This window comes from Glutamicibacter sp. NPDC088483, assembly GCF_044753145.1.
Taxonomy (GTDB): domain Bacteria; phylum Actinomycetota; class Actinomycetes; order Actinomycetales; family Micrococcaceae; genus Glutamicibacter.
Map to the genome: position 1 here is coordinate 223,896 of NZ_JBIVMP010000003.1, position 112,747 is coordinate 336,642.

At 62.2% G+C, this 112,747-nt stretch carries 100 protein-coding genes and 1 riboswitch (2 of these 101 only partly in view); of the genes, 49 read left to right on the plus strand and 51 right to left on the minus strand.

Annotation, left to right across the window (positions count from 1 at the left end; translation table 11 throughout):
* Positions 1-1,141 carry the 3' portion of an amino acid permease gene (locus ACIP6G_RS07840; protein ID WP_365942727.1) on the plus strand. Its footprint begins 308 nt before the window's first position, so only the last 1,141 of its 1,449 coding nucleotides appear in the window; its start codon lies beyond the left edge, outside the window; the stop codon is at positions 1,139-1,141.
* Positions 1,142-1,163: 22 nt separating this feature from the next.
* Here the strand turns inward: ACIP6G_RS07840 and ACIP6G_RS07845 are convergent, their stop codons facing one another.
* Positions 1,164-5,618 carry an FtsK/SpoIIIE domain-containing protein gene (locus ACIP6G_RS07845; RefSeq protein WP_365942726.1) on the minus strand — a complete coding sequence of 1,485 codons (4,455 nt, stop codon included), beginning with the start codon at positions 5,616-5,618 and terminating at the stop codon, positions 1,164-1,166.
* Complete coding sequence (locus tag ACIP6G_RS07850; protein ID WP_365942725.1) at positions 5,615-6,661, minus strand: RDD family protein; 1,047 nt, start codon at positions 6,659-6,661, stop codon at positions 5,615-5,617. The genes ACIP6G_RS07845 and ACIP6G_RS07850 overlap by 4 nt, the downstream gene beginning before the upstream one ends.
* A gap of 145 nt (positions 6,662-6,806) precedes the next feature.
* On the opposite strand from ACIP6G_RS07850, the gene ACIP6G_RS07855 reads away from it, so the two are divergent.
* From ACIP6G_RS07855 to ACIP6G_RS07880, 6 genes are all read left to right on the plus strand, one after another.
* Complete coding sequence (locus ACIP6G_RS07855; protein ID WP_066141890.1) at positions 6,807-7,094, plus strand: WXG100 family type VII secretion target; 288 nt, start codon at positions 6,807-6,809, stop codon at positions 7,092-7,094.
* A 133-nt stretch (positions 7,095-7,227) separates the two neighbouring features.
* Positions 7,228-7,551, plus strand: coding sequence for a hypothetical protein (locus tag ACIP6G_RS07860; RefSeq protein ID WP_105656206.1), 324 nt, complete (start codon positions 7,228-7,230; stop codon positions 7,549-7,551).
* A gap of 18 nt (positions 7,552-7,569) precedes the next feature.
* Positions 7,570-8,955 (plus strand): hypothetical protein, encoded by a 1,386-nt coding sequence (locus ACIP6G_RS07865; RefSeq protein WP_365942723.1) that lies wholly within the window; start codon positions 7,570-7,572, stop codon positions 8,953-8,955.
* Between the two features lie 64 nt (positions 8,956-9,019).
* Positions 9,020-9,646, plus strand: coding sequence for a hypothetical protein (locus ACIP6G_RS07870; protein ID WP_365942722.1), 627 nt, complete (start codon positions 9,020-9,022; stop codon positions 9,644-9,646).
* Positions 9,643-10,245: a hypothetical protein gene (locus tag ACIP6G_RS07875; protein WP_105656209.1), complete on the plus strand. Its 603-nt coding sequence runs from the start codon at positions 9,643-9,645 to the stop codon at positions 10,243-10,245. The genes ACIP6G_RS07870 and ACIP6G_RS07875 overlap by 4 nt, the downstream gene beginning before the upstream one ends.
* Before the next feature lie 116 nt (positions 10,246-10,361).
* Positions 10,362-10,862 carry a hypothetical protein gene (locus tag ACIP6G_RS07880; RefSeq protein ID WP_365942721.1) on the plus strand — a complete coding sequence of 167 codons (501 nt, stop codon included), beginning with the start codon at positions 10,362-10,364 and terminating at the stop codon, positions 10,860-10,862.
* A 278-nt stretch (positions 10,863-11,140) separates the two neighbouring features.
* Here ACIP6G_RS07880 and purB read toward each other — a convergent pair whose 3' ends face one another.
* Positions 11,141-12,550, minus strand: coding sequence for an adenylosuccinate lyase (gene purB / locus ACIP6G_RS07885; RefSeq protein WP_105656211.1), 1,410 nt, complete (start codon positions 12,548-12,550; stop codon positions 11,141-11,143).
* Here purB and ACIP6G_RS07890 point away from each other — a divergent pair.
* Positions 12,531-12,962 carry a hypothetical protein gene (locus ACIP6G_RS07890; protein WP_105662028.1) on the plus strand — a complete coding sequence of 144 codons (432 nt, stop codon included), beginning with the start codon at positions 12,531-12,533 and terminating at the stop codon, positions 12,960-12,962. The two genes, purB and ACIP6G_RS07890, sit on opposite strands and share 20 nt — an antisense overlap.
* A gap of 2 nt (positions 12,963-12,964) precedes the next feature.
* Positions 12,965-14,314: a hypothetical protein gene (locus ACIP6G_RS07895; RefSeq protein ID WP_365943328.1), complete on the plus strand. Its 1,350-nt coding sequence runs from the start codon at positions 12,965-12,967 to the stop codon at positions 14,312-14,314.
* A 182-nt stretch (positions 14,315-14,496) separates the two neighbouring features.
* Here ACIP6G_RS07895 and ACIP6G_RS07900 read toward each other — a convergent pair whose 3' ends face one another.
* Positions 14,497-14,883, minus strand: a complete 387-nt coding sequence (locus ACIP6G_RS07900; RefSeq protein ID WP_105656214.1) for a phage holin family protein — start codon at positions 14,881-14,883, stop codon at positions 14,497-14,499.
* A gap of 82 nt (positions 14,884-14,965) precedes the next feature.
* Here ACIP6G_RS07900 and ACIP6G_RS07905 point away from each other — a divergent pair, with 82 nt between their 5' ends.
* The 6 genes from ACIP6G_RS07905 (at position 14,966) to ACIP6G_RS07930 (ending at position 23,971) form a co-directional block, all read left to right on the plus strand.
* Complete coding sequence (locus ACIP6G_RS07905; protein WP_365943329.1) at positions 14,966-16,075, plus strand: histidinol-phosphate transaminase; 1,110 nt, start codon at positions 14,966-14,968, stop codon at positions 16,073-16,075.
* Positions 16,076-16,202: 127 nt separating this feature from the next.
* Entirely contained in the window at positions 16,203-17,345 is a 1,143-nt protein-coding gene (gene pdhA, locus ACIP6G_RS07910) for a pyruvate dehydrogenase (acetyl-transferring) E1 component subunit alpha (RefSeq protein ID WP_105656216.1), read from the plus strand.
* On the plus strand, positions 17,346-18,323 hold the full coding sequence (locus tag ACIP6G_RS07915; protein WP_105656217.1) for an alpha-ketoacid dehydrogenase subunit beta: 978 nt from the start codon (positions 17,346-17,348) through the stop codon (positions 18,321-18,323).
* 20 nt (positions 18,324-18,343) lie between these two features.
* The gene (locus ACIP6G_RS07920) at positions 18,344-19,759 is read left to right on the plus strand and encodes a dihydrolipoamide acetyltransferase family protein (protein ID WP_332731564.1); all 1,416 of its coding nucleotides are present in this window, start codon (positions 18,344-18,346) and stop codon (positions 19,757-19,759) included.
* A 136-nt stretch (positions 19,760-19,895) separates the two neighbouring features.
* Positions 19,896-21,395, plus strand: coding sequence for a hypothetical protein (locus ACIP6G_RS07925; protein ID WP_365943330.1), 1,500 nt, complete (start codon positions 19,896-19,898; stop codon positions 21,393-21,395).
* The gene (locus tag ACIP6G_RS07930; RefSeq protein ID WP_400289453.1) at positions 21,395-23,971 is read left to right on the plus strand and encodes a hypothetical protein; all 2,577 of its coding nucleotides are present in this window, start codon (positions 21,395-21,397) and stop codon (positions 23,969-23,971) included. The genes ACIP6G_RS07925 and ACIP6G_RS07930 overlap by 1 nt, the downstream gene beginning before the upstream one ends.
* A gap of 31 nt (positions 23,972-24,002) precedes the next feature.
* Here the strand turns inward: ACIP6G_RS07930 and ACIP6G_RS07935 are convergent, their stop codons facing one another.
* Positions 24,003-26,060, minus strand: a complete 2,058-nt coding sequence (locus ACIP6G_RS07935; RefSeq protein ID WP_365943332.1) for a S9 family peptidase — start codon at positions 26,058-26,060, stop codon at positions 24,003-24,005.
* A 205-nt stretch (positions 26,061-26,265) separates the two neighbouring features.
* On the opposite strand from ACIP6G_RS07935, the gene ACIP6G_RS07940 reads away from it, so the two are divergent.
* The 3 genes from ACIP6G_RS07940 (at position 26,266) to ACIP6G_RS07950 (ending at position 28,986) form a co-directional block, all read left to right on the plus strand.
* Positions 26,266-27,042, plus strand: a complete 777-nt coding sequence (locus ACIP6G_RS07940) for a hypothetical protein (protein WP_365943333.1) — start codon at positions 26,266-26,268, stop codon at positions 27,040-27,042.
* 345 nt (positions 27,043-27,387) lie between these two features.
* A complete protein-coding gene (locus ACIP6G_RS07945; RefSeq protein WP_400289455.1) occupies positions 27,388-28,749 on the plus strand; it encodes a TRAP transporter large permease subunit in 1,362 nt (453 codons plus the stop codon).
* A gap of 18 nt (positions 28,750-28,767) precedes the next feature.
* Complete coding sequence (locus tag ACIP6G_RS07950) at positions 28,768-28,986, plus strand: hypothetical protein (protein ID WP_219844362.1); 219 nt, start codon at positions 28,768-28,770, stop codon at positions 28,984-28,986.
* On the opposite strand, the gene ACIP6G_RS07955 is transcribed toward ACIP6G_RS07950, so the two are convergent.
* Positions 28,983-29,708, minus strand: coding sequence for a GntR family transcriptional regulator (locus ACIP6G_RS07955; protein WP_105662022.1), 726 nt, complete (start codon positions 29,706-29,708; stop codon positions 28,983-28,985). The two genes, ACIP6G_RS07950 and ACIP6G_RS07955, sit on opposite strands and share 4 nt — an antisense overlap.
* A 108-nt stretch (positions 29,709-29,816) precedes the next feature.
* Here ACIP6G_RS07955 and ACIP6G_RS07960 point away from each other — a divergent pair, with 108 nt between their 5' ends.
* Positions 29,817-32,729 (plus strand): FAD-binding and (Fe-S)-binding domain-containing protein, encoded by a 2,913-nt coding sequence (locus tag ACIP6G_RS07960; protein WP_365943335.1) that lies wholly within the window; start codon positions 29,817-29,819, stop codon positions 32,727-32,729.
* Positions 32,730-32,800: 71 nt separating this feature from the next.
* Here the strand turns inward: ACIP6G_RS07960 and ACIP6G_RS07965 are convergent, their stop codons facing one another.
* The 8 genes from ACIP6G_RS07965 to ACIP6G_RS08000 all read right to left on the minus strand — a co-directional run bounded on the left by ACIP6G_RS07965 (position 32,801) and on the right by ACIP6G_RS08000 (position 40,440).
* Positions 32,801-34,279, minus strand: a complete 1,479-nt coding sequence (locus ACIP6G_RS07965) for an amino acid permease (protein WP_105662020.1) — start codon at positions 34,277-34,279, stop codon at positions 32,801-32,803.
* Between the two features lie 14 nt (positions 34,280-34,293).
* The gene (locus tag ACIP6G_RS07970; RefSeq protein WP_365943336.1) at positions 34,294-35,709 is read right to left on the minus strand and encodes an aspartate ammonia-lyase; all 1,416 of its coding nucleotides are present in this window, start codon (positions 35,707-35,709) and stop codon (positions 34,294-34,296) included.
* A 47-nt stretch (positions 35,710-35,756) separates the two neighbouring features.
* Positions 35,757-36,752, minus strand: coding sequence for an asparaginase (locus ACIP6G_RS07975; protein ID WP_286134627.1), 996 nt, complete (start codon positions 36,750-36,752; stop codon positions 35,757-35,759).
* Positions 36,749-37,453 carry a FadR/GntR family transcriptional regulator gene (locus tag ACIP6G_RS07980; RefSeq protein ID WP_105656225.1) on the minus strand — a complete coding sequence of 235 codons (705 nt, stop codon included), beginning with the start codon at positions 37,451-37,453 and terminating at the stop codon, positions 36,749-36,751. The genes ACIP6G_RS07975 and ACIP6G_RS07980 overlap by 4 nt, the downstream gene beginning before the upstream one ends.
* 136 nt (positions 37,454-37,589) lie before the next feature.
* Positions 37,590-38,027, minus strand: coding sequence for an SRPBCC family protein (locus tag ACIP6G_RS07985; RefSeq protein ID WP_365943337.1), 438 nt, complete (start codon positions 38,025-38,027; stop codon positions 37,590-37,592).
* A gap of 9 nt (positions 38,028-38,036) precedes the next feature.
* Positions 38,037-39,017: a TIGR03086 family metal-binding protein gene (locus ACIP6G_RS07990; protein ID WP_365943338.1), complete on the minus strand. Its 981-nt coding sequence runs from the start codon at positions 39,015-39,017 to the stop codon at positions 38,037-38,039.
* Entirely contained in the window at positions 39,014-39,352 is a 339-nt protein-coding gene (locus tag ACIP6G_RS07995) for a helix-turn-helix transcriptional regulator (RefSeq protein WP_105656228.1), read from the minus strand. The genes ACIP6G_RS07990 and ACIP6G_RS07995 overlap by 4 nt, the downstream gene beginning before the upstream one ends.
* A 137-nt stretch (positions 39,353-39,489) precedes the next feature.
* The gene (locus tag ACIP6G_RS08000; RefSeq protein WP_365943339.1) at positions 39,490-40,440 is read right to left on the minus strand and encodes a beta-ketoacyl-ACP synthase III; all 951 of its coding nucleotides are present in this window, start codon (positions 40,438-40,440) and stop codon (positions 39,490-39,492) included.
* 248 nt (positions 40,441-40,688) lie between these two features.
* On the opposite strand from ACIP6G_RS08000, the gene ACIP6G_RS08005 reads away from it, so the two are divergent.
* Both ACIP6G_RS08005 and ACIP6G_RS08010 read left to right on the plus strand, forming a co-directional pair.
* The gene (locus ACIP6G_RS08005; protein ID WP_365943340.1) at positions 40,689-41,519 is read left to right on the plus strand and encodes a metallophosphoesterase; all 831 of its coding nucleotides are present in this window, start codon (positions 40,689-40,691) and stop codon (positions 41,517-41,519) included.
* 64 nt (positions 41,520-41,583) lie between these two features.
* Positions 41,584-42,144 (plus strand): histidine phosphatase family protein, encoded by a 561-nt coding sequence (locus ACIP6G_RS08010; protein ID WP_365943341.1) that lies wholly within the window; start codon positions 41,584-41,586, stop codon positions 42,142-42,144.
* Between the two features lie 98 nt (positions 42,145-42,242).
* On the opposite strand, the gene ACIP6G_RS08015 is transcribed toward ACIP6G_RS08010, so the two are convergent.
* The 5 genes from ACIP6G_RS08015 to ACIP6G_RS08035 form a co-directional block, all read right to left on the minus strand.
* Positions 42,243-44,765: a hypothetical protein gene (locus ACIP6G_RS08015; RefSeq protein ID WP_365943342.1), complete on the minus strand. Its 2,523-nt coding sequence runs from the start codon at positions 44,763-44,765 to the stop codon at positions 42,243-42,245.
* 238 nt (positions 44,766-45,003) lie between these two features.
* Complete coding sequence (locus ACIP6G_RS08020) at positions 45,004-46,173, minus strand: acetyl-CoA C-acyltransferase (RefSeq protein WP_365943343.1); 1,170 nt, start codon at positions 46,171-46,173, stop codon at positions 45,004-45,006.
* Positions 46,170-46,820 (minus strand): CoA transferase subunit B, encoded by a 651-nt coding sequence (locus tag ACIP6G_RS08025; protein ID WP_105656234.1) that lies wholly within the window; start codon positions 46,818-46,820, stop codon positions 46,170-46,172. Before ACIP6G_RS08025 ends, ACIP6G_RS08020 begins: the two co-directional genes overlap by 4 nt.
* 2 nt (positions 46,821-46,822) lie before the next feature.
* Positions 46,823-47,527 carry a CoA transferase subunit A gene (locus tag ACIP6G_RS08030; RefSeq protein ID WP_365943374.1) on the minus strand — a complete coding sequence of 235 codons (705 nt, stop codon included), beginning with the start codon at positions 47,525-47,527 and terminating at the stop codon, positions 46,823-46,825.
* Between the two features lie 162 nt (positions 47,528-47,689).
* A complete protein-coding gene (locus tag ACIP6G_RS08035) occupies positions 47,690-48,145 on the minus strand; it encodes a VOC family protein (protein ID WP_332488863.1) in 456 nt (151 codons plus the stop codon).
* A 102-nt stretch (positions 48,146-48,247) separates the two neighbouring features.
* On the opposite strand from ACIP6G_RS08035, the gene ACIP6G_RS08040 reads away from it, so the two are divergent.
* Positions 48,248-49,036, plus strand: coding sequence for an IclR family transcriptional regulator (locus ACIP6G_RS08040; RefSeq protein WP_105656236.1), 789 nt, complete (start codon positions 48,248-48,250; stop codon positions 49,034-49,036).
* A 107-nt stretch (positions 49,037-49,143) separates the two neighbouring features.
* Positions 49,144-50,244, plus strand: a complete 1,101-nt coding sequence (locus ACIP6G_RS08045) for an alanine racemase (protein ID WP_365943344.1) — start codon at positions 49,144-49,146, stop codon at positions 50,242-50,244.
* Between the two features lie 9 nt (positions 50,245-50,253).
* Here ACIP6G_RS08045 and ACIP6G_RS08050 read toward each other — a convergent pair whose 3' ends face one another.
* The gene (locus ACIP6G_RS08050) at positions 50,254-51,252 is read right to left on the minus strand and encodes a hypothetical protein (protein ID WP_365943345.1); all 999 of its coding nucleotides are present in this window, start codon (positions 51,250-51,252) and stop codon (positions 50,254-50,256) included.
* Positions 51,253-51,459: 207 nt separating this feature from the next.
* On the opposite strand from ACIP6G_RS08050, the gene ACIP6G_RS08055 reads away from it, so the two are divergent.
* Positions 51,460-53,148, plus strand: a complete 1,689-nt coding sequence (locus ACIP6G_RS08055) for a long-chain-fatty-acid--CoA ligase (protein ID WP_365943346.1) — start codon at positions 51,460-51,462, stop codon at positions 53,146-53,148.
* On the opposite strand, the gene ACIP6G_RS08060 is transcribed toward ACIP6G_RS08055, so the two are convergent.
* The 5 genes from ACIP6G_RS08060 to ACIP6G_RS08080 all read right to left on the minus strand — a co-directional run bounded on the left by ACIP6G_RS08060 (position 53,145) and on the right by ACIP6G_RS08080 (position 58,874).
* Positions 53,145-54,740, minus strand: coding sequence for an ABC transporter ATP-binding protein (locus ACIP6G_RS08060; RefSeq protein ID WP_365943347.1), 1,596 nt, complete (start codon positions 54,738-54,740; stop codon positions 53,145-53,147). The two genes, ACIP6G_RS08055 and ACIP6G_RS08060, sit on opposite strands and share 4 nt — an antisense overlap.
* Positions 54,737-55,534, minus strand: coding sequence for an ABC transporter permease (locus ACIP6G_RS08065; RefSeq protein ID WP_365943348.1), 798 nt, complete (start codon positions 55,532-55,534; stop codon positions 54,737-54,739). The genes ACIP6G_RS08060 and ACIP6G_RS08065 overlap by 4 nt, the downstream gene beginning before the upstream one ends.
* Positions 55,531-56,463, minus strand: a complete 933-nt coding sequence (locus ACIP6G_RS08070) for an ABC transporter permease (protein WP_365943349.1) — start codon at positions 56,461-56,463, stop codon at positions 55,531-55,533. Before ACIP6G_RS08070 ends, ACIP6G_RS08065 begins: the two co-directional genes overlap by 4 nt.
* A 6-nt stretch (positions 56,464-56,469) precedes the next feature.
* Positions 56,470-58,134: an ABC transporter substrate-binding protein gene (locus ACIP6G_RS08075; protein ID WP_365943350.1), complete on the minus strand. Its 1,665-nt coding sequence runs from the start codon at positions 58,132-58,134 to the stop codon at positions 56,470-56,472.
* A 131-nt stretch (positions 58,135-58,265) separates the two neighbouring features.
* Positions 58,266-58,874, minus strand: a complete 609-nt coding sequence (locus tag ACIP6G_RS08080; protein ID WP_365943351.1) for an NAD(P)H-binding protein — start codon at positions 58,872-58,874, stop codon at positions 58,266-58,268.
* A gap of 83 nt (positions 58,875-58,957) precedes the next feature.
* Here ACIP6G_RS08080 and ACIP6G_RS08085 point away from each other — a divergent pair, with 83 nt between their 5' ends.
* Positions 58,958-59,326 carry a helix-turn-helix domain-containing protein gene (locus ACIP6G_RS08085; protein ID WP_105656244.1) on the plus strand — a complete coding sequence of 123 codons (369 nt, stop codon included), beginning with the start codon at positions 58,958-58,960 and terminating at the stop codon, positions 59,324-59,326.
* Here ACIP6G_RS08085 and ACIP6G_RS08090 read toward each other — a convergent pair.
* Complete coding sequence (locus tag ACIP6G_RS08090; protein ID WP_365943352.1) at positions 59,323-59,832, minus strand: GNAT family N-acetyltransferase; 510 nt, start codon at positions 59,830-59,832, stop codon at positions 59,323-59,325. The genes ACIP6G_RS08085 and ACIP6G_RS08090 overlap by 4 nt on opposite strands.
* A gap of 118 nt (positions 59,833-59,950) precedes the next feature.
* Here ACIP6G_RS08090 and ACIP6G_RS08095 point away from each other — a divergent pair, with 118 nt between their 5' ends.
* Positions 59,951-61,087, plus strand: a complete 1,137-nt coding sequence (locus ACIP6G_RS08095; protein ID WP_332488881.1) for an acyl-CoA dehydrogenase family protein — start codon at positions 59,951-59,953, stop codon at positions 61,085-61,087.
* Between the two features lie 10 nt (positions 61,088-61,097).
* On the opposite strand, the gene ACIP6G_RS08100 is transcribed toward ACIP6G_RS08095, so the two are convergent.
* Positions 61,098-61,802, minus strand: coding sequence for an NUDIX domain-containing protein (locus ACIP6G_RS08100; RefSeq protein ID WP_365943353.1), 705 nt, complete (start codon positions 61,800-61,802; stop codon positions 61,098-61,100).
* A 247-nt stretch (positions 61,803-62,049) separates the two neighbouring features.
* On the opposite strand from ACIP6G_RS08100, the gene ACIP6G_RS08105 reads away from it, so the two are divergent.
* On the plus strand, positions 62,050-62,820 hold the full coding sequence (locus ACIP6G_RS08105) for a 3-hydroxybutyrate dehydrogenase (protein WP_400289464.1): 771 nt from the start codon (positions 62,050-62,052) through the stop codon (positions 62,818-62,820).
* A 28-nt stretch (positions 62,821-62,848) separates the two neighbouring features.
* Here ACIP6G_RS08105 and ACIP6G_RS08110 read toward each other — a convergent pair whose 3' ends face one another.
* Positions 62,849-63,907 carry a putative sulfate exporter family transporter gene (locus ACIP6G_RS08110; RefSeq protein WP_365943355.1) on the minus strand — a complete coding sequence of 353 codons (1,059 nt, stop codon included), beginning with the start codon at positions 63,905-63,907 and terminating at the stop codon, positions 62,849-62,851.
* A gap of 72 nt (positions 63,908-63,979) precedes the next feature.
* Between ACIP6G_RS08110 and ACIP6G_RS08115 the strand changes: the two genes are divergently transcribed.
* Positions 63,980-64,912 carry a LysR family transcriptional regulator gene (locus ACIP6G_RS08115; protein ID WP_332594975.1) on the plus strand — a complete coding sequence of 311 codons (933 nt, stop codon included), beginning with the start codon at positions 63,980-63,982 and terminating at the stop codon, positions 64,910-64,912.
* Between the two features lie 124 nt (positions 64,913-65,036).
* Here ACIP6G_RS08115 and ACIP6G_RS08120 read toward each other — a convergent pair whose 3' ends face one another.
* Together ACIP6G_RS08120 and ACIP6G_RS08125 are read right to left on the minus strand one after the other, a co-directional pair.
* Entirely contained in the window at positions 65,037-66,272 is a 1,236-nt protein-coding gene (locus ACIP6G_RS08120; RefSeq protein ID WP_133834056.1) for a PLP-dependent aminotransferase family protein, read from the minus strand.
* Positions 66,273-66,701: 429 nt separating this feature from the next.
* On the minus strand, positions 66,702-67,091 hold the full coding sequence (locus ACIP6G_RS08125; RefSeq protein WP_105662004.1) for a helix-turn-helix domain-containing protein: 390 nt from the start codon (positions 67,089-67,091) through the stop codon (positions 66,702-66,704).
* A 380-nt stretch (positions 67,092-67,471) separates the two neighbouring features.
* Between ACIP6G_RS08125 and ACIP6G_RS08130 the strand changes: the two genes are divergently transcribed.
* The 3 genes from ACIP6G_RS08130 to ACIP6G_RS08140 all read left to right on the plus strand — a co-directional run bounded on the left by ACIP6G_RS08130 (position 67,472) and on the right by ACIP6G_RS08140 (position 69,747).
* Entirely contained in the window at positions 67,472-68,647 is a 1,176-nt protein-coding gene (locus tag ACIP6G_RS08130; RefSeq protein WP_365943357.1) for an NADP-dependent malic enzyme, read from the plus strand.
* A 175-nt stretch (positions 68,648-68,822) separates the two neighbouring features.
* Positions 68,823-69,266: a DUF4262 domain-containing protein gene (locus tag ACIP6G_RS08135; RefSeq protein ID WP_105656254.1), complete on the plus strand. Its 444-nt coding sequence runs from the start codon at positions 68,823-68,825 to the stop codon at positions 69,264-69,266.
* A 73-nt stretch (positions 69,267-69,339) separates the two neighbouring features.
* Positions 69,340-69,747, plus strand: coding sequence for a DUF4262 domain-containing protein (locus tag ACIP6G_RS08140; RefSeq protein ID WP_365943358.1), 408 nt, complete (start codon positions 69,340-69,342; stop codon positions 69,745-69,747).
* A gap of 24 nt (positions 69,748-69,771) precedes the next feature.
* Here the strand turns inward: ACIP6G_RS08140 and cycA are convergent, their stop codons facing one another.
* Positions 69,772-71,253 carry a D-serine/D-alanine/glycine transporter gene (gene cycA / locus ACIP6G_RS08145; protein ID WP_133834053.1) on the minus strand — a complete coding sequence of 494 codons (1,482 nt, stop codon included), beginning with the start codon at positions 71,251-71,253 and terminating at the stop codon, positions 69,772-69,774.
* A gap of 608 nt (positions 71,254-71,861) precedes the next feature.
* Between cycA and ACIP6G_RS08150 the strand changes: the two genes are divergently transcribed.
* Positions 71,862-72,707 (plus strand): CoA ester lyase, encoded by an 846-nt coding sequence (locus tag ACIP6G_RS08150; protein ID WP_105656257.1) that lies wholly within the window; start codon positions 71,862-71,864, stop codon positions 72,705-72,707.
* Positions 72,708-72,794: 87 nt separating this feature from the next.
* On the opposite strand, the gene ACIP6G_RS08155 is transcribed toward ACIP6G_RS08150, so the two are convergent.
* The 4 genes from ACIP6G_RS08155 to ACIP6G_RS08170 form a co-directional block, all read right to left on the minus strand.
* A complete protein-coding gene (locus tag ACIP6G_RS08155; RefSeq protein WP_365943359.1) occupies positions 72,795-74,285 on the minus strand; it encodes a sodium:alanine symporter family protein in 1,491 nt (496 codons plus the stop codon).
* Positions 74,286-74,512: 227 nt separating this feature from the next.
* The gene (gene ykgO, locus ACIP6G_RS08160) at positions 74,513-74,635 is read right to left on the minus strand and encodes a type B 50S ribosomal protein L36 (protein ID WP_073707785.1); all 123 of its coding nucleotides are present in this window, start codon (positions 74,633-74,635) and stop codon (positions 74,513-74,515) included.
* On the minus strand, positions 74,625-75,686 hold the full coding sequence (locus tag ACIP6G_RS08165) for a GTP-binding protein (protein WP_365943360.1): 1,062 nt from the start codon (positions 75,684-75,686) through the stop codon (positions 74,625-74,627). Before ACIP6G_RS08165 ends, ykgO begins: the two co-directional genes overlap by 11 nt.
* Positions 75,687-75,796: 110 nt before the next feature.
* Positions 75,797-76,654 carry a fumarylacetoacetate hydrolase family protein gene (locus ACIP6G_RS08170; protein WP_332731296.1) on the minus strand — a complete coding sequence of 286 codons (858 nt, stop codon included), beginning with the start codon at positions 76,652-76,654 and terminating at the stop codon, positions 75,797-75,799.
* A gap of 220 nt (positions 76,655-76,874) precedes the next feature.
* Here ACIP6G_RS08170 and ACIP6G_RS08175 point away from each other — a divergent pair, with 220 nt between their 5' ends.
* From ACIP6G_RS08175 to ACIP6G_RS08190, 4 genes are read left to right on the plus strand one after another with little or no spacing between them, the layout of a single operon-like run.
* Positions 76,875-77,516, plus strand: coding sequence for an ABC transporter permease (locus ACIP6G_RS08175; protein WP_332727030.1), 642 nt, complete (start codon positions 76,875-76,877; stop codon positions 77,514-77,516).
* Entirely contained in the window at positions 77,509-78,771 is a 1,263-nt protein-coding gene (locus tag ACIP6G_RS08180; RefSeq protein WP_105656262.1) for a betaine/proline/choline family ABC transporter ATP-binding protein, read from the plus strand. The genes ACIP6G_RS08175 and ACIP6G_RS08180 overlap by 8 nt, the downstream gene beginning before the upstream one ends.
* Entirely contained in the window at positions 78,768-79,496 is a 729-nt protein-coding gene (locus ACIP6G_RS08185) for an ABC transporter permease (RefSeq protein WP_105661999.1), read from the plus strand. The genes ACIP6G_RS08180 and ACIP6G_RS08185 overlap by 4 nt, the downstream gene beginning before the upstream one ends.
* Positions 79,493-80,470 (plus strand): glycine betaine ABC transporter substrate-binding protein, encoded by a 978-nt coding sequence (locus tag ACIP6G_RS08190; protein ID WP_219844107.1) that lies wholly within the window; start codon positions 79,493-79,495, stop codon positions 80,468-80,470. Before ACIP6G_RS08185 ends, ACIP6G_RS08190 begins: the two co-directional genes overlap by 4 nt.
* Before the next feature lie 149 nt (positions 80,471-80,619).
* Here the strand turns inward: ACIP6G_RS08190 and ACIP6G_RS08195 are convergent, their stop codons facing one another.
* A complete protein-coding gene (locus ACIP6G_RS08195; protein WP_166650780.1) occupies positions 80,620-80,778 on the minus strand; it encodes a hypothetical protein in 159 nt (52 codons plus the stop codon).
* A gap of 221 nt (positions 80,779-80,999) precedes the next feature.
* Between ACIP6G_RS08195 and ACIP6G_RS08200 the strand changes: the two genes are divergently transcribed.
* Positions 81,000-81,548 (plus strand): YceI family protein, encoded by a 549-nt coding sequence (locus ACIP6G_RS08200; protein ID WP_105656264.1) that lies wholly within the window; start codon positions 81,000-81,002, stop codon positions 81,546-81,548.
* Between the two features lie 113 nt (positions 81,549-81,661).
* Here ACIP6G_RS08200 and ACIP6G_RS08205 read toward each other — a convergent pair whose 3' ends face one another.
* Positions 81,662-82,105 carry a DUF4190 domain-containing protein gene (locus ACIP6G_RS08205; RefSeq protein ID WP_133834047.1) on the minus strand — a complete coding sequence of 148 codons (444 nt, stop codon included), beginning with the start codon at positions 82,103-82,105 and terminating at the stop codon, positions 81,662-81,664.
* Between the two features lie 127 nt (positions 82,106-82,232).
* The gene (locus ACIP6G_RS08210) at positions 82,233-83,405 is read right to left on the minus strand and encodes an MFS transporter (RefSeq protein ID WP_365943361.1); all 1,173 of its coding nucleotides are present in this window, start codon (positions 83,403-83,405) and stop codon (positions 82,233-82,235) included.
* Between ACIP6G_RS08210 and ACIP6G_RS08215 the strand changes: the two genes are divergently transcribed.
* Positions 83,394-83,843 carry a hypothetical protein gene (locus ACIP6G_RS08215; protein WP_400289474.1) on the plus strand — a complete coding sequence of 150 codons (450 nt, stop codon included), beginning with the start codon at positions 83,394-83,396 and terminating at the stop codon, positions 83,841-83,843. The two genes, ACIP6G_RS08210 and ACIP6G_RS08215, sit on opposite strands and share 12 nt — an antisense overlap.
* Before the next feature lie 98 nt (positions 83,844-83,941).
* On the opposite strand, the gene ACIP6G_RS08220 is transcribed toward ACIP6G_RS08215, so the two are convergent.
* From ACIP6G_RS08220 to ACIP6G_RS08230, 3 genes are read right to left on the minus strand one after another with little or no spacing between them, the layout of a single operon-like run.
* Entirely contained in the window at positions 83,942-84,574 is a 633-nt protein-coding gene (locus ACIP6G_RS08220; protein WP_332730680.1) for an LUD domain-containing protein, read from the minus strand.
* Positions 84,571-86,022, minus strand: a complete 1,452-nt coding sequence (locus ACIP6G_RS08225) for a LutB/LldF family L-lactate oxidation iron-sulfur protein (RefSeq protein ID WP_105662149.1) — start codon at positions 86,020-86,022, stop codon at positions 84,571-84,573. The genes ACIP6G_RS08220 and ACIP6G_RS08225 overlap by 4 nt, the downstream gene beginning before the upstream one ends.
* 17 nt (positions 86,023-86,039) lie before the next feature.
* Positions 86,040-86,804 carry a (Fe-S)-binding protein gene (locus ACIP6G_RS08230; protein WP_105656268.1) on the minus strand — a complete coding sequence of 255 codons (765 nt, stop codon included), beginning with the start codon at positions 86,802-86,804 and terminating at the stop codon, positions 86,040-86,042.
* A gap of 146 nt (positions 86,805-86,950) precedes the next feature.
* On the opposite strand from ACIP6G_RS08230, the gene ACIP6G_RS08235 reads away from it, so the two are divergent.
* The 4 genes from ACIP6G_RS08235 (at position 86,951) to ACIP6G_RS08250 (ending at position 91,347) form a co-directional block, all read left to right on the plus strand.
* On the plus strand, positions 86,951-88,627 hold the full coding sequence (locus tag ACIP6G_RS08235) for an L-lactate permease (RefSeq protein WP_365943363.1): 1,677 nt from the start codon (positions 86,951-86,953) through the stop codon (positions 88,625-88,627).
* A gap of 24 nt (positions 88,628-88,651) precedes the next feature.
* On the plus strand, positions 88,652-89,359 hold the full coding sequence (locus ACIP6G_RS08240; RefSeq protein WP_105656270.1) for a FadR/GntR family transcriptional regulator: 708 nt from the start codon (positions 88,652-88,654) through the stop codon (positions 89,357-89,359).
* Between the two features lie 172 nt (positions 89,360-89,531).
* Positions 89,532-90,302, plus strand: a complete 771-nt coding sequence (locus tag ACIP6G_RS08245) for an SDR family oxidoreductase (RefSeq protein WP_332594597.1) — start codon at positions 89,532-89,534, stop codon at positions 90,300-90,302.
* Entirely contained in the window at positions 90,292-91,347 is a 1,056-nt protein-coding gene (locus ACIP6G_RS08250) for an L-idonate 5-dehydrogenase (RefSeq protein WP_400289478.1), read from the plus strand. The genes ACIP6G_RS08245 and ACIP6G_RS08250 overlap by 11 nt, the downstream gene beginning before the upstream one ends.
* Positions 91,348-91,423: 76 nt before the next feature.
* On the opposite strand, the gene ACIP6G_RS08255 is transcribed toward ACIP6G_RS08250, so the two are convergent.
* Entirely contained in the window at positions 91,424-91,975 is a 552-nt protein-coding gene (locus ACIP6G_RS08255; protein WP_133834033.1) for an OsmC family protein, read from the minus strand.
* A gap of 31 nt (positions 91,976-92,006) precedes the next feature.
* A riboswitch (SAM riboswitch) is annotated at positions 92,007-92,128 on the minus strand.
* Between the two features lie 140 nt (positions 92,129-92,268).
* Here ACIP6G_RS08255 and ACIP6G_RS08260 point away from each other — a divergent pair.
* Complete coding sequence (locus tag ACIP6G_RS08260; protein WP_365943365.1) at positions 92,269-95,484, plus strand: DEAD/DEAH box helicase; 3,216 nt, start codon at positions 92,269-92,271, stop codon at positions 95,482-95,484.
* 62 nt (positions 95,485-95,546) lie between these two features.
* Here the strand turns inward: ACIP6G_RS08260 and ACIP6G_RS08265 are convergent, their stop codons facing one another.
* Positions 95,547-95,990 carry a MarR family transcriptional regulator gene (locus tag ACIP6G_RS08265; protein ID WP_365943366.1) on the minus strand — a complete coding sequence of 148 codons (444 nt, stop codon included), beginning with the start codon at positions 95,988-95,990 and terminating at the stop codon, positions 95,547-95,549.
* Positions 95,991-96,413: 423 nt separating this feature from the next.
* Between ACIP6G_RS08265 and ACIP6G_RS08270 the strand changes: the two genes are divergently transcribed.
* Positions 96,414-97,211: a class III extradiol ring-cleavage dioxygenase gene (locus ACIP6G_RS08270; RefSeq protein WP_359185434.1), complete on the plus strand. Its 798-nt coding sequence runs from the start codon at positions 96,414-96,416 to the stop codon at positions 97,209-97,211.
* An 87-nt stretch (positions 97,212-97,298) separates the two neighbouring features.
* Here the strand turns inward: ACIP6G_RS08270 and ACIP6G_RS08275 are convergent, their stop codons facing one another.
* The 6 genes from ACIP6G_RS08275 to ACIP6G_RS08300 form a co-directional block, all read right to left on the minus strand.
* A complete protein-coding gene (locus ACIP6G_RS08275; RefSeq protein ID WP_365943367.1) occupies positions 97,299-99,260 on the minus strand; it encodes a S8 family peptidase in 1,962 nt (653 codons plus the stop codon).
* Positions 99,261-99,840: 580 nt separating this feature from the next.
* Positions 99,841-100,782 (minus strand): AEC family transporter, encoded by a 942-nt coding sequence (locus tag ACIP6G_RS08280; protein WP_400289481.1) that lies wholly within the window; start codon positions 100,780-100,782, stop codon positions 99,841-99,843.
* 122 nt (positions 100,783-100,904) lie between these two features.
* The gene (locus tag ACIP6G_RS08285; RefSeq protein ID WP_359185440.1) at positions 100,905-102,233 is read right to left on the minus strand and encodes an enolase C-terminal domain-like protein; all 1,329 of its coding nucleotides are present in this window, start codon (positions 102,231-102,233) and stop codon (positions 100,905-100,907) included.
* Positions 102,234-102,236: 3 nt separating this feature from the next.
* Positions 102,237-103,838: an aldehyde dehydrogenase (NADP(+)) gene (locus ACIP6G_RS08290; RefSeq protein ID WP_365943370.1), complete on the minus strand. Its 1,602-nt coding sequence runs from the start codon at positions 103,836-103,838 to the stop codon at positions 102,237-102,239.
* A 50-nt stretch (positions 103,839-103,888) separates the two neighbouring features.
* On the minus strand, positions 103,889-104,827 hold the full coding sequence (gene kdgD / locus ACIP6G_RS08295; protein ID WP_105656281.1) for a 5-dehydro-4-deoxyglucarate dehydratase: 939 nt from the start codon (positions 104,825-104,827) through the stop codon (positions 103,889-103,891).
* Between the two features lie 138 nt (positions 104,828-104,965).
* A complete protein-coding gene (locus ACIP6G_RS08300) occupies positions 104,966-105,856 on the minus strand; it encodes a LysR family transcriptional regulator (protein ID WP_105656282.1) in 891 nt (296 codons plus the stop codon).
* A gap of 151 nt (positions 105,857-106,007) precedes the next feature.
* Between ACIP6G_RS08300 and ACIP6G_RS08305 the strand changes: the two genes are divergently transcribed.
* From ACIP6G_RS08305 to ACIP6G_RS08325, 5 genes are all read left to right on the plus strand, one after another.
* Positions 106,008-107,006 (plus strand): tripartite tricarboxylate transporter substrate binding protein, encoded by a 999-nt coding sequence (locus tag ACIP6G_RS08305; protein ID WP_105661987.1) that lies wholly within the window; start codon positions 106,008-106,010, stop codon positions 107,004-107,006.
* Positions 107,007-107,055: 49 nt separating this feature from the next.
* Entirely contained in the window at positions 107,056-107,640 is a 585-nt protein-coding gene (locus ACIP6G_RS08310) for a tripartite tricarboxylate transporter TctB family protein (protein WP_365943371.1), read from the plus strand.
* Positions 107,641-107,663: 23 nt separating this feature from the next.
* On the plus strand, positions 107,664-109,193 hold the full coding sequence (locus ACIP6G_RS08315; protein ID WP_365943372.1) for a tripartite tricarboxylate transporter permease: 1,530 nt from the start codon (positions 107,664-107,666) through the stop codon (positions 109,191-109,193).
* Complete coding sequence (locus tag ACIP6G_RS08320; RefSeq protein ID WP_365943373.1) at positions 109,190-109,582, plus strand: universal stress protein; 393 nt, start codon at positions 109,190-109,192, stop codon at positions 109,580-109,582. The genes ACIP6G_RS08315 and ACIP6G_RS08320 overlap by 4 nt, the downstream gene beginning before the upstream one ends.
* Before the next feature lie 420 nt (positions 109,583-110,002).
* Complete coding sequence (locus ACIP6G_RS08325) at positions 110,003-111,361, plus strand: gluconate:H+ symporter (RefSeq protein WP_105656287.1); 1,359 nt, start codon at positions 110,003-110,005, stop codon at positions 111,359-111,361.
* A gap of 94 nt (positions 111,362-111,455) precedes the next feature.
* Here the strand turns inward: ACIP6G_RS08325 and ACIP6G_RS08330 are convergent, their stop codons facing one another.
* Both ACIP6G_RS08330 and ACIP6G_RS08335 read right to left on the minus strand, forming a co-directional pair.
* Positions 111,456-112,169, minus strand: coding sequence for a FadR/GntR family transcriptional regulator (locus ACIP6G_RS08330; protein WP_105656288.1), 714 nt, complete (start codon positions 112,167-112,169; stop codon positions 111,456-111,458).
* A 66-nt stretch (positions 112,170-112,235) separates the two neighbouring features.
* Positions 112,236-112,747, minus strand: the end of a protein-coding gene (locus ACIP6G_RS08335; protein ID WP_105656289.1) for a mandelate racemase/muconate lactonizing enzyme family protein. The gene runs 622 nt beyond the window's last position; only the last 512 of its 1,134 coding nucleotides appear in the window; its start codon lies beyond the right edge, outside the window; the stop codon is at positions 112,236-112,238.

Consider the following 112,747-nt stretch of genomic DNA (forward strand, 5'->3'; position numbering starts at 1 on the left):
GGCGTGGCTCTACTGGCTGTGCTGGGCGGTAGCCCTGGCCAGCGAATTCACCGCAGCCGGGTTGCTGATGCAACGTTGGTTCCCCTCGATTTCCGTCTGGGTCTTCTCACTGGTTTTCGCGGCTTTGCTGTTTGCGCTGAATGCGACTTCATCGCGAGTCTTCGGAGAAACCGAATTCTGGTTTGCGCTGATCAAGGTGGCGGCGGTGCTGCTGGTGATTGTCGTCGGCGCCGCCACGATCATCGGCATCAACCCGGCCAGTGACGCCGGCGTGATTGGCCTGTCCAATTTCAGCACCGAAGGGGGACTGTTCCCTGCGGGGATTACCGGAGTACTGGTCACCGTCCTCTCGGTGTTCTACGCATTCAGCGGTACCGAGCTGATCGGCGTAGCTGCCGGCGAGGCGAAGAACCCGCAGCTGAGCATTCCGCGGGCCATCCGCACCGCCGTGGTTCGCCTGGCGGTGTTCTTCATCGGTGCCATCGTGGCCGTAGCCGCAATCATCCCGTTTGCCGAGGCGGGCGCGAATGAAAGTCCCTTCGTCACGGTCCTGGATGTCGCCGGCCTGCCAGCCGGTGCGGACATCATGAACTTCGTGATCATCACCGCCCTGCTCTCGGCAGGCAACTCCGGACTGTACTCATGCGCTCGCATGCTGCATTCCATGGGAGCCGCAGGCCAGGCGCCCAAAGCCCTGTCCAAGACCAACAGCAGGGGCATTCCGATGCTGGCCCTGAGCCTGTCGATCCTCGGCGGACTGGTATCGCTGTTCTCCAGCTTCATCGCGGCGCAGTCGCTCTTCATGGCTTTGGTATCCATTGCCGGGTTTGCGGTAGTAGCGGTGTGGATCGTGATCTGTGCATCGCATCTGTCGTTCCGCCGGCACTACGTAGCCCTGCATGGATCCACCGATTCCCTGCCCTATCGGGCACCATTGTTCCCGATTCTGCCGATCATCGCCTTGGTGCTGCTTGGCGCTTCACTGGTGGGCGTGGCTTTTGATCCAGTGCAGCGTCCAGCACTGTACTTCGGTGTCCCGTTCACCCTTGCCTGCTTGGCCTATTACCGCTGGCGCCATGGCGCTGGGGTGTTCAGCCCGCAGCGTGAAGCTCAAAGTGCGGGATCGTTCGCGGGAAACTGAACCGGCGCAGAGTCCTGCGGCCCTACTGTTCCACGAGTGGAAGGTGGACCAGGGTGCGTTGCCCGTTTTGCACCATGAATCCGCGGCCCGGCGGGAATTCGTGGCGCTTGACGCGCGGGAAGGGCACCTTGAACAGCGAGTCCCCGTCGTAGGCGTCGGGCTTGAGCGCGATGCCGTGGCGGTTGGACTTCAGTTCGCCGAGCAGTCCGAAGCTGGAGGAGAACGCGTTGATGTCTCCGTCGGCGATCAACAAGTGGTCGGAGCGGTTGATGGCCTTGAGCAGTTCCTTGAGCGGGCGCTCGGCATCCGAATCGGCGAACTCGGTGAAGTTCTCCACAACGAACACGATCTTGCCCGGCATGGAATCGTCGGCGACCAGATCCAGCATGTCCTTGGCGAACTGCCGGGTCTCGGCCGGGCCCGAGGCCGCGCCGTTCCAAGTCCGCCAGCCGCGCAGCTCGGCGCGCCGGCCGCCAATGTGGAAGAACTGGGTGGCCGGGTTGGCGCGTTCCAGCGCGGTGACCATGGCGCGCATGGTGTTGGTCTTCCCGCTTTGCGGCGGCCCGGCGATGACGAAGGTGCCGATGGGCTCGAAGCCGCAGGGTGCGAGGGTGGCATCCGACAGGCCGATGGCCGGCTGCCCGTTGACCGTGTCGGGCAGCGCCGCCGCGGAGAATTCCTGCGGCAGCGACTCGACTCCGGCCGCCTGCGGGGCACCGGAAGCTGCCAGCTCTTGGGCCCAGCTGGTGGTCAGCGCGGTCTGCTCGGCCACGTTCGCGGTGCCGCCCAGCACGGCGATCTGCGCCTCGTGGCCCTTGATGATGGCGCGACCCGGGGCACTGCGTTCGCCCAGCACATCCTTGGCCACGCCCAGCACGTTGTAGGCCTGCTCGTCGGCCATGCGCAGCACCACGCGCTGGGTGATGTTCGCGCTGATCGCGGTGGGCACCGCGCCGAAGCGGTCGGCGGTGGTGACCACGTGCACGCCCAGCGGGCGGCCTTCGCCCACGATGCGCATGAACACCTGGTAGTACTCGCCGCGGCCGTGGCCCAGCTCCCAGTCGCTGCGGAACTGGCCGAAGCCGTCGATCAGCAAGAAGATGCGCGGCTCGGACAAGTCCCCGGTGACCTGGCGGTATTCGCTCAGAGAGGCGGCGTTTGCGGCCGCGTACCGGGCCGAGCGCTCATCGAGGTGCTCGGCCAGGATGCGGAAGACGCGCTGGATGCGCTCCACGTCATCGCCGCCAATCACCGCGCCGACATGCGGCAGCGGATCGAGCGACCGCAGCGAGCTGGTGCCGAATTCCAGTGCGTACACCGCTGCGGTGCCGGCCGAAGGGTTGGCTCCCGCGGCGATCGCGATGCTGCGCAGGGCCGCCGATTTGCCCGCGCCGGAGGTGCCGTAGACCAGCAGGTGGCCGTCGGTATCGGGTTCGAACCAAGCAGTTTCCTGGGCCTGGTGCTCGGGGATGTCGGCCAGGGCCAGCGGGATCCGGCAGTCCGAATCCGGGGCGAGCTCGCGCAAGTCCACAGTGGCCGAGAGGTCATCGAGCCAGGGCCGGCGGGGTGCCGGGATCCCGGCCCCGTTGGATGCGGCGATGAAGCTGGAGACCAGGCGCTTCTGGTCGTTCGGGCCGCTGTTCTCCTCGATTTCCTCGGACCCCGCATCAGGCTGCTCCCAGACGCGCGCGCCGCCGAAGCGCAGGTCCTCAACCCGCACTTCGGCCGCTTCGGGCTCATCGGTGGTCCAGCCTCCGGCGTAGCCGGACTGGAAGGGCACCAGCCGGCCCGGGCCGGTCTTGGCGATGCCGCGGCCGGGCAGCGACGGATCGAAGCCGGCGGCGATGGGGTCCTCCACCACGTCATTGGAGTCGGCGGCGTCGGCCATGCGCAGGGCCACGCGCAGGTTGGTGTTGGCGCGCAGGTTGTCCTTGATCACCCCGGCCGGGCGCTGGGTGGCCAGGATCAGGTGGATGCCCAATGAACGGCCGCGCTGGGCGATGTCCACTACGCCGTCCACGAATTCCGGGACCTCCCCGGCCAGGGCGGCGAACTCGTCGACCACCAGGACCAGCGCTGGAGGGGTCTCCGGGTCCTGGCGCTTTTCCAGCTCCAGCAGGTCCTTGGCCTTCTTGCGGTGGAAGAGCTTCTCGCGGTGGTGCAGCTCGGCACGCAGGCTGGTCAGCGCGCGGCGGACCAGGTGCGGGGAGAGATCGGTGACCAGCCCGACGCAGTGCGGCAGCTCCACGCAGTCGGCGAAGGCCGAGCCGCCCTTGTAGTCCACGAAGAGGAAGGTGACCCGGTCGGGGCTGTATTCGGCGGCCATCGCCAGCACCCAGGCCTGCAGGAATTCGGACTTGCCCGAGCCGGTGGTGCCGCCTACCAGGGCGTGCGGGCCCTGGGTGCGCAGATCCAGGCTCATCGCATCCGGGGTGCTCTGGCCGATGTAGGCGCGCAGGGTTCCGGCGCGCTTGAGCCGCGGCCGGGGCCCGGTGGAGGCGCGGTCGATCACCGAGTTGTTCTGCTTCCAGCGCTCGAGCACCGCGTCCGGTGCTTCGGCCAGATCGGTGCCCAGGATGCGCAGCAGCGACACCGAGTCCGGGATATCCGAAGAGTCCGGGACCAGCGAGCTGGAGTCAACGATCGGAGCCAGCCGGCGGGCGAAGTGCTCTGCATGCTCACGCGAGACTCCTTCCACGGTCACCTGGCGGGCTTCTTCGCCGGCGCGCACCCAGCCCACGCGGGCATCCTCCAGGCCCCGGGTGACATCCACGAAGGTGCGGCAGGCCGCGGGCAGGGACTGGACGGTGGGGGCCACGAAGATCGTGTAGATGCCCACGGCCGGTCCGCGCTCGATGATCTGCGAGAGCCGGGCGCGGTCCACCGGGGCGTCATTGCTGACGAACAGCACCAGCGAGAGGTCCTTGGCTACCGGCAGGCTGGTGTTCTGCTCGCCGGCTTCCTTGCCCAGCTCCATGGAGGAGTTGCGGGTGGACAGCGGGCCCAGCCGGTAGGAGGCCGGGTCGTTGCGCCGGGCGATGAGCTCTTCCAGGGCGTTGAGCAGCACGGTGCCCGAGGTCTGGGTATCGGCCAGCGCCAGCTGGGCCAGCGGGGAGCGCGGCCCGGTGGTGTGCGGCAGCCACTTGAACCATTCCAGGTCCCCGGTCCAGGCCGGGTCGATGATCGCGGCGGTGCACAGGTCGTTGGGGGCGTGCAGGCCGAAAAGCTGCACGGCCAGCGAGCGCAGGACATCGGCGGACTGCAACCGGGGCCCGGCAATGCCGATGGCGCCGGCAGAGGGCAGCAGCTCGATGATCGGCACATCGTCGATCATCCGGTATTGCTCGGTGAGCTCTTCGACCCGTTCGACGTATTCCTGCAGTCCTGCCCGGTCCGCCAGCGGGGCCACGGTGGTGCGGCTGCGGGCGGTTCCCGAGCCCAGCCGCAGGGAGAGGAAGTTCCAGTGCTCCGGGCGCCGGGTCCAGAGCAGCTGGCCCAGGGACTCGGCCTGCTCGAAGACCGTTGCGGTGGCTGGGGCTTCGCTGCGCCGGTGGGAGCGTTCGGCTTCCTCCCCGGCCAGCAGGCCATCTTCCAGCACTTCGAATTGCCGTTCGAAGGTCTCGATTTCCAGGCGCAGCTTGTTGTTGTTCTGGGTGCGCTGGCCGATCAGGTTGCCCAGCATCATCAGCGGCGAGACCAGCACCACGATCAGCGACAGCGCTCGCTGGGTCAGCGAGAAAATGGTCAGGCCCATGATCAGCGGTGCGAAGATCATCGGCCAGGGGAAGAGCTTGGGGCTGGCTTCCTGCGGGATCGCCGGGCGAGGCAGTTCCTCGCCGGGGTAGCGGATCTCCACCCGCGGCGAGCGGTTGAAGAGGATCGAGCCGCCCTTCTCGTAAACCGGGGACTGCCCGGTGGTGTTCGCCTGCAGCAGCTCGAAGTAGACATCCGTGGCGCCCAGGGTGATCAGCTGGCCGGGGATCACCGAGACGCGCTGGGCCAGCCCGCCATCCACCAGGATGCCATTGGCGGAGTTCAGGTCCACCAGCTCGATCTTGCTGCCCACCTCGATGCGCGCATGCCGGGTGGAGACCATGCGGTCGTTGAGCACCACGGTGGCCTTCTCCGAGCGCCCCACATAGGAGGTGCCGGCGGGCAGCGCGAAGGCCATGCCGGCATCCGGGCCGTTGGCCACGCGCAGCACCGCGGCCGCCGAGCCGCCCGAGACGAAGGCGTCGGTAGTCGGCACGACTTCGATGGCGAAGCCCGAACCCAGTTCCGCTTCGGCCAGCGGGGTGTGCGGATCGAGCTGCACCGGGGCGGTGCCGGTGGCCGTGGCCAGCAGCGTGGGATGCTCGGGAACCTGCTCCCCGGCCAGGGCGCGGGCGGCATCTCCCACGGTGGCGGTCGCATCGCAGGTCAGGATGACGTCCACGGTGCTGGTGTCCGGTCGCCTGAGCGTGGCCTTGATTTTCACTTGGCGGTCTCCTGGAAGGTAATGCGGAAGGTGCGGCTGCCGACTTGGACGACGTCACCGTCATTCAGATGCAGGCGGACATGGGGCGGTGCATTGTGCGGGGCGCGGGAGGCGACGATGACCTGGGTGCCATTGCTGGATCCCAGGTCCATGATCCAGGCATTCGCCCCGTCGCAGCCGAAGGCCAGGTGCGTTTTGGACATCAGACGTTCCGGGTCCTTCAGCGCGACCAGCAGTTCATTGCCGGTGCCCGCGGTGGCCTGGGGCGCACGCCCGATCAGCCCGGATTCGGGAACCGGGATGTAGGACCCGTCGTCGAAGGCGAAGGCCGCGCGGCGGACGATTCCCAGCCCTTGCTCCGAAGGCGAATGCCAGTCGCTGTTTTGCGCTCCGACAATGCCAGCGGTGGACCGGGCACGCGAAGGCACGGCGGCCTCTTCGCGCCCGGCGTCATCTTCGATCGTGCCCAGCGGCGGCAGATGCTCGGAAATGTCCCGGTCCGGGCGCGAGAGCAGGTATTCGGCACGGGCCAGCGCCCGCGGGTTGGTGGGGTCCAGTCCATTGCGGATATCGACCACATAGGTCTGGGCAATCTTGTCCAGCCAGCCGCGGCCGTGCTCCTTGTCGAACAGGAAGGAGACCAGTAGCAGGACGGGGCCGATGAGCGGGATGAGATGGCTGAGCAGGAAGGCGAAAGACGCGGCCATAACGCGGGGGATACCCGGTGCGGCGAAGCGGCCCAGTCCGGTGGCGCGCAGTCGCATCGCGGACTTGCCGGGCGAAGAGCCCTTGCGGCTGTTCATCGTGAGCAAGACAATCAGGTAGACCAGCAATAGCAGGGCGCTGACCGCGGACAGGACCAGCGGAACGGTGGAGTACTGCCCAGTCACCCGGAAAATCACGTAGCCGATGCCGGCGGGCAGCAATGCAGCCAGCGAAATAGCGTAGTCGATAAGGTAGGACCAAATGCGCAGGCGTGCTTCGGCCGGCCGCATTCCGAGGGTGGAGGATTTGGCGAGGGCTGCTGCTGAAACGACGTCCATGGGACCTTTCTACTTCAGTTCAATGCCGGCCTGCCACGGGGAGTTCTCCCCATTGAACGGAGGCCATCTGCCACATTATTCTAGACTGTGAACGAACTAGAGTGGCCCGGCAAGCGGGCCAGTCGACGAGTTGAGGAGCATTGTTGTGACTGATTTCAAGGCCAATTACGGCGAAATGGAAGCCATGGCATCGAAGCTTGATACCGGGCGCGAAGACCTGGATGGCGTTCTTGAGCAGCTGCAGTCCGGCGTGGACAAGCTGCTGGGCGAAGACTTCACCACCGAGCACGCTTCGGGCCAGTTCGGCGAAGGCTACAAGGACCTGAACGATGGCTTGAAGAAGGCTTTCGACGGCATTAATGACATGGCCATCGCCCTGCGCGACATGATGGAGCAGATCCAGGACACCGACCGTTCCATGGCTGGCAAGTAGGACCGTTTTTTACGGGGTAATGTGGCCGCCTTGGGAAATTACGGGCGGCCACATTTTTCTTGCACCGCCTGATCCTTGAATACCGAATTGTCCTGCAGCGTCGTCGCTGGATACCTGAGGAGTCGTTTGCACTATGGCCGATGAAATCTATTTGGCGCGCCTGGAAGAAATTGTCACGGAGCTAGGCAATAGTATTAAGGATTTCGAGAATGCGTCTGACTTTGCCAAGGGCATGGCCGGCTCAGTGGGAGACCCGATGGGCAAAGGCGATCTGAAAGACCGAGTCAAGGACTTCGAAGACAACTGGAACGATACCCGAGATGACCTCCTCAAGAATCTTGAAGGAGTGCATACCGGCTTGAAGGACATCAAGGATGGATTCGAAGAGTGGGATCTGGAAACGAAGAAGGCCTTCTTGAATTCACGTGCTTCCGATGCCCCCAAAGAAGCTAAGTAAACTGAGAGAGTTGACGACATGACCTTGGAATCGCCAAAGGGTACAACCCTGCAGCTCATCGACGGAAATCCTGATGACCTGCTCCGGAGCGCCAAGGACTTGATCACCTCGGGCGAGGAGATGGAACGCTCTGCGGCCAGGCTGGAAGACATCAGTAACGGGACGTCGGATCTGAAGTCTGAAGCTATCGCCAAGCTGCGTGAGAACGCTGGAGACGTATTTCCCGAGTTGCGCAAGGCGGCCATCCGATACGACGGCACAGGCCAGGCCCTGAAGAAATATTCCTATGCTTTGGACCGGGTCCAAGGCGCGCTCCAAATGTGCACCGCTGAGGGCGGAGTGGATTCGTACACGAGCTTGAACGCGCTGATCACGGACATCGAGGATGCGCACCAGGGCGTGCAAACCAAGAGAAGCCAAGAAGACACCGCCGAAGGCGCGGTAGATGATGCCGACGGATTCCTCGGCTTCAGCGAAGGGACCGACGAAGAAAAAGCGGAAGCCAAAAGCGACCTGACAGAAGCAACCGCTGCGCGCGAAGAAGCCGAAGAAGAACTGCGTGAGCTGTGGGGCAAATTCGACGGTCGCGTATCCTATTGGGAAGATGCCTACGATGAGGCAGTCGGCGAAATCGAGGATGCCTTCAAAGCCGCGGACAACGATGACAAGTTCCTCTCCACCCTGGGTTCGGTTCTAGGCTGGATTGCCTTGGGCGTGGGTATTGCGGCCTTGTTCATCACTTCGCCGGTGTGGGGACCGATCGCATCAGCAATTGCGGTGATCGCTGCCGTTGCCGTGGTGGCAATCGAGGTCATCAAGATGGTCCAAGGCGATGGCGACTGGACCAGTTTGCTGATAGCGGTAGTCGGAATTATCCCCTTCGGCCGTTTTGCTGGAAAAGCCTTCTCCGGCTTAAGCAAGGCATTTCCCTCGGGGATCAAGGCAGGATCCAAAGCGGGACCTCGGAACATCATCAAGGCCTTTAGCAAAACGCGTTCCAGCACGGGGCGCGGCATTGTCAGGTCTTCCATCAAGTCGGGCACCAAGCGCCCACCGAAAACTACGATCCGTGGAAACCGTCCGACCAAAGCCAAGATCCGGCGAAATAACCGCAAGATCGAGCAAAAGTACCAGCAGACCGTTTCCGGCAAGACCAACAAGTATTTGGATGGCTTCAACAAGGAATTCAAAGGCGACTGGAAGACATACGTTAAGTACATCTCGGAGGGAAGCGCAACAAAGCATCGCGAAATGGCTGCCTACATACTGAAGAACCCTGACGACATGGGTCCTCAGGCCAGAGCCTGGGCGGAAAAGATTGCGAAGCACGGGAACTGGGAAGACCGGGGCAACGTCATAGTAACCGCGCCTCCTAGCCTCTGGGACCTGACTCGCGAGAAGTAGCTTCGGCGCGGAGCAATCCGTAAAGTGAACATCCGAGCTACACATTGAATTGGCGGGAGAAACGATGAGCGCAACACCACCAGCGTCGATGGCGCGTCCCCGAGGCATCGGATATAGCTTGCTTTATCCGGCAGGTTGGCGCGAATTCAACAGCAGTGTGGAGCACGAGCAGGCTTTGACGAAGCTGGTGACTGCTGAGCCCAAGGCACTTGGGCGCGCAGACCTGGTATTGATGCTTCGACGGCAAATGCACCAGACATTCGAGTACTTGAGGCGCCGTGGATCACTTGGTTTCGCAATGCCGGTAGAGAAACTTGCCGTCGGTGCAATGCCGGTTTCCGTGATCCTGACACCACTCAAGGTGGGGCCCTCCGGCACTTTGCTGGATGCTGCGCGAAAGGCCGCAGGCGGCAACCAGATCGAAATCGAAGATGCCGACGGAGCAGACTGGTACCTCTGGTCTTCCGTGGAGCAAACTGCCGAAGCTCCCGAGCTCAAGAACAATGGCCTGAACATGGTTGTTCCTCGTCCTTTGCCGGATGGAAGCATCGATCCGGATCCAAAAGCTGGATTGTGGTTGCTTTATTCCTACGCGCACGTTGAGTCGGAGAATGGTGAGGCATTCGCCGAAGGATTAAGGTCGTTGGGCTTGTCGATACTGGGAACTTTCAAATGGGTGCCAATTCAATGACAACATACGAGATTGAACCGGATCTGGAATTCTGGATTCCAGTACCTCGCTCATTTCCTGAAGATAATTGGGAGACGGCGGAGCAATGGGCACAGGACCTTGCGGAATTGGCCATCCCGGAAGATCCTGAGCTGCGGAAGGTCTATGAGCAGCTGGCTTTGGACGTGGCGAACAACCAGATAGCCGAAGCCGAGCATACACTCTGGTATTCGCCTGAAGATGGACACGCACTGGGCACTGCCCACTTGATAGTTCTGGACGATGAGCCGGAAAAGAGCTTGGCGGAATTGGCCATGCCGATTTACGAGCCAGCCACGCCTGTCCAAACCAGTGAATACCAATCGGAGTCGGTTGGCCAGATTCTCCAGTTGACGTCGGTCATAGCGATGGACGCGCGGTCAGGAGATGCGGACACAGCAGTCATGCCTGCCGTAGGGCATGTGAGGACCGTTGCGCGTTCGCACGGGCTGGTATTCCTGCTGGAAGCCTACGACTCGGACCTGTCTGCGTTGAGCTTCATGATGGACCCTATGATCGACTTTTTCGAAGCCGTCAACTTTGAAGAGGATGAATTCGATAGTGAAATGGATGAGAATTGAATACTGCCAGATCCAGGCTCCCCGAACACAAAGATTTTGTAACTAACTCCTTGCATCTATATCCAAGAATCGACAAGGGGTTTTCCCTAGTGCTGTTGGGCGGGATTCTGTGCATCGTGGGAATCTATCTAATCGCGAATGATTTACCCTCGACATCAAGTTATCTATCCCAGATTGTTTTGCAAGGAATTCCGACCGTGATCGGAGCCATTCTTGCTATTTTCGGAGTCGTCGCACTTGTCACCGCACTAAAAGGCGCGGCACGCAAGGGCAACGAGGCGATCGACCTGAGATTCAAAGCCAGCGGCCTGACCGTTCGGGGCGGTCGCAAGATCAACTGGGATTCGATTACCTCGGTGACAGGTATCGAGCATGTAAATAATGCGAAAGTCCAAGTCCTTTGGGACCGAGCCGATCTGAACCGGTCATTGGAAATTTATGTTGATGATTCCGTGGATGGCCCCAATGGAAACTCCAAGGATGGAACGACATACGTTCGGGTTTCGCTTCGCCATTACCCTGCCATAGAGTACCGGACCCTTTATGAGCAAATGCTGGACCAATTCGAAAAACGCGGCATACCCCTTGTATTCGAGGCACGAGCTACGCAGTTCTGAATCTCCGCGTACTGGAGCTCCATCGCCGATGCCGCTAACCGTTATTTCAAGCGGTTGAGAACCCTGCAAAACGCCCGGGGCTGTAATGGTCTGCGGCTCAGCACGTTGCTAGAAGCGGAGCGGTCCGCTGTCGGTTTCACAAAATCGAAAGCACACTGATCGAACGCAAGCAGTTCTGAGCCATCATGCCCGACATGCATTACGACAGAAGCGCCGTTGCACCCGGACCTTACCGGGGCAACGGCGCTTCTATTTACGCAATTTCGGCTAAATGGACGTCATTTCTTCAGGTGGTCAACCAGCTGCGAAGCGATGCCGTTGTAGCTGCCCGGGGTCAGCGACTGCAGGCGGGTTTCGGCTTCAGCCGACAGGCCCAGTTCGCCAACGAATTCCTTCAGGCGGGCTGCATCCACGCGGTGGCCGCGGGTCAGGTCCTTCAGTCGTTCGTAGGGGTTGTCCATGCCCTCGACACCGGCGATAGCCTCGGCGCGCATGACCATCTGGATGGCCTCTGCGAGAACCTCCCAGTTGTGGTCCAGGTCGTCAGCCAGCACGGCTTCGGCGACAGACAGGCGATCCAAGCCCTTGGCAACGTTGGAGATCGCCAGCACCGAGTGGCCGATGGCGGTACCGATGTTGCGCTGCGAGGAGGAATCGGTCAGGTCGCGCTGCCAGCGGCTGGTGACCAGGGTGGAACCGAGGGTGTTCAGCAGGCCGTTGGAGATCTCCAGGTTGGCTTCTGCGTTCTCGAAGCGGATCGGGTTGACCTTGTGCGGCATGGTCGAGGATCCGGTGGCGCCGGCCACTGGGATCTGCGCGAAGTAGCCGATGGAGATGTAGCTCCAGACATCGGTGCACAGGTTGTGCAGGATGCTGTTGAAGCGTGCAATGTCTGCGTAGACCTCTGCCTGCCAGTCGTGGGATTCGATCTGGGTGGTCAGCGGGTTCCAAGCCAGGCCCAGGTGCTCAACGAAGTCCTTGGAAATCTGCTGCCAGTCAGCGGTCGGGACCGAAGCGTAGTGGGCAGCATAGGTGCCGGTAGCGCCGTTGATCTTGCCCAGGTACTCGGTCTTCTCGACGCGATCCAGCTGGCGGGTCAGGCGCCACGCCAGAACTGCCAGTTCCTTGCCCAGGGTGGTTGGGGTGGCTGGCTGGCCGTGGGTGCGCGAGAGCATCGGCACGTCGCGGGAGTCCTCGGCCATCTTGGCCAGCTGTGCCACCAGGTCGCGGGCTGCCGGCAGCCATACCTGCTGCACGCCGCCCTGGACGCCCAGAGCGTAGGACAGGTTGTTGATGTCTTCAGAGGTGCAGCCGAAATGCACCAGCGGCTTGAGGTTGCCAATGCCGATCGCTTCCAGGCGGTTGGCGATGTAGTACTCGACAGCCTTCACATCGTGAACGGTGACAGCTTCGATCTCTGCCAGTTCCTTCACGGAATCAGCGTTGAAATCGGTGACGATCTTGCGCAGTGCTGCCTTCTGTTCCGCAGAAAGCGGGGAGGTGCCTGGAAGAACGGAGTTATCGGTCAAGTGGATCAGCCATTCAACTTCAACGTGAACGCGATCGCGGTTCAAAGCCGCTTCGGAAAGGTAGTCGACCAGCGGTGCCACGGCGCTGCGGTAGCGTCCGTCGAGGGCAGTCAAAGCCAGTGGTTCATTAGCAAGGGAAGTGCGCGCAATCTCAGCCATACTCATATTCTTCCATCCTCGGCGCTACATCACATCTTTTACTTCACCGCTGTTTCCACAACCGGTCGCCAAACGTGCTGGTGCCCCATTGTTGCTGTCCATGATGGTGGACAAATTCTCAAGGATGCGGAGCAGGGAAATGATGTTTCAAGCGACGCTGCTGACGGTGGCAAGTCAGCTCGATGACGCCCAGAAAACCACTAAGTTCGCCATCGCACAGTTGGGTTCAATCCGGGCATTGACTTGGAATTCAAAGGCTGGCAAGGCGTTTCTAGACAATGTTGAGGAGCTGAGCCAGCGACTGGAAATGCTCAATGGCGAGCTGAACAACGCTGAAGAGTACTTGGGGGTTGCCATGCGTGAGATCCAAAACCTCGAAGCGCAAATCATGAACCAGAGAATGGCCTCGTAGCCATGGGATATGAAGTCAATTACAACGAGCCGGATTACGCCCAGGCAGGGGAAATCTGCCAGCGGGTTGCTCGCGACATCAATGGCATATCCGACGCATTACTCAGGGCCGCGCAGGCTGCGGACAGTTGCCAGGGGGACCTGAATCTGCAGTGCATGGCGGCAGGCATTGAAGCCAGGGGCTATGGCATCGGGCATCTAGGCGATTTGATCAGAGACAGCTATCAGCAGGCCAGGGAAGGCGAAATCACAGCGTTCGAACTTACCGGAAAGGTCTCTGCGGCCATGCGGAATTATGAGGTTGCCGAAGCCGCAGTTGAACGGATGATGCTCGTAAGCACCAGCGCGGTACTGGTCGGGGACTTCATATCCAAGACCCGCGATAACGGCTGGCGTCCGCCGAGGGAAAGCATGGAGACCTTTTTGCGCTTGCTGATGTCCTACATCCCGCACTGGCCCTTGGCGCCGAATATGACCTTGACCGAGCAAATCGAAGGTACCGCCAAGTCGCTGTCGCGGATTATGCGGCTGCTGGGGTCAAACCGGAATACCGAAATAGAGCTCGCAGGGCAAGATCCAGCTCAGACGGTTGAACTGGATGGCAAGATGAGAAGCTATTTCCAGCTGCACGAAAAGCTGGAGGGCGAAGGCACGGAGAACAACGGAAAGATCATGATCGTCGAAGCTGACGATGATACATATATCGCGCTCTTTCCGGGGACGCAGGATGACGCCGAAGTTCCTTCGCCTTTTGGCCCGGAAGGCATCGCTGACGGCTTCGGGGTGGAATCCGAGAATTTTGTGGAACCGCTCGATGAAGCATTAAGGCTCAGCGGAGCGAAAGAGGGCGATGAAGTAATCCTTTCCGGCTACTCGCAAGGAGGAATTCACGTAGCCCAGCTGACGAAGAACAAGTTCTTGAAGCGCAAGTACAAGCTGAACAAGGTGCTGACCCTTGGTTCTCCCATCGGCACTATTGATCTGCCAAAGGATGTCCGCAGCCTATCCGTAGAAGACCGAAAAGATATGGTGCCCGGCACCGATGGCGGACCCAATCCCCGCAAGGGCGAGCACTACACCACCACTTTCCCAGGTCCGCGCGAGCACATGCAGGACATCTTGCCCGAAGACGGGCTCTTTGGCCCGTCGCATCACCTCAAGAATTACGGTGACCACCTCCTGGAACTCGATGAGGACCCGAAACTGGAAATCAGAGAGCATCTGAAGCAGTTCTACCTTCCCGAATCCCCGCTGAAAATCCGCATGTTCAAGCTGGAGCGCAAGCAAAAAGAACGTCCGCCCCTGAAGGAAGAAGACAAGGAGCGGCTCAAGCACATGGCACCACGCCACTAAAGCGCTCAAGAACTGCAACCAGCCGGCCGGATCAGCATCACCGGGTATCACCGTGCTGATGAATGGTGCTGTGGATCAGGGCAGAAGATGGGACGCTGATCGGGGCCGGCGAATAGGGTATTAACGAAAGAGGACGGCACCTGTCGGATGCCGTCCTCTTCTTGTACTGCGTCGAATACCGCTTACTCGTTCTCGCTCTTCACGAACAATCCGAGGACCGCAGAGACGATGGAGATGATAATCGTGCCGGCGATGGCATCCCACCAGAACTGCTCGATGACCAGTTCAATCGGGGTGAAGGTCGTCAGCCATGAAGTCAGCAGGAGCATCAGGGCGTTAATCACGATGGTGAACAAGCCCAAGGTGAGGCAGGTGATTGGCAAGGAGAACAGCTTGACGATCGGACGGACCAAGGCGTTGACCAATCCGAAGATTGCGCCAACCGCCAAATAGGCGATGACCGTGCTTACTGCACCTTCGCCGGCCGCGACGATCTTGAGGCCGGGCACAATCCAGACGGCGGCGGCGAGGGCAAGCGCATTGACGATGACTCGAATCAGAAAGCTCATGCCTTAACTTTGGCATAGAAATCTGGGATTAGGATGAACCGCAGATATCGCTAAACCCTTAGTGAGGGCTAGGCTTTGAGGTATGACTGAGAACCCGGTGACCCAAGATCAGGTGCAGCCACGCTCTGTAGTTGCACGTTTGCCCAAATACGCTGCGGGCAAGCCGCCTGCCCCTATTGAAGGTGCGAGAGCTTACAAGCTGTCATCGAATGAAATTCCCTTCGGTCCCTTGGACGCTGTGCATCGGGCGGTCGTGGAGCAGTCCAGCCTGAATCGCTACCCTGATCCGCTATCGACCAAGCTGCGCGAAGCACTTTCCGAGTACTTGGACGTTCCTGCGGAAGACATCGTGACCGGGGCCGGTTCCCTTGGCGCGTTGGTGCAGATCCTGAACGCCTTCGCGGGCCAGAACGAAGACGGCATCCAGGATGAAGTCATCTATGCGTGGCGTTCCTTCGAGGCCTACCCAATCCTCGTACAGACTGCCGGTGCGCTGCCCGTTGAAATCCCGTTGCTGGAAGACGGGCGCCACGATCTGGAATCCATGATCGCAGCGGTGAACGAGAACACTTCAGTCATCTTGCTGTGCACACCGAATAACCCCACCGGTCCGGTACTCAGCCAGGCCGAAGTCGATGACTTCCTGGCACGGGTTCCGAAGAACGTGCTGGTTGTCCTGGATGAGGCCTACACCGAGTTCGTCCGCGACGAGAAATCGGTGGATGGCATCCATACCTACAACGAGAACGAAAATGTGGTTCTCCTGCGCACTTTCTCGAAGGCTCACGGCCTGGCGAATCTCAGGGTGGGCTACTCGGTGGCCCACCCGGAGATCACCGATAACATCCGCGTAGTGGCCACCCCGTTTGCCGTCTCCAGCGTGGCCGAGGATGCCGCGGTCGCTTCGCTGGCCCACATCGACCAGGTGCTTGAGCGCGTTGAGGGCTTGGTCATGGAACGCGAACGAGTTGCCTCGGCCCTGGCCGGGCAGGGCTGGAAGATTCCTTCCACCCAGGCGAACTTCGTCTGGCTTCCGCTGGGCGAAAAGACCGATGAGTTCGTCGAGCGGGCAAACGCCGTGGCGCTGTCGGTGCGCGGCTTCTCGAACGAAGGAGTGCGCGTCTCCATCGGCGAAGTTGAAGCAAACGATCGTTTTATTGAACTGTGCAAGGAATCACTAGACCTGGCATAGGGGCAACTGGTGCTGATTTCTCGCGTTTTAGCGGTCAGTGCCTATAGGCTTAGAAATTAGACAAGCCGTATATGTCCCATGCGGAATGTATTCCGTGTGGGGCATATTTATGACCGAAGGATGATAAATGACGCGTGCTGCGACCGAGGCGACGGAGCCGGATCTGATTCAGATCCTGACTCCGGACGGCCAGCGTCAGTCCCATGGAACGTACGATGCGTATCTGGGTGACGTTGATGATGACATGCTTCGCGGCTTCTACCGCGACATGGCATTGACCCGTCGATTCGACCAAGAGGCCACAGCATTGCAGCGCCAGGGCCAGTTGTGCCTCTGGGTCCCGCTGCGCGGGCAGGAAGCGGCGCAGATCGGTTCCGGCCGTGCCACCCGCCGAAGCGACTACATCTTCCCCACCTACCGCGAGCACGGCGTGGCACTGACCCGCGATGTGTCCTTCTCCGAAATGCTGCGCCTGTTCCGCGGCATCTCCGGAGGCGGCTGGGATCCCCGGGAAAACAACTTCCACATGTACACCATGGTGCTTGCCGCGCAGATGCCGCATGCCGCCGGCTACGCAATGGCTTTGAACATGGAACAGCGCGGCTGGGATGAAGCCCGTCGCGCCAAGGAGGGCAACGCCGTAGTCGCCTACTTCGGCGATGGCTCCTCCACCGAGGGCGAAACCCATGAGTCCATGGTCTTCGCCAGCTCCTTCAACGCACCGGTGGTCTACTTCTGCCAGAACAACCAGTGGGCGATTTCCGTTCCTTTCGAGGTCCAGTCCAAGGTGCCGCTGGTCAACCGCGCCGCAGGCTACGGCATGCCGGGAGTGCGCGTGGATGGCAACGACGTGCTGGCCGTTCTGGCGGTCACCCGCTGGGCGCTGGAACACGCACGCAGCGGCAAGGGCCCGGTCCTCATTGAGGCCGTCACCTACCGCCTCGGCGCGCACACCACCGCCGATGATCCAACCAAATACCGCATGAGCGAAGAAGAGGCCCAGTGGGCCCCGAAGGACCCGCTGATCCGCCTGGAAACCTACCTGCGCGAGAACAACCTGGTTGACGACGCCTACTTCGAGCAGCTGGCCGCCGACGCTGATGCGATGGCTGCCAAGGTCCGCGAAGACGCCATGGCCTTCCCTGTCCCGCCGCTGGCCAAGTCCTTCGAGCAGGTCTACGCCGAAGCGCATCCACTGATCCAGGAAGAACTGGCCTGGCATCTGGAATACGAAGCAGGATTCGCCGATGCGGCTGAGGGAGAGCACTAAATGACCACCACAATGACCCTGGCCAAGGCCATTACCAGCGGCCTGGACAAGGTGCTGGAATCCGATGGCAAGTCCCTGCTGATGGGCGAGGACATCGGGCGCCTCGGTGGCGTCTACCGCATCACCGACGGGCTGATCGACAAGTATGGCGAGCACCGCGTCATCGACTCGCCGCTGGGCGAGGCCGGCATCGTCGGCACCGCCGTGGGCATGGCCCTGCGCGGTTTCAGCCCGCTGGTGGAAATCCAGTTCGACGGCTTCGTCTTCCCTGCTTTCAGCCAGATCACCACCCAGCTGGCCAAGATGCACGCCCGCTCCGAGGGGCGTCTGACCACACCTGTAGTCATCCGCATTCCCTACGGCGGCGGCATCGGCTCCATCGAGCACCACTCCGAATCCCCGGAGGCGCTGTTCGCCCACACCGCGGGCCTGCGCATCATCACCCCGTCCAACGCGCATGACGCCTACTGGATGATCCAGCAGGCAGCCAGCTGCCAGGACCCGGTGATCTTCTTCGAGCCCAAGCGCCGCTACTGGCTCAAGGGCGAGGTCGATACCGAAACCCCGGCGCTGGATGCCTTCAAGGCGCAGGTGGTCCGCCCGGGCACTGACGCGACCATCGTCGCCTACGGCCCGCTGGTGCCGATCGCCCTGGCTGCCGCTGATGCCGCGCTGGAAGATGGCCGGTCCATCGAGGTCATCGACCTGCGCTCGCTGTCGCCGATCGATTTCGACACCATTACCGAATCGGTGCAGAAGACCGGCCGGCTGATTGTCACCCACGAAGCGCCGACCTTCGGCGGCCTGGGCGGCGAAATCGCGGCCCGCATCACCGAGCGCGCCTTCCTCTCGCTGGAAGCCCCAGTGCTGCGCGTGGGCGGATTCCACATGCCTTACCCGATTTCCAAGGTGGAGTCCCAGTACCTGCCGGACATCGACAAGTTGCTTGAAGCCCTCGACCGGTCTTTCGCTTACTAAGCGGAATCCAAGGAGTAGTAATGACAGTCTTTAATCTCCCCGATGTGGGCGAAGGCCTGACCGAAGCGGATATCGCCTCCTGGAAGGTCAAGGTGGGCGACACCGTTGAGGTCAACCAGATTTTCGTGGAAATCGAAACCGCGAAGTCGCTGGTCGAGCTGCCCTGCCCCTTCGCCGGGGTGGTCACCGCATTGCACGCGGCCGAGGGCGATACCGTACTCGTGGACAACCCGCTGATCACCATCGATGAAGAAGGCAACGCGGCACCTCCAACCGGCGTGCCCGAAGCAGCCGAAGCCCTGAGCACCGCCGCACCGCAGGCCTCGGAGGAACCCGGCCCGCTGGTCGGATCGGGCCCCACCGCTGATGCCTCGGTGCGCCGGGCACGCACCACCCGCCCCGCTCCTTCGACGGCCGGTGCGCGAACCGCAGCGGTGCGCGCCTCCGGCTCCGCCTTGGCCGAGACCATCTCGCGCCGCGCGCAGTCCCTGGGTACCGCGGTGACCCGCGAAGTCGACCGCCGCAAGCCTGCGGTGGCGAGCTTCGTGGACCGCGTGCTGGCCAAGCCGCCGGTACGCCGGCTGGCCAAGGAGCTGGGCATCGACATCAACGACGTGGTGGGCACCGGCAACCAGGGCGAGATCACCCGCGAAGACGTCAACAGCTACCAGGCCCAGCGCGAAGCCGAGCATGCAGCGGCGCCAACCTATTGGGCCCACGGCCAGCTGGCCGATGCCCGCGTGGAACGCACCCCGGTGCGCGGCGTGCGTAAAGCCACCGCCAAGGCCATGGTCGACTCGGCCTTCACCGCACCGCATGTCTCGATCTTCGTGGATGTGGATGCCAGCCGAACCATGGAATACGTGCAGCGCCTGAAGAAGTCCCGCGACTTCGAGGGCATCAAGGTCTCGCCGCTGCTGGTGCTGGCCCGTGCCGTGATCTGGGCGGCGGCCCGCAACCCTTCGGTGAACGCCAGCTGGGTGGAAACCGCAAACGGCGCCGAGATCCACCAGAAGCGCTTCATGAACCTGGGCATCGCCGCAGCCACCCCGCGCGGCCTGCTGGTGCCGAATATCAAGGACGCCCAGAACCTGAACATGAAGGAACTGGCCATCGCCCTGAACGATCTGGCCACCACCGCGCGTGCCGGCAAGACCCGTCCCGAGGACATGCGCGATGGCTCGCTGAGCATCACCAACATCGGCGCGCTGGGCATCGACACCGGCACCCCGATCATCAACCCGGGCGAAGTAGCCATCGTTGCCTTCGGCACGATCCGCCAGAAGCCATGGGTCATCGACGGCGAAGTGGTCCCGCGCTGGATCACCACCCTGGGCGGATCCTTTGACCACCGCGTGGTGGATGGCGACCTCTCGGCCCGCTTCATGGCCGACGTGGCATCGATCCTGCAGGAACCGGCGATGCTGCTGGACTAAGGGCTCCCGGGCCAGCGAGGCAGCCCACCGCCCCGCGCAGAACCTTTCGGGGATCTGCGCGGGGCGGTGTCGTCCCTGCGGTTCGAAATGTTCCTTGAGCAGGGTTATTCAAACCCCTGTTGATACAGTTGTTCCCATGAACTGCACGTGTTGCACCGACCTGAAGTACCCCGGCAAGCTGCTGCTCGCGGGCCTGTTCGCAGCCCTGGGCCTGGGACTGGGCGTTGTGCCGGCGCAGGCAGCCGCGGATCCAACTCAGCCAGAGGCCACGGCTCCGGTCTACCCCTCGGCGACGCCCGACGATGACTCCGCAGATGAAGGCACCGTCCTCATCCCGTCGGTGACCTCGCAGGAAGGCAACTTCTACCTGGCAGTCACCGATGCGGCACTCGATGAGGTGGATTCGGAACGGATCATGGACCAGGTCCGGCAGGCCGTGGGCGAACAGGATGCGAAGATCCTGCTCGGGGTGGACCAGGAACCCAACAACCTCAAGGGAGCCGGGCAGCTGGTGCGCGGGATGCTGATGTTCGGCGACAGCGACGCGCTGAGCGATGACTGGCTGGAGAACGGAAAGACCCTGGGCTATGTCGGGGAAGGCTGGATCGCCATCGGCGTGATGCTTCCCCAGGAAGCCGGGGATCCGGTGGAAATCGCCGTGGATCCCGGGCGCGACGTGCGCGAAACCGCACCGGGAAGCCAGCAGCGGATCCTGGAGGCAGGGCAGGGAGAGTTCGCCGCCGGGGATTACACCGCGGGGATCACCGCCGTCGCGCTGGCCACCACCCAGCAGCTTCAGGCACCGCCTGACCGGACACTGGCCAAGGTGATCGCCGTGGGCGCGCTCGCCGCGGCCCTTGCGTTCCTGCTCGCATGGGCCTGGCGTGCCAAGCGCCGCAAGGCCCGGCAGGCAGCCGCCGCCGATCGCAACAAGCAGGCCGAGCTGCTCGAATCACGGATCCAGCGGGCAAGCATTTACCTGGACCGCCATCCGGTGCCCGATCCCGGCCGGGCGGGGGAGAGCCGCTTGGCGCAGGTGATGGCAGAACTTGAAAGGCAACGGGCCGGCTCCCAGCAAGGCGCCTTGCGCGCATTGGACACGGCCCCGGATTCCCTGCAGTCGCAGCAGGTCTCCGAAGCGCAGCTGGCCCAGCTGCGCGACTGCGAGCACGAGCTCTCGCTGCTGCGCGGAGCGGTGCAGCTGGCCCACGCCTTCACGGCACGGCCACGGGATTCGCGCGAGTCCTGGAACCGGACTTTCGCATACCACCGTGCACGGCTGGAGGACCTGGCGCTGTTCCTCGATCTTCCCGGTGCCGGGCAACTGGCTTGCGCGCAGGCCGCGCGCACCGTGATCATCACGCATACCGATGAGCTGCAGCTGCTGCACACCCGCCTGAGCTGCAGGAGTACCGGCGCGGATACGGCCCCGGGGATCCTGGACAGGCTGTGGGAACTGCGCGACGAACTCGATGGCGTGTTGCACGATGCACTGGCCCAAGCCGGCCAGGCGAGGCTGAAGATTCCCCACGGCCTGGGCGAATCAATGGAGGGCGCGCAGCGGAAAACCGATCCGCTGGAGGACGATCCCATCGCAGTGCTCCGGAATTTCGCGCCAGGAAGCGGGACCCGCTGATGCCGGCCCGTTTGATGCATGATTCCACCGGACGGCGCTTGCACCGCCCGTACCATTGGACTGCCATCGCCGCCATCATCATGGCGCTGGTGACCACCGCGCTGGGCGTGCGCGCGGTGATGGCCGTGCAGGCAGCCAACGTCCCGGACCCCTACGAGGTCCAGGTGGTGGTCCGCGGCGATAACGGCTTCAACATCACCCAGCAGACGGTGGACGCCGAGATGGCCCGGCACCCGGTGCGTGCCACGGCCCCGCTGGAACTGGTCATCACCGACCGCTGGCTCACGGGTGATGAACTGCTGCGCGGGCAGGTGCCGGAAAACCAGATCATCGTCTCGACCAGGATGGAGAACAGGGATCCCGGGCTAAGCGACGCCGAACAGCGCTTCGCCGGGGTGGGCCTGGACCGCAGCCTTGCAGCATCCGACGACGCGCATACCGACCTGCGCTTCGACATCGAGCACGCCTTCACCAAGAACGTTTCGGTAGGCCATGGGCCCAAGGCGGCGGCGGCCGCCGCGCATACTGCCGCCGTGCTGCTGGACGATTCGCCCAGCAGCTCGGCGATCTTCTGGTTCGCGGCCGTGGGTGCGAGCGCCATGCTCACCGCCGCATTCCTGGCCAGCGCCCTGCGCTTCCGCTCGCGGTGGGCATCGCGCCACAGGCGGCTGGCCGCGGCGCAGCGCAAGCTGGCCCGCGTGCTCCTGGACCTCGAAGCACTGGAAGCCACCTACCAGGCCACCGACCAATCGCGCCGTCCTGCCGGCTTCACCAAGGCGTGGCGGCAGCTCGAATCCCTGTCCCTGGATGCCGCCCGCCGCGAAGCGCCCTTGGTGCGCTCGCTGTTCACCCGGGCTGAATGCCTGGAACAGAGCACCGGGCAGCAGCTGGCGGCCTTCGAGGCCGACACGCGCAAGCTGACGGAACTGGCCGACTCGCTGATGGGCGCCGGCTCGGTGCATGCGCACCTGGCTGGCACCGGATCCACCTTCGACAAGCTCAGCAGCCCGATCAACGATGCGGCCACGGCGCTGCTGATCCGGCTGGACACCGCTCCGGGCACCATGGTGGCCGGCAAGGACCTGGCGGATTTCCGCAGTGCCCTCGGCGAACTGCTCAATGCCGCCCATGGCGATACCAGCCAGCGCACCGCCATCGAGCGCTGGGCCGAGGCCGAACGGCGGCTGGCGAAGCTCGCCGGGAAGATCGCTGCCCGGTTGCGCCGGTATCCGCGGGGCCTGCCGCAGCCGGTGCCCCAGATCGGCGCCCAGCACAATGAGCTGCGCTCCAGCCTGGGCTTGCCGCCGGTATCCAAGCAGGGTGCGCTGGCGCAGATCGCCACGGCGAACTCGCTGGCCCGCGGGATTCTCGGCGACACGCTGCAGACCGACCAGGCTGCCGGAGGGACATCGGGCGAACCTGCTGGCTGGCAGCGCATGCTGGCCCGGCTCGCCAGCACCCGCAAGGCAGCTGGCGATGAACCGCCGAAGCTGCGCCGGGCGTGGAAGTCTGGACTGCTTGCGGCCCTGCTGGTGGGCAGCCTGATCGCCGCGGGGCTCATTGTCTCCTCGATAGCCAACGAACCCGAACGCACCCATGAGGGGTCCGGCCGGGGAATGGAACTTGAAATCGATGACCAGGGCCAGCTGGTTGACGAGGCCGAGATCCGCCGGTACATGGAAGAGGACTTCGACACCCCGCAGCAGATCCTGGTTGCGGTGCGCGATGCCGAAGCCTACCTGGAACTCAAGCACTTCGACGGCTCGGAATACCGTGATTCGACGCCCGAGAGCGTGCGCGCGGCGATCTTGCGGATCAAGGACGAATACTCCGATCGCGCTGATCCTGCCAACGGGGAGCTGCCCGAGGACTTGACGATCATTCCGCTGCTGATCACGGACGAGGGCAAGGGCATCATGCCAGGGCTGATTTCCGGTGCGGTCATCAGCGGTACCGCCTCGTGGGGAACGACCGGCGGGTGGGAGCACGGAAGCATCTACGAGTCGAACTATCCGGCGATGGAAGCGGCCAGCGCGGCCGAGGACTTCGCCGTGGTGCTCAAGCAAGCCGGGTACGAGCAGCCGGACTACAACACCACCTTGCTGTACTGGATGCTCGTGTTCATGCTGTTCTTCACGGTAATCAACGTTCTCCAGGTGATCCAGTACCTGCTCGGGGCCAGCACGCAGCTGACCCGGTTCTCCCGCGGTTCGCGGTCCGTCCAGCATTCGCGCCGGCAGCTGGAGCAGCTGGCCATGGGCCTGGAGGATTCGCAGATCAATGCGGTGGCCGTGCTCGGCGCGACCGCGGCCGGGAATGCGGACGAGGCAGGGCAGCGATTGTTCGAGCGGGCCTTGATGATGGCTTGGCGCGAAGCCCAGGAGTTATCCTCGATGACCCTGGGCCAGCGCCTTGCCGCCGGCTATGCCCAGCGCGCGGCGCATCTGGCCCGGCTGGTAGCGCTGCTGGGCGAACGCGATGCCGACGTGGCGCGGCGGGCCAAGGCGCTGGTGCTGGCCAGCCGCGGTGCCGGGGGAGATGCTCCAGCGCCAGTGGAACTGCCGGGACAGAAATGACTCCGCCCCGGCAGTCCGGCACTGCGCGGTTCTAGCCCAGCAGCTCGGGCAGTTCCTGCGGCGCGTTGCCCAGCACCTTCTGGGAGAGGAACTCGGTGACAACCTGGTACCAGATCTTGGCGTGCTGCGGGGACAGCACCCAGTGGTTCTCATCCGGGAAGTACAGGAACTGGTGCTCGGTGCTGCCGTCTTCCTTCTGGGGCAGCCCCGAATCGGCCAGCAGCTCGTACCACAGGCGCAGGCCCTCGCCGATGGGCACCCGGTAGTCCTTGTCGCCGTGGATGACCAGCATCGGGGTGACGATGCTGCCCACCGAATGATGCGGCGAGTTCTGCTCGCGCATTTCGGGGCTCATCTCGCGGGTCCAGTAGAACGCGGCGTCGGTGGTCTTGCCGAAGCCTTCCAGCGCCCACAGGCTGGCATGGGTGACGATGGCCTTGAAGCGGTCGGTGTGCCCAGCCACCCAGTTGGCCATGTAGCCGCCGAAGGAGCCGCCCATGGCGGCGGTGCGGGTTTCATCGATGTCCGGCCGCGCCTCGGCGGCATCGGTGATGGCCAGCAGGTCCGTATACGGTTCTTGGCCCCAGCGGCCCCAGCCGCGCTGGATGAACTCCTGGCCGTAGCCGGTGGACAGGGCCGGATCCGGCAGCAGCACGGCATAGCCCTGGGCCACCAGCAGCCATGGGCTCCAGCGCCAGCTCCAGGCATTCCACGAGCCCAGCGGCCCGCCATGGATCCACAGCAGCAGCGGCGCCTTGTCGGCGGCAGAAGCGGTGGCGGGCAGGGCCAGCCAGGCGCGGATGCTCGACCCGTCTTCGGCGGTGGCTGACACCTCGGTGAGCGTTCCGGGCAGGGCCGGACGGGACACCGGGGAGCGCAGTTCGGTCAAGGCCGCGAATTCGCCCGGCTCCAGATCCCCGGTATGCGCCAGGTCGATGGCTACCGGTTCGGCCGGGTACAGGTAGCTGGAACGCAGCGCGTAGGCGGTACGCGAGTCGCTGCGGATGGCCAGATCGGTGAACGCGCCGTCATCGGTGAGCCGGGTGATCTTGTCGTTGTACAGGCTCAGATGGAAGACCGGGGCGTGGCCGTTGTCATCGGCGGTCAGCAGCAGCGAGCGCCCGTTGGGAACCCACTGCAGGTCATTGACCCAGCGGTCCCAGCCGGCGGCGATCCGGTGGGTGGCGCCGTCGGCCAGGTCCATCAGCCACAACTCGAAGACCGGGGCGGTATCGGCGGTGGAACGCTCCCAGCGGGCGTAGGCCAGCTGGGTTGAATCCGGGCTGATCTTGCCCAGCGTATATTCGTACGTGTCGTCGGGGGCCAGCAGCATTTCGTGGGCGCCGGTGTGCAGGTCGATGCGCATCAAACCAGGGGCCGAGGAGGCCCGGCCTTCGGGAACTTGCCATTCGGTGACCAGGAAACTGCCATTGGAAGCAACGTCGTAGGACGTATCCTCCAGATTCGCGCCGACACCCGGGGTGAGGTCGGTGAGCTGGGTACTGGTGGCGTCCTGCAGGCCGGGCAGGGACCCGGTGTAGTAGTGCGGGGTGGCCGGTCCCAGATCTTCGTCCCAGTAGCGTACCGGATAGCCGGTGTGCAGGATCGCCGAGACCTTCTTGTCCTTGCGGCCGGTGCGCAGTGCCGCTTCGGCCTCCAGATCCTTGGCACGGGAGAAGGCCGAGGTGCGCAGCACGATGGTCTGCGGGGACTGCTGGCAGATCCGCAAGGACTGCACCCCGGCTGGGTGGGAGATCACCGAACGGGCTTCGCCTCCTGCCACCGGAAGGATCCAGCCTTCGGCCTTGGCGTCTTCCTTCGACGAGCGCTTGGCCACGAAGAGCAGGTCGCCGTTGGCGGTGAACTGCGGTTGCGATTCGCCGTGCTCGCCGAACGTCAGCCTGCGTGCTGGTTCTTCGCCTTTGGGATCCAGCGACCAAAGGGCGCTTTCGTATTTCGTCCCGTCCTCGGAAAGCTCGCTGAGGGTGGTGACGAGCTTGGTGCCGTCGGGGGAGAGCGCCAGGCCGCTGAGGCGGCCCAGGCCGATAAATGAATCTAAATTATGAAATGAATGCTTAGAGTGTTCCACTTCACATATCTTGCCACTGTTCGCGGCTGGGCACTACCGGAAATCGAAAATTACCTGGCATCGGGAGCACGACCGGGACAACTTGCAACTAAGGCGTGATGCTGCAGCTATTGGAAAAACCTGCAAGGCCATGGAGGATGGGTTCCATGGGGGAGCTCGCGATGTCAGCTGCATGACCGGATGATCGATCAAGGAGTTGGAAAAGATGAACCGTGCCAGAACCCGTCTAGGCGCGCTCCCGATGATGTGCGCGGCAGCGCTGATGCTGGCTGCCTGCCAGGGAGCCGAGCCGGAACCGGCCGAAAGCCAGAGCGCAGCACCCAGCGGAACGTCTCCATCGGCAAGCGCCAGCGCGCCGACCGCTTCCAGCCCCGAATCCAGCCCAACGCAAAGTACCGCAAGCGCGGATGCGCCAAGCTCGGCGGCGCCAGAGCTGAGCCAAGTGCATGAAGTGCACGGCATCCGCGTCTTTACCCCTGAGCAGTGGACTGCCACCGGGGACGACTGCGACGGCGAGTGCACCGAGTGGGATGAATGGGAGATCAAGGGCGCGCAAGGCAAGCACGTGCTGACCCTGATCCCCACCACGGCAACCTCTCCGGATGGAGACACGGCGCTGTATGAACGGGAGCTGCTGGATCGCAAGGAACTTGAAAATCCCGGAGCGGATACCGGATTCCGCCCGACGAGCCTGATTGCCGAGTTCTGGGAATCGACGGACCAGGAAGATGGGGAGAAGGATTCAGGATTCGACATTGCCCTGATCGATGACGAAGAGCTCGGCAAGCGCGATGAGAACCCGGACCTGAACTTCTTCAGGATCGGCGAGCAGTCGCCGATGATGTGGGTTGAAGAGGATTATCTGGAAGACCATGGTGTTCCTGACGACCCGACCAAGCAGCAAGCGCAGCAGTTCCTGGGCACCGAGCAATACGCGTTGGTGCGCGACATCCTGCTCAGCGTGGAACCTGCCGTCGGCTAGCCCAACCAGAACATAGGAAAGGCAACAGAAATCAGACGATCGCGCTGGCTTCTGTTGCCTTTCTTCACGCCTCAAGAAGCTGCATTCCGCGCCCAGAATTGGTAGCGAGTGTGCTGTGTTCCACGCAAGGGTGCGGAAGGGCTGCAGATGCTGAAGACCATCGAAGCGGGCAGGAGAAATTGCCGCTGAGTGGCGAAGATGCAGGGTGCGTTGGAAACCTCGGTGGCCGCGAAAAGCAGGCTTGGCTGTGCCGTCTGTGCGGTGTAACCAAAGCCCAAAAAGACTCTCATGTCACATTGTGTGGCCTGTAACATGCTACTGTGTGTAGGCACACAAAGTCATAACGTGAAAGGTGCACACATGGGCGTGCTGGCACTTGGCGTATTCATCGCCGTGACAGTCATAGTTAACGTCGTACTGAAACGGCGTATTTCAGAGGCGCTGGTACTAGCGCTGATAGCTTGTTCACTGGTCGGCGGCGCGGATGCGCTGAACTTGTTGAGCGCAGCAGTGATAGACGGCTTCCAATCAGACGTGACCTTCGCGGGCATGGCCTTTGTGTTCATGGGAGTGATCGTCTCGGCGACAGGCCTGATCGAGCGCCTGATCCATATCCTGAACTCGATGTTCGGGCGCGTTCGTGGCGGATCGGCCTACGTCTCGACCCTCGGCTCGGCCGCAATCGGACTGGTGGCGGGGTCAACCGCAGGCAACACGGCGACGGTCGGCTCGGTAACCATTCCGTGGATGAAGGAAAACGGCTGGTCTTCCAACCGCGCTGCAACGCTGGTAGCAGGAAACTCCGGCTTGGGCGTCGCGCTCCCGCCGAACAGCACCATGTTCATCCTCTTGGCCATGCCGGCTGCCGCTGGAATTTCCGCTGGCGACGTATATGTTGCACTGGCCATTGGTGGCGCTTATTGCGTGCTCTACCGCATGATCCTGGTGTTCACTTGGGCTCGTGCCGACGGCATTCCCGTAGCGAATCGCGATGGCATAGCGACGCTGGGGCAAGCATTGCGCGAAGGCTGGCGCTCGCTGCTGATCTTCCTGGGTATCGCGATCCCCGTCGCGCTGACCTTCGGCCCGCTGTTTGAATTCCTATCCCGTCCGGAATTGGTGGGCAAGGACTCGATGGGATCGATCTCGATCATCGTTTGGGTTCCGATTCTGATTTCGGCGATCGCATTGATCGAGGGGCGAAAGCGGATCTTCGCACCGGATTCGAAGTTCAAGGTGATCTTGAATCGCGAGCTGCCGCAGTTCGCCACTGTTGGTGTTTCACTCTTCGCGGCGCTGAGCGCATCGAACATCATGGAGGCCCTGGGCGTCGGTCCGCAGCTTTCAGATTTCCTGGGTTCACTGGATATGCCAAAGGCGGCGATTGTCGCAATCGTCTGTGTCATGGCTGTGGTCGTAGCCACCCCGCTGTCCTCGACGGCAACCGCCGCGGCCGTGGGTGCACCGGCAGTGATGGCGCTGACCAGCGTGGGTATCGACCCAGTCATCGCCGTGGTGACAGTGCTGTTGTGCACCTCGACCGAGGGTTCTTCGCCACCGGTCGGAGCGCCGATCTATTTGGCTGCCGGCTTCGCCGAAACCAATCCAACCAAGATGTTCATGCCATTGCTGGGCTACTTCGTGCTGCCAATGATCGCCATTGCCTGGCTTGTCGGCATGGGCTGGCTGCCGATTCCGATTTCGTAGGAGATAAACATGCGACTCATGAAAATTCTGTTTCTGATCTTCTTGGCGCTGTTCATGATCGGCGGCACGGCAATCGTCGGCACGCAGCTGGCAGGTGTGCTGTCGCTGAATGGCGACCTGGTCAGCGGCGCAAAGCAGGTCCTGTACCCGTGGACATTCAGTTTCGCGACAGCGTGCGCTCTGTGTGCCTTCGTGCTGCAGTATTCAAAGGAATACAAGGAAGACGAGCAGGACTAGTAGCCAGCTGTCAGTTCTGTCCACAAGTTTTCAGGGTCAAGGTCCAAACCTTGGCCCTGAACTGCTTGTGCGAGCAAAAGCTTTCCTGTCGCGACCAGGTGCTGGCGCATCGCCAGGGCCGCTGCCGGGGCGTTGCCACTGGAGATTGCGGTGATAATCGGTTCATGCTCGACCATGATGTCGCTCAGCGTGCGCTGCTTGCCTGCGGTGGAAACGCCCAGCAGCCGCGTTGCGACACGAAGGCGGTTCACGATGTTGCGGCCGCGGTTCGATTGCGCGACTTCAAGGATGAAGTCGTGCAGCTGCTGGTCCAGATCGAAGAACTCTTCGGTCAGTTCGGCTTCGGCGCAACGGGACAGACCGCCAACGATCTCATTTAGCTGCGCTGCGATTTGCGGGGTGCAGGCCTGCGCGGCTCGGAACGCGGCAGGAACCTCCAGAGCCAGCCGTAGCGAGAAAATTTCTGCGACATCTTTTGGCTGGGTCGGAATGATGCGGAAGCCGCGATTCCGCGCAAATTCAATCAAGCCGGCTTCTTCCAGACGCAACAGGCCATCGCGCACCGGTGACCGGGAGATCTTCAATCGATCAGCCAGCTGGTACACGCTGTAGAGGGTGTCGGTCTTCAATTCCCCAGAAATGACAGCTGAACGGACGTAGTCCATCACTTGTTCGGTCAATGTGCGCCCATGTTGGGCGGGGACTTGGGGATCGGAGGTCATGAACTGATTCTCTCATTGAAATCGACTGCGGAGTTTTCACGTAATCAAGAAACTAAACAGTGTGTAACATGTTACTCTGATGAGACGAATCAACGAGAGGCGATCACCATGTCAGCTCAGTCGAGCATCCAGACCTTGAGTCCTGAGGCAAATGAGATGCGGGAACGGCTACGGACCGATCTGACGACTCGGGCTGCATATATTTCCGATGCCTCGATATTCCGTCGGGTTCCGCAAGCGGTCCTCGAAGTGCGCAGCGAGGCCGACATCGCCTTGGGTATCGAATATGCCAAGGCCGAAGGCCTTTCGATCACGTCGCGAGGTGGCGGCACCTCGGTTGCGGGCAACGCCATCGGCGAGGGGTTGATCCTGGACACCTCCCGCTATTTCAATAAGATCCTCGACATCGATCCCGAGGCGAAGACCGCACGCATCCAGCCTGGAGTCATCTGCGACCAGCTGCGTGATGCGGCTGCTGAATACGGACTGACCTACGGCCCGGACCCGTCGACCCATAGCCGTTGCACCGTAGGCGGCATGGTGGCCAACAACGCTTGCGGCTCGCACTCGCTGGCGTGGGGCACCGCCGCGGACAACGTCGTGTCCATGAAGATCATGCTAGGCGACGGATCCGTGGTTGAGGTCAACTCCGACGGCACCAGCAGCGAAGAACTTGACGGGAATCTCAAGGCGCTTCGCGATGCGAACCTCAAGGAATTGCGCACCGAACTGGGCCGCTTCGCCCGCCAGGTCTCCGGCTACGGCATGCACTATCTGCTCCCGGAAAACGGGTTCAATGTCGCCAAGGCGCTCTCCGGTTCCGAAGGTACCTGCGGGGTCATCACCGAGCTGGTGGTGCGCCTTGTCGAGAAGCCGAAGCATACGGCGCTGGCAGTATTGGCTTTTGAAACGGTCTTCGACGCCGCGGCTGCGGCTGCATCCCTGCGCCGGCCAGGCCTTGCCACCGCGGAAGGCATGGGCGGAGATCTGCTCGATGCGCTGCGTAGCCGCCCCGGGCAGCAGGATGCCGGATCCAACCTGCCAGGCATGGGTGCCGCCAACCGCGGTGGCGCAGCCAAGGCCGGCGGCTGGCTCTTCTGCGAGACTGCTGGGCAAACCATGGAACAGGCACGAAGCATCGCCGATGAGCTGGTGCAGTCCGCGTATGCCGCGCAGACCGGAGCTGCGATCGATGCCGTGGTCGTGACGGACCATGCCGAGGCCCGCACGCTATGGAAGATCCGCGAAGCCTCCGCCGGTATTGTCACCCGTCTGCCAGATGGCGGCGAGGCCTGGCCGTCCTGGGAAGATTCCGCGGTTCCGCCGGAAAATCTCGCCGACTACCTGCGCGACCTGTACGCGCTCATGGACACCCATGGACTGCGCGGCATCCCCTTCGGGCACTTCGGCGAGGGATGCGTCCACGTGCGCATCTCCTTCGATTTGGGCACCGAAGAAGGCATGGCGATCTTCCGCCAGTTCATGGAACAGGCCGCCGACACCGTAGCCAAGCACGGAGGCTCGCTGTCCGGCGAGCACGGGGACGGCAGGGCGCGCTCGGAATTGCTCACCCGCATGTACAGCCCGAAGATGATGAAGGCATTCGCCAGCTTCAAGGCGGCCTTCGATCCCGAGGGCCTGTTCAACCCCGGGGTATTGGTCAATCCGGAACGCATCGATGAGTCGCTGCGTCCCGGACCCGGGCAGCGCAGCTTCGAGCTGACGCCGGTTCATGCGCTCTCGCGCGACAAGGGTTCCTTGGTCAACGCGGTCAACCGCTGCGTGGGCGTAGGCCTGTGCCGTTCGGACGAGGGGGCCATGTGCCCGTCCTTCCAGGGCACTCATAACGAGGTCAACTCCACGCGCGGCCGTGCCCGGGTGCTTTCCGAGATGTTCCGCGGCACCACCTTGCCCGATGCCTACAAGTCCGAAGAGGTGAAGGACGCCCTGGACCTCTGTCTGTCCTGCAAGGCCTGCGCTTCCGAATGCCCGGTCAATGTGGATATGGCGACCTACAAGTCGGAGTTCCTGCACAAGTTCTACGAGGGTCGCATCCGCCCGATGGCGCACTACACCATGGGGTGGCTACCCAAGCTCACCCACTGGATGCACCAGGTGCCAGGTGCGGCATCCTTGGCCAACACCGTGCTGCGCTTCGAAGCGGTGCAACGGCTTGTCAAGAAGGTTGGCGGCATTGAACCGACACGCAAGATGATCACGTTCTCGGGCGAATCGCTGCAGCGCTGGGCGGCCAAGCGGAACGAAACAGAAGCCGCATCGCCGCAGGGCACCGTGGTGCTCTGGCCGGATTCCTTCAACAACCACCTGGATACCGGACCAGGCGAGGCGGCAGTCGAAGTGCTCGAAACCCTCGGCTACCGGGTGATCATTCCCGAAGGGTTCGTCTGCTGCGGTTTGACGTGGCACTCAACCGGCCAGCTGGATACCGCGCGCAAGGTCATCAAGCACACCTTGGACGTCATGGAACCCCTGGTCAAGGCAGGCTACCCGGTAATCGGCCTGGAACCGTCCTGCACGGTGATGCTCGGCCACGAAATCACCGAGCTGGTTCCCGAGGATCCTCGCGCGGCGGCGCTGTCGGCGGCCGTCGTGCCGTTCGCGGATCTGATCGCCAAGCATGTTCCGGCCGATGGCAAGCCCAGCGCCAGCTGGCCCTTCGAACAGCTGAACGTCGGCGCGGTGTCGCAAGTCCATTGCCATGAGCGTTCGCAGGGTGACCATGGCTCATCCTCGGCCGTGCTGCGCAGCATCGGCATTGACGAGCGTGAAATCGAAACCGGCTGCTGCGGCTTGGCCGGCAACTGGGGATTCGAACCCGGACATGCAGAACTATCCCGCTCGCTGGGCGAACGCGAGCTCTTCCCGGCCATCCGCAATCGTGCGCAGGACGATGTGGTGCTCGCCGACGGATTCTCCTGCCGCACGCAGATCGCCGAGGGCACGGAGGTCCGCGGCATGCATCTGGCGCAGGTGCTGCTCAAGGCCAAGATCACCGGCTAGCCAGGCTCGGAACGCAGAAAACCGGCCCGGACACAGCGCGATGCTGCATCCGGGCCGGTTCTGCGATCCTGCTACGGCTGGTTGGCCGGCTGCTCGTTGCGCAGCCGTGCCTCGGCGATCTCGTTGATCCGTCCGCGGCACAGGTACCAGCCGCCGATGATCAGCGGGATGATGATCACCAGCGAGGCAACCGTCCAGGTGCCTACCGGATTATCGAAGGCCATCATCACCAGCACCAGGGCCAGGAAGCCCAGGGTTACCCAGCCTGAAACCGGGGCGAATGGCATCCGGAAGCTGGGTCGATCCTGCTCTCCGCGCTTGGCGGACTTCATCAGGGCCATCTGGCACAGCACGATCATCGCCCAGGAGGCAATGATGCCGATGGCAGCGAAGTTCAGCACGATCTCGAAGGCCTTGGCCGGGACCACGGCGTTGAGCACCACGCCGAGCACTGCCACCACGGCGGTGATCACGATGCCGCCGTAGGGCACCCCTGCCTTGTTCATCCGTCCGGCGAATTTCGGTGCCGACCCGTTCAATGACATGGAGCGCATGATGCGCCCGGTGGAGTAGAGCCCGGCGTTCAGCGAGGACAGCGCCGCGGTGAGCACCACCAGGTTCATCACCACGTCCATGCCCTGCACGCCGATGGATCCGAAGAAGGTCACGAACGGCGATTCCCCGGCGCTGTACGCGGTGTAGGGCAGCAGCAGCGAGAGCAGTACCAGCGAGCCGACGTAGAATACGGCGATGCGGATGATCACGGTGTTGATCGCCTTGGGCATGACCTTTTCCGGATTCTCCGTTTCACCCGCGGCGGTGCCGATCAGCTCGATGGAAGCATAGGAGAAGACCACGCCCTGCATCAGCACCAGCACCGGCAGCAGGCCGTTGGGCAGCAGCCCCCCGTTATCGGCCAGCAGCGAGAAGCCGACCTCATGCCCGTCCAGCGGGGTACCGAAGATGACGAAGTAGCAGCCGACAATCAGGAAGGCCACCAGGGCCACGACCTTGATCAGCGCGAACCAGAATTCCATCTCGCCGAAGGCCTTGACGGAGATCAGATTCATGGTGAGCACCACGGCCAGCGCGGCCAGCGCCCAGAGCCACTGCGGCACCGAGCTGATCCACCCCACGTATTTGCCGAAGAAGCCCATGTACAGGGCGACCGCGGTGATGTCCACGATGGCGGTCATCACCCAGTTCAGCCAGTACAGCCAGCCGGTGGCGAAGGCCGCCTTCTCGCCGTAGAACTCGCGGGCGTAGGAGACGAAGGAGCCGGTCGACGGACGGTGCATGACCAGTTCGCCCAACGCCCGCAGGATCAGGAAGGCGAAGAAGCCGCAGACCGCGTAGCTGATCACGATGCCCGGGCCGGCCGCCTCGAGGCGCCCTCCGGCGCCCATGAACAGGCCGGTGCCAATCGCTCCGCCAATGGCGATCATCTGCATCTGCCGGGAGGACAGGCCCTTGTGGTAATCGTTGTCGCCGGCCGTCAGCGCGGCATCGGGGACGTGCGCCGCGGTGGCGTGCGGAGTGGAATTATCCATATGATTCCTCGGATCTAGTCGGTGAGGTTGGCGAGGCGCTCGGGGGAGAGCAGCTCATTGAGGTCTTCGGCCGAGAGCAGGCCGCGTTCGAGCACCAGCTCGGCCACGCCGCGCCCGGTGTGCAGCGCTTCGAGGGCCACCGAGGTGGATGCCGCGTAGCCCAGCCTCGGGTTCAGCGCGGTGACCAGGCCGATGGAGTTCTCCACCTCGCGGCGCAGCGCCTGCTCGTCCACGGTGATCCCGTCGATGCACTTGTGCGCCAGGGTCAGGCAGCCGTTGGCCAGGTGCTTCAGGGAGAGCCCGATGGAGTGCACGATCACCGGCTCGAAGGCGTTCAGCTGCAGCTGCCCGCCCTCGGCGGCCATGGTCACGGTCAAGTCGTGGCCCACCACCTGGTAGGCGATCTGGCTGACCACTTCCGGGATCACCGGGTTGACCTTGCCGGGCATGATCGAGGAGCCGGACTGCACGGCCGGCAGCTGCAGGTCGTTCAGGCCCGCGCGCGGACCGGAGGAGAGCAGGCGCAGGTCGTTGCAGATCTTGGAGATCTTCAGCGCCACGCGCTTGAGCACGCCCGAGAGGTGCACGAACGCGCCCACATCCGAAGTGGCTTCGATCAGGTCCGGGCTGGTGGTCAGCGGCAGGCCGGTCAGCTCGCGCAGGTGGCGGCAGGCGGCCTCGGCATAGCCGGCCGGGGCGTTCAGCCCGGTGCCGATGGCGGTGGCGCCGAGGTTGATCTCGGTGACCAGGCACAGCGATTCTTCCAGCCGCGCCCGGTCCTCGCCCAGGGTCACGGCCCAGCCGCGGAACTCCTGGCCCACGGTCATCGGCACGGCGTCCTGCAGCTGGGTGCGGCCCATCTTCACCACGGTGCGGAACTCGGCGGCCTTGGCGATGCACGAATCCTGCAGCACCTCGATGGCTGCCAGCAGCGGCTGGGTGGCGAAGTGCGTGGCGATGTTCACCGCGGTCGGGTAGGCGTCGTTGGTGGACTGCGAGAGGTTCACATGGTCGTTGGGGTGCAATAAGGAGTACTCGCCCTTGGCATGGCCCATGATTTCCAGCGCCAGGTTGGCGATGACCTCGTTGGCGTTCATGTTCGTGCTGGTGCCGGCCCCGCCCTGGATCGGGTCGATGATGAATTGCTCATGCAGCGCCCCGCCGGCGATGGCCTCGCAGGCCTGGTCGATGGCGTTCGCGCGCTGGGCGTCCAGCAGCCCCAGCTCGTGGTTGGCACGCGCCGCGGCCTGCTTCACGCGCGCCAATGCGCGGATCAGGTGCGGGTTGCCGGACAGCTCGGTGCCGGTGATGTCGAAGTTCTCCTTGGCGCGCAGCGTGTGCACGCCCCAGTAGGCATCCGCCGGGATATCGCGGTCGCCGATCAGGTCATGCTCGCTGCGGGTCTGGCCGCTGAGCAAGGTTTCAGGCATGGTGGATTCTTCTCCAGGATTCGTTGAAATGGTTGGAACGGAAAAAATTACAGTGCGGCCAGCAGGCCCACGGGCGCACCGCCGCCAAAGGCCGGGCTGGTAGCCAGCGGTTCAAGGGCGATCGCGGCCTCGGAGCCCAGGTGCTCGGCGAGCAGCTTGGCGGTGATCGGCATCCGGGCGCGGTCCGAGCCGTCGGCGATCTTCACGGCCAGCGCGCTGCCATCGGGCAGGCCCACGGCCTGGATGCCCTCGAAACCGTCCTTGGCCACGGAGCCGGGCACCGCGCGCATCAGGGCGGTGACATCGCGGCCAACGCCGGCTACCAGTTCCGGGTAGCCGGCCATTGCCGCGGCCACGCGTGCCTCGGCGGTGCCTTGCGCGGCGCTGGCCAGCTTGCCGAAGGCGCGGGCCAATCCGGCCAGGGTCATCCGGTAGACCGGGGTGCCGCAGCCGTCGGTGCTCACCCCGGAGATCTGTTCGCCCGAAAGATCCTCCACGGTGTCCTGCAGCAGCTGCAGGAGGCGCTCGTCGTGCAGGTAGTTGGCGGTGTCCCAGCCCTTGAGCTCGCACAGGGCCGCCAGTGCGGCGTGCTTGCCCGAGCAGTTCTGCGCGAGCGCGGTGGCCTTGCCGCCAGCGGCCAGGTAGTCCTGGCGCTCGGCAACGCCGTAGGGCAGGTCGGTGGAATTGCGCAGCGCTGTGTGGTCCAGGCCGGCGGCGGCCAGCGTGGATTCGGCGACCTGCAGGTGGCGCGGGCTCCCGGAGTGGCTGGCCGAGGCCAAGGCCAGCTGCTGGTCGTCGAGCTGCAGTCCGGCGCGCAGCATGCCCACGGCGAACAGCGGCTTGAGCGCCGAGCGCGGGTAGAACGCGGCCTGGGCATCGCCGCGGCTGGCGGCGATGGAGCCGGCGGGATCCAGCAGCACGGCCGAGCCGTAGTGGATGGACTCCACGGCCTCGCCGCGGGTGGCGATGACCAGCGGTTCGTGCTGCGGCAGTGCCTCAACGACCAGCGAAGCGCGCAGGGTCTGGGGATCGGCGGGGGTCACTTCTTGCTCCTGACTATGGTGGATACTGCTTGCTGCACCGCATTGAGGTGCTTGGCCATCGCATTGTTGGCCGCTTGCGGGTCTTGGGCGGCGATGGCCTGGTAGATTTCCTGGTGCTCCGAGTTCGACGGCGACCGGCGGCCGGCAACCAGGTTCACGGTCTCGGACTGGCGGGCCATGGCCTCGCGGATGTCCGCGACGACCTTGGAGAACACCGAGTTGCCGCTGGCCTGGGCGATCGCGGCATGGAAGGCGGCGTCCAGCTCGACCCAGGCTGCCGGGTCGTCTTCCTGCTCCATCGCCTCGATCAGCCCGCTGATCCGCTCCAGGTCCTCGGCGGTGCGCCGGGTGGCGGCGAGGGTGGCAGCCGGGATCTCGATATGCGGACGGGCTTCGTGCAGGTCGTCGGAGGAGAACGTGCCCAGTTTCAGCTCGCGGGTGGGCCGGTGGGAGACCACGAAGGTGCCGCGCCCGGTTTCGGTGCGGGTCAGGCCCAGGGCCGCGCAGGAGCGCAGCGCTTCGCGGATGACCGAGCGGCTCACGCCGTAGTCGGCCGCGAGGGCAGCTTCGGATCCCAGTTTCGCGCCGATGGCGATTTCCTGGGCTTCAATGGCTAGGCGGAGTGCATGGAAGACGCCTTCGGCAGCGGATCGTCGTTCGATCGGTTGCTGTCCGGGTGTCCAGCTGTCAGACAGGTTCACGTGTACCAGTCTGGGGTGTGATCCACTTAACGTCAAGTCGGGAACTGGAGCAATCGGGAATGCTCAGGTCAGTGACGCGCGAACACCGCGGACGCGATGCCGGAGGCAAGGTATCCGCGGTGTTCGCCGCTGGTCCTCAGTCTTTCTCCAGGATGCTTTTCAGCGCCCGGAGATCAGCCATATTGGCTCGCCGCATCATCATTTCCATCAGCGGGCCGGCCAGTTTGCCGAAGCCAGTTGGCTCGCCGTCATTGCGCAGCTGGACCCGGGTCGCCGTTGGCCCTATCGCTTCGAAGCGATAGGTGGTGCGCATGGGAAACGGGCCCTGCGCGGTGGCCATGACCAGTTCCTCGTTCTCCGCGAACCTGGTGACTTCGTAGGTGTAGGAAAGCTTCCGTCCAAGGAACCTGGCTTCGAAGGCGGTGCATGATCCGAGGCCGAAGCCATGGGGATCCAGCCGGCGCACCGAGTGGATATTCCGGTACCACGCTGGAGCGTTCAGCGGGTTCATCGCGTAGCCGGCCACCACGGATCGTGGCCGGTCGATAGCGATGCTCGTGGAGACGTCAACCATGGGAGGTCCTCAGGCTCCTGCGGGAACGCGGCCGGTGAACGCAATCAGGCGATCCAGGCTGCTGGCGGATTCGGCGACCATGGTTTCTTCCGCGAAGGAACCGGAGGTGCGCTGAGCCGGTCCCACAGTCTTGCGTGCCAAGCCCAGTACGTATTCCGCGTGGCCAGGATGGATCGCGAACTCCTGGCCGGTCGCCTGGGCGAAGTCCCACCCGTGAACCATCAGTTCCAGATTCAGGATCCCGGCAACCACTGAAGCCGGCATGACAGCGAATCCGAGATCAATCTCGCCGGCAACGCCGCGAGCGGCAAAAGCCTCCAGGGTCGGCTGCACCAGGTTGGCGATGCGTGCTTCCGGCGCCAGGGCCGGGTCATCGGATACCGCAGCGCCCAGGGCACCGCCGATCATCGAGACCGAACCCGCAAGGTGATCCAGCAGCTCGCTCACGGAGAACTCGGAGCAGGGAGTGGCTTTGGCCAGGTCCGCTGCGCAGATGTTGTTCAGGATGAACTGCAGGGCTGCCACGGAGCCCTCGGCGGAAACGATCGGGTTCTGCGGCTCGGGAACGGCGTTCCACTCGTCGATGGCTGCTTCGCCGGTTTCAGCAAACTCCTTCAGGCGGTCCAGGAAGTGGTTCCATCCCTCGGCGTGGCCCGAGGACTGCTCGGCGTCCAGCCCCTCATGGCGCAAGGTCAGGGCCGTGCCCTGATCCAGCGGTTCCAAGGTGATGAAAACCGTCGAATCGCCGGGCGGAACGGCATCCGAACCTTCCCAGCCCATGGTGAAGACCAGGCGCCTGCCGGGCTCGATTTCGGTGAAAGCGCCCGAAGCCTGGTGGCCCGGACCCATGGTGAAGCGGTAGCTGCCGCCGGTCTGCAGGTCGACGCGGTTGGCAACGGTTTGCCAGCGGCGAAGGCGCTCCGGGTTGGTGACCAGTGCAAAGGCGGTGTCGGCGTCAACGGGGAGGATGACTGTTCGTTCAAAGCTCATGGCTTTTCTCCTGGTGGCTGGTGCGGTGGCCCATTGAACGACGCCAATTCGGCGGCCTCGGCAACGAGCAGGTCGAGTTCGGTATTCCAGAACGAGTCAAGGAGGGCCTTGAGCTTCGTGATGCCTGCAGGGTCCAGCGAGTAGTAGCGGCTGCGGCCATCCTTGCGGGCTTGCAACAGTCCTACGTCAATCAACAGCAGCAGGTGTTGCGAGATGGCGGAGCGGCTGACGGCGAAGTTCGCGGCCAGTTCCGTCACCGTGCGTTCCCCGGAACCCAGCAACTGAATCAAGCGCCTGCGCGTTGGCTCGGAAGCGACTTCCAGTAGATCAAGCATGAAAAATACGTTAGCAGTCACTAACGCGTTGTTGCAAGGGATTCGGAGCAGCTTTTTAGGCTGATGCGGAAGGCGCCGTTAAAGCACTAGTGGGCGCCACGGCAAAATGCCGTAGCGCCCACTCATGGCGAAAATACTTAAGGGATCGTGATGATCTGGCCGGCGTAAGCCAGGCCGCCACCGAAGGCGAAGAGCAATGCCTTGGAACCCGAAGGCAATGGCTCATCCGAAGCCATCAACTTGGAAAGAGCCAGCGGAACCGAAGCGGCCGAAGTGTTGCCCGAGTACACCACATCGGTGGCCACGCGCGCGTTCGGTGCGCCGATCTTCTCTGCCAATGGCTCGATGATGCGCAGGTTGGCCTGGTGCAGGACAATGGCGTCCAGCTCCTCAGGCTTCATGCCGGCACGGTCGATGATTTTCGAAGCGATCTTCGGCAGCTGCGTGACGGTCCAGCGGTAAACGCTCTGGCCGTTCTGCGCAAACTTCATGTTGTTTTCTTCTTCGATGCGCACTGCATCGGACAGGGACGGAACCGAACCCCAGACCACCGGCGAGATGCCGTTGTCCTCCGATGCGGTGATCACGAAGGCGCCAGCGCCGTCCGCGGTCAGCACGCAGGTGGTGCGATCGGTGAAGTCGGTGTAGTCGGTGAGCATCTCCGAGCCGATAACCAGGGCATTCGTCGCCGAGCCAGCGGCAATGGCGCCCTGGGCCAGGCCAACTGCGTGGGCAAAGCCTGCGCAAGCCACGTTCACGTCCACCGCTGCCGGTCCTTGGTCCATGCCCAGGGCGTTAGCTACGCGTGCGGCCATGTTCGGCGAACGGTCCGTAGCGGTGCAGGTGGCGACGATGATCATGTCGATATCGGCTGCCTTGATGCTAGCGGCGTTGCCCAGCGCCATCTCTGCGGCCTTGATGGCCATGGAGTCTACGGTTTCAACACCGGTTCCCCAGCGGCGTTCTTCGATGCCGACACGTCGGGTGATCCATTCATCGCTGGTTTCCACCAACTTTTCCAGCTCGGTGTTAGGGACGATGCGCTCTGGCTGGAAGTGGCCAAAGGCGACGACTTTGCTGCCGGTCATGGATATAGCTCCTCGGTGGATTCAAATCTTCTCTTCTAAGATTAGTCGTTTTGGATGCTACTCGCCGTTCATATGCGCCAGAAAGCATGTGTCAGCCAGTTTTACCTGCCTTCATTGGCCGATTTGTCCGATTATCGGCAAAACCCCGATTCTTCAGGACTTCATATGGCGTCGACACCCTGTTCACCTGCTGGCCAGAACCCCGGCGTTCAATGGGATGAAATGCAGCAGCCGTGAAGGAGGAAAAAATGGAACCTCTGACGATAATCCAATTGAGCGACACCCACCTACGTCCCGAAGGGCAGCTGCTTCACGGATCCATCGATTCGTGGCAACGAACAGAACAGGCGCTGGAAGCAGCCGCTTGCCTGGATCCGGATGCCATTGTGGTGACCGGCGATATCGCAGACCGCGGTTCGGACATCCATGAGCGGGCCGCAGAGATCTTCAACCAGGCCCAGCGCGAACTGGATTGCCCGGTCATCACCGTTCCGGGCAACCATGATCCGTTGGGCGCGATTGGAGAATCCTTCAACACCAGGCGCCTGTCCACCGGTCCGCATCCAGCCGACACGGTGCACGAGATCCTGGGACTACGGATTATCGGATTGGACAGCGGGGGATTCCAGTTGGCCCGGGGACGCCTGGAACAGCGGCAGCTCGATTGGCTTGCCTCGCTGCTGGCGGTTCCGGCGCCGCGCGGATCCCTGCTGCTGATGCACCATCCTCCGGTGGAAGCCGCCAATGAAGCCCGCGCCGGCCGCGGGCTGGAGAACCCGATGGAGCTGGCGGCCATCGCCGCCGGAAGCGATATCCGTGCAATCCTTAGCGGCCACTACCATCAAGCGTCCACCAGCCAGCTGTTGAGCACCCCGGTGTTCATGGCTCCCGCAGTGTCCTACAACATGAATCCATTTGCCCCGACGCAGATCGTTGACGAACCCGCAGCGGGATTCAAGGTCATCAAGGTCGGAGCCAAATCGGTCGACGCGTTCGCTGCAACCAGCGGCCAGTACGCCGCGCTGCAGGCCAGCACCCCTCTGCCAGCGCCGGTCAAGAGTTCGCAGACCGGCAACTGACTCCAAGAACGCTACTTCGCACCGGGCACCAGTTGCTTCGGTGCATGCCAGAAAGAAGAAGACGATGAGCGCAAAGAAACTGATCCTGATCCGCCACGGACAGACCGAATGGAACAAGGCAGGACGCCTGCATGGACGCAGCGACCTGCCACTGAACGATACCGGCATCCGCCAAGCCCAGCAGCTGGCCACCGAGCTGGCACCCGAAGACACTTGGGACGCAGTGTATTCCTCCCCGTTGTTCCGTGCCCGCCAAACAGCGCAGATCCTCGCCAATAGCCTGGGCATCCGTGCCCTGCACGAAAACCAGGAACTGATGGAGCAGGACTTCGGCGATCTCGAAGGCACCCTGGTGGCCGATGGCGCCGACGAACAGCGCCAACTGCTGGTTGGCACCGGAGAAACCGAAGAACATCTGGTGGGGCGTGCAGTGAACGCATTGTTCAAGATCTGCCATCAGCATCCCGGGCAGAACGTGATGGTCGTGAGCCACAGCGCCTTGATCTGCTCGGTAATCGCCGCGCTCACCGGCGAAAGCAATCCGCGCATGGCCAATGGAACCTATGTCGAGCTGGATGCGCAGCTACTGGTCAACCACGTCTCACGCGAACCGCTGTGGCATTAGGAAGCAAAGAGCAAAGCCGCGTGCCGGCCATGGATCATGGCCGGCATGCGGCTTTGCGTTCTAGTCAGCGGCGGGCTAGCAACAGCTGAAGCAGCGGCTTACCACCAGGATGCGCCTTCGACGGTGACCTGGGGCTTCTCGCCGTACCAATCCACGCTGCCCGTGAAGCTGCGGGTGAGCTCTTCTTCGTCGTAATCAATGAACTCCGTGTCATTGAGCTTGTACTTGAAGACGATCTCGGAGCTTGAGAAACTGCCCGATTCCTCGATGGCCACGCTTTCAGCATGCGACTTCACAGAGAACGATGCGATGTCCTTGGACTGCAAGGTGCTCGGGCAACCGTCATCGAGGTTGGTTGGAACGGTCACGCAGGCAGTAGCGAACTTCTTGACCTCATCCAGAACCAGCTCGTCGAGCTTCTGGGTGGTGGTCGTAACCAGCGCCGCCTGTGCCGGCTGCGAATCAGGATGGTTGACGCGCAATTCCTGCGCTTCGCTCGTCAGGTATTCATTGCCAGGCGCTGAGACATCATAGATGCCCGGGTAGGCGTAGAAGCTGCCGGTGAAGGAACTTCCCTCGCCGTAGTAGTCCTCGCTTTCAAGCAGCTTGACCTTGGCCTTGCCGACAGTGACTTCCGAGCTCTTATCGGAGGTGATCTCCACCGGAACAATCAATGCTTCATTGAGCACCCAGGTATCGAGCAGGCCGAAGTCCTTGTCGCCCGCGTCGACATTGAAGGAGCGTTCGTGGCGCTCGCCGTTGATGGAGTAGATCGCTCGCACACGGGCCGAGTCCTTGCCCTTGGATTCCTCGATGACATCAACGAGTTCCAAGCGCTGCTTGGCGTTGCCCAGGACATCGTCGCTGAGCAGGACGCGCGAGGCGTTGTCGATCCCCGGGTCGACCATCTCGGTCGCCTTGCCGGCCTGGCCCTCGGCAAGCAGCGCGAGGTATTTCTCAACTTCAGCTTCGGGCTTGCGCTGCCCGTTCAGGTAGGCGATGGCACCGAAGCCCAGACCGGCAATGACTGCCAGCGCAAGAACCGAGAAGCCAACGGCCTTGGCCTTCTTCTTGGACTCTTCCGAGGCCGGGGCCAGCGCCGGAGCCGGTTCACCAGCCATCGGCTGGCCGTTGGCGGCCGCGGCAGGGGTGGATTGGGCTGCGGCGGCAACTGGAGCAGCCTGGCTGGGTGCGGCTGCAACCGGCGAAGCCGGAGCAACGGCGGGTGCCTGGCCGGAAATCCATCGCGCCGAGGCGTCCTTGCCGGCAATCACTGCCAGCAGGGATGGGGCGAAGCGGTAGACCTGCAAGGGCAGGACTTCTGCCAGCAGCGAGCCAGCTGCGGCCCCGAGTGCCAGGAAGATCACCGAGTACCAGGTGATGCCATAGGACATGCTGCCGCTCATGTTGCCCATCTCGTTGGCGGTGATGGCGCCACCCAGGGAGATGTTGGTCAGCCCGGCAAGAATCATCCACAGGACCAAAGCCGCCACTGGCAGCTGCCAAGCGCGCTGCAGGTTGAAACCAGTGGCCAGTCGACCACGGTGCACGCCAATACGGATAGCCGCCAGGAGTACCAGGAGGGCGCTCAGGACCAGGAGCCAAGCACCCTTGCCGTCGGCCATATCCCAGATGCGCAGGACGGATTCGGGCATGGCATCGGCGGTGTATTCGCCCAGGAAGCTGGCCATGCCGGAGACATTCGGAGCCAGCGCCCCGAGGAAGCCCAACGCTGCCACATATGAACCGATGGTTCCCAGCAGCGGGAGCAGGATCAGGCCCAAGCTCCAGGGCATGTCATCTGGACGCTGGGTGAATGCGGCAATGATGCCGACCAAGGCGAAAGCCGCCAAGGTCGAAACGGCCAGGGCCACGGCCTCGCGGACGCCGGTAATCAATGGGGATCCGGAGTTGGCGCGCTGGGGTGCGGTGGCAAGGAACTGCGAGAAGAAAACGGCCAAGGCAATCGTGAAGAAGACACCTGCATATCGCGGGGACACCGCGGCGGAGAAGAATTCGCCACCCTGGATGCTGAGCTTCCCGAAGAGCGCAATGACCAGGAAGACCAATGCCAGGACCAGCGCGTGCAGTCCGGAGGCTAATGCAGCGCTCTTCCAACCGCCGTTGCGTGCGCCACGACGCAGCTTGCGCACGATCAGGTAGTTCGCGGCGCAGATTGCCACGATGGAGGTGACCGAAACGAGGGCGAATGCGAGGCTGAGCTCGCCGAACATGCCGAATCCGCCTCCGGATCCGGTGATCTTCAGCCCGCCGCCCAGGACGGCACCGAAGACCATGATGAAGGCCTTGAAGGAATTGAGCTGGGACGCCACGTTGAATTCAGCGGAGCTGCCGCCACCGATCTCCTTGGCCATTGAGGCCAGGGGGATCAGGTAGCAAAGAGCCAGGACGATGCCAATGGCCGCAATGGCGCCGGCTTGGAATCCAAGAAGCTGCAGGCTGGCACGGGACTTCAGTTCCAGGACCGCGTTGGTGAATTTCCTGACCTGCCGGTTCTGCCCGGCATTCTGGAACGGGTTCGCCGGTGCCGCCGGCGCAGGCAATGGATCCGAAGGTGCCGGTGGCACCTTGGGATCATCAGGCAATTGCGTATTTTCCAAGGTGAGTCCTCACATGGTGCGATGATGGCGTCACATCCGGGCGTTCTTGGAAACTTAAAGTCGAACAATTGGAATATGACCTTCCAATTACATAACAAGTAAGTGGAAGAACAAAGTCCAGTTAAGAAACATGCGGCGGCTTAAGGAGCGAGTTCCGCTTTTCACGTCACCGGTAAATGGAAAAGCCGGTGCGGTTGGATCCCAGAAGACCCAACCGCACTGGCTAATCGGACAGCGGCTACAGCGAACGCAGCACCACTGCGGTGCCCTGGCCGCCGCCACCGCAGATGCCGATGGCGCCCAGGGAGCCGGCCGGCATCTCGTGGAGCTGGCGGGCTAACGTGCCAATGATGCGTGCACCGGAAGCGCCGATCGGGTGGCCCAGGGCAATCGCGCCGCCATGCGGATTCACGATGGAGGCATCGAGACCTAGTGCCTTGGTGGACTGCACCGCGACAGCGGCGAAAGCTTCATTGATTTCGACGGCCTTCAGGTCCTGGGCTCTGGCGCCGGCCTTCTCCAGGGCTGCGCTGATGGCATTGGATGGCTGCTCGTGCAGGGTGCGGTCCGGGCCGGCAACGAAAGCGTGCGAGAGAATTTCAGCCAGCGGCTCCAGGCCCAGGCGCTCAATGGCCGCATCGCTGGCCAGCACCACGGCTGCTGCGCCGTCGGTGATCTGCGAGGAGTTGCCCGCAGTAATGGTGCCTTCCTTGGCAAAGGCCGGACGCAGCTTGCCCAAGGATTCCACGGTGGTTGCTTCGCGGATGCCATCATCTTCGCTGATCGTGGTGTCGCCGCGACGGCTGGAAATGGTAAATGGCGCAATCTCGCCGGCTGCGAAATCGCGGGCCGCGGCAGCGCGCTGGTGGGATGCGGCCGAAACCGTATCCTGGGCCTCGCGGGTCATCGACAACTTGGCATTGTGCTCCTCGGTGGAAGCGCCCATCGAACGCTTCTCGGCAGCATCGGTCAGGCCGTCGTATTCCAGGGTGTCAATCAGTTCAATGGCACCGTACTTGGTTCCGGCACGGGCGCGCTGCACATGCGGAGCCAGGGACATGGATTCCTGGCCGATAGCCAGGACAACGTCTGCCTCGCCGCTATTGATCAGACGGGCTCCTGCCACAACGGCCTCGGCACCTGAGAGGCATACGGCATTCACGGCGATGGCCGGAACATCCAGCGCAATGCCGGCACCCACGGCGGATTGACGGGCCGGGTTCTGGCCGGCGCCACCTTGCAGCACCTGGCCGGCGATGACCTGCTGGACCTCGCTGGGATCAACTCCGGCACGTTCCAGCGCGGCCTTGCCGGCATGGGCGCCGAGCTCGGTGGCTGGAACAGCGGCGAAGGCGCCGTTGAATTTCACGAATGGGGTACGGGCGTAGCCCACAATCTTTGCGGTCATGCTTTCAGATCCTCCACAATATCCACGGCAAATTCTGCTGCCGTGATTTCCTTGATGGTTTCCACGCTTTCACCCGGGGCTACTGCACGCAGGGTCAAGGTCGAGTTTTCTATATCAAACACTGCTCGGTCGGTGATGATGCGGTTGACCACGCCGACTCCGGTGAGCGGCAAGTCGCATTTCTCCACAATCTTGGACGTCCCGTCCTTGGCCACGTGATCAGTCAGAACGATCACGCGCGGGGTGCCGGCGACCAGGTCCATGGCTCCGCCCATGCCCTTGACCAGCTTGCCCGGGATGGTCCAATTGGCCAGATCGCCATTGGCGGCCACTTGCAGGGCGCCGAGGATCGCGGTCTGGACGTGGCCGCCGCGGATCATGCCGAAGGAGGTCGCCGAATCGAAGAAGCTGCCGCCGGGCAGGATGGTCACGGTCTGCTTGCCTGCATTGATCAGATCCGCATCTTCTTCACCTTCATAGGGGAAGGGGCCCATGCCCAGCAGGCCGTTTTCGCTTTGCAGCTTGACCGAAACGCCTTCCGGCAGGTTGTTGGCCACCATCGTGGGGATTCCAATACCGAGATTCACATACTGGCCGTCGGTTAATTCGCTAGCGGCAATGGCCGCCATTTCATCGCGAGTCCACATGCTCAGGCCTCCTTTCGGTTGCGCACGGTGCGCTGTTCAATGTCCTTGACCGCATCGGCCTGCACCAGGGTCTGCACGAAGATGCCGGGGGTCTCCACCAGCGACGGATCCAGATAGCCCTCGACAATTTCCTCGGCTTCGGCGAAGGTATGGCGGCCGGACATGGCGGCCAGCGGGTTGAAGTTCTTCGAGGTCATCCGGTAGCGCAGGTTGCCTTCGGCGTCGGCCTGGTGCGCCTTGACCAGTGCGATATCGGCAAAGATGCCACGCTCGAGGATCGCTGGCTTGCCGTTGAATTCCATGAATTCCTTGCCTTCGGCGATCGGAGTTCCCACGCCGGTGGGGGTGAAGAAGGCGGGAATGCCCACCCCGCCAGCGCGCAAGCGCTCGGCCAAGGTGCCCTGCGGGCAGAATTCAACTTCCAGATCCCCATCGAGGAACTGCTGTGCGAACAGCTTGTTCTCCCCGACGTAGGAGGCCAGGACCTTGGAGACCTGCTTATTTTCCAGCAGGATGCCCAGCCCTTTGCCGTCTACGCCCATGTTGTTTGACACGATGGTCAGGTTGGTTGCCTTCGAATCCCGCAGTGCAGTGATCAGGCGGTTGGGGATGCCGGAGAGGCCGAAACCGCCTACTGCGATGGTCATGCCATCCTTGACGACGGCAGCCAAGGCGGCGGCTGCGTCATCCCGAAACTTCGTTGTCATCGATTCCTCCATGTGTCCACTATGTGGAGCGCGGATCTGCTTATCCTCTAACGTACGTAGTCGCAGGTGAGCATGCAATAGACCCGGTGCATTGACGGGTAACTGGTCGGATGGTGAGGAAGAACGGCCAAGCGGTCCATATTATGGACATAGCTGAGAGGGCTAGACGATGTCGAACTCATTGCCTTCGATATCGAACATGCAGATAGCGAAATGGCCCATCTCTGGCATGTCGTGAACGGTGCGGACTTTGGCCCCCAGAGCCACCAGGCGCTCTGCCTCGTCGGTGATGATTTGCCTGCGTTCCTCGAAGCGAACGCCGCGGCCGCCGCTGACCAGCAAGTCCAGATGCAGGCGATTCTTGATGCTCTTGGCCTCCGGTACCTGCTGGAACCAAATCCTTGGCCCACCACCTTGCGGATCGACCAGCGACTCCGGTTCATCACCGGTTCCGGGCGGCAATTCATCATCCGGCACGCCCATGGACTGCCAGTAGGCGCGCCAGGTGGGATGCCCGTCCGGGGCGGGCTCGGGAACGTAGCGCAAGGCTTCGGCCCAGAACCGGACCATTGCTTGCGGGCGGGCGCAGTCGATGACGATTTGCCATGTATTTTCCATGTGCTGAATTATCCGCCGACCAGCTCGATAGCAACAGGGGTACGGCGACAAAGTATGAAGCGGGAATTATCCGGCCCGTAACCGATCGTCCATAATGTGGTCATGAGCAATTCCCCGGCTGGAACCCAAGTCGTAGGGCGGCTGGCTGCCGTGCTTCGCACCGTGAGCACAGCAATGCCCGAGGGCATCACCACGACGCAAACTGCCCGGAGCACCGGTTTGGCCCGGCCCACCGTGCATCGGCTGCTCAGCGCGTTGGCCACCGAAGGATTCTGCGACCACGATCATCGCACCGGCCGCTGGCTGCTTGGCCCCGAGCTCTACCTCATGGGCGCGGTGGCAGCCGAGCGCTACGACATCAGCGAACTGGCCCGCGAGCATGTTGCCGCGCTGGCCGAGGCGACCGGGGAAAGTGCGTTCCTCTCGGCGCGGCGAGGGGACGAAACCGTGTGCTTGCTGCGCCAGGATGGAGCCTTTCCCATCCGCTCGTTCGTGCTGTATGAAGGACGGCGCTTCCCGCTGGGAGTCGCTTCGGCCGGAATCGCGATCCTTGCTTTCCTGCCTGAACAGGGCATTGAGCGCTACCTGCGCGATGCCGATCTAGAGCCAGGATATGGGCCGGCGCATTCGCGCGAAGAGCTGCGCAAAAAGGTCGCCGAAACCCGCCAGCTGGGCTATTCGGTCAACCCCGGCTTGATCGTCGAGGGCAGCTGGGGCATGGGTGCTGCGGTTTTCGACAACTCGGGACAGCCTGCCTGGGCACTGAGCCTGACCGGGATCCACACGCGCTTTGAAGCGGACCGCCGCGAAGAGCTGGGCAACCTGCTGCTGCACCACGCGCATGAGTTGTCCACCAAGCTGTCGGCCCGGTCAAGCACGCTGCCACGCTAGTTTTTCCTTCCCCTGTACAAAGCTTCCTGCGGTAATCTTTCAGATCGGCGGGAATGCCTATTTCCAGGATTCTCCGTGACGCAGCCAAGTGCAGAAGGACGGAAAATTTGGGCACTATCCCGGCCGGAATCAACACCCCGCAGGTCATCGTTGACGTAGCGAAGCTCCAGCAGAACATTGACCGGGTGGCCCACCGGGTGGCGAGCCAGGGCCTGAAACTGCGCCCGCATGCCAAGACGCATAAGATGCATGAAATCGCCGAACGCCAGATGGACGCCGGTGCCGCCGGACTCACCGTGGCAACTGTCGGCGAAGCCCTCGCGTTTGCGCTGCACGGGGTCGCGAAGATCTTCATCGCCTACCCTCTGTGGGTCAATGAATCCCAGGCGGCACGCATCCTGGAGCTGATGCGCCGTGCCAAGCTGAGCATCGGCACGGACTCTGTCCAGGCCGTGCAGCAGATGGCCAGGATGCTGGGGGAGAAGGCCTCCAAGATCAAGCTCGTCATCGAGATCGACAGCGGCCATCACCGAAGCGGCACCAGCCCGCAAGGCGCGGTGGAAATAGCCGATGCCGCCCGTGCGGCAGGCATGCGCGTGCATGGGATCTTCACCTTCCCCGGCCACAGCTACTCGCCGGACGGCATCGACGCGGCACTCAACGATGAGCACAAGGCCCTGGCCGAAGCGGCGTGCCTGCTGCGCGAGGCCGGGCATGCCATCAAACGCATCAGCGGGGGCTCCACCCCGACCGCCGAACTGAGCGACAACTCGGTGCTGACCGAGGTGCGTCCAGGGGTGTACGTCTTCGGCGATGCGCAGCAGTTCGAGCTGGGGCGCGTGCGCTGGGAGGATATTTCCCTGACCGTCGCGTCCACCGTGATCAGCCGCCATGAAGGCGATGGGCAGATTCCCCGGCGCATCGTGCTGGACGCCGGCAGCAAGGTGCTCGGAGGCGACCGCCCGGCCTGGGCCACCGGATACGGACGCATTGCCCAGTGCCCTGAAGCCCGCATCAGCGCACTATCGGAGCATCACGCCACCGTGCTGTGGCCCGAGCACTTGGATCTGCCGGCCCACGGCGAGCAGCTCCACGTCATCCCGAACCATGTCTGCGTCGCGGTGAACCTGGTCGACAACGTGCTGGCAGTGCATGAGGACGGCACCAGCGAGGTATGGGATGTAGCGGCCCGCGGACTGAACTTCTAGATTCTGAACCTAGCTGGCCCTTTCGAGGAACCGCAGCAGGCAGCGCGAAGCCGGATCCATATGGTTCTTGGTCCCCAGCTGCCGCTTGGAACGGCGCAGCGCCGCCAATTTTTCCGGATCGTCCGCCAGCTCCAGCACACGGGGATCGATATAGGAGCCGGCCGCGATTTCGGGAGTATTGCCCAGTTTTCCGGCGGCCTGCTCGATGGCCAGCTTGCGCAGATTCCTGGCATCATCGGCAGCCATGGCCGAGGCGGGAGCCTCGACCAGTGCCCTGAAAGCCGCCAAGCTGCCGCCCCAGGTCCTGAAGTCCTTGGCGGTGAATCCGCTACCCAGGTGCTCCTCGAGGTACCGGTTGATTTGCGCAGGCTGGAGCAGGTGCGAGTGCCCATCGTCATCCAGGTAGCGGAAAAGCTCGTAGCCCGGCTGATCGCGCAATTGGACCAGTACTCGTGCCAGTCGCCGGCTCCTGATTTTCACATGCTGCTGCTGGCCGCTCTTGCCGGGAAACTCGAGGGTGGCGCAATGCCCTTGGACCTCCAGATGCTTGGCTCGCAGCGAAGCGGCCCCGAACGATTGGTTGGCGCGCGAGTAGGCGTGCGTGCCGATGCGCAGCAGGTGCAGATCCAGCAGCAAGACCACGGCCGCAGTGACCCTGTCCTTGTCGTTTCTTCCCCGGCGCAGATCCCGCAGCAGCTGGCGGCGGAGATCGGGCAGTGCGCGGCCGAACGCCGGCAACCGGTCGAACTTGGCGGCATCCTGCCGCTCGCGGAAGTCAGGGTGGTAGATCATCTGGGTGCGTCCTGCCGCATCGATTCCGCGAGCTTGGACCTTGGCCCGCGCACTGGCCGCGATCTGGACCTGTTTCCATGCCGGCGGGATCGACAATTGCTTGATCCGATCCAGCAGGTGCTGGTCCTTCACCGTGCGTGCCCCTTCCAGGTAGAAGAAGCCGGTTCCCGCGCGCCGGCGCGTGATGGGAAGCCGTTTGCTTCGGCGTGCTGGCATGGATGCCTCCCGGTAGTTGCGTAGCCGTGCAATCACGCACACGCTATCGCCGATCGCTGCCCTGATCCGGGTGTTCGCAGGAAAATCCCAGCTGTGCGGTGCCGGGGTATTCCTGCCAGCGGGCGGATCCGCCACCTGCAGCGCGTCGTTTGCGCCCGGGAAGCCCTGGAATCGCGCCGCGCTTCGTTACAGGGCATGATTGGAGGTATGGAAAATAGTGCTGCGCCCGCATGGGTGGCAAATTACCAGCCGGGAGTCCCGGCCGAAATCGAGCTGCCCACCGAACCGCTCAGCCGCATGTTCGAGCGCTCCGTGCGCGAAGCCGGCGAGAGTCCGGCGACCGAATTCTTCGGCCGCCGCACCAGCTACGCCGATCTGGGCGCGCAGGTAGCCAAGGCCGCCGAGGGCCTGCGCAAGCTCGGCGTGCGTGCCGGCGACCGCGTTGCGCTGATCCTGCCCAACTGCCCGCAGCACGTGATCGCCTTCTACGCGATCCTGCGCCTTGGCGCCGTCGTGGTGGAGCACAACCCGCTGTACACCTCGCGCGAACTGCGCCACCAGTTCGAGGACCACCAGGCGCGCATCGCGATTGCCTGGGACAAGGTCGTGGCCAACGTCCAGGAGTTCCCCAAGGACGTGCAGCTGGACTCCATCGTCTCGGTCAACCTGCTCGAAGCCTTCCCCGCGGTCAAGCGCCTGGCGCTGAACCTGCCGGTCAAGAAGCTGCGCGAGACCAAGGCGTCGCTCACGGCGCGCACCTCGGGCACCGTGGCATGGAAGGACCTGCTCTCCGGTGCGCAATTGGATGCGAACCACCCGCATCCGGATGTCGATGACCTGGCGGTCATCCAGTACACCTCGGGGACCACCGGCCACCCCAAGGGTGCCATGCTCACCCACTTCAACCTCTATTCCAACGCCTTGCAGGGCGAGGCCTGGATGCTCGGGGCGCAGGAGCGCGAGGAAATCCTCTACGCGATCCTGCCGATGTTCCATGCCTTCGGCATGACCCTGTACCTGACCTTCGGAGTGAAGAAGCAGGGCCTGCTGGTGCTCTTCCCGAAGTTCGATCCGCAGATGATCCTGGATGCCTGGCAGAAGTCCCCGGCCACCGTGTACTGCGCGGTGCCGCCGATCTACGAGCGCACCGCCCTGGCGGCCAAGGAGCGCGGCGTCTCGCTGAAGAGCGCCAAGTACTGCATCTCCGGGGCGATGAACCTGCCCGACCATGTGGTGGAGCTGTGGGAATCGATGTCCGGCGGCCTGCTGGTGGAAGGCTACGGCATGACCGAGTCCTCGCCGGTGGCCTTGGGCAACCCATTCCACCCCAGCCGCCGCACCGGCACCATCGGCGTGCCCTTCCCCTCGACCCTGATGAAGGTCGTGGACGTGGAAGACCCGAGCCGGGAAGTGGCCCAGGGAGAACCGGGCGAATTGCTGATCAAGGGCCCGCAGGTGTTCCAGGGCTACTGGAACAACCCGGAGGAAACGGCCAAGGCCAAAACCGGGGACGGCTGGTTGCGTTCGGGCGATGTGGTCACCGTTGACGAGGACGGCTTCGCCCAGGTGGTGGACCGCGCCAAGGAGCTGATCATCACAGGCGGCTTCAACGTTTCACCGACCGAGGTCGAGATCGCCCTGCGCCAGCACGCTGACGTGGCCGATGCCGCGGTCTTCGGAAAGCCATTGGCCCGCGGCGGCGAAATGGTGGTTGCCGCAGTGCAGCTCGAAGAGGGCTGCGGGCTGAACGAGGACGCGCTGCGCGCCCACTGCCGCGAGCTGCTGGCCGCCTACAAGGTGCCTAAGCGCATTGTGCAGATCGATGAGATGCCGCGCTCGCTGCTGGGCAAGATCCTGCGCAAGCAGGTCAAGGACCAGATGGTGGATCTGGTCTAGCGCAACCGCGGCATCGCCGAAAGCAGCAGTTTCGTATAGTCGTGCTGCGGGGCGCCGAAGACCTGGTCAGTAGAGCCCTGCTCGATGATCTTGCCTTCATGCATCACCGCAACGGAGTCGCTCATGTGCTCGATGACCGACAGGTCATGGCTGATGAACAGGTAGCTGGTTCCGGTGTCCAGCTGGATCCGATCCAGCAGGTCCAGCACCGTGGCTTGGATTGATACATCCAAGGCCGAGACCGGCTCGTCAAGGACCAGCACCTGCGGCTTGGGCGCTAGCGCGCGGGCAATTGCCAGGCGCTGGCGCTGCCCGCCGGAAAGCTCGCGCGGGTTGCGGCCCAGCAATTCGGTGGACAGCTCGACTTGTTCGAGCAGTTCAGCCGCCGGCTTGAGGTACTCGGCGGCGCGCTTGGACTTGCCGCGGCTCAGCGCATCGGCCAGCAGCTGCCCCACCGAATAGCGCGGATCGAAAGACCCCAACGGGTTCTGGTAGATCGCGCCCATTTGTTCGCGCAGCTTTCGGCGCTGGGATTCGAGGGCCGGGGCAAAGTGCTCGCCGAGCAGCTGGACATTGCCTGCATCAGGCTTCTGCAAGCCCAGCACCATGCGCGCGGTGGTGGTCTTCCCGGACCCGGATTCGCCGACAACGCCCAGGGTCTTGCCCCGGGGCAGTTCGAAACTGATCGCATCCACGGCCTGGTGCTTGCCGAACGTTTTGGACAGCTGCGTGGCTGATAACGCGGGGGCAGTAGTGGCGGGTGCTTCTGGCGGTGGTGCCGTCAACGGCTTGCTGGCTGCCGACAACGGGGCGAAGCGCGGTATCCCCGAAGGCACGGCCCGCAGCAATTGGCGGGTGTACTCGTGCTGCGGGTCGCCCAGGATCTGCCCGGTGCTGCCGGCCTCAACGATTGCACCGTTGCGCATCACCGCAATGTCGTCGGCCAAATGCGCTACCTGGGCCAGATCGTGGCTGATCATCAGCACGCCGCGGCCCTGCTCCTTGAGCTCGCGCAGCTGCGAAAGGACCAGTGCTGTCAGCGCCGAGTCCAAGGCGGTGGTTGCCTCATCGGCGATGACTACCTGCGGGTTGCCGGCCAGGGCCTGGGCAATCAGGGCACGCTGGCGCATGCCGCCAGAGAGCTCGGTGGAACGCTGCTTGGCACGGCGCCCGGGCTCGGGCATGCGCACGGATTCCAGCACCTGGAGCACTCGCTGCTGGCGCTCGGATTTGGACATCTTGCCGTGCGCCTTGAGCGCATCACCGATTTCCCGGCCCACCGGGCGCAGCGGATCGAGCGCCATCAGCGCATCCTGCAAGATCATGGACACCGAATTCCCGCGGATCTGCTGCCAGCCGCGGTCGGAGAGCTCCAAGGCGTTCTGCCCGCAGACAGCGAGCTCGGCGGCGCTGACGGTGCCGCCGGAGAGGCCAAGCAGGCTGCGGGCGGTCACGGATTTGCCCGACCCGGATTCGCCGACCAATGCGAGGCAACGTCCGGCCTTTACGGTGAAGGAAATGTTCTTCACCGCCACGGTGGAACCGAAATGGACCGAAAGGTCCTTGACCGTAATCAGTGCTTGCTCGTTCATGCTGTCCTTGCCCTTCCGCCCAGCGCGCGGCCAATCAGCGTGGCGCCTGCGGCCACGACAACTATCGCCAAGCCGGGGAACAAGCTCATCCACCACGCGAAGTGCAGGTAGGTGCGCCCGGCCGAAAGCATGGCACCCCATTCGGGAGCTGGCGGGGGAGTGCCCAAGCCGAGGAAGGACAGGGCAGCAGCCCAGATCACGGCTTGGCCGATCCCCAAGGTCACCAGCGCCAGCAGGGGCTTGAGGGCGTTGGGAACCAAATGGTTGCGGACCAACAGCCACGAGCCGCGGCCCAGCACGGTGGCTGCCTCCAGCATTTCCGAACTCTTCAGCGTGCGGATCTGGCTGCGCACCAGCCGGGCATATCCCGGTGCGGTGGACAGGCCCACCGCGACGATGGCCGGCCCGACACCGGGGCCGGTGAAGGCAATGATCAGCAGTGCCATCAGCAAGGATGGAATCGCGTAGAGCGCTTCGAGCACGCGCAGGATGATCTCGTCGAGCCAGCGCGGGGACAATGCCGCAACTGTGCCCAAGACGATGGCCAATCCCATGCCCAATCCCGTGGCCGCCAGGCCGATAGCCAGCGAGTCGCGGGCACCATGGATGACACGGGTATAGATGTCGCGGCCCGATTCGTCGGTGCCGAAGAAATGCGCGGCGCCTGGTTTGCTGAATGCCTCGGCCGGGTTGATGGCCAATGGGTCGCCCGGGGCCAGCACCGAGGGAGCCAGCGCGATGAGCACCCACAGGGCGATGAATGCGGCGGCGAAGATTCTTGCGGTGCGGCTCATGAGCTCGCCCCTGCCGGATTGATGGCTCGCTCGATGCCTTCGGTGATCGCCATGACCACGATGTAGACCAGTGCGGAGAAGAGCGCGATGCCGGTGACCATCGGGATGTCGCGGGCCAGCACCGCAGAAAGCAGCGAGCGCCCCAGGCCCGGACGGGCGAAGATCGCCTCGACCACCACCGCGCCGGAAAGCAGCGAGGAGAAGGCCCAGCCGGTCAGGCCCAGAGCAGGCAAGGCGGCATGGCGCAAGCCATGGCGCCAGAAGACCGCCAGCCGGCTTTCGCCACGGGCACGCGCGGCCAGCGCGAACTGGCTGCCCAGGGCTGCACTCAGCGAATCGCGCATCAGCTGGGTGAGGAACCCGGCCAGCGGCAATGCCAAGGTCAGCACGGGAAGTACCAAGCCCTGGGCGGTGCCGTTATCCACTGCCGGCAGCCAGCCGAGCATCGAGGAGAAGAGCATGATCAGCACCGCGCCGAGCCAGAAGTGCGGCACGGCGGCGGCAATGATCTCCACGATATTTCCCAGCCAGGCGCCAAAGCGGTTGGCCCGCATGGCTGATGCCGCGAAGCCCAGGGCCAGCATCCAGGCGGCCGCCAGGGCCAGCAGAGCAAGCCAGAGGGTATTGGGCAGGAGATCGCCCATGATGCCGGCGACCGGCTGCTTGAGCGAATAGGAGGTGCCGAAGTCCAAGGTGGCCAGCTTGCCCAGGTACATCAGGTACTGGGAGATGAGCGGCAGGTCCAGTCCGTACTCGGCGCGGGCCGCGGCCAGCGCTTCGGTCGAGGCCTGGGAACCGGGGCCGCCCATGATTGCTTCGGCCGGGTCGCCGGGGATCAGCCGGATGGCGATGAAGATGGCGGTGGCCACCAGCCATAGCACCACCAGCGCGCCGCCGATCTTGCGCCCGGCCCAAGCAATCGTGCCCATGGGGTGCTACTTGGTGATGAAGGTGTCGTAGTAGACCGGCGAGGACACCGCGGTGGTGGCGCCGATGCCGTGCACGTTCTTGCCGTAGAGGAAGTGGTTCTGCTGGTCGTAGAGCGGCAGCACGTAGTAGCCCTCCAGGACCAGCTTCTGGGCCTGCTCGTACAGCGCAGCGCGCTGGGCTTCATCATTGGCCTCTTCGGCCTGGGCCAGGATCCCATCGAGCTTCTCGTTCTTCACCTGCGCATTGTTGGCGAAGTAGCCCGATGGCGCCGGGACGGTCGAGTCGGAGTGGTACAGGATGCGCAGCACCGACGGGCCGACCTTGGTGTAGGGAGCCGAGACCAGGTTGTAATCGTGCTTGGCCAGGGCGCCGTACCAGCTGGACAGGTCCAGCAGCTGGATCTTCACCTCGAAGCCCACGGCCTTGGCCTGGGCCTGGAACTGCTCGAACAGGGACTGCTCGGCAGGAACCGACTGGTTGGTGGAGACCGGGAAGTCCAGCGACAGGCGCTTGCCGTCCTTCACGCGGTAGCCTTCGGCGTCGCGTTCGCTCCAGCCTGCTTCATCGAGCAGCGCGTTGGCCTTGGCAACGTCGGTGGTGAACAGCGATTCATCGGAGTAGCCCAGCGGTTCGGCTGAAGACAGCAGCGAGTAGCTGCGCTCGGTGGTGCCGAAATAGAGGGCCTTGACGCCGGCGCTGGCATCCACGGAGCGGATGAACGCCTCGCGAACGCGCTGGTCATCGAATGGCGCCTTGGAGCTGTTCAGCTCCAGGCGGTTGGAAGCACCCGGGCGCGGAGCGTCCAGATGGCCCAGCGAGCCGTCCTGCTTTGCCGTGGCGATGGTGTCCGGCTGCGCGTTGTCGATGACATCGACTTCGCCCGAGACCAGGGCTGCGTAGCGGGTGGCGGCCTCAGGGATGAAGCGCCAGGTGATGGCCTCCAGATAGGCCTTGGAATCGGAGCGCTCCGCGTTCTTGACCGGCGGCACGTAGTCTTCGTTGCGGACCAGGTTCACGGCCTTCTGGTGCTCCCAGGATTCGACCTTGAACGGGCCGGTGCCTACCGGTGAGGCGCAGTTGGTCGCCTGGTCGCGTTCCAGCGCCTTGGGGGATTCGATGGCGGTCCATGGCATGGACAGCGATTCGAGCAGCGCGTTATCCGGGGCGGAGAGCGTCAGCTTGGCGGTGAGCTCATCGGCGATCTCGATATCCACGATCTTGCCCACGGCCAGGTAGCCGGTGGAGGACGCGGTATTCGGATCCTTCAGGTGCTCGATGTTGGCTTCGATGGCTTTGGCGGTGAGCTTCGTGCCGTCGGTGAAGGAAATCCCATCGCGCAGGGTGATGGTGCGAGTCAGGCCGTCCTCGGAGACCTCGGTGCTTTCGGCCAGCCACGGGATGATCTTCCCGTCCGCATCCTTGGTGAACAGGGATTCGAGGTACTGGCTTGCCACCAGGGCTTGCGGGTAGTTGCCGCCCACATGCGGATCCAGGCAGGCCGGCTCGGCGTCGCCCGAAGCATAGACCAGGGTGCCGCCGGCAACCGGCTTCGCCTCCTCTGCGGGGGCATCGGGTCCTGCCCCTGCCGAGCAGCTGGCTAGAAGGGATCCAAGGAGCGGGAGCGCGATAGCGCAGCCAAGGATCTTGGACGCGCGCGAGTTTCGTTGCATGGGGAAGGGCTTACCTCGATGAACTAGTGGTGATGACCAAACCAACTCTAGCCATCTGGAACGCATTCGTCAGATCGGAGCGAATCGCTCCGATCCGACGAAACCTGGCTAGCGGAGATCCTCGAGGGGATCTACTTTTCGCTGGCCACGGTCATGCGGCGGTTCTGGTGGACCGGGCTTTCGATTTCATCGAGGATCGCCACGGCGAAGTCCTGGGAGGATACGAAGTCGCCTGCTGGCGAATCGGTGCCCAGGGTGTAGCTGCCGGTGCGGCGTGCAGGCATGATCACCGGGGCTGGAGCCGCGACGGTCCAGGTGATGCCGGAAACCGAGGTGAACATGTCGTAGACCTCGGCGCAGGTGGTGGCTTCGGCCTTGTATTCCTCCGGGAAGCCCGGGGTGTCGACCAGGCGGACGCCGTCTACCTCGGTAGCGCCGGCGCCGCCGACAACCAGCAGGCGGGCTGGGACCAGGGTTTCGGTGATCTGTTCGAAGGCATCCAGGTATTCCTGGTGGTCGCCACCGGTGCGCGATGGCGGTACGGCAATGACGAGCACGTCGTTGTTCTTTCCCAGGTCGCGGTAGGTTGCCCCGTCGCCCAGCTCGGCGGCCACGGTGGTGGTTCCGTCGATTCCCTTGCCCGAACGGGAGACCGAGGTGACCTCATGGCCGCGTGAAATGGCTTCGGCAACGACTTCCGAGCCGACCATGCCGGTAGCTCCATAAACTGCAATCTTCATGGTGTTCTCTTTCCTTGGGAAATTGGGTCCGGCACAATGGTATCTTTTAGATACCGCCCACTACAACGAAACTAGGTTTCCTCATGGATAGCCATGGCTCTTTTGACGTGTTCGTGCAGCAATGCCCTTCACGTGAAATCATGCAGCGCCTAGGCGATAAATGGACTCCGCTGGTCCTCTTGTCCCTGGCTGGCGGCCCGCAACGTTTCTCCGCATTACGCCAGCGCATCGGCGCGGTCACCCCGAAAGTGCTCACCAATACCCTGCGCAACCTGGAGCGCGACGGGCTGGTGCAGCGCACCGTATATGCCCAGGTGCCGGTGCGGGTCGACTACGAGCTGACTGATTTGGGACGCGGGATCCTGGAACCCATGGAAATCCTGCGCCTGTGGTCCGAGGAGCATGTGCCCAAAGTGCTCGCTGCCCGTGAGCGGTTCGACGCGCGCGGCTAATGGCCAGGTGGAGCAGCAGGACGCAGCGGCAGGAACATGAAGTGCTGGCCCACCAGCCCCTTGGTCGGATGGTTGAAGGCGCTCGGAATGGTGCCCAGGATCTTGAAGCCCAGCGATTGCCATAGACGCACTGCAGCCTCATTGGTCTCGACGACCGCATTGAACTGGATACCGTGATAATTTTCCTGCCGGGCCCAGTCGATCACGTATTCGCCCAGTGCTCGTCCCACGCCGCGATTGCGGCATTCCGGATCGACCAGGAAGGAGGCGGTGGCTATGTGGGCTCCCCGTCCGGGCTTGTTTGGCCCCATCTTGGCCGAGCCGATGATCCTGCCATCTGCCACGGCAACGACCGTTTGCCCTGGTAGCGTCTCCATCCACCAGGGGCGGGCTTCTTCAAGGGTTTGGCCTTGGGGGAAGGCGTAGGTCTGTCCCTCATCCATGATTTTGCGGTAGAAGCCGAAGATCCCAGGCCAATCCCCGGCGGTGCTTGTCCGGATTTGCATGCGCTTAGCCCAACTCTTTCGAAATGAATGCTTCGGAACTCATCCTATTGGTCCTCATTGTATCTTGCGTCACATAGACTGAGGTCAAAGACGCAAGGTGCAGGCAAAGGAGCCGGTGTTGTTTGAAGTAAGCGAAGACCAGAAGTCGTTGATCGAGATGGTCCATGATTTCGCCGAGACCAGGATTGCTCCCAATGCCCTGAAGTGGGACCAGGAACAGCACTTCCCGGTGGATGTGCTGGCCGAAGCCGGACAGCTGGGCATGGGCGGAATCTATGTCTCTGAAGATCATGGCGGATCCGGTCTGAGCCGCAGCGATGCGGTGCTGGTCTTCGAGGAACTCGCCAAGGCCGACCCGACCTTGGCCGCCTACATTTCCATCCACAACATGGTCGTGTGGATGGTCGACACCTTCGGCAACGACGCGCAGCGCGCCAAATGGCTGCCATCGATGACCGCCATGGACGACCTGGGCTCCTACTGCCTGACCGAGCCCGGAGTCGGCTCCGATGCGGCGGCCCTGTCAACCCGTGCCCGCAAGGACGGTGACGAGTATGTGCTCAGCGGCGTCAAGCAATTCATCTCGGGAGCTGGAAGCTCGGCGCTCTACATCGTCATGGCCCGTACCGCTGATACCGGTTCGCGCGGCATCAGCGCCTTCCTTGTTCCCGGGGATGCCGAGGGCCTGAGCTTCGGGCCGAACGAAAAGAAGATGGGCTGGAAGGCGCAGCCCACTCGCCAGGTGATCATGGAAGGCGTGCGCATTCCCGCCGCCAACCTGCTGGGCGAGGAAGGCCAGGGATTCTCCATGGCCATGCAGGCACTCAATGGCGGCCGCCTGAACATCGGGGCCTGCTCGCTGGGTGGCGGGCAGAGCGCGCTGGAGAAGTCGGCGCTGTATTTGAAGGAGCGCCAGGCCTTCGGCGGACCGCTGACCAGACAGGAAGCGCTGGTCTTCAAGCTGGCCGAAATGGACATGGAGCTGGAAGCCGCCCGCTCCTTGCTGCGCCGTGCCGCCGCCGCACTGGACGCGAAGAGCCCGGACCGCGTCCGCCTCTGCGCGATGGCCAAGAAGATGGCCACGGATGCCGGATTCAACGCCGCCAACAGCGCTATCCAGCTGCACGGCGGCTACGGCTACCTTGCGGACTACGGGATGGAGAAGATCACCCGGGATCTGCGCGTGCACCAGATCCTGGAAGGCACCAACGAGATCATGTCGCTCATCGTCGGACGCACGCTGCTGGAATCCTGACCGGCGGCAATCAGGCGTTGAACTGCTTTTCCGAATTCCGCACAGCGTTTCCCGAGAGGGAATCGCGGGGATCCGGATGAACCGATGAGATGGCCGGCTCGCTGGAAATGATCTGCTCGATGCTGCCCTGCTCCATCGCATCCCGCAAGGTGCGCTGGGTGGGGCGCATCATTTTAATCTCGCCGCGTTCCAGGGAATCGAAGAGCTCCTGGGGGCTGATCCATGTGGAGATCACCGCTTCGGTGGTCTGGTGGACTGGTTCCTGGCCGGGGCGCAAGGCCGCGACAAAGAAGTACGTATCGAACCGCCGCGGGAAACCGGCTGGGGTGACCCAATTGGCCCAGGGGCGCAGTTGGCCAGGATCCAGCAGCAGCCCTGTCTCCTCGAAGACTTCACGACGTGCTGCGGCCAGGATCTCCCCGGCCAGATGCTCCGCGCGATCTGGTCCTTCCCCAAGGATCGAGGTGCGCGCCCATTGCCGGGCGTGCTCGCTGAGCAAGGCGGGATCCAGCTCTCCTGCCGCCACCGCTTGGCCGTCTTGGGCATCAACTCGGCCGCCGGGATAAACCACCATGCCGGCTGCGAAGTCCATGGTGTTCACGCGATGCTGGACGAAAACCTCAAACCCGCCAGCTGCCTCGCGCAGCAGCAAAACACTGGCCGCTTTGCGGATCGGGACCTCGGCGGGAGTCGCAGGTATCGGGGAAGTCGTCATTGCCTACCATGTCCTTGGCTCTTGGAAGTGAAAATAGTCTTCGAGAGCCAGCTTAGCTTCCAGCGCACAGCAAACGGGCAACCGGCAGAAACCGCTGTGCATGCTTGCACATTGACCTGCGGAATCTGCACAGCAAATGCCGTTGACCGGATTCCTGGCGGAGCCTAGTTTGAATCACAGAGACCTGCGCGAAGCTGCGGGCATCGCAACTGGAAGCCGCAGGGGAGCCGAGCAGAGGATGAGCGCAATGGCGGAACAAATTGGCCCATGGCCTCAGGGTCTGAAGGGGCGCCGCGCCTTGGTTACCGGTGGCGCCTCCGGCATAGGCCTGGCCAGTGCCCGGGCATTGGCCGACGCCGGTGCCACCGTGACGATTGCCGACCTCAATGAACAGGCCGCTGAAGAAGCGGCCCGCGAGCTCGGCGGAAAAGCATGGGCTGTGGATCTTTCGGATACCGCGTCGCTGGAAGATCTCAGCGTGGATACCGACATCCTGATTAACAACGCCGGCGTGCAAAGGGTGGCTCCACTCCATGAGTACGACCCCGAAGCCTGGAGGCTGATCCATCGGCTCATGCTGGAGTCGCCGTTCCTGTTGATCCGGGCAGCACTGCCCGGCATGCGCGAGCGCGGCTTCGGCCGCATCATCAATATTTCTTCGATCCACGGGCTCCGGGCCAGCGCGTTCAAGAGCGCCTACGTTGCGGCCAAGCACGGGTTGGAGGGACTGTCGAAGGTCACTGCATTGGAAGGTGCCGACTACGGGATCACCAGCAACTGCATCAACCCGGGCTATGTGCGTACCCCGTTGGTGGAGCGGCAGATTGCCGATCAAGCGAATTCGCATGGCATTGACGAGTCGGATGTCATCCAGAAGATCATGCTTGCCGAATCGGCCATCAAGCGCCTGGTTGAGCCAGAGGAAGTCGCTTCGCTGGCGGCCTGGCTCAGTGCGGATGCCGCGGGCATGGTGACCGGAGCGTCCTACACCATGGATGGCGGCTGGAGCGCGAAATAGGTGCGGCGGGATCACCTGGCTGCCATGCCTAGGCCGGCGGGAACAGCAGAGTTCCGCCGATCGACACGGCGATGATCACCAAGGTGGACAGCAACCCCAGCAGCAATGAACGTCCGCCGGTTTTTGCGATGCTGCGCAGGTGGACCCCGAGCCCCAAGGCGAACATGGCCGCGGCAAGCAGGAGCGTCTGCGCGCTGGCCGCAGCTGCAAGCCACGCCTCGGGAACCAGCCCGGTGGTGCGCAGCAGCATTGCCACCAGGAACCCGAGCACGAACAGCGGCACCAGTGGCGGGTTCTTGCCGCCTTGCACCGATTGGCGCCGCCGCATGAAGACGCCGAGGCCGGCAATGATTGGAGCCAGCAGGACCACCCGGGCCAGCTTGACGGTCACCGCCACGGCCAAGGCGCCGGCACCTACCGAACCGCCGGCGGCGACGACTTGTGCGACCTCATGGGTGGACGCGCCGATGAGCATGCCGATGCTGCGTTCATCCAGCCCGAGCAGCAAGCCCACCGCGGGCATGAGCGGAATCATCAATGTCCCGAAGAGCACTACCAGCCCGATCGCGGTGGCGACCTGATCCTGCTTGGCCTTGACGACGTTCTCTGCGCCTGCGACCGCGGCGGCACCGCAGATGGAGAAGCCGGTGGCGATGAGCAGGCGCTGCGGCAGATCCATGCCGAGCTTCTTGCCGATCCACAAGGTGGCCAAGAACGTGATGCCAACCGAGAGGGCCACCACCAGCAGTACCCCGGGGCCCAAGCCGAGGATGGTGCCCAGCGAGAGCTGCAAGCCCAGCAGCACAATGCCCAGGCGCAGCAGCTTCTTGCCGGCAACTGCCGTGCCGGGGGCAAAAGCCTGCGGGACCGGGGCAAGATTGCGCCACAGCGCACCGAGCAGGATAGCGAGCAGCAGGGCGCTCAGGCCATGGATGTAGCGGCTGGCGAACATGCACAAGATGCCGGCGGCAAGGCAGAGGAGCAGTCCCGGAAGAGCAGGAGCAAAACGCGAAGCAGGTTTTCGATGTCCGGACTGGTCAGGTTTGGAGATGGCAGATTCTTCGACGGGACTTGTGGAGTCGTGCATGGAAATAATTCTTCCCCGGCTTGGCGAATTGCGGTATACCACTTCTTGCTATCGCGGACATATGATCATGATATGGAAAGCAGCTCGTCATCTCTCGAAGACATTGCCCGCTGGATTCAACCCTCCTCATTGGAGTTGCTGGTCGGCATCGCCGATCACGGGAGCCTGAGCGCCGGTGCCCGTGCGGCCGGGATGGCGCAGCCAAATGCCACCCGCGCATTGAAAACGTTGGAGCGCCGGCTGGGATACCAGCTTGTGGCACGCAAGACCACCGGATCGCGCTTGACGGCAGAGGGAGTGCTGACTGTCCAGTGGGCTCGTGAAGTCCTGGACAGCCTGGAAACCTTCGCCGCTGGCGCGCGCTCGCTGGCTGAAACCGGAGAGGGAGAGCTGGAATTCGGAGCCAGCATGACGGTGGCAGAATTCTTGGCGCCAAATTGGATCGGACTACTGCATCGTGCCCTGCCACGAGTCATCCCTCGAATGAAGATCATGAATTCCCAAGATGTTATTCGTGCAGTGCAGCAGGAGGAACTGGGACTAGGATTCGTGGAAACCCCGCACATTCCTCTGGGCCTGAAAAGCCGGCAGGTACTTCACGATGAAATGCTCGTGGTCACGTCGCCTTCACATGCTTGGGCACAACGGAAGGAACCGCTGAGCCTGCACGAATTGCAAAGCACGGCGCTGATAGAACGCGAGGAAGGCTCCGGCACCCGGGCATTCTTGGATTACATTGCCCATGCCGAACGCCCGAATCCGGTCGCTGTCTTCAACTCGAACGCAACGATTTGCCAGTGCGTGGCGCGCGGAATGGGACCCGCTGTGCTCAGCCATTTGGCGGTAGAGAGCCAATTGGAGCAGGGGCTGCTCGTCGAGATCCCGTTTGATGGGCCGGCGCTGTTACGCGAGCTGCGGGCGATATGGCCTGCGCACCGTGTCTTGAAAGCGACCGAGCAGAAGCTGCTTGAGATTTCCGTGGAATCCCGGATCGCGCAGGGCTAGCCGGAGATCCAGCCCCGACTGGATCTGTGCGGACTTGGCCAGGAGGCGGACAGCAAGCTTCCCATCAAGGATGCAGGGCGGCCATTTGTACCGGGCCGTGAGCTCCCGGTACAAGCCTCCGGACTTAGAGTTTGAAGATCTCGTTCTTGAGCAGACCCGACAGACGCTGGACGCCTTCGTCGATGGTCTTCTCGTCAACGGAGCAGAAAGCCAAGCGCAGCTTATTGTCGGCTTGGCCGCTCGGGCTGAATGCCGCGCCTGGAATGAAAATGACCCCGGCCTTCACGCCCTGCTGCAGCAGCGCGTAGGTGTCAATGCCTTCAGGCAAGGTCAACCAGACGAAGAAGCCGCCTTCGGGACGAGTGTGGGTGACACCTGCCGGCAGGTACTTGGCCAATGCTTCGAGCATCGCGTCGCGGCGGGAACGGTACAGGTCGTTGTACTTGGTGATCTGCCCCTTCCAGTCATGCTCGTTGAGGTAGGCGCTGATGATCATCTGGTTCAAGGTCGGTGGGCACAGGGCTACCGCCTCGCCGGCCAGGTAGAAGCGGCGGAAAAGGTGGGTCGGGACCGCGGCCCAGCCGATGCGCAGGCCGGGCGCGAAGATCTTGGAGAAGGAACCCATGTAGATGACGTTTTCCGGGTCCAGGCTCCGCAGGGTAGGCGCAGGAGTTCCTTCGTACCGCAGCATTCCGTACGGGTTGTCTTCCAGGATCAGGATGCCGGCTTCGCGGCAGATGTCCACGATTTCCTGGCGGCGTTCGGCCGCCAGAGTGATCCCTGATGGGTTGTTGAAGTTCGGGATGGTGTAGAGGAATTTGATGCGCTCGCCGGCGGCGCGCAATTCGGCGATGCGGGCACGCAAGGCATCAGGAATCAAGCCATTTGCATCGGTGCCCACGGGGCGGGCGGACACCTGGTAGGCCTCGAAGGTATTCAGGGCCCCGACGTAGGTCGGATCTTCGCAGAGCACAGTGTCTCCGGGATTGCAGAAGACCTTGCAGGCCATGTCTTGTGCTGACTGGGAGCCGTTGGTGACCACCACATCTTCGACCCCCACGTTCGTGATGCCTTCAGCTGCCATGACATCGATAATTTGTGCACGCAGTTCAGGAGTGCCAAGTCCGGAGCCGTATTGCAATGCTTCGGGGCCCTGCTCGACGATGATGCGCCGGGCCATTTCACCGACCTTTTCCAGCGGGAGCAGCTGCAGGTAGGGGTTGCCTCCGGCCAGGGATACCAAGGAAGGGTCCAAGGAGAGCTCGAAGACGTCGCGCACCGCGGACTGCTTGATTCCGGCCGCGCGCTCGGATAGCAAGGATTCGTGCGAAGTGGTCAGCGATTCTGATGCGGTGGTCATGGTTCTCCTCGGCAAGGCTCCAGGGGCGGGGGAGCGGGGTTCCTGCGCTGGGTGCGGCCCAGGAATTGTTTTCAAATAGAATACTTTGGTATTCCAGCAGGAAATTCAAGGCTTGGCAAGAGCTGAGTTTTCAACCACGTGATTCTTTGCTCCAGGCGAGGCGTTGCGTTCCTCGATCTTCAGCTGGCCCAACGCCGCATTGACGCGGCCGTGAAGTTTCTCGGAAAGGTTTCGCGGCTAGCTCCCGGCCAGCCAGCACTGCCGGACCAAGAGGACCAGTAATTCGACGCAGTCCGCCGAAGCCCGGAAATACCCAAGACCGGGAGGCACCCATCCATGCGAACAGGGAATAACCCGGGACCCTGATCAGCAGGCGATCCCATCATCCGACTTCCTGCGGGCCGCTGGCGTATTCGCCGGCTGGTTGGCTCACTTCTCGGTTTCGGTGCGGGAATCCAGCCAAGACTGGATGGCGCTTGGGCGAATGCGGCGATGCGTTCCACGGTATTCCACCGGAATAATCCCCGCATCGGCCAGCTTGCGCAGGTAGCTGTTGGAAATCCCGGCCATTTGGGCTGCTTGGGAAGTATTAAGGAGCAGCTCGGGTGTGCCGATGCTGACGGACTCGCCATCTGCAAACCGCGAGAGCACCTCGATCAGCGCCTGGTGCGCTTCTTTGGGCAACTTCAACGCGGTGCCGTTGACGAACACGGTCGTGTCATCCGACTCGTCCAGCGCGCGGCGTAGCCGCGCGGTGGTCTTCTCATCTAACGCCTCGAAGGTGCGGACCCTGCCCAGTGCTGAAGTCGGTGATGCCATGGCCCTTATTTTGCCTGAGATGTCCTTCGGGCGCACCTCATGACGCTGCAAATGGACTGCCTGTCGCAACTCCTTTATGACACAGATGCGACGAATGGGGGTTGTACAGCGCCAAGCGGTTCCCGTATGGTGGAAAACGTAGGTCTAAAGAAAGTACTGACCAGCCATCTTCCGGCACACCATGACGGATCCTTCAGCCTCACCCGGCGGAGCCCCTCTGGGAATTGTGTACATGGAAGCCTGACGCCCTCCTTAATTGCCTGTGGGTCACGCTCCATTGCGGTCGGATGAATGGTCATGCGCGTTCCTACGCTCTGCCACCAATTTCGTGGGTACTGCGTTTTCGTCAATCAGAACTTTCTTGAAAGAAGAGCTATTCAATGTCTGTTGAATCCACTAAAGACCTGTCCACCATCACCGACGAAGAGATTTTCGACGCCCATCTTGGCGGCAAGCTTTCCGTCTCATCGCAAATGCCGCTGAACACCAAGCGCGACCTGTCCATCGCCTACACTCCGGGTGTAGCCAAGGTATCCCAGGCCATCGCAGATGATCCAGCCAAGCACGCCACCCACACCTGGGCCTCCCGCCTGGTTGCTGTGGTTTCGGACGGCACCGCTGTGCTGGGCCTGGGCAACATCGGCGCCGCTGCCTCGCTTCCGGTCATGGAAGGCAAAAGCGCCCTGTTCAAGGAATTCGGCGGTCTGGATTCGATCCCGCTGGTATTGGACACCACCGACGTCGGTGAAATCGTCGAAACCGTCATTCGCCTGCGCCCGAGCTTCGGCGCCGTGAACCTGGAAGACATCTCCGCCCCGCGCTGCTTCGAAATCGAAAAGCGCCTGATCGAGGCGCTGGATATCCCGGTTATGCACGATGACCAGCACGGCACCGCGGTGGTAGTGCTGGCAGCTCTGATCGGCGCTGCCCGCCAGACCAAGCGCGACATCAGCTCGTTGAAGGTCGTCATCTCCGGCGCTGGTTCGGCTGGCGTCGCCGTCACCAACCTGCTGCTTTCGGCCGGCGTGGATGACGTCATCGTGCTCGACTCGCGTGGCACCATCCACCGCGATCGAGACGACCTTAATCCGGTCAAGGCCGACCTGGCCAGCCGCACCAACCGTGAAGATGTCATGGGTGGCCTGGCTGAGGCACTGGACGGCGCGGATGTCGTAGTAGGACTTTCCTCCTCGACCTTCGAAGAAGCTGCCGTGGCGAAGATGAACAAGGACGCCATCATCTTCGCGCTGTCCAACCCGACCCCGGAAATCATGCCGGATGCTGCCGCGAAGTATGCGGCCGTGGTGGCCACTGGCCGCAGCGACTTCCCGAACCAGATCAATAACGTGCTGGCCTTCCCGGGCATCTTCCGCGGCGCCCTGGACTCGGGCGCCAAGAAGATCACCGAGGGCATGAAAGTCGCGGCGGCCCATGCCATTGCCGACCTGGTTGGCGATGATCTGGCAGCGGATTACATCATTCCTTCGGCAACTGATGACCGCGTGATGCCTGCTGTTGCCGCGGCTGTGGCTGCGGAAGCAGAAAAGGCCAAGTAGAAAAAACTGGCGAAAAAGCACTGCCTGCAACGACTCGTTGCGGGCAGTGCTTTTTTCATGCGCCGGCCTGTTCTGAGGCCGTTGTCTTGGGATATCCACAATCGTAGAAAGTTCCTGCCGGGGCGAGGAATTCGCGCCACACTTGCTGGCATCAGATCAACCAAGGAGGAATGCGATGAGTAATCCTGAAGGCGTCCATCTCAGTGTCCGCAGCTCGTTGCCCGAAATGCAGCTACTTGGCGTTGTTGCGCTGCGCGAAATATCAGAGAAGGGGTATGCCGTAGTGCTCAGCACTATGGCAAGGCAGCAACAGGTCCTGGGGTACACACTGGGATTGGCGAAACGAGGGCATCCTGAAATCGTCAGTATCGGTGGAGACGAAGATGATGTTTTTGGGCTTCTCACGCATCTGGCATCACAAGTCGTCGAGCATGGACAAGTCTTTTCCGAAGGTACCCACAACACATCGCTATTTAGCGAGCTCATTTTCTCGGAGCCAGAGGCGGAACTGAACACTCTTCCCCTCACCAGTCTGATCCTTGGCGACATCCCGATAAGAACTCTGCATTGCACGGAACCCAGGGACTTCGCCGTGATCCAGCAACAGTCGGCTCACTAGGAACTGCGCCGCATCGTCAAAAGATGAGCAGGCAGAGGAAAGGAACTTGACCATGTGCGATATGTGCAGTGGCATGACACGCAAGCAACTGGAAGCCCTGATCGACCAGCGGATCCGCGACTACGGACATGAAGTGATTTTTGTTGAGTCGGACCGGATCAGCCCATCGCTTGCCTACACCGTTGGCCTGAGTCGCATCGGGCACCCAGAATTCCTTGTTCGAGGGCTGGACATGGATGACAGCATCCAGATGCTCAACGGATTTTCTGCGACCGTGCTGGAATGGAATGAGGTTTTCGCCCACGGGCACACCGGCCGCTGGAAGGACGGAACACTGTTGTACTTCTCCAAGATCAGTACCGGGATCCGCAAGCAGGTGCCCTTGGCTTATCAGAGATACGGAGAAAGCCTGGGGCTGCTAGAAGTCTTACTCGTCGGCAGGGATATCCCTTACGAATATGTAGTTGCCCGGCACAATTAGGCCTTGGCATCCTTTGCCAAGGGTCTAGCTTCGCCGATGGATTGCAGCGGCCTCGTTCTCCGCGCGGACTTTTGCCCGATGTGCTGCGCGCAGAGCCTGATGGCCATCGGATTTGCGCACCTTCAGGTAGAACATTCCAACTACCAGGAACCACAGGGGCGTAGCCAGCAACGCAGCACGCGTATCGGCCTGCGTGGTCAATGCCCACAGGACGAATACGAAGAAAGCTAGGACCATGTAGGGGGCTCCCATGCCGCCGGGGACCTTGAACTTGGAGGCATCATGCAGCTGCGGGCGGCGCTTGCGGAAGGCCAAATAGCTGATAAGGATCATTGACCAGACGAACATGAAGCACAGGGCAGACACCGTGGTCACCAACGTGAAGGCCTGGGCTACGGAGTCACCCGCGTACAACAGCACGACGGCAGCAAGAAGGAAAATGCAGGAGAACAGCAACGCATTGCGTGGCACCTGCGTGGCAGAAAGCTTGCTGAACTTCCGCGGAGCGTCTCCATCTTGCGACAGGGCGTACAGCATGCGCGATGTTGAATAGATCCCGGAATTTGCACTTGAAGCGGCGGCTGTCAGCACGACAAAGTTGACCAGACCCGCAGCTGCGGCTAAACCAGCCATCGAGAACATGCCAACGAATGGCGATGCATCAGCGGAGAACTTGTACCAGGGGGTGACGGCCATCAGGACGGTCAAGGCACCGACGTAGAACAGGATCACGCGCAGCGGAATGGAATTGATGGCCTTAGGGAGATTCTTTTCAGGATCCTTGGTTTCAGCCGCAGCCGTACCTACCAATTCAATGCCGACGAAGGCGAAAACGGCGATCTGGAAGCCCGCGACGAAGCCCATGAAACCAGTGGGGAACATGCCACCGTGCGCCCACAAGTGGGCGAAGGAAGCGGTGTCTCCCTCGGGAGAACTGAATCCGGTGGCAATCATTGCCAAGCCGCAAACGATCAATGCCAGGATTGCAACGATTTTCACCAATGAGAACCAGAACTCGGTTTCACCAAAAGCCTTGACGGTGGGCAGGTTCAGCCCGACCAATAGCAGGATGCAGCATAGCGCCGGGAGCCATAGCGGGATCTCGGACCACCAGTAGGCGACATATTGGGCGATCGCGACTACGTCCGCAATGCCGGTGACGACCCAGCAGAACCAATAGGTCCAGCCGGTGAAGAAGGCAGCCCAAGGTCCCAAGAGATCGCCGGCAAAATCTGCGAAGGTCTTGTAGTTCAAGTTGCTGAGCAGGATCTCGCCCATGGCACGCATGACGAAAAAGAGCATGAAGCCGATGATCATGTATACGAAGATGACCGACGGACCAGCAGCGGAAATGGTCTTGCCGGAGCCCATGAACAGTCCGGTGCCGACTGCTCCGGAGATCGCCATGAGCTGGATGTGCCTGCTGGACAGTCCGCGCTCAAGATTCGTTCCATCGGAAACGGTTTTCAGTTGCGTGGAATCGTTCGCCACGGCTGCACCTTTCATGAGCAGATCCCTTCGGTTTTTCGAAGGAGACGGCCTGCTTCGAAGGAGAACGAGACCGCTGAAAGAGGTTATCGCAGATATATTGACCAGCTATATTTGTTCGTCACCCTGGACTGCGAGCAAGCTTAACAGTTGTGAAGTTGGTTATACGCCACTGGATTCGGGCAGGCAGCCCGCTGCTTCGCGCAGTGGCCAGATGGGCAGAACCTGCACTTGAATGGGGCATTTGGTTGCTGCTGGACCTCCGGGTGGCCGGCTGTGTCCGAGAGTGAAGCCACGGGAAACTATGCGAAGGAAATCCTCCGGTTCCGGCGAATGGAGTTAGCGGGAGGCAGTTGATCTGCAGAATCAGAACCACCGATGATCAATTCCCGCGTTTCCAGCCTGCGGTCGGATTTCGGAAATGGCAGAACGCGGGAGCCCGTGGAGCGCCGCAGGCAACACTGCATCCATGCTCAGCTCCACTGCGCAGAAGGCTACCCGGTTCAGTTTGGTGTCGTGCATCCGGACTGCTCCAGCGCTGCATTCCGCGCCTTTCGGTTCACTTGAAGCAAATACTGTACATGGCCAGTGGAAGCTTGGAGGGCCGAGTGAGTAGTGTAGGACGTATGGCATTCCGAAATCGTCGAGCTGCGGCTCTTCCTGCAAAATTGTCCCGTTCCTGGCTCTTGGTCAATGCGGCCAAGGAGGAAACTTTCGCTCCTTCACTGGCTTGTGAAGCGGACTCGGTGATTTTTGACATGGAAGCTGCCGTTCCTGACGACCAGAAGATCCAGGCTCGCGATAACGTAGTGCGAGCACTGTCCAATGGCATGACTGCGTGGGTACGCGTCAATGGCATTGACACTGATTTCTGGGCCGATGATCTTGCCGCGCTGTCGGGAACTCCCGGCCTGCGTGGAATCATGCTGGCCATGACCGAGCAGCCTGAACAGGTTACCTACAGCGCAATGCGGCTTCGCGCGGGTACTCCCGTCCTGGCCTTGATCGAAACCGCTTTGGGTATCGAGAATGCTACGCAGATCGCTTCGGCCCCGGGTACCTTCCGCCTGGCGTTCGGCATCAACGACTTCCGCAAGGACACCGGCGTCTCCGACGACCCGATGGCATTGGCCTACGCACGCGGACGGCTCGTGATCGCTTCGCGTGTAGGAAAGCTGCCTGGCGCTATCGATGGACCTCCACCGGCAGGTGCCGACGCCGCCAAGGTGACGGAGGAAACTCGCATCACCGCCTCCATGGGCATGACCGGCAAGCTGTCATTGTCCACCGATCACGTTGATGGCATTAACGCCGCATTGGCACCCAGCGAAGACGAGCTGTCTTGGGCAATGGAACTGCTCGAAGCGCACGCTGCCGGCGCTTCGGTGGGCGATGGCTCATACCTGCCGCGTCTGGCCCGTGCCCAGAAGATTGCCGACCTGGCCGACTCCTACGGCCTGTGGAACGCCTAAGCCTCTAGCTGTCTTCCAATAGCAAAGAACCCGTCCAGCATCTGGTATCAATCAGATGCTGGACGGGTTCTTTGCTGTTTGCGGAGCCTATGCCTCGTGGGCACCGCGGTTGCGCGAGGAACCGACGACGTCGCCAGCCTTCCATTCAGCCCAACCCGGACGCTCATTCATGAAGTCCTCGATCTGCGCCTTGTTGGCTTCCAGCTTCGGGTCATGCTTGAGGTACCAGCGGGTTTCGCGGGCCACCATGCCCGAGAGGATCAGCAGGCCGATCAGGTTCGGCAGCGCCATCAGGCCGTTCATCATGTCCGAGAAGTTCCAAACGGCGGTCAGCTCGGTGGTGCAGCCTACGTAGACGACCAGCGAGAACACGATGCGGAACGGCATCACGAGCTTGCGGCCGAAGAGGCGCTCGATGTTCCGCTCGCCGTAGTAGCACCAGCCCAGGATGGTGGAGAAGGCGAACATGACCAGGCCGACGGTCACAATCCAGTGGCCCCACTGTCCGGGCAGGCCATTGGTGAATGCCTGGCCGGTCATCAGTGCAGCGGAGATCTGCTCGCCGGTTTCCCCATCGAGCATCTTCCAGGTACCTGTCGTGATGATGACCAGGCCGGTGCAGGTAACAACGATGATGGTGTCGATGAAGGTCTGGGTCATGGAGACCAGGCCCTGGCGAACCGGGTGGGTGGTCTGTGCCGAAGCGGCGGCGATCGCTGCTGAACCCATGCCGGACTCGTTGGAGAAGATGCCGCGGGCCACACCATACTGGATAGCAATGATGATGGCCGAGCCGACGAAGCCGCCCACTGCCGAGGTGCCGGTGAAGGCATCGGTGAAGATCTCGCCGAAGGCGGCAGGAATGCCGCCCACATTGGCGATCAGGATGTAGATCGATGCTGCTACGTAGAAGACGATCATCACTGGAACGAAACCAGCGGTAACGCGGCCGATGGACTTGATGCCGCCAACCAATACGGCGATGGACAGCACGGTCAGGATCACGCCGGTAACCCAAGGGGTCACATGGAAGGAATTATCCAAGTTGGCGGCAATCGAGTTGCCCTGGGTCATGTTGCCGATGCCGAAGCTGGCCAGGGTGGCAGCGATAGCGAAGAACAGGGCCAAGAACTTGCCCAACGGTCCCTTGACGCCGCGTTCCAGATAGTACTGCGGGCCGCCGGACTTTTCCCCTGCGGCGTCGGTGCCGCGGTAACGCACGCCGAGATAGGCCTCGGTGTACTTCGATGCCATGCCCAGCAGGCCGGTGACCCACATCCAGAACAGGGCACCTGGGCCGCCGATGCCGATGGCGGTTGCGACACCGACGATGTTACCGGTTCCGACAGTGGCGGCCAGCGCTGTGGTCAGTGCCTGGAATTGCGAGATGTCGCCTTCTGCCTCGGCATCCTTTCGCTTGAGCAGGCCCAGGCGCAACGCTGCGGCGAGCTTGAAGAATTGCAGGCCGCCCAAGCGGATAGTCAGGTACAGGCCAGTGCCCAAAAGTAGCGGGATGAGGACAAACGGTCCCCAAATGACGGAGGAAATATCTCCGAAGAGAGCGCCCAAATCGTCCATGGATTTAACATCCTTATTTGCGAGTGACTGATGATCAAGAGTCTCAAGCCAGAAGCCGATCCCCTTATGTGAGTGCCATCATATGACAAGGGGAGAGCCGTGTCACAAAGCGCGCTGGACGATGCCATGTCCGGTTCGTTAACTTAATTTCACGAAAAGGCCAAGGGCTCGAGCTGGCTGCTGCATTGCCGGCATCCACTGACGTGGACGCCGGCAATTCCCGGGGTTCAGCCCTGCCGTGCTTTCATGCGCGGATTCTTCTTGTTGATCACGAATACGCGACCTCGTCGTCTCACTACCTGGGAGCCGGGCGCCTTCTTCAGTGCACGGATGGAGTTCCTAACTTTCATGCCATTCACCTCCTTCATGATGTGCGGAGCTGAACAGGTCCTTGAGTTCTTCCTCGGTGACCTGGCATTGCTTGAAGACCGTCTCGATCTGCGAAGCTTCGTGTTCGGATCCGTAGAGCAGCAATTCCGAGACGGCGATCTTCGAGTTCCACGCTCCGGTGTTTTCCATCCAGATGCGCGGACCGGCTCCCCCGATGGCCACGCGCTCGCTGAGCGCACTAGCCACCCAGAGGATGCCGCGGATGCACGTGCAGGATTCGGCCAGGGAGGGAAGGGCCTGGCGGAAGCGCTCGGGATGAAGCGGGCGCTCGGCGTGCAGGCGGATCGGCATAGTGCGAGCATTGGTTGCTGTTTGCGGCAGGTGCCCGGCGCTGGTGCGTTGGCGCGCTGCTCCGGGGTGGAAGGAGCCGAGTCCTTCTTCGTGCACGCAGATATGCGCATGCGGTGCCATCTGCCGAGCTAATTCGAGGCCGGCTTCAAAGTTGGGGCCGCCTGCGCGTCGTGGACCGGTGGCACTTTCGAGCAGTTGGGTTTCCAGGCCTTCGACCGGAATGAGGGTATCTGCCTGCATCAATTCGGTGAAGAAGAACTCTCCCGACGTCCTCGCATCGCGTTCCATGGCGTTGAACCCCGATTCCCAGAGGGTGTGCGGGTCCCACATCTGGTTTTCCAATTCGGCAGGATCCAGGGACAAGACGATGCTGCTGATCCGGATTTCCAATGGTTCGAGCTTTGTGCCGAGCATGTCCAGCACTGTTCCGCTAGGCCATGTGGCGGGCAACGCCAGGATCATTGCGGCCTCGGAATCTTCCGGTGCCAGGCGTTGGATCGTCGGCAGGATCTCGAACTTCATCGCACAGCCGATGCAGGGGTGCCCAAGAACGGTTTCGGCATGTTCTGCGGCTGCAGATCCGGAGACGTGGCGCACCAGCCGATTGCCGTCGACGAAGTCATAGCGCAAGATGACGGCATCAGGATGGTGGTGTCCCAGGTGGCTGAGGCCGGAGTCGCGGCTGGAAGTATCAAGTGCGGAGAGAACGATGAGATTCACGCGTTCAAGCTTATATGAGAATGAGTCTCAATAGCAAAACTGGGAACGGGGCTTAACGCCTCGGGGGCCCGCCCGCAAATGCGGACAGGCCCCGGAAGCGACAAGAAATATCAGTTCTGCGGCGCGTTGAAAACTACCGCAGAGGTACCCAGGCCTTCGATCGAAGTTTCAAGTGAATCGCCGTGCTTGAGCCACGGGTGACGCCCATTCTCGTCGCGGCGGCCCAACGCAACACCAGAGGGCGTACCCGTCAGGATGACGTCGCCTGGCTGCAATTCATTGAATGTCGAGAGGTAGGAAACCAAGGCGTCAGCAGAGAAAATCAGATCATCAATCTGTTCGTCCTGCACCACGGTGCCATTGACTGTGCTGGTAATGCGGGCGGCGGGGTCCAGCTCATCCGGGGTCACGAGCCACGGGCCCAGGGGAGTGGAGCGATCCCAGATCTTGCCCTGCAGCCACTCTTGGGTGCGGCCCTGGTAACCGCGCATCGACACATCGCTGGCCACGGCGTAGCCGGCAATATGCGCGGCAGCATCCTCCTGGCTGATGCGGCGACCCGGCTTGCCGATAATGATAGCCAGCTCTGCTTCGTAGTCCACCCGATGGTCTTCCACTGGAATTTCGATGGTGTCCTTGGCGCCGCATAGGGTGGAAGCGAACTTCGCGAACACCGTCGGATACTTTGGCAGCTCTTCGCCGACCTCGGCCGCATGCGTCTTGTAGTTCAACCCGATGCAGTAGATTTTCTCCGGCTTGGGGATCAGCGGAGCGTAGTCGGCTTCGCCCTCGGCGATGGAATCACCCACCAAAGCGCGAGCAACTACTTCTTGCTGAGTTGCGTCATCAAGACGCAGGAAACGCTGCACTGAATCGAGGTTGTCCAAGTAGTAGGCGCGGCCATCTTCAATGACAGCAGCGGTGGTATGGCCTGGTTCGCTGGCGAGGCGGAGCGTTGCAAGTTTCATGAATCTATCTCACTACACTTCTCGCTGAAAGTGCACCATATTTCGTGATCGGCAATTGATAGCAATTAGCCTTAAAAACGGCCGAGCCAGAGTTTTGATCTGGAAAACGTGGCTTGGCCATGCTCCGCTGACCCGGATAAACTCATGGCAAGCTACGGTCCCAGAGACCAGTCTTGAAATAACGATCTAGATACGAAACTAAAGTGAAGCAGGTTTTAATGTGGGTGACTTTTTTGGCGAGCGATCTCGCCATATCTTCTTCGCCTCGTGGCAGCACTTCTCGCTAGTCGCGCAGTGCTTGATCCTGGCGACAATTATTGCTGTGCTGATTGCCGTATTGGTATACCGCAACAAGCCCCTATCAGGCTTGGCTAACGGCATTAGCGCCATCGGCCTGACTATTCCGTCCTTTGCCCTGATCGGTTTGCTTATTGTCCCCGTGGGCTTCGGGGTTACTCCGGCAGTCATCGTGGTGACGTTCTTCGCCGCCCTGCCAATTCTGCGCAACGCGATCGTTGGGCTGAACAACATCGAACCAACCATTATCGAGTCAGCGCGCGGCATCGGCATGAGCCGGCTGAAGACTCTGATATCAGTAGAAATTCCCATAGCTTGGCCGGTGATCCTGACTGGCGTACGAATTTCAGCCCAGATGGTGATGGGCGTCGCCGCAGTGGTCTCCTACGCCCTGGGTCCTGGCCTTGGCGGGTTCATCTTCCAAGGACTCTCGCGTCTGGGCGGCGCGAACTCCCTGGAATCCGTGATCACCGGCGTAGTTGGCGTCGTGATCCTGGCGCTCATCCTTGATTTGATTTTGCTCGGCATTGGCCGACTGACCACCCCGCGAGGTATCCGTGTCTGAACATAAGATCCCTGAAAATGCCGTGGCCCAGAATGTCACTGGCGCTTCGATCATGCTTGAAGAAGTAACCAAGACCTACCCGGGACAAAAGAAATCGGCCGTAGGCGGCCTGACCCTGGAGATCCCTGCCGGGTCCATCGTGATGTTCGTGGGGCCATCGGGCTGCGGCAAGACGACCACCCTGAAGATGATTAATCGCCTGATCGAGCCGACCAGCGGCAAGATCGTCATTGACGGCGAAGATGTCACCGGCATGAACGGTGATGAACTGCGCCGCCGCATTGGCTATGTGATCCAGGCTGGCGGCCTGTTCCCGCATATGACCGTGGCGACCAATATCGCCATGGTTCCAAAGATGCTGGGTTGGCCCAAGGAGAAGATCGCTGCCCGCGTCGACGAGCTGCTGGAACTCGTCTCGCTGGATCCGGAACTTTACCGGGACCGTTTCCCCAAGGAGCTCTCCGGCGGCCAGCAGCAGCGTGTGGGCGTCGCCCGTGCATTGGCAGCGGATCCACCGGTCTTGCTAATGGATGAGCCATTCGGTGCAGTTGACCCAATTACCCGCCAGCGTCTGCAGGATGAGCTGCTGAACATCCAGTCTGAAGTCCAGAAGACGATCGTGTGCGTGACCCACGACTTCGACGAAGCGGTGAAGCTCGGCGACTGGATTGCGATCTTCAACGAAGGTGCGCAGTTGGAGCAGTACGACTCCCCAGAAAGGATCCTGGCCAATCCGGCCAGCGAGTTCGTGGAGAACTTCATCGGTTCGGGTGCCGGCTTGAAGCAGCTGACCTTGACGCGGGTGAACGAAGTGGAACTGGGAGAAGCCATCACCACCACACCGGGCAAGAATGCTTCGGAGGTGCTCTCGCAGCTGCAGGGCGCCGGACGCAAATACGCGGTAGTGCTTGATTCGCGGGGACGCCCGCTGCGCCGCATGGACCGCCGGCAACTGTCGCGTGCCCAGATCATCGAGGGTACCTACGATGAATCCATGCCGGTCGTCGGTGAGCAGGCCACCTTGAACGACGCATTGGACACCATGCTGGTGGCCAGTTCCGAGTCGGCCCTGGTAACGGGACGCCGTGATGTGCTCACGGGTGTCATCACGGTGCAGACCGTCATGGAGGCGATCGCGGCCGCGAACAACACCACGGATGCTAATCACGAGGCGCCGGTTGGCCTGAACTCGGGTGCCATCAACGTCGTGAATATCGATAGTGCGGCCACCGGGCAGGATGGTGAATCGGCATGAGATCCGAAACCCGCAGCTTGATTTGGCAGATCGCCGGAATCGCAGCTGCTTTCGCCATCTTGGTGGGTTGGCTGGTAACAGCCGACCTGACCGAGACCGAACAGCAAACGCTGGATCCGGCAACGATTTGGGGCTACACCCTCGACCACCTGAAGATCACGGTCATCTCGGCGCTCATCGTGCTGCTGATCGCGATTCCGCTCGGCGTGCTGCTCACTCGCCCCGGACTGCGCAAGGCAGCCCCGGCGGTGCGCGCCATTGCCAACTTCGGCCAAGCCGCACCCGCCATTGGCGTCATCGTGCTCTTGGCCTTCTGGTTGGGGTTCGGCCCGAAAACTGCCATTGTCTCACTGGTGATCTATGCGATTCTTCCGGTGCTCTCCAACACCATTGTTGGCCTGCAGCAGGTTGATGAACGCCTGGTGGAGGCCGGGCGGGGAATCGGCATGAGCCAGATGTCCGTGCTGTTGAAGGTCGAGCTGCCGTTGGCCGTCCCGGTGATGCTATCGGGCATCCGCACAGCCCTGGTGCTGCTGGTAGGCACCGCGACGTTGGCAACCTTTATCAACGGCGGCGGGCTGGGCATCTTGATCACTACGGGAGTGAACCTGAACCTGAATGTGGTGCTGATTGCCGGCTCGTTGCTAGTGGCCTTGCTGGCTTTGACGATTGATTGGCTTGGCCGCGTCGTCGAACAGGTGGCACGACCGAGAGGACTTTCGTGAACCGCAAACTGAATTTAGCTGTCCTGTCCATGGCCGCGCTGATCGGAATGACTGGGTGCGGACTTAGCCCATCGACCGGGACGGTGCCCAACGCCGGCCCCGCCGAGATCAAGCCGCTGGTCGAAAACGCTGAAGACACCACCGTGACCGTCACGTCCAAGTCCTTTACCGAGCAGCTGCTGCTGGGGAAGATCACCGTGATCGCGCTCAAGGCTGCCGGCTATGACGTCACCGACCTGACCAATGTTCCTGGCTCCCAGCCGGCACGTCAGTTGCTGCTTTCCGGCGACGCGAGCGTGCTCTGGGAGTACACCGGTACCGCGTGGCTGACCTACTTGGGCCACGAATCACCTGTTGTGGGTGAAGAAGAGCAGTGGCAGTCGGTGCACGATGAGGATGTTGCCAATGGAATTATCTGGGGAAATCCGGCACCGTTGAACAACACCTACGCATTGGCGATGAACGAAGAAACGACCAAGCGGCTGGGTATCACCAAGCTATCCGAACTGCAGACGCTGGACCCCGAAGATCTGACGTTCTGTGTCGACCCGGAATTCAATTCCCGTCGAGACGGTCTGACTCCAATGCTGGAACACTACGATATCGACCGTGGTTCAGAAGTGGCTGAGGACAATATCGGTCTGTACGACGTGGGTGCCATTTACCAGGCAACCGCTAATGGCGCGTGCAACTTCGGTGAAGTCTTCACCACTGACGGGCGCATCAAGGCGCTTAACTTGACCGTGCTGGAAGATGACCGGAAGTATTTCCCAAGCTACAACGCCGCCCCGGCTTTCAACGGAGAATTCCTAGAAAAGCACCCGGAAATCCAGCAGATCATGGACAAGATCGCTCCGTTGCTGACTGATCAGGTCTTGATGGACCTGAATTACCAGGTGGACGTGGTTGGCCGTGAACCGGCAGATGTTGCCTTCGAATGGATGGTTGGCCAAGGCTTGGTCTCCAATCCCTAACCGAGGCAACGAAAACTGCATGGATTAAGCAATGGATCCCCGGCATCGCGATGCCGGGGATCCATTTCAATGTCGCCGAGGATTCACTGGGGATTGGTTTCTCTCGCATGGATTTGCTTGCAGGATGGAAATAGGTGGAGGCCATCTACCTATTGCTGATTCCGGGTACCTAGCTCGCCGTCGACTTCATCGGCGATTTCGGTCGTGGCAGCGGTAGTGATGGATTCTTCCTGCCAAATTTCCTCTAGCTCTGCGGATAACTCGGCTTCTTCTTGGGCGTGATCGGGAACTGGGTCATTTGCGTTCATGGCCTCAGTCTAGCCATGTACACGTCTGAGTAAAGGGGTGCATGAAAAATAACTTCAGTAGAAACTTTCCTAGTCAGTATCAAAATAAGGATCTCTTGAATATCCAGATGAAACTTTTTTAGGGAAAGTGGTTGACGCTTCAACTTCATTAGTGGCATACTGGTATCAGCAAAACAAATTGAGGCGTCAACTACTTGATGGCCCGGCGAAAGGATTTAGACATGACTGCATCTGCATTGACCACCGGAACCTGGAACCTCGACGCATCGCACTCCGAGATCGGCTTCTCGGTTCGCCACGCAGGCATCTCCAAGGTTCGCGGCAGCTTCACAGAATTCGACGCAACCCTGACCACCGGCGCAACCCTGGCAGATTCCTCGGTCGAGGCAACCGTCCAGATCGCATCGGTCAATACCAAGGACGCTAACCGCGACGGCCACCTGAAGGGCGAGGACTTCTTCAACGCCGAGCAGTTCCCAACCATGACCTTCAAGTCCACTGCGGTCAAGGGCGAGGCTGGCGAGTTCATTCTCGTTGGGGATCTGACCATCCGCGGCGTGAGCAAGGAAGTTGAATTCGAAGCAGAGCTCGGCGGCGAAGCTGTAGACGCTTTCGGCGCAACCCGCGTTGGCTTCTTCGCATCCACGACCATCTCCCGCAAGGAATTCGGCATCACCTGGAACGCAGCATTGGAAGCCGGTGGCGTTCTGGTCAGCGACAAGGTCAAGATCGAAATCGACGCTTCGTTCGTACTGCCAACCGCAGAGTAAAAGTTTCCCGAAGGCCGTCATGGGGATGACGGGATAAGGGCCGATACCGGCAAAGCCTCCGGCTCACGAAAGTGAGCCGGAGGCTTTGTCGTTAAAGTCGAGGAAAGACGTGCCTAGGAACCGCTGAATGACGGGTCCACGGAAAATGCGATAGCACCGATGACAAGGAATGCGACATACACGATCCAGAGCACGCCCAAAATGGTGCCGATCCAACCGGTCACTTTGCCGACCGTGGAGACCGTATTGAATTCCCTTTCGGCTTTATTGGCCTTGAAAATAGCAATCGGGCCAAGGATCACGCCTGCAACGAAGATGGACACAATGCCAAGAATCATCGAGGTCTGTGCCAGCTGGGTGCCTTGAAATTGGGATGCTGTCGGATAGCCGAAGTTGCCCGGGGGATACTGGCCCGGTTGGCCATGTGCCTGTTGATTGTAGTAAGGCTGTTGCGGGACGCCGTTGAGGTCGTAGGAACCAGGCTGCTGGTACTGCCGGTTCTGACCCTGGTGCCCTGAAGAATAAGGGTTTCGTGGTTCTTCGCCTGGACTGGTCATGGCAACCTGCTTTCCGCTTGTGAGGCTCGTTCGCTTAATTCAAGATTCTCACATGCAACCGGCAATAACATCTAATCTCTAGAAGAACTCTCTGCAATGCCAGAATGCCCCGTACCTGCCAGGGAAGTCAGCTGGCTGGATGCGTTCTACGCCACAGCGCATGAGCGCCAGTCGCCACCGCCACAAGTAATAGGCTCAGTGCCAAGCCGATCCCGAAGATCTGGCCGTAGTGGCCATTTTGCGCTAAATCTGCAGTTAGGTAGGTCGCCGCAGAGGCCCCGGCGAACAGGGCAAAAACGAACAGTGAAACGGTGGTGGCCCGCGCATCAGGCGAGATATCGGTCGCCCACCCCTGCATCGATGAGTGCATGATCGCGTTCGCGGCACCCAGGAAGAACGCGGTGAAGGTATATGAGGCAGGGGACGGGGCGAACGCCGAAGGGAGGAAAGCTGCGCAAAGCACCAGGCCTCCACCGCCAATAAACCACGTTCGGCCGAAGCGTGCCACCAATCGGCGCATCAAGCGTGCACCCAGAATGACTCCCAGGGCAAAAACGCAACCTAGCGCTCCTGCCAAGCCAATAGCGACACCGGATTCTTGCAAGGCGGGAACGATATAGGTCAGCAATCCCATGAGTAGCCCGCCTTCGAGGAAGACGATGGCATAAAGAGCCAAGTTCATAGGACGTAAAGCTGCACGGAATTTGAATCCGGAACGCGAATGCTCGGGCTCTGCCGCCTTCCGCAAGCTATACAGGGCCGCTAAGCAACCCAGTGCAGGCAACAGGAACACCAGCCGCCAGTTCGCGTATGTTGCCAATGCTCCTGAAGCCAATGTCGCCAGGGTGGTGCCCAGCGAGGAATAGATCTGCAAATCAGATAAGCCGCGAGCGCGTTCCACCCCCGTGCGGGTATCGCCCAGGAGCGTCATCAGGGTTGGATACAGTGCGCCGAACATGAACCCGGTGACGGAGCGAGCAATGAGTAGCGGCAAATAGTCGGTGAACATGATGCTGGCGACCGCGCCGAGGCCAGCGCCGATGAGCGCCGCGCGCAAAACCGCAAGACGCCCGAAACGATCGCTAAGCACGCCCCAGATCGGCTGGCCTATGGCATAGAACAAGGCATAGGAAGCTACCAGTTGGACGGCTTGGGCGAAACTGAGCGAGGTGCCCAGCGAAAGTGCGACCAGCATGGGAGGGGTGCCATAGCGGTCGAAGAAGGAAAGGAAGCCGACGAAGCGCAAAGCCGAATCGGGAATGGTGCGTACCGAAATCCGAAGGTCCTGTTGTTTCTCCATCCCGGCCCTTCAAGTGAGAATCTTCCGCCTGCCTATCCATGTAATCAGAATCTGCCCGCTGATGCTGTTTTGGATGACAGCTGCCACGGGCAGATGACGGATCGGCAGCTAGGCAGTTACTGGTGCTTCAGTCATGAATTGAGCGAAGAATTCGCCCAACTCACCGGTCGCGTCCAGCGGCAGCACCATGGACACGTCCAAGCCTGGACAGGATTGGCGGGCTGGGTGCGCCAGGTATATCCGGTAATGAAAATCCGAGGCAAGGGAAGCATAACGGATTGCCGTCACGATGGAGCCGGGGAAGTCATCGCGGGGTTGAGCGTTTCCATTCCACCGGTGCGCTTCCGCGAAATGTTCGAGGCCGGGCTGTCGGCTTCGGTTTTTGCCGCGCGCGATCGAATAGAAGCGGACCTGAAGAATTTCATTGCCGGCGGCTAGGGCAAGAAGTCGACAGCACGCTTAAATGCACTCGCGGCCGGTTCCCCTGGAGGTTTAGGAGGGGGGAACCGGCCGCGAAAGCTTATATTGCGCCAGCCTTACAGACCGCGAACCATCAGGACGTCCAAGGTACGCGGGCCGTGCACGCCTTCAACGCGCTCCAGCTCGATATCACTGGTGGCCGATGGACCGGAGATCCAGGTCTGCGGGCGGGTGATGGCCAGTCGCGGCATGGCTTCTGGCAGCAGGCGCACGATCGAGGAGATCGGCACGATGCACACATGGTGGTCGGGTACCAGCGAAATCGCGCGGCGGCCCTGGTTAGGCTCGCCATCGAGGATGATGGTGCCGGACTCGGCGACCGAAACGGCCGACGAGGTGACCACGGCGCTGGTTTCATCCAGTTCGGCGATGCTCAGCCGTGCGCCCGGGGCATCGATGCGCTGCTCGACCTTCTCGCTCAGCCCTGAGAGCCAGCCGGTGTCCAAGCCATGCGGGTAGACAACGCTGGAGGCTCCCGCCAGCTTGGCCGCTACGTATTCCGGGATCTGCGCGGCGTCAATGACGTCCACCCCGGCCTTGTAATCCACCAAGCGGTCCACCAGCAGGTCGATGAGCTCAGCTTCACCCATATCCGAGGTCTTGCGGTATTCGCGGGGTACCTCTTGCGCGACGGGAGCATCGGCTAGTGCCGAGCGGATCCGTCCCAGGATTTCGTCTTTTGCGCTCACTTGGACTCCTTCTCGTCGCTCCACCAGTCGCGGAAGGACTTGTTTGGCGGGGCGGGAATGTCACGGCTGGCGGTCCACCCTGCGGCGATGCCCGGAAGCTTCTTGATCTTCTTTTCCTTGCCGGACATCAGCCGGCCCAGCGGCAAGGCCTTTTCGAGCAGGCCGAGGTTCTTGCCCTTGCCCAACGCCCAGGAGCCGCCCTTCATCAGCAGATCCATCTGGGTGGGGAGCTTGTGCTTGTCGCGGTTGGCATCCACGTCCTCGCCGCGCAGGTGCACGAGGATTTCCGGAATGTTGATCTTCACCGGGCAAGCGTCGTAGCAGGCGCCGCACAGCGAGGAAGCATATGGCAGGGAGCCGTTTTCCTCGACCTCGATGCCGGTCAGCAGCGGGGAGAGGATTGCGCCGATCGGGCCCGGGTAGGTCGAACCGTAGGCGTGGCCGCCGGTGCGCTCGTACACTGGGCACACGTTCATGCAGGCCGAGCAGCGGATGCAGTTCAGCGCGGTGCGGCCGAAGCGGTCGGCCAGGGCGCGGGTGCGGCCGTTATCCAGCAGCACGATGTGCACGTTCTGCGGGCCATCGTCTTCGCTCACGCCGGTCCACAGCGAGGTGTAGGGATTCATGCGCTCGCCGGTGGAAGACCGCGGCAGCAGCTGCATGAAGACCTCGATGTCCTCCCAGTGGGGGAGAACCTTCTCGATGCCCATGACGGTGATCAGGGTTTCTGGCAGGGTCAGGCACATGCGGCCGTTGCCCTCGGATTCCACTACGCCCAGGGTGCCGGTATCGGCCAGCGCGAAGTTCGCGCCGGAGATGGCGACCTTGGCGGAAAGGAACTTCTTGCGCAGGTGCTTGCGGGCAGCTTCGGCCAGCTTGGCTGGCTCATCGGTCAGGTTCGGATCCACTACCGGCATTTCCTTGAGGAAGATGTCGCGCACCTCGGTGCGGTTCTTGTGGATCGCCGGGACCAGGATGTGGCTTGGCTTGTCGTTGCCCAGCTGGACAATCAGCTCGGCGAGGTCGGTCTCGAAGGCTTCGATGCCCTCAGTCTCCAGGTGCTCGTTCAGGCCGATTTCCTGGGTGGCCATGGACTTGACCTTGACGACCTCTTTCGAACCGGTCGCCTTGACCAGCTCGGTAACGATCTTGTTGGCTTCGTCCGCGTCACGGGCCCAGTGGACAATGCCGCCCCGGGCGGTGAAGTTCTTCTCGAACTCTTCCAAACGCTCTTCGAGGTTGGCCATCGTCAGGTTCTTGATGGCGCTGCCGGCGTCGCGCAGCTCTTCCCAGTCCGGAAGCTCGCCGACAACGTTCAGCCGCTTGTCGCGAATGGTGTGGGTGGCGTGGCGCAGGTTCTTGCGCATCTGGGTGTTGCCCAGTTCGCGGTGCGCGGCCTTGGGGAATGGCTCGGTCTCGAACAGGTTGCCCTGCCCGCCGGCAGGCATGCCGAGGAATACCTGAGTCACAGTGACACCGTCTCTTCCATGGTGCTGGCCAGGATATCTGCCAGGTGCAGGGTCTTTGGCTTGGCTCCGGTGCGTGAAAGTCCGCCGCCGATGTGCATCAGGCAGGAGGCATCGCCGCCCGCGCAGGCCGAGGCGCCGGTGGAGCAGATGTTCTTCATCTTGTCTTCGAGCATTGCCGTGGAGACATCGGAGTTCTTGATCGAGAAGGTACCGCCGAAGCCGCAGCACTGGTCAGCTTCCGGAAGTTCGTTGACGGTGATGCCGCCGACGGTCTTGAGCAGATCAAGTTGCCGATCGCCGAGTTTCAGCGAACGCATGCCGTGGCAGGAAGGGTGGTAGGTGATGGTCTGCGGGAAGTAGCTGCCCAGCTGCTCGGCGGCGTTGGTGATCCCCAGGACATCCACCAGCAGCTGGCTCAGTTCATAGGTGCGCTTGCCCACGGCAACTGCGCGTTCCTTGAGCTCCGGCTTGCCCAGGCGCTCTGCCAGGAAAGGGTGCTGGTGCTTGACCGAAGCAACGCAGGAGCCCGAGGGGGCCACCGCGACGTCATAGTCTTCGGTGTCGAAGGCATTGATGTGGTTTTCGACCACGGGCAGGGCTTCAGGCATATAACCGGAATTCATGTGCATTTGCCCACAGCAGGCTTGCGCCTTGGGGAAAATTACTTCATGGCCCAAGCGTTCCAGGATTTTCACTGTCGACTTGGCGGTTTCCGGATACATAGCATCCACAATGCACGTGGCAAAGAGAGCAATTCGCATAATAAATGACTCTTTCAGGGTGTGGTCAGACCATACTATGCCACGCACTTCGTAATAGTCAAGACTTGTTGTGATAGCTCTCACCTTGTACTCTTGGTGGTCGGACCACATATGGTCAGACCATCTCGAGTAAGGACGCCCACACCGTGTTTACACCTTCCACGGATCCGATTGCGGGGAGCATAGCTGTCTCAGCGCTCATCGCACTGATCCCGCTTGTAGCCTTCTTCGTACTCCTGGCGGTAGTCAAGGTCAAGGCCCACTGGGCCGGCCTCGGCTCGCTCGCTGTTGCCATCCTCGTGGCGATCTTCGGCTGGAACATGCCGGTTGGATTGGCATTGAACTCCGGACTGATGGGCATGGTCTTCGGTGCCTTCCCTATCGTCTGGATCGTTGTCATGGCGATCTTCCTCTACCAGGTCACCGTCAAGTCGGGCCGCTTCGAAGACCTGCGCCGCGTCTTCGACGTCATCGGCGGCGGCGATGTGCGCATCCAGGCCGTGCTGATTGCTTTCTGCTTCGGCGGCCTGCTTGAAGCGCTGGCCGGCTTCGGCGCACCGGTGGCGATTACCGCCACCATGCTGCTGGCATTGGGCCTGTCGCCGCTGCGCGCAGCCTGCGCGGTGCTGATTGCCAACACCGCCCCGGTGGCCTTCGGCGCCGTGGCGATCCCGATCACCACCGCCGGTGCCCTGACCGGCATCCCGGCTGCCGACATCGGCGCCATCGTTGGACACCAGTCCCCGCTGCTGGCGCTGTTCGTCCCATCGATCCTGGTGCTGATCCTCGACGGCTGGCGCGGCATGCGCCAAACCCTGCCGGCAACGCTGACCATCGGCATTTCCTTCGGTGTCGCCCAGTGGCTGTGCTCGACCTACTTCTCCTATGAGCTGACCGATATCGTTGCTGCGCTGGTTGGCTTGGCCGCCGCAGTGATCCTGCTGCGCTTCTGGACTCCAAAGGGTGCCGACGAGGCACGCCAGCGCGTGCTGACTGCTGAAGCCGCCGCAATTCCATACGAAGCCAATGCCAAGCTGCACCCGGTCAACACCTGGATGGCTTTGTTCCCGTACCTGCTGGTTATCGTCATCTTCGGCGTGGCCAAGCTGTGGAAGCTGGGCGTGGACATTCCTGCATGGCTGGCAACCACGGACATCAAGTTCGGCTGGCCAGGACTGGACGGCAAGATCCTGAATGCTGATGGCGAAGCGGTATCTTCGACCGTCTACAACTTCCAGTGGCTTTCCTCCCCGGGCACCTTGCTGCTGATCACCGGCCTGATCGTGGCCCTGGTCTACGCGAAGAACGACGGCAACGGCAAGTACAAGATGACCTTCGCCGAGGGTGCTGCCGAAATCGGCAAGACCGTCTACAACATGCGCTACGCCGCGCTGACCATCCTCTCGGTCCTGGGCCTGGCTTACGTGATGAACCTTTCGGGCCAGACCATTACCATTGGCACCTGGCTGGCAGGCACCGGCGCATTCTTCGCCTTCCTGTCGCCAATCCTGGGCTGGATCGGCACCGCGGTGACCGGCTCGGATACCTCGGCCAACGCGCTGTTCGCCAAGCTGCAGCAGACCGCTGGCATCAATGCCGGCATCGATCCGAACCTGCTGGTTGCCGCCAACACCTCCGGCGGCGTGGTCGGCAAGCTGATCTCCCCGCAGAACCTGGCCATCGCCGCTACCTCGGTGAAGATGGAAGGCCAGGAGTCGGTGATCCTCAAGAAGGTTGCCGGTTGGTCCGTAGGCATGCTGCTGGTGCTGTGCTGCTTGGTTTACCTGCAGTCCACCCCGGTTCTGTCCTGGATGCTGCCTTAGCCGTGAACGGCTAAAATAGATCCGATGCCAGTAAACCCAGCTCCGCGTGCGTACCAGATTGTTCTCCAAGCAATTGAAGAGGATCTGCGCAAGGAGAAGCTCTCCGTTGGAGACCAGCTTCCCGGCGAGCGTGCGCTCGCGGAGCAGCATGGGATCTCGCGGGCTTCGGTCCGAGATGCCATCCGCATCCTTGATGTGATGGGCATTATCAAGACTTCCACCGGCTCCGGGCCCAACTCCGGAGCGGTGATCATCTCCAACCCCTCGGCAGGCATTTCGCAGGCATTGCGCCTGCACTTGGCGGCCAAGGGGATCAACGTCCGCGAGATCGTCGAATCTCGCATCCTGCTGGAAACCTGGGCAGCGCAAATGACGCCGCGCGATCCGATCCATGCCCAGCAGGTCATTGACCGCACCGCGGTGCTGATCATGCGCATGGACGACGCGCAGCTCTCGCGCGAGGCCTTCCACCGCATTGATGCCGAGTTCCATGTGCTCCTGGCCTCCATGGCCGGCAACGCGGTAGTGGAATCGATGATGGAATCGCTGCGCAACTCGATCAGCGACTATGTCTCCGAATCGGTGCCCAGCGACGAGGCCTGGCAGCCGGTGGTGCGCGTCCTGCGCCGCCAGCACAAGGCCATCCACCACGCATTCGCGACGAACCAGCGCGAACGGGCGGCCCAGCTACTCGAAGAGCACATCAACTGGTTCTACTCGCAGACCCGCTAGATCCGGCAGGATAGTTTTCAGGTAAATAAGTCGGACTTTAAGGCACCTCGCACCTCTTATATCTGATATGTTTTGGGGAAGCGACGGGGCTGATTTTTCGGATTTAACAGCTGGTTCATACCGCTGATGGGTTCCCGTCGATGTACCATCGACACTTCATGCGAGGGAATTCATGAGCCAACTTTTTGACCTGTCCGGACGCCTGGCCCTGGTCACCGGATCCTCCCGCGGCATTGGCCGCGAACTTGCCAGTGCCTTGGCGGATGCCGGTGCCACCATCATCCTTCACGGCCGAGATGCGCAACGCCTGGCCGAAACTGCCGCCGAATTCGGTACCCGCCATGGCACCGAAAGAATCCATAGCGCCTGCTTCGATGTCACCGATGATGCCGCCGTGCGCGAGAACATCGCAGCCATTGAAAAGAACATCGGCCCCATCCGCATTTTGGTGAACAACGCGGGTATCCAGCACCGCGTGCCCATGCTGGATCTGGAGGTGGCTGACTGGCAGCGCGTGATCGACACGAACCTCACCAGCGCATTCCTGGTAGGCCGAGAAGTCGCACGCTCCATGGTGCAGCGTGGCGAAGGCAAGATCATCAACATCTGCTCGGTGCAAACCGACCTGGCCCGCCCCACCATCTCCGCCTACACCGCGGCCAAGGGCGGCCTGCGCAATCTCACCCGCGCCATGACCGCCGAATGGGCTGGTTCGGGACTGCAAATCAACGGCATCGCACCGGGCTACATCCACACCGAGATGACGCAGAATCTGGTGGATGACGAGAAATTCAATTCCTGGATTCTGGGCCGCACCCCGGCTGCCCGTTGGGGAACTGTCGAGGATCTGGCCGGACCAGCAGTTTGGTTGGCCTCGGATGGATCGAACTACGTGAACGGGCAGACCATTTTCATCGACGGAGGCATGAGCGTTGTCGTCTAATTCCCTCGCCACCAGCACGTTGGCCGTCGTGGCCCATGCAGCCGGTGATTTGCGTATTGAACAAATCGAGCTGGCAGCGTCGCGAGCAGATGAAGCACGCGTTGCCATCGCTTACGGCGGTATTTGCGGATCAGACTTGCATTACTGGAGCCACGGCGCCGCCGGGGAATCGATCCTCAAGGCTCCAATGGTTCTCGGGCATGAAATCGTCGGGACCGTCATGCAGGCCGCCGCTGACGGCAGCGGGCCGGCAGCCGGAACCAAAGTCGCCGTGCACCCGGCAACACCAGGCGAGACCGGGGAACCCTACCCGGCCGACCGCCCGAATCTTTCCCCGGGGTGCACCTATCTGGGCTCGGCCGCCCGCTACCCGCACACCGAGGGCGCATTCGCCCGCGAAGTGAACCTGCCATCACGCATGCTGCGTGAGCTGCCTGCTGGCTTAGCACTGCGTGATGCGGCACTGGCAGAACCGGCTGCGGTTGCTTGGCATGCGGTGTCGCGCGCCGGTGAAGTCGCCGGCAAGAAGGTGCTGGTTATTGGTGCTGGGCCGATCGGAGCTCTCGCTGTAGCAGTGCTCAAGCGTGCCGGAGCCAAGGAAATCATCGCAGTGGACATGCACGAGAAGCCGTTGGAAATCGCCGGGAAACTCGGTGCCACTTCAACTTTGCGCGCCGGTGACCAGGAAGCTCTTGCCCAGGTGGGCGCGGACGTGGTGATCGAGGCCAGCGGCAACTTCCGCGGGTTGGCCTCCGCCGTGCGCGGTGCCGTGCGCGGCGGTCGAGTGGTCATGGTCGGGTTGCTGCCCTCTGGAGAACAGCCGGCGCTTATTTCGCTGGCTATTACCCGCGAGCTGGAACTGGTTGGTTCCTTCCGCTTCAACGACGAAATCGACCAGGTGCTTGCTGCCCTGGCCGACGGGTCGCTGCAGGTTTCCGAGGCGGTTACCCACGAGTTCGCGGTCGCCGATTCGCTTGAAGCTTTTGAAACGGCGAAGGATTCGGCTCGCTCCGGTAAAGTCCTGCTGAACTTCCTGGGGCAGTAGTTGGCTTCAGCTAGAAGTGCACCGCGGCGGCCCCTGAAGTCGGGGGCCGCCGCGGTGCTCTTTGCTTCAGCGAACTCTAGTTGGTCTCTGCGATGCTTACCGCGGTTGTCACGGGCACCGGATTGGCGAAGAGGTCCAGCACCGGGCAGTGGGCATCCACTGCGCGGCGCAGTTCTTCATAGCGTTCAGCTGATTCCGGTCCGGCAATCCGGATGTCCAGATCCACCGACGAGAAGCCGGGGCGGATGGTCTGGTCGATGCCGAAGAGTCCGCGGACATCGAGGTGGCCATTGGCCTGGATCTTCACGTCGTCCACCTGGATGCCGAGGTTCTGCGCGTACAAGCGGTAGACCACAACCTGGCAGGAGATGAGCGCTCCGAGCGCGTATTCCACGGGGCTTGCGGCCAGGTCGCTGCCACCCAGGGCAGCTGGCTCGTCGACCTGGAAGGTGTGCTTGCCCGAGACAATGTTGCTGGCTACTGAATCGAAGCCTTCGCCCTCCACAGTGAAAGTCAATTGGGCACTTTGCGGGGCAGCCGAAATTCGTTCGCCCCAGCCCTTGCCTGCTTCCTGCAGGCGCTGTGCGCGGTCTTCGGATACGGTTGGGGCAGATGCTGCATTAGTCATGGGGAATTGATCCCCTTTCTGGCGCAAGGGGCGCCATCGCTTACGCATCTTGGCTGTCAAGATGCGTCGAATCTTCACCTGGGGCACCCCGCACAATGACGCAGGAGGGTTGCCGTCCACTCAGCCAGGGCTCAAAGAGTGGAACTCGTGATTCAGTGATTAATTTCTATCGGTTGCAGGGCCCGCGGGTAAAGGGCAGAAGTAACTTTTCGTCACCGGGCATCTTGCTTTCCGGCTCGCTAAGATGGAATCTAGCTCTCGGGCGCCCACTGCACGAACAATGAACGGCGAGTATGGAATTCCAGCTGACACTTTCTGCGGCCCAGACCTTGGTGACCGAATCCGAATACAACCTGGGCCAGTTCCTGTGTGATTCCGGAAAAGTGCAGATCGCCAACCGGGTAATGCAACCGGGATCTACCCGCATCTCCGGTGTGGTGCTGCGCGAATCGGTGATGGCCCAATTGGAAATCACCGAGGGCAATATCAGCTTCACCAGCTTCTGCGGGAAGCATCCGGGGGTTCAGTCCTGTGAAGATGTCGCCGCCTTGCTCATCGAGGTCACCACCGAAGAAGACCAGGGCTTCTTCGTCTCCGACTCCGGGGTGGATCCCCACGCATGGAAACGCAATAGCAAGCCGCAGTGGGAACGTAGCCTTGACCGTCTGCTTCCAGTCATTTCCGATGAGCCGCTGGCTGTCGAAGAACCGCTGGGATTGATCCTGAAAGTGGTCAGCGAACCCCGTTATGGCGGCGAGGACGCGCTGACCTTGCAGGCACGCCCGGCCCGCCAGGGAACCAAGAGCCCCTGGATCCAAACCGGGATCAGCTGGCGCAATGTTGCTTTTGATGCGCGGTTCTCCAAGAAGCAGCGTCGTGCGGTCGTTGAATTGGACCGGTTGCGTGAACACGTTGAACAAGATACTTATCGCCATTCGTGGGATCCCAAGGAGTGGATCTCCTTGATGGATCTTCCAGGCCAGGACCTGCTGGATGCGTTCGAAGCCCTGCGTGAAGCTGGAGTGCAGATCGTCAACGGTGGTTCTACGGCCAAGGCCCCGGTGGAGTTCAGCGAGCAACCAGCCATGGCACACGTGGATGTGCGTCGCGGTGAACATGGCCTGAGCATTGAAGGGAAGCTGCGCGGGCCGAGCGAAGAGCACGTCTACCTCTTGCCCATAGGCACGCCGCCGACCTTGTTGACTTACGCGTCCAGCCCCTTGCCGAAGGCCAGGGAAATCGGTTTGGCCCGGTTCGCTGAACCGGTCACGAAGGAACTGGCCACATTTATTGAATCCGGTGCGCAATCCATCCCGCAGGAAGGCGTTGAGCTTTTCGAGCGCCAGCACCTGGATCGATTGCGCCTGATGGCACCGTTGAAGAGCGAGGATGACAGCTACAGCATCCCTGTTCCAGCACGCCCCAGCCTCAAGCTGTCCCTGGAGAGCATCCGAACTCCGCTGACCGTGAGCTATTCCTGGGAGTACGCCTCCGCGGGCCCCCGCCAGTATGCCGTGGAAAAGGAAATTGCTGCTTCGGTGCAGGACAAGCTCGGCGCGCAGGCTTCCTTGGGGCAACTGACCTCTTCAGGAATCTTCCCGCCGAAGGAATTCAGCACCTCCGAATCCATCGATTTCTTGGTCTACGCATTGCCGCTCTTGGCAGAGCATCCTGATGTGGTCGTTGAAGAGCAGAACAGGCTGCCGAAGTACCGGATCAGCCACGCGCCGGCCGCTGTCAGTGTCGAAGCCGGCGAAAGCACGGGGGACTGGTTCGACTTGTCTGTGGAAGTGCTCCTGGACGAGACCAAGGTCCCGTTCCCACTGCTGCTGGAGGCCTTGACCAAGCAAGATGAGTATCTCGTCCTCGATGACCTTACGGTGATCCCGATTGATGGTGCAGATTTCACGCAGCTGCGCCAGCTGATATCAGAGGCCGGGGAGCTGGGCACGGTGCAGGGCGATACGATCCGCATCCATAAGTTGAGCATCGACTGGTGGCAAGAACTGGTGGATCTGGGCATTATCGAAGCCCAGCACAACCAGTGGCTGCAGACCATGAAGGCGCTGCAAAGCGGTGAAGAAATGCAGCCGGTCCAGCTAGCGGAAACGTTCAACGCTGAACTGCGCCCGTATCAGGGCCACGGCCTATCCTGGCTCAACTTCTTGCGTACCCATGATCTCGGTGGCGTCCTTGCCGACGATATGGGTCTGGGCAAGACCGTCCAGCTGCTGGCTTGCCTTGAACAAGCGCGCGTCGAGGATCCTGCACAGAAATTCCTGGTGCTGGCTCCTACCTCGGTGGTGGGTAACTGGATCAATGAGGCGCAGCGATTTGCGCCGCAGATGAGCGTCACCGGCGTTACTTCAACAGCTAGAAAGAGCGGCCAAAGCATGGCTGCGCAGATCGGTAATGCCCAGCTGGTAGTTACCAGCTACACGATCTTCCGCCTGGCCTATGAGGATTTCGAAGCAGCCGGCTTCAACGTCATGATCATGGACGAGGCCCAGCAGCTGAAGAACCATGCCTCCAAAGGCTATAAGCAGGCCCGGCAGCTGCCAGTGCCGTGCAAATTCGTGGTCACTGGCACACCCATGGAAAACAACCTGATGGAACTGTGGGCGTTGGTCTCACTGGCTGCACCGGGCCTGTTGGGCGGTGCGAAGTCCTTCAAGGACAACTACCAGAAACCAATTGCCGACGGAGACCAGGAGCGCTTGGAGCGCCTGAAGAGCCGTCTGCGTCCGTTCGTGCTGCGCCGTACCAAGGAACAGGTCGTTCCAGAGCTGCCGGCGAAGACCGAACAGGTGCTGGAAGTCGAACTGGAGCCGGGGCACCGCAAAGCCTATGACCGCCGCTTCCAGCGCGTGCGGCAAGAAGTCCTGGGCCTGGTTGACGACGTTGATTCGAATCGCTTCCAGATTCTCCAATCGCTGACCTTGCTGCGCCAGCTGGCCTTGGATCCGTCCCTGGTAGGGGAGGGCGATGCCCCGAGCGCGAAGCTTGAAATGCTGCGCGAACTCATGGGGGACGCGGTTTCTGAAGGGCATAAGATTCTGGTCTTTAGCCAATTCACCAGTTTCTTGGCCAAGGCACGCGACGTCGCTGAAGAGCTGGGCATTGAGCACGGATACCTTGATGGGTCCACAACTGGCCCTAGGCGCAAGGAACTGATTGACGGTTTCGGCGAGGGAGATTTCCCGGTCTTCTTCATCTCGCTGAAGTCCGGCGGCTTCGGCATTAACCTCACTTCCGCCGACTACTGCATCTTGCTGGACCCATGGTGGAACCCGCAGGCCGAAGCCCAGGCTATTGACCGGGCCCACCGCATTGGGCAAACTCGTCCGGTCTATGTGTACCGCTTGGTGGCAAAGGACACCATCGAATCCAAGGTGCTCGCGCTGCAGGCCAAGAAGACGCAGCTGTTCAATGATGTCCTGGGAGAGACTGCCCAAGCCGCGCAGAGTGCGGCGTTAAGCGCCGATGATTTCCTGGCGCTGATGGAGTGAGCCTAAAAAGCTGAAGCCTTGGAAACCAGAAGGTCTCCAAGGCTTCAGCTGAAGATCGGGAACTAGAGAATCTGTTCAAAGCTGTCGTTGAGGCGGTGCAGGAGATCTCCAAAATTCTTCAGTTCGGCGGCTTCCCATTCCTTGAGCTGGCGGCGCAGTTCCTCACGCAGCGTGTTACCGCTGGAGCGCCACTTCTCCTTGGCGATTTCTGTTGCCGAGACCAGCTGGGCCCGGCCATCGGAAGGATCCTGGGTGCGGGTGACAAGTTCCAGAGACTCGAGGTGCTGCACGAGGCGGGAAATAGTCGCCTTGTCCAGACGCAGTTTTTCTGCGAGTGCTCCCTGTTGCTGGGCTTCATCACGGATGACCACTGCAAGCAAGCGGTACCCCGGATCCTGCAGGTCCGGGTGGATGATCTTGGCGCGACGGATCAGCATCTGGCGGGCGCGCAATAAGATGGCGGTGAATTCTTCTTCGACCGTCTGCATCAGTTCTTCTTCTTGCATACAAACCATTCTAAAGATTAATGGTCAATAAGTCTGATATTGGAAACCGCAGCCGTTCGAAGCCGAAGTGTTGAACGTACTGCGAATCCCCAGCTGAGCGTAATTAATGGCTTGGAAAAGACTGGCCAGGCAACGCCTGATGCCTGCAAAGCCGTACAGTTCCACTTCTCCGGCGCAGCTTAGGAACGACTTGCCAATTGCATTTGTGATTAGAGAAGCAATAGATTTCCGCCGCCGCTCAGAAGCAGAGCAAGAAAGCCATGGCCTCCGTTGCCGCTGGCGTTGGACCCAACGTGGTGCGGCGAATCTGTCCGCACTGTCCACGGGCCTCTTGGAGAGCATTGAGGGTCTTGCATGAATTGGATATCGGGATTCATGAAAATAAAGCTTGACGCTTCAACTAATGGTTGGTAGTTTTTAATCATGAATCAGCTATCCGATACCCCTCCCGTCTTGTTCCTTAGCCATGGTGCACCGCCACTCGCCGACGACCAGCGCTGGACCCAGGAGCTGGCTAGCTGGTCCGGCACTTTCGAGAAGCCGAAAGATATTCTGATGATCTCCGCGCACTGGGAAAATGCGCCGGTGACGCTGAGTGCTACCCAGCAGAAGAACGAATTGGTCTACGACTTCTGGGGCTTCGACCAGAAGTACTACGACGTTCGCTACGATGCGCCAATGGCGCCCGGGCTGGCCAATGAAGTCGAACGGCTGACCTCGGCCTATGGCCATCACGTGGAGCGCGACGAGACGCGTGGACTGGACCATGGCGCCTACGTGCCGCTGAAGGAAATGTTCCCGGATGCGGATGTACCTGTGGTGCAGATGTCCATGCCAACACTGGATCCTGCAGGACTCTTTGATCTGGGCAAGAGCTTGGCACCCTTGCGCGAGCGGGGAACCTTGATCGTTGGCTCCGGATTCACCACCCACAACTTGCGCTGGTTCAACCCAGCCGGCGGGCCGGATTCGGCGCCGCCATCGGCCTCCAGCGAGTTCGACCACTGGGCTGAGGAGGCGATGGTCCGCGGGGATGTGGACTCGATCCTCGACTTCCTGCACAAGGCCCCGGCGGCCCGTGAAGCGCACCCTCGCTCGGAGCATTGGGCTCCGCTGTACGTTGCGCTGGGAGCGGCATACGCCTCGGGTGGAATCGATGCCAAGACGGCAATTGACGGTTTCTGGTACGGCCTGTCCAAGCGCTCCTGGACCTTGAGCTAGGCGATCTCCCTATCTTTCCCGCAGCAAGCGCGGCACCGATTGGTGCCGCGCTTGCGCACGTAATAGTGGACTTTTCTGGTCGATCCTCTAGCTGGCGGCTACCGATGCATCATCAATGCGGAACAAGGTAGCTTGCGAGCTGTCTTCCACGCCCTTGAAACGTAAAGTAACGGTCTTACCGCGGAAGTTGTTCAGGTCAACAGCCTGCAGTTCGTAGGACGAGTCGGCATCCAAGTTCGACCAGGTGCCCACGTTGTAGGTTCCGTAGCCGTCCAGAACCTGTACGGTCAGCTTGTCGTACTGGCTATAGGCAGTAGTTTCATTGGTCAGCACATGCAGGTAGAACTCCAGCTGCGCATTGGTGGCATCTGCCGGGATGGCGACCTTCTGGTCCAGGGTGTAGGTGTTGGAATTGCCCCAACCATTCAGCCCAGCTAATCCGCTGCCGGAGCGGGCTGCCGAGCCGGACTCGAAGGTGTCGGCGCGGTTGGCGGTCCAGTAATCCGCCCCGTTCTCGAAGCCAGCATTCTTCAGCAGGTTGCCGCTTGGCTCCGGATCCGGAGTTGGCTCCGGGGTTGGTGTTGGGTTTCTGCCGTCCAGGGCATTCATGATCTTGGCGGCATCCACCAGTCCGGCGCCGCAACCGATGCTGCAACCGCCTGGCATCGCGCGGGTGCCCTGCTTCAACGCAGTTTCCACGGAGGCGGGGGACATCCCAGGGTCTGCCGACTTCATCAGTGCGACCATGCCCGCTACGTGCGGGGTGGCCATGGAAGTGCCCTGGTAGAAGGCATAGCCCTGGCTGGATGGAGTAGTGGTGCCGGTATTGATGGTGGACAGCACGCCTTGGCCGGCGTAGCGGGTGTCGCCACCAGGTGCGGTGACGTCAACGGCCGAGCCGTAGTTCGTGTAGTACGACGGAGCGCCCGAAGGGTTGCTTGCCGCTACGGTAATGACGTTTTCGCAGTTGGCCGGGCGGGAATTCGAAGCGTTCTGGCTTTCGTTGCCGGCGGCAACTACCACCGAGGTGCCGCGCGAAACCGCGGCGTTGATGGCCGCCTGGTAGGTAGTTCCGCAAGCGCCGCCACCGCCCAGGGACATGTTGATGGTGTCTGCCGGGGTTGGGTTATTGGCAATTCCCGGGACCGCACCGCCCGAAGCCCAAATGATGGCATCGGCGATATCGGACAGGCTGCCGCCGCACTTGGCCAGGACGCGGACCGGCTGGATCTTGGCATCCGGTGCAACTCCGGCCACGCCGCTGGAGTTGTTGGTGACTGCGGCTACGGTGCCGGCCACGTGGGTGCCGTGCCAAGAGGAATTGCCCGAGTAGCTGCCGCCGCATTCACCAGCGGCGTACCAGTCGCCCTCATCCTGGGGGTTCGCGTCGCGGCCGTTGCCGTCGCGGGCCGAGGCAGAGCTGGAGACGAAGTCGTAGCCGGAAACGATGTTGGCGTTCAGGTCCGAGTGCGAGGTGATGCCGGTATCCAGGACTGCGACGATGCTGCCCTCGCCGGTGGCGATGTCCCAGGCCGAAGGCAAGCGCATCCCGTTGGTGCCGCTGTAGTGCCACTGCTCGCCGTACCGGGTGTCGTTAGGCGTCATGGAAATCTTCATGATGGCATCGGGTTCCACCGATTCCACGAGACCAGACTGCGCAATATCGGCCATGAACTCCTTGGCGCCGTTGCCCTTGAGTTTCTTGTCGGCCTTCACCACGAAGCTGCCGGTGGCCATGGCTCGCATTTCCTTGACGGTAACGCCTGCTGCCTTGGCTGCTTTGCCCCAGGCCTTGGCGCGGGAGGACTTGCCCGTCTGCGTGGCTGAAGCCTTGTAGGTGACGATGAACTGGTCGTAGGCCTCGCCTGATTGCACCGAACCGATCTTGACCTTGTCTTCGCCATTTGCCTTGGGGAGGGACTTTTCAGCGGGAGCCGACACGGGGGAGGCGGTAGCTGGCAAGGCGCCAGCGCCGAAGCCGCTCATGCCGATCACTACGGCCGCGGAGACGGCCAGGGTTCTCCGAAGAGGGGTAGAAAAACGTGCCATTGATGTTCTCCTTGTAGGGTTTTTGGGCGCACAAAGGTCGGTGATCAATCGATGTGGTGTGTGCCGGTAGGAGCGTAACTGCTCGGCAACTCCTAAAGGAAGTACTTCTCAAATAAATCTTTTATATTCGCTCATGTACTAAAAAGGTGTTTCACATATTTCTGTGGAACTATCCCGGCGGACTCGCAGATTCGAAAAATGAATGATGGTTATCTGCATGTTTGGGGAGTTCGAAATTTTCAGATCCGCACTGACCATGGAAAACACATAATTATTTGCATAGCGAACGCTATCTTTCCGAAGTTGTTTCACGCTAGAAGTACATTCCGGGATCCAGCTCTCCTGGCGTCGAAGCCGTGTTCCAAGCGTGATAGGTATCTTGGCTAATTCATTGAATAAATGGGGTCCCTCCGGATTCGGCACCGTGCGATGGCCGATAGCGCCTTGGTTGCCAGCTCATCGGCTTGAGGCTTCGCCAACTAATCAGTTCCGCCGAGTTACCCTTCGGGAGACAGCTGGCAACGGCTTGCTTCGGCAAGCTCAAGATGCCCACCGGAGCGAATACCGGTGCTGCACGTATCTAGCCCAGCAAGAAGGCAATTACCAGCACACTGGGAAAGGTCAGCAGGGTGCTTGCCAGCACCACTTCGCGCGGCACGGCGACGGGCAGCTTGAATTGCTGGGCAAACAGCAAGACGTTTTGCGCGGTTGGAAGCGCCGCCATGATCACCACTCCGATAAGTTCGATTCCGGATAGGCCGAAAACGAAGCGGGCTACGAGCCAGGCGAGCAAAGGCATGAAGAACACCTTGAACGCGGTCGCCAGATAGATTTCGCCGCGCAGGTTCTTATCTGACAATGGACGCTGGCCGTATAGCGCCATTCCAAAGGACATCAGCAACAGGGGGATGGATGCGTCGCCAATCATTTGCACTGGCGCACGAATGACTTCGGGCAGTGCCAGGCCAAAGAAGGAGAACACCGCACCGAGGAAGGTCGCAATAGTGACAGGGTTGGCGATGGACTTGAGGATCATTTTCGCACCGGGCAGGCTATCCGCGCCACCGGACTTGGCGCGGGAGAGCACCGCGAACATGCACAGGTAGACGGGAGCGATGATCAGCAACTGCGCGATGAGCACCGACACTACGGGACTGGTGCTGCCCACCGCATAAAGGGCCAGCGGCACACCGATATTTCCAGCATTCACATAACTCGTGGACATGGCCGCAACGGGCAGCCGACGAGCTGGAGTCTTGAAGACCAGCCGCGCGACCAAGGCATAAGCGGAGCCGGTCAGCACGGCAACCATCAAGGCTATCGGGGTGAATACACCAACCACCGCATGCAGATCGGTGCTGGCAAGCAGAGTGAACATCAGGGCGGGGTTGGTGATGTAGAAGATGAGCGGGGTCAGCCCCTGGGCAATGGCCGCGCGTTGTCGCGGCAGTGCGACCGACGTCAGCAGGCCGATGCCGATGAGGATCAAGACAACGGAGAATCCCTGTAGAACTCCTTGCATATTGCCTTTCCCGCCCGGTACTGGTGTTCCCAGCTCCGGGGCTTCTCGAAGCCGTGGACGGCGAGGGTGCGAAAGCTCCCTCTACCGTCCACGGTGCATTATTCAGATTCCCTGGCAGCCTGTCAGCGAACCAGCGCGGGACTCTTCGAATCGAAGGTCCAGCCGGGAATCAGGTATTGCATGGACACCGAGTCGTCACGCGAGCCCAACCCATGTTCCAGGTACAGTTCGTGGGCTTGGGCGACCCGATCCATGTCCAGGCTGACACCCAAGCCGGACCGCTGCGGAACCTTGATCTCTCCGTCCCGAATCACCAATGGTTCCTCGGTCAGGCCCTGTCCATCCTGCCAGATCCAGTGGGTATCGAGTGCCGTGATCTCGCCCGGAGCAGCGGCGCCGACCTGGGTGAACATCGCCAGCGAGATGTCGAAGTGGTTGTTCGAGTGCGACCCCCAAGTCAGTCCGAACTCGTTGCACAGCTGGGCAACACGCACTGAACCGGACATGGTCCAGAAATGCGGATCTGCCAGGGGGATGTCTACCGCATTGGTGCGCACCGCGTGCGCCATTTCTCGCCAGTCAGTCGCAATCATGTTCGTGGCGGTCTGCAGACCGGTCGCCCTGCGGAATTCGCTCATGACCTCGCGGCCCGAGAAGCGGCCCTCAGGGCCGCACGGATCCTCGGCATAGGCCACCACTCCACGCATGCGCTTGCCAAGCCGGATAGCATCTTCGAGCAGCCAGCCGCCATTGGGGTCAAGCGTGATCCGGGCTTCGGGGAAGCGTTCCTTCAAAGCGATGACAGCATCGACCTCGGAGTCCCCGTCCTGGACGCCGCCCTTCAGCTTGAAATCCTTGAACCCGTAACGGGCCTGAGCCGCCTCGGCCAGGCGCACCACGGCTTCTGGTGTCATGGCTTCCTCGCGGCGCAAGCGCTCCCAGTCGTCGTTGCCCTGCGGTTCGCGCAGATACGGCAGATCCGTCGTATCCGGGTTGCCCACGTAGAACAGGTAGCCGAGCATCGGAACCGCGTCGCGCTGCTGCCCGTCGCCGAGCAGTTCGGCCGCCGGCACTCCGAGGAACTGGCCGTGCAAATCCAGCAGTGCAGACTCAAGTGCGGTGACTGCGTGCACGGTGGTGCGCAAATCGAAGGTCTGTGCACCGCGTCCGCCGGAATCGAGGTCTGCGAAGCGGGCTGCCACCTGGCGCAGCAGCGAACGGTAAGTCGCCACAGGGGCGCCGGTGATCAGTGTGCCGGCCTCCTCTATGGTCGAACGGATCGCTTCGCCGCCAGGTACCTCGCCGAGGCCCGTGCGGCCCTCGGAGTCAGTGATGATGGCGATATTGCGGGTGAAGAACGGCCCGTGCGCCCCGGAGAGGTTCAGCAGCATGGAGTCGTGCCCGGCGACCGGGATGACCTTCACCGAGGCAATGGTGGGCTGGGAAGTCATGGACTATTCGCCTTTCGCCTGCAGGACGCCGTCGATCCGGCGGGTCAGCTTCCACGGATTGTCTTCCGCGATGGGCTTGGGCAAAAGCGCTTCCGGGAAGTTCTGGTAGGCGACCGGGCGCAGGAAGCGCTCGATGGCCAGGGTGCCCACCGAGGTGGTCCGCGGGTCGGACGTTGCCGGGAACGGACCTCCGTGCACCATCGCGTGGCCCACTTCCACACCGGTTGGCCATCCGTTGACCAGGATGCGCCCGACCTTGGTTTCCAGCGTCCCGATGATCTGCCCTGCGGCTTCGTGATCCGAATCGTCCAGCTGCAAGGTGGCGGTGAGCTGGCCTTCCAGCCGGCCCAGCGCGGTTTGCAGCTGTGCGGCATCGGCGTAGCGAATCACCAGCGAGGCGGCTCCGAAGATTTCGTCTTGCAGCACCGGGTTGGCCAGCAGCTGCTCCACTCCAGCGGTGTAGATGGCTGGTGCCGGAGCGTTCTCGGTTGCCCCTTCGGTGCCACGGCCCAGCAGTTCGACACCGTCCTGGCTGCCGAGCGCTTGGACACCAGCGGTCCAGGAATTGTAGATTCCCTCGGTGAGCATCGTCTGCCCGGAAGTTTCCGGTGCCTGGCCGCTGACGGCGCGGGCGAATGCGTCGCCGGCAGCTCCGGTGGGAACAAAGACGAGTCCCGGTGCGGTGCACAGCTGCCCGGAAGAACCGACAACAGAAGCCAAGTAGGCCTTGGCCTGTGCAACGGGATCCTGAGCCAATGCTCCCTCGAAGAAGATCACCGGGTTGATGGAGCTCATCTCGGCATACACCGGGATGGGTTCCGGTCGCGCGGCCGCGGCGGCCATCAGGGCGGTGCCGCCGGCCCGCGAGCCGGTGAAGCCCACGGCCTTGATGGCCGGATCCTTCACCAGGGCTTGGCCGATCGACGCGCCGGGGCCATAAACCAGTGAGAAGACTCCCGGGTGCAGCCCGAAGTCGGCGACGGCCTTGCTGATGGCATGGCCAACAATCTCGCTGGTTCCGGGGTGCGCATTGTGGGCCTTGAAGACCACCGGGCAGCCGGCCGACAGCGCGCTGGCGGTGTCGCCGCCGGCGGTGGAGAACGCCAGCGGGAAGTTCGACGCGCCGAACACCGCGACCGGGCCCACCGGGATCTTGCGCTGCCGGATGTCCACGCGCGGGGCTGGGGTGCGCTCGGGCAGGGCCGGATCCACGCGCACGCCGTGCTGGTCGCCTTGGCGAACGACCTGCGCGAACAGCCGCAGCTGTCCGGTGGTGCGTCCGCGCTCGCCGGTCAGGCGCGCCTCGGGCAAGCCGGTTTCGGCCATGGCGCGAGCGACCAGTTCGGCGCCCACTGCCTCGATGTTCTCCGCGATGGCTTCCAGGAACTCTGCGTGCTTCGACGGTTCCAAGGACCGGAAGGACTCGAAGGCCTCGGCCGCCGCAGCGGTGGCCAGCTTCAGCTGCTGCTCATCGATGAGGCTGTAGGCAGGTTCCAGGCGCTCGTTGGTCGCCGGGTTATAGCCGTTGACCTTGCGCCCGTTGCCTTCGGTGCTGGCGCCGGCGAGGATGGACTGGCCGGTGAGGTTCTGCGTGGTTGTGCTCATGAATTGCTCCTGAGTCGACTGATTGGTGTGTCGTAAAGTGCCAGTACTGGTTAGAGGCTCGCGCCGGCGGGAACGATGCCTGCCTGCTGGATCAGCGCGGACAGGTCCGCCAGGTCCTGCTCGGTCAGATCCTGCAGCGGCGGGCGCACCGAGCCGGAGTCGCGGCCGATGGCCTTCAGCCCGCCCTTGACGATGGATACGCCGTAGCCCTTGACGCGGTCGCGGATTTCCAGGTACGGCAGCACGAAGCGGTTCAGCTTCTCGTTGACCGCCTTCAGGTCCTGGGCGCGCACATCCTTGTAGAAGTCCAGCGCGAATTCCGGAACGAAGTTGTACATGGCCGAGGAGTAGGTGCTCATGCCCAGCTGCAGCAGCGGCAGCGCGAAGGTCTCCGCGGTAGGCAGCCCGCCCAGGTAGAACAGGCGGTCGCCGTTTTTGGCGTACACCTTGGTCAGGTGCTCGATGTCGCCCAGCGCGTCCTTGAAGCCGATGAAGTTCTCGTGGTTATCGGCCAGCCGGGCCACGGTGTCCGCCGAATAGATCGCGTTGGCGCGGTTGTAGACGATTACGCCGGTCGTCGTCGATGCGCAGATGGCCGACGCGTGCTGGTAGAGCCCTTCCTGGTCGCATTCGGTCAGGTATGGCGGCAGCAGCAGCAGGCCCTCGGCCCCTGCGGCCTCGGCGTCTTGCGCATTCTGGATGGCCTGCTTGGTCGAACCGCCGGCCGAGGCCAGCACCGGAACCTTGGAGCCGGCTTCTTCCACTGCCATGCGGACCACACGCGAGGCCTCTGCCGGGGTCAGCGTGAAGCCTTCGCCCGTGCCTCCGGCGGCGAACAGTCCCGCGACATCGAAGCTGGACTGCCAGGCCAGGTGGTTGCGGTACGCGGCCTCGTCGATTTCCAGGTTCGCGTCGAATGCGGTGACCGGGAAGGAGAGCAACCCGTCCTTGAGCTTGGAGGCAAGTTCGGCGGGGGTGTACTGGGCCATGGTTTGTTCCTTTGACTGGTTCCCACCTCAGGCGAGGCGGGAAAGCTGGGGGCGGTGCATTGGTATTACCCTCAGCCTAGGAACCCTCTATGATGCCTGTCCAAGCCCATATTTGTATTGTTTGATACCTACTGTGCATCATTCAGCGTGCAGCGCGTGGCGCACGATCGAGACCACCCGTTCCAGCGCCGGATTGCGCGAGGACTTGCTCCAGATGGCGTGCAGCTGCACTGGATCGTCGGTAACCTCGCCCAGCCGCAGGTAGCTGACCCCGCCCACGCCTAGCAGCTTGGCACTCTCCGGGACGAAAGCAATACCGCGCCCGGCGGAGACCAGCGCGAGCATGGTCAGCACCTGGCTGACGGTATGGCGCACGTTCTTGTGCTCGATGTCGACGCGGCGCACCACCAGGTCGTAGAAGTAGCGGGCCTTGGTGGGGGAGTGCATGATCAGCGGTTCGTTGCGCAGGTCATCGAACAATACCTCCCGCTGCAGCCGGGCCAGCCGGTGGCCGGAGGGCACTGCCACGTAGAGCCCCTCGGTTAATAGCAGTGCGGATTCGAAGAGCTTCTCGTCGAAGGGCGGGCGGGCTAAGCCCAGATCGATGTCGCCGTCCAGCAGGGCGTCGACCTGCTCGCCGGTCACCATTTCCGACAGCTCCAGGTGCACCTGCGGCATCTGCGCCGAGATTTCTCCCAGCAGCGGGCCGAGCAGGCTGAAGCCCGAAGCCGCGGTGAAGCCGATGCGCAGCTCGCCCAGCTGGCCGGCGGCGATGCGGCGGGCATTGTCCGGGGCACGCTCGGCGGCCACGACCAGCCGGCGCGCATCCTGGAGGAAAGCGTGGCCCGCCGCGGTGAGGGCCACGCGGCGGTTGTCGCGCTCGAGCAGTTCCACGCCGACCGTGCGCTCGAGTTTCTGGATCTGCCGGCTCAGCGGCGGCTGGGTCATGTTCAGCCGCTCGGCGGCACGGCCGAAGTGCAATTCCTCGGCAACGGCAACGAAACTGCGTGCTTGGTCCAGAGTAAACATTTGATACCTTTCTGGAATCATTCTATGCACATTCAACCTTGGACATGCATCACTTCAAGTTTCTACGCTTGACTCCAAGACCAGCAAGGTGAGCTGTCTCACTCGAGGCCTCGGCCGGGGTCCCACACTCGACACCACAGGAGAACTTCCCATGAAAAATCGCTTGACTCGCCGCTCGCTGCTCGCCCTCTCGGCCACTGGCGCGGTACTAGCGCTTTCCGCCTGCGGCGGCAACGTCGGCGGGGGCTCGGCCTCCGCCGAATTCCCCAGCGGCCCCATCACCCTGACCGTCGGCCAGGCGCCTGGCGGCTCCACCGACCTGATCGCGCGCGCCGCGGCGGACGGCATGGCGGATTCCCTGGGCGTGGCCCTGCCCGTGGTGAACAAGCCGGGCGCCAACGGCGCGCTGGCCACCGAAGAAGTGGCGGCCATGGCCCCGGACGGGCAGAACCTCGTGCTGCTCAACGCCTCGTTGATCACCATTACCCCGCTGGCGGTATCCGCGGACGAGGCGGTTTCGCTCGATGACCTCGATGTCCTCATGGGACTGAGCCAGGATGACTACGTCATGGTAGCCAGCACCAAGTCGGGGATGGAGAACTTCGATGACATCAAGAACAGCGGCAAGAAGCTGTCCTTCGGCACTACCGGCGTGGGCACCGGCTCGCAGCTGGCCCAGGAACTGATCCTGGCCCAGGCGGGCATCGAAGGCACCACAGTACCATTCGACTCGGGTTCCCCGGCACTGACCGCCGTCATGGGCGACCAGGTACAGGTCTCCACAGTGCAGCTGGGCGAAGCCAAGCCGCAGATCGACGCCGGCACCGTCACCCCGATCGTGGTCTTCTCCTCCGAGCGCAATGAGTTTCTTCCCGATGTGCCCACCGCCATCGAGGCAGGCTATGAAGTCCCGGTCTCCCAGTACCGCGCCATCGCAGCCCCGAAGGGCCTGAGCGATGACGCCAAGCAGAAGCTGGTGGCCTCCATCAAGGACGCGGTAGCCACGGACACCTACACCTCGTTCAACGAGAAGAACATGCTGACTCCGAACGAGATTTCCGGCGAGGAAGTCACCGCCGAATGGAATGAGCTGGCCGCGAAGTACAAGGAACTGACCGATGAGTACGACATCTCGCTGGCCGGCAAGTAGCCTCCCGGCAGCCAGCTGATCCGGAACACTTCAAGCACAGGACAACATCATGCAAGCCAAACACGTTGAACGCCCGCCGGTGCCCGCCGCGCCCCGCGCGGAATCCGGCCCGGTGCAGCCCGAGGACGATTCGTCGCCCGAGGAGCTGACCCCGGAGGAACTCGCCGCCCAGTGGGAAGCCGAGGCCCCGGAACCGGCCGGACCGGTGGCGAACCTTGCCTCCAGCCTGGTGGTGCTCGCGCTGGGCTGCGCCGGCATGGCGCTGTCCGTTGGCCTGGGGCTGGGCACCCCCGCGGCGCCCAGCGCCGGGATGTGGCCCTTCATTGTCACGCTGATTGCCGCCGTCATGGCCGTGGTGCAGCTCATCGTGGGCAGGCGCGGCGGGCAGGACGGGGAGAAGTTCAGTGCCATGAGCTGGTACACCGTCATTGGTTTCGCCACCCTGATCCTGATGGTGGTGCTCATGCCGCTGATCGGCTTCGAGATTCCCGCGCTGCTGCTGTGCTTCGTGTGGATGCGCTGGCTGGGCGGTGAGCGCTGGCGCTCTGCCGCCTTGTATTCGGTGCTGGTGGTCGTGGCCTTCTACGCCATCTTCATTGCCGCGCTCGGCACCACGATTCCCCGACTGTTCTAAGTCGCAATTAAAGGTTGACTCCCATGGACTTCTTCGGACCAGTCCTGGACGGCTTCGGCACCGTCCTGGACCCCACAAACCTCTTGTATTGCCTGCTCGGCGTTGTCATTGGCATGCTGATCGGCGTGCTGCCGGGCCTGGGCCCGGCGGCCACGATCGCGATCCTGCTGCCGTTGACCTACGGTGTCGAGCCGGTGACCGCCATCATCATGCTGGCCGGCATCTTCTACGGTGCCCAGTACGGCGGCACGATCACCTCGGTGCTGCTGCGCCTTCCCGGCGAGGCCAGCTCGGTGGTGACGGTCTTCGACGGCTATGTCATGGCCAAGCAGGGCCGGGCCGGCACCGCACTGGGCATTGCCGCCATCGGCTCGTTTATTGGCGGCACGATCGCCATTGTGGGCCTGACCTTCCTGGCTCCGCTGGTGGCCAGTTTCGCGCTGGACTTCGGCCCGCCGGAGTACACGGCGCTGGCGCTGCTGGGCATCTTGCTGGTGGCCACCATCTCCGGAGGCTCCAAGATCAAGGCGATCATCGCCGCGGCGTTGGGCCTGTTCCTGGCCACGGTGGGTCGCGATGGCTTCACCGGGGCCGAGCGCTTCACCTTCGGCAACCTGTCGCTGGCCGACGGGATCGACTTCGTGCCGATCGCCATGGGCCTGTTCGGCGTGGGCGAGATCCTCTACAACCTGGAGGAGCGGCACCGGGCCGTGTCCGCCCCGCTGAAGGTGGCCAACGTGTGGCCGCGGAGCCAGGACCTGAAGCAGGCCTCCGGGGCGATCGGCCGCGGGTCGGTGCTCGGCTTCTTCCTGGGCATCTTGCCTGGCGGCGGCGCGACGATCTCCTCGCTGGCCTCCTACGCGCTGGAGAAGAAGACCGCCAAGGACCCTACGCGCTTCGGCAAGGGGGCGATCGAGGGTGTCGCCGGACCGGAAACCGCGAACAATGCGGCGGCGACCAGCTCGTTCATCCCATTGCTGACTCTGGGCATTCCTGCGAATGCGACAATGGCGATCATCTTCGGGGCGTTACTGATCCAGGGGGTCACCCCCGGCCCGCAGCTGATCTCCAATGACCCGGAATTGTTCTGGGGCGTGGTGAACTCGATGTATATCGGCAACATCCTGCTGCTGATCATGTCGATCCCGCTGATCGGGGTATTCGTGCGGATCCTGCGCATCCGCGCCGCGATCCTGGCGCCGATCACCGCGTTGATTACCCTGCTGGGCGCGTACACCATCCGCAACTCCATGTTCGACGTGATGCTGGTGGTCATGTTCGGCGCCGTGGGCTACCTGATGAAGAAATTCGGTTTCGAGCCCGGCCCGCTGGTGCTGGCGTTCGTGCTGGGCAGCCTGCTGGAATCCAACCTGCGCCGATCCCTGCTGGTGCTGGAAGGCGACCCCTCGGGTTTCCTGTCCCGACCCATCTCCGCAACGCTGCTGGTGGTGTTCGTGTTCGTGGCCGTGTGGCCGATGATCAAGTCCGCCATCGATCAGCGCAAGAACCGCTTGGTGGCCGTGCAGGCCGTAAAGGAAAAGGAAAACGCATGAGCATCATCGTGGGATACGTCCCCACCCCAGTAGGGCAGGCCGCCGTCGACGCGGCCATCATCGAGGCGAAGCTGCGCGCCGAACCGTTGCTGATCGTGAACTCCTCGCGCGAGGGGTCGCTGGTGGACAAGCACACCGCTTCGCCCGAGGACCTGGAACGCGTGCTGCTAGCTGCCGCCGCGGCGGGAGTCGAGGCTCGCATCGTGGAGTCCAGCTACCGTGATGACCTGACCGAGGAGTTCCTGGGGCTGGCCGAGAAGCACAAGGTGTCCTTGATCGTCATCGGGCTGCGCCAGCGCAGCCAGGTGGGCAAGTTCATCATGGGCTCGCACGCCCAGCGAATCCTGCTGCAGGCGCAGCATCCGGTGCTGGCCGTCAAGGCCGGCTGACCCGCTACCGCACCGCTGCCAAGGGCCGCGGAAGGCTTCAATGGAAGCCTTCCGCGGTCTTTGCGCGTCCACGGTCCGGTGGCTCCTCAATGGTTACAGCGCTTCAACTATTGTGAGGCTCGTCACTCAATGAATGGTTCCCGGGGAGCGCCGAAACGCCGAGCCGAATGCGCTACCGGGCGCGGAGTGCCGGAATGTCGCGGGATCGCGGGGATGGCCGCCACCCGGGCACGCAACGCGATGCCGGCTGGGTATCAAAACATGCGGATCGAGTCTTGGACGGGAGCGATCCCGGCTTACTAACGGGACTACAGGCACATGGCGATATGCGGCAGATCACGTAAACCCAAGCCCTCGCCGCCACCCGCGATGCCGAGATTCCACCCTTTTCCAAAGTATTCCCCAGATCGGAGCCCCTTTATGCCCCTGCTTGTCGTAGCGCTGGCGGTAGTCGTGCTGCTGATCCTCATGATGAGGTTCAAGCTCAACGGATTCATCGCCCTGATCCTCGTCGCCACCCTCGTGGCCTTCTGGGCCGTCGCCACCGGATCGCTGAGCGTGGACGGCGAGCCCGCGGGCGTCGCTGACATCCCGGAGATCATCACCGAGGGCCTGGGCGGGCAGCTGGGAAGCACCGCCGTCGTCATCGGCCTGGGTGCCATGATTGGCCGCGTCATGGGCGACGCCGGGGCGGCGCAGCGCATTGCCCGCAAGATCCTCTCGGTCTTCGGCGAGCGTGGCGTGCAGTGGGCCATGATCATTTCCGCGATGCTGATCGGCGTGACCATGTTCTACGAGGTCGCGTTCGTGATCCTGGTGCCGGTCGCCTTCACCCTGGTGCGCGCCACCAAGGTCAACCTGCTGTGGGTGGGCCTGCCCATGTCCATTTCGCTGTCCACCATGCATTCCTTCTTGCCCCCGCACCCGGGTCCGACCGCAGTGGCCGGGCTGTACAACGCATCGGTCGGATTGACGCTGGCCTACGGCCTGCTCATCGCCATTCCGGCCGGTGTGGCCATTGCGATGGCCTGGCCGCGGCTGTCCTTCGTGCGGCAGATGAACCCGCAGATGCCCTCGGGGCTGCTCGCGGAAAAGGACTTCGCCGACGACGAGCTGCCCTCGGGCGCCTTGTCCTTCCTGGTGGCGCTGCTGCCCATCGTGCTGATTGCCGGTTCGGAAATCCTGCGCATGACCGTGACGCTGAGCGAGGAGGCCGACGATGTGCTCGCGCTGCTGGGCTCGGCGGAAATTGCGTTGCTGATCGCCCTGCTGGTGGCGATTGCCGCCTTCGGCCCGCTGAACAACCGTTCCATGGCGCAGGTCGCCAAGTCGATGAGCGAGGCCGCGCGGGCCATGGCCATGATCCTGTTGGTCATCGGTGCCGGCGGTGCCTTCAAGCAGGTGCTGGTTTCCGCCGGCATTGCCGACTACATTGCGGACACCACTGCGGGGTGGAATCTCAGCCCGCTGTTCCTGGCCTGGATCATTGCGGTGATCCTGCGCATCGCGCTGGGATCAGCTACGGTGGCGGTATCGACCGCCGCCGGCATCGCTGCACCGCTGGTCGCGGCCACCGGAGCGTCGCCTGAGCTGATGGTGCTGGCCACCGCCTGCGGCTCGATCGCCTTCAGCCACGTGAACGACCCGGGCTTCTGGATGTTCAAGGAGTATTTCAACCTCAATGTCGGGCAGGCGCTCGCGGTGCGCACCACCTACACCACGACGTTGGCGGTACTCGGGTTGCTCGGGGTCTTCGCACTGGACCTGGTGATCACCTAGGCCCGGTACGGAACTTTGAAGGAAAGACCTCTCGGCGACATGGAGCTGATGGCAGCTGCCACGGCCAGCCGGAGGTCTTTTCCGCGTCCCGGCCCTAAAGCGCGGGGCCGAGCCCCGCTTCGGATTGCAGCCGCAGCATGGAGTTGCCCAGATGCATGCGCATGGCCGCGGCCGCCATGTGCGGGTCGCCGGAGGCAATGGCATCACGCACGGCGCGGTGCTCTGCGGCCACCGAACCCAGCCGGTCGGCGGTGATCGTGTCGGCCGAATCCAGCCGGCCGCGCGGCATCGCGATCATGGAGGGACCGAAATTCTCCACAGCCTGGCCGAAGTAGGGATTGCCGGTAGCCCTGGCCACGGCCAGGTGGAACTCGAAATCGCAGCTCATGCTCACCGCCGCATTGCCCGCTGCGGCCTCGAAGCCCCGCAGGGCCTGGTCCATTGCGGACAAATCCTGCGCGGTGCGGGAGCGGGCCGCGACGGCGGCGGCCTCGGTCTCGAAACCCACCCGGTACTCGATCAACTGGCGGCGTTCCTCGACGGTACGCGGAACCAGTGCTTGAGCGGCAGGCTCGGCGGGCGGTGGAGGAGTCAAAGCGAAGCTGCCCGCGCCGCGCCGCGTGTAGACCAGCCCTTCGGCCTGCAGCCGGGTAATGGCCTCGCGGACCACGGTGCGCGATACCCCGTGCTCGGCGATCAGCTCGTTCTCGCTGGGCAGCTTCTGTCCCGGAGGAATGGCCCCGCCGCTGATCTGCGCGCGCAGGTGCCCGACCAAGGCCGATGCCAGATTGGGTTTGGCGTTGTGCATGCTTAAAGGATAAGCGCCGGAACTGCCTGGCAGGCGGTTCCGGCGCGAAGGTCCAGTCATGGGGACTCAGGCGGTGCCGAATTGCGCGGTTTCGGTGGTCCACGCGCGGGCCTGGTCGCTCAGGGTGAAGCCGAGCCCTGGCCTGTTCGGAACGATCATCCGGCCGTCCTTGGTTTCCAAGTGCTCATTGAACAGCGGGTCGAGCCAGTCGAAGTGCTCCACCCAAGGCTCGCGTGGGTACGCTGCTGCCAGATGCAAGTGGATTTCCATTGCGAAGTGCGGTGCCAGATCCAGCCCAGCCTGGTCAGCGAAAGTTGCCAGTCTCTGGAACTGGGTGATGCCACCGACCCGGGGAGCGTCAGGCTGGATGATGTCGCAGGCGCGTGCGGCAATCAGGCGTTCGTGCTCGGATACCGAAGCAAGCATCTCTCCTGTGGCTATTGGCGTATCCAGGGCAGCGGTCAGGGCCGCATGGCCTTCAGCATCGTAGGCATCCAGCGGTTCTTCGATCCAGACGAGGTTGAACTCCTCGAGCCTGCGCCCCATGCGCAATGCGGTAGCGCGGTCCCATTGCTGGT

What these genes read in the sequence shown, in the direction of transcription:
- ykgO (WP_073707785.1), bottom strand. Translation starts at nt 74,635, where the DNA reads ATGAAAGTTAGGAACTCCATCCGTGCACTGAAGAAGGCGCCCGGCTCC.
- ACIP6G_RS08155 (WP_365943359.1), bottom strand. Translation starts at nt 74,285, where the DNA reads ATGGACGATTTGGGCGCTCTCTTCGGAGATATTTCCTCCGTCATTTGG.
- ACIP6G_RS07965 (WP_105662020.1), bottom strand. Translation starts at nt 34,279, where the DNA reads ATGGATAATTCCACTCCGCACGCCACCGCGGCGCACGTCCCCGATGCC.
- ACIP6G_RS08280 (WP_400289481.1), bottom strand. Translation starts at nt 100,782, where the DNA reads ATGCAAGGAGTTCTACAGGGATTCTCCGTTGTCTTGATCCTCATCGGC.
- ACIP6G_RS08055 (WP_365943346.1), top strand. Translation starts at nt 51,460, where the DNA reads ATGGAAAATAGTGCTGCGCCCGCATGGGTGGCAAATTACCAGCCGGGA.
- ACIP6G_RS07900 (WP_105656214.1), bottom strand. Translation starts at nt 14,883, where the DNA reads ATGAGCTTTCTGATTCGAGTCATCGTCAATGCGCTTGCCCTCGCCGCC.
- ACIP6G_RS07995 (WP_105656228.1), bottom strand. Translation starts at nt 39,352, where the DNA reads ATGCTTGATCTACTGGAAGTCGCTTCCGAGCCAACGCGCAGGCGCTTG.
- ACIP6G_RS08225 (WP_105662149.1), bottom strand. Translation starts at nt 86,022, where the DNA reads ATGCCTGCCGGCGGGCAGGGCAACCTGTTCGAGACCGAGCCATTCCCC.
- purB (WP_105656211.1), bottom strand. Translation starts at nt 12,550, where the DNA reads ATGGCTGAGATTGCGCGCACTTCCCTTGCTAATGAACCACTGGCTTTG.
- ACIP6G_RS08090 (WP_365943352.1), bottom strand. Translation starts at nt 59,832, where the DNA reads ATGCAAATCCGGACAAGCACCGCCGGGGATTGGCCTGGGATCTTCGGC.
- ACIP6G_RS08170 (WP_332731296.1), bottom strand. Translation starts at nt 76,654, where the DNA reads ATGAAACTTGCAACGCTCCGCCTCGCCAGCGAACCAGGCCATACCACC.
- ACIP6G_RS08290 (WP_365943370.1), bottom strand. Translation starts at nt 103,838, where the DNA reads ATGAGCACAACCACGCAGAACCTCACCGGCCAGTCCATCCTCGCCGGC.
- ACIP6G_RS07895 (WP_365943328.1), top strand. Translation starts at nt 12,965, where the DNA reads ATGGGATATGAAGTCAATTACAACGAGCCGGATTACGCCCAGGCAGGG.
- ACIP6G_RS08305 (WP_105661987.1), top strand. Translation starts at nt 106,008, where the DNA reads ATGAAAAATCGCTTGACTCGCCGCTCGCTGCTCGCCCTCTCGGCCACT.
- ACIP6G_RS07930 (WP_400289453.1), top strand. Translation starts at nt 21,395, where the DNA reads ATGCCGGCCCGTTTGATGCATGATTCCACCGGACGGCGCTTGCACCGC.
- ACIP6G_RS08100 (WP_365943353.1), bottom strand. Translation starts at nt 61,802, where the DNA reads ATGACGACTTCCCCGATACCTGCGACTCCCGCCGAGGTCCCGATCCGC.
- ACIP6G_RS08255 (WP_133834033.1), bottom strand. Translation starts at nt 91,975, where the DNA reads ATGACTAATGCAGCATCTGCCCCAACCGTATCCGAAGACCGCGCACAG.
- ACIP6G_RS08195 (WP_166650780.1), bottom strand. Translation starts at nt 80,778, where the DNA reads ATGAACGCAAATGACCCAGTTCCCGATCACGCCCAAGAAGAAGCCGAG.
- ACIP6G_RS07970 (WP_365943336.1), bottom strand. Translation starts at nt 35,709, where the DNA reads ATGCCTGAAACCTTGCTCAGCGGCCAGACCCGCAGCGAGCATGACCTG.
- ACIP6G_RS08110 (WP_365943355.1), bottom strand. Translation starts at nt 63,907, where the DNA reads ATGCACGACTCCACAAGTCCCGTCGAAGAATCTGCCATCTCCAAACCT.
- ACIP6G_RS07875 (WP_105656209.1), top strand. Translation starts at nt 9,643, where the DNA reads ATGACAACATACGAGATTGAACCGGATCTGGAATTCTGGATTCCAGTA.
- ACIP6G_RS08070 (WP_365943349.1), bottom strand. Translation starts at nt 56,463, where the DNA reads ATGGGCACGATTGCTTGGGCCGGGCGCAAGATCGGCGGCGCGCTGGTG.
- ACIP6G_RS08310 (WP_365943371.1), top strand. Translation starts at nt 107,056, where the DNA reads ATGCAAGCCAAACACGTTGAACGCCCGCCGGTGCCCGCCGCGCCCCGC.
- ACIP6G_RS08030 (WP_365943374.1), bottom strand. Translation starts at nt 47,527, where the DNA reads ATGACAACGAAGTTTCGGGATGACGCAGCCGCCGCCTTGGCTGCCGTC.
- ACIP6G_RS08245 (WP_332594597.1), top strand. Translation starts at nt 89,532, where the DNA reads ATGAGCCAACTTTTTGACCTGTCCGGACGCCTGGCCCTGGTCACCGGA.
- ACIP6G_RS07870 (WP_365942722.1), top strand. Translation starts at nt 9,020, where the DNA reads ATGAGCGCAACACCACCAGCGTCGATGGCGCGTCCCCGAGGCATCGGA.
- ACIP6G_RS08240 (WP_105656270.1), top strand. Translation starts at nt 88,652, where the DNA reads ATGCCAGTAAACCCAGCTCCGCGTGCGTACCAGATTGTTCTCCAAGCA.
- ACIP6G_RS08325 (WP_105656287.1), top strand. Translation starts at nt 110,003, where the DNA reads ATGCCCCTGCTTGTCGTAGCGCTGGCGGTAGTCGTGCTGCTGATCCTC.
- ACIP6G_RS08120 (WP_133834056.1), bottom strand. Translation starts at nt 66,272, where the DNA reads ATGACCACCGCATCAGAATCGCTGACCACTTCGCACGAATCCTTGCTA.
- ACIP6G_RS07865 (WP_365942723.1), top strand. Translation starts at nt 7,570, where the DNA reads ATGACCTTGGAATCGCCAAAGGGTACAACCCTGCAGCTCATCGACGGA.
- ACIP6G_RS07990 (WP_365943338.1), bottom strand. Translation starts at nt 39,017, where the DNA reads ATGAGCTTTGAACGAACAGTCATCCTCCCCGTTGACGCCGACACCGCC.
- ACIP6G_RS08270 (WP_359185434.1), top strand. Translation starts at nt 96,414, where the DNA reads ATGAATCAGCTATCCGATACCCCTCCCGTCTTGTTCCTTAGCCATGGT.
- ACIP6G_RS08265 (WP_365943366.1), bottom strand. Translation starts at nt 95,990, where the DNA reads ATGCAAGAAGAAGAACTGATGCAGACGGTCGAAGAAGAATTCACCGCC.
- ACIP6G_RS07850 (WP_365942725.1), bottom strand. Translation starts at nt 6,661, where the DNA reads ATGGACGTCGTTTCAGCAGCAGCCCTCGCCAAATCCTCCACCCTCGGA.
- ACIP6G_RS08200 (WP_105656264.1), top strand. Translation starts at nt 81,000, where the DNA reads ATGACTGCATCTGCATTGACCACCGGAACCTGGAACCTCGACGCATCG.
- ACIP6G_RS08115 (WP_332594975.1), top strand. Translation starts at nt 63,980, where the DNA reads ATGGAAAGCAGCTCGTCATCTCTCGAAGACATTGCCCGCTGGATTCAA.
- ACIP6G_RS08130 (WP_365943357.1), top strand. Translation starts at nt 67,472, where the DNA reads ATGTCTGTTGAATCCACTAAAGACCTGTCCACCATCACCGACGAAGAG.
- ACIP6G_RS08315 (WP_365943372.1), top strand. Translation starts at nt 107,664, where the DNA reads ATGGACTTCTTCGGACCAGTCCTGGACGGCTTCGGCACCGTCCTGGAC.
- ACIP6G_RS08140 (WP_365943358.1), top strand. Translation starts at nt 69,340, where the DNA reads ATGACACGCAAGCAACTGGAAGCCCTGATCGACCAGCGGATCCGCGAC.
- ACIP6G_RS08075 (WP_365943350.1), bottom strand. Translation starts at nt 58,134, where the DNA reads ATGCAACGAAACTCGCGCGCGTCCAAGATCCTTGGCTGCGCTATCGCG.
- ACIP6G_RS08020 (WP_365943343.1), bottom strand. Translation starts at nt 46,173, where the DNA reads ATGACCGCAAAGATTGTGGGCTACGCCCGTACCCCATTCGTGAAATTC.
- kdgD (WP_105656281.1), bottom strand. Translation starts at nt 104,827, where the DNA reads ATGGCCCAGTACACCCCCGCCGAACTTGCCTCCAAGCTCAAGGACGGG.
- ACIP6G_RS08230 (WP_105656268.1), bottom strand. Translation starts at nt 86,804, where the DNA reads ATGCGAATTGCTCTCTTTGCCACGTGCATTGTGGATGCTATGTATCCG.
- ACIP6G_RS08300 (WP_105656282.1), bottom strand. Translation starts at nt 105,856, where the DNA reads ATGTTTACTCTGGACCAAGCACGCAGTTTCGTTGCCGTTGCCGAGGAA.
- ACIP6G_RS08320 (WP_365943373.1), top strand. Translation starts at nt 109,190, where the DNA reads ATGAGCATCATCGTGGGATACGTCCCCACCCCAGTAGGGCAGGCCGCC.
- ACIP6G_RS08005 (WP_365943340.1), top strand. Translation starts at nt 40,689, where the DNA reads ATGGAACCTCTGACGATAATCCAATTGAGCGACACCCACCTACGTCCC.
- ACIP6G_RS08050 (WP_365943345.1), bottom strand. Translation starts at nt 51,252, where the DNA reads ATGCCAGCACGCCGAAGCAAACGGCTTCCCATCACGCGCCGGCGCGCG.
- ACIP6G_RS08000 (WP_365943339.1), bottom strand. Translation starts at nt 40,440, where the DNA reads ATGACCGGCAGCAAAGTCGTCGCCTTTGGCCACTTCCAGCCAGAGCGC.
- ACIP6G_RS08330 (WP_105656288.1), bottom strand. Translation starts at nt 112,169, where the DNA reads ATGCACAACGCCAAACCCAATCTGGCATCGGCCTTGGTCGGGCACCTG.
- ACIP6G_RS08025 (WP_105656234.1), bottom strand. Translation starts at nt 46,820, where the DNA reads ATGTGGACTCGCGATGAAATGGCGGCCATTGCCGCTAGCGAATTAACC.
- ACIP6G_RS07960 (WP_365943335.1), top strand. Translation starts at nt 29,817, where the DNA reads ATGTCAGCTCAGTCGAGCATCCAGACCTTGAGTCCTGAGGCAAATGAG.
- ACIP6G_RS08275 (WP_365943367.1), bottom strand. Translation starts at nt 99,260, where the DNA reads ATGGCACGTTTTTCTACCCCTCTTCGGAGAACCCTGGCCGTCTCCGCG.
- ACIP6G_RS07915 (WP_105656217.1), top strand. Translation starts at nt 17,346, where the DNA reads ATGACCACCACAATGACCCTGGCCAAGGCCATTACCAGCGGCCTGGAC.
- ACIP6G_RS08125 (WP_105662004.1), bottom strand. Translation starts at nt 67,091, where the DNA reads ATGGCATCACCGACTTCAGCACTGGGCAGGGTCCGCACCTTCGAGGCG.
- ACIP6G_RS07985 (WP_365943337.1), bottom strand. Translation starts at nt 38,027, where the DNA reads ATGGTTGACGTCTCCACGAGCATCGCTATCGACCGGCCACGATCCGTG.
- ACIP6G_RS07860 (WP_105656206.1), top strand. Translation starts at nt 7,228, where the DNA reads ATGGCCGATGAAATCTATTTGGCGCGCCTGGAAGAAATTGTCACGGAG.
- ACIP6G_RS08135 (WP_105656254.1), top strand. Translation starts at nt 68,823, where the DNA reads ATGAGTAATCCTGAAGGCGTCCATCTCAGTGTCCGCAGCTCGTTGCCC.
- ACIP6G_RS08185 (WP_105661999.1), top strand. Translation starts at nt 78,768, where the DNA reads ATGAGATCCGAAACCCGCAGCTTGATTTGGCAGATCGCCGGAATCGCA.
- pdhA (WP_105656216.1), top strand. Translation starts at nt 16,203, where the DNA reads ATGACGCGTGCTGCGACCGAGGCGACGGAGCCGGATCTGATTCAGATC.
- ACIP6G_RS07925 (WP_365943330.1), top strand. Translation starts at nt 19,896, where the DNA reads ATGAACTGCACGTGTTGCACCGACCTGAAGTACCCCGGCAAGCTGCTG.
- ACIP6G_RS07950 (WP_219844362.1), top strand. Translation starts at nt 28,768, where the DNA reads ATGAAAATTCTGTTTCTGATCTTCTTGGCGCTGTTCATGATCGGCGGC.
- ACIP6G_RS08040 (WP_105656236.1), top strand. Translation starts at nt 48,248, where the DNA reads ATGAGCAATTCCCCGGCTGGAACCCAAGTCGTAGGGCGGCTGGCTGCC.
- ACIP6G_RS08210 (WP_365943361.1), bottom strand. Translation starts at nt 83,405, where the DNA reads ATGGAGAAACAACAGGACCTTCGGATTTCGGTACGCACCATTCCCGAT.
- ACIP6G_RS08205 (WP_133834047.1), bottom strand. Translation starts at nt 82,105, where the DNA reads ATGACCAGTCCAGGCGAAGAACCACGAAACCCTTATTCTTCAGGGCAC.
- ACIP6G_RS08285 (WP_359185440.1), bottom strand. Translation starts at nt 102,233, where the DNA reads ATGACTTCCCAGCCCACCATTGCCTCGGTGAAGGTCATCCCGGTCGCC.
- ACIP6G_RS07940 (WP_365943333.1), top strand. Translation starts at nt 26,266, where the DNA reads ATGAACCGTGCCAGAACCCGTCTAGGCGCGCTCCCGATGATGTGCGCG.
- ACIP6G_RS07955 (WP_105662022.1), bottom strand. Translation starts at nt 29,708, where the DNA reads ATGACCTCCGATCCCCAAGTCCCCGCCCAACATGGGCGCACATTGACC.
- ACIP6G_RS08035 (WP_332488863.1), bottom strand. Translation starts at nt 48,145, where the DNA reads ATGGAAAATACATGGCAAATCGTCATCGACTGCGCCCGCCCGCAAGCA.
- ACIP6G_RS08080 (WP_365943351.1), bottom strand. Translation starts at nt 58,874, where the DNA reads ATGAAGATTGCAGTTTATGGAGCTACCGGCATGGTCGGCTCGGAAGTC.
- ACIP6G_RS08150 (WP_105656257.1), top strand. Translation starts at nt 71,862, where the DNA reads ATGGCATTCCGAAATCGTCGAGCTGCGGCTCTTCCTGCAAAATTGTCC.
- ACIP6G_RS08085 (WP_105656244.1), top strand. Translation starts at nt 58,958, where the DNA reads ATGGATAGCCATGGCTCTTTTGACGTGTTCGTGCAGCAATGCCCTTCA.
- ACIP6G_RS08060 (WP_365943347.1), bottom strand. Translation starts at nt 54,740, where the DNA reads ATGAACGAGCAAGCACTGATTACGGTCAAGGACCTTTCGGTCCATTTC.
- ACIP6G_RS07905 (WP_365943329.1), top strand. Translation starts at nt 14,966, where the DNA reads ATGACTGAGAACCCGGTGACCCAAGATCAGGTGCAGCCACGCTCTGTA.
- ACIP6G_RS08260 (WP_365943365.1), top strand. Translation starts at nt 92,269, where the DNA reads ATGGAATTCCAGCTGACACTTTCTGCGGCCCAGACCTTGGTGACCGAA.
- cycA (WP_133834053.1), bottom strand. Translation starts at nt 71,253, where the DNA reads ATGAAAGGTGCAGCCGTGGCGAACGATTCCACGCAACTGAAAACCGTT.
- ACIP6G_RS08105 (WP_400289464.1), top strand. Translation starts at nt 62,050, where the DNA reads ATGGCGGAACAAATTGGCCCATGGCCTCAGGGTCTGAAGGGGCGCCGC.
- ACIP6G_RS08010 (WP_365943341.1), top strand. Translation starts at nt 41,584, where the DNA reads ATGAGCGCAAAGAAACTGATCCTGATCCGCCACGGACAGACCGAATGG.
- ACIP6G_RS08065 (WP_365943348.1), bottom strand. Translation starts at nt 55,534, where the DNA reads ATGAGCCGCACCGCAAGAATCTTCGCCGCCGCATTCATCGCCCTGTGG.
- ACIP6G_RS07920 (WP_332731564.1), top strand. Translation starts at nt 18,344, where the DNA reads ATGACAGTCTTTAATCTCCCCGATGTGGGCGAAGGCCTGACCGAAGCG.